84 protein-coding genes (2 of these 84 cut by a window edge) are annotated in these 115,343 nt (G+C 48.5%); 37 read left to right on the top strand and 47 right to left on the bottom strand.

The features are described 5' to 3' along the window. The 4 genes from K7B07_RS13440 to K7B07_RS13425 form a co-directional block, all read right to left on the bottom strand. Positions 1-1,825, bottom strand: the 5' portion of a protein-coding gene (locus K7B07_RS13440; RefSeq protein WP_223710418.1) for a RagB/SusD family nutrient uptake outer membrane protein. 8 nt of this gene lie to the left of the window's left edge; only the first 1,825 of its 1,833 coding nucleotides appear in the window; it begins with the start codon at positions 1,823-1,825; the stop codon falls past the left edge of the window. Between the two features lie 35 nt (positions 1,826-1,860). Then, entirely contained in the window at positions 1,861-4,932 is a 3,072-nt protein-coding gene (locus K7B07_RS13435; protein WP_223710416.1) for a SusC/RagA family TonB-linked outer membrane protein, read from the bottom strand. Positions 4,933-4,972: 40 nt separating this feature from the next. After that, entirely contained in the window at positions 4,973-6,892 is a 1,920-nt protein-coding gene (locus K7B07_RS13430; protein WP_223710414.1) for a RagB/SusD family nutrient uptake outer membrane protein, read from the bottom strand. 72 nt (positions 6,893-6,964) lie between these two features. Beyond that, positions 6,965-10,108, bottom strand: a complete 3,144-nt coding sequence (locus tag K7B07_RS13425; RefSeq protein WP_223710412.1) for a SusC/RagA family TonB-linked outer membrane protein — start codon at positions 10,106-10,108, stop codon at positions 6,965-6,967. A gap of 690 nt (positions 10,109-10,798) precedes the next feature. Between K7B07_RS13425 and K7B07_RS13420 the strand changes: the two genes are divergently transcribed. Both K7B07_RS13420 and K7B07_RS13415 read left to right on the top strand, forming a co-directional pair. Continuing rightward, a complete protein-coding gene (locus tag K7B07_RS13420) occupies positions 10,799-14,857 on the top strand; it encodes a hybrid sensor histidine kinase/response regulator transcription factor (protein ID WP_223710411.1) in 4,059 nt (1,352 codons plus the stop codon). Between the two features lie 81 nt (positions 14,858-14,938). Further along, on the top strand, positions 14,939-15,934 hold the full coding sequence (locus K7B07_RS13415; RefSeq protein WP_223710409.1) for an ROK family protein: 996 nt from the start codon (positions 14,939-14,941) through the stop codon (positions 15,932-15,934). Between the two features lie 128 nt (positions 15,935-16,062). Here K7B07_RS13415 and K7B07_RS13410 read toward each other — a convergent pair whose 3' ends face one another. The 9 genes from K7B07_RS13410 to K7B07_RS13370 all read right to left on the bottom strand — a co-directional run bounded on the left by K7B07_RS13410 (position 16,063) and on the right by K7B07_RS13370 (position 33,080). Continuing rightward, a complete protein-coding gene (locus tag K7B07_RS13410) occupies positions 16,063-17,430 on the bottom strand; it encodes a sulfatase family protein (RefSeq protein WP_223710407.1) in 1,368 nt (455 codons plus the stop codon). A 691-nt stretch (positions 17,431-18,121) separates the two neighbouring features. Further along, a complete protein-coding gene (locus K7B07_RS13405; RefSeq protein ID WP_223710405.1) occupies positions 18,122-21,307 on the bottom strand; it encodes a chondroitinase family polysaccharide lyase in 3,186 nt (1,061 codons plus the stop codon). A gap of 154 nt (positions 21,308-21,461) precedes the next feature. Beyond that, positions 21,462-23,006 (bottom strand): sulfatase family protein, encoded by a 1,545-nt coding sequence (locus tag K7B07_RS13400; protein ID WP_223710403.1) that lies wholly within the window; start codon positions 23,004-23,006, stop codon positions 21,462-21,464. A 61-nt stretch (positions 23,007-23,067) separates the two neighbouring features. Continuing rightward, the gene (locus tag K7B07_RS13395) at positions 23,068-24,216 is read right to left on the bottom strand and encodes a heparin lyase I family protein (protein ID WP_223710401.1); all 1,149 of its coding nucleotides are present in this window, start codon (positions 24,214-24,216) and stop codon (positions 23,068-23,070) included. Next, positions 24,170-25,480: an MFS transporter gene (locus tag K7B07_RS13390; protein WP_223710399.1), complete on the bottom strand. Its 1,311-nt coding sequence runs from the start codon at positions 25,478-25,480 to the stop codon at positions 24,170-24,172. The genes K7B07_RS13395 and K7B07_RS13390 overlap by 47 nt, the downstream gene beginning before the upstream one ends. 3 nt (positions 25,481-25,483) lie before the next feature. Beyond that, entirely contained in the window at positions 25,484-26,452 is a 969-nt protein-coding gene (locus K7B07_RS13385; RefSeq protein WP_223710397.1) for an ROK family protein, read from the bottom strand. 30 nt (positions 26,453-26,482) lie between these two features. After that, positions 26,483-27,997 carry a sulfatase family protein gene (locus tag K7B07_RS13380; protein ID WP_223710395.1) on the bottom strand — a complete coding sequence of 505 codons (1,515 nt, stop codon included), beginning with the start codon at positions 27,995-27,997 and terminating at the stop codon, positions 26,483-26,485. A 25-nt stretch (positions 27,998-28,022) separates the two neighbouring features. Continuing rightward, on the bottom strand, positions 28,023-29,903 hold the full coding sequence (locus K7B07_RS13375; RefSeq protein WP_223710394.1) for a RagB/SusD family nutrient uptake outer membrane protein: 1,881 nt from the start codon (positions 29,901-29,903) through the stop codon (positions 28,023-28,025). An 18-nt stretch (positions 29,904-29,921) separates the two neighbouring features. Then, entirely contained in the window at positions 29,922-33,080 is a 3,159-nt protein-coding gene (locus tag K7B07_RS13370) for a SusC/RagA family TonB-linked outer membrane protein (RefSeq protein WP_223710392.1), read from the bottom strand. A 630-nt stretch (positions 33,081-33,710) separates the two neighbouring features. Here K7B07_RS13370 and K7B07_RS13365 point away from each other — a divergent pair. After that, positions 33,711-34,919, top strand: coding sequence for a glycoside hydrolase family protein (locus K7B07_RS13365; protein ID WP_223710390.1), 1,209 nt, complete (start codon positions 33,711-33,713; stop codon positions 34,917-34,919). Positions 34,920-35,056: 137 nt separating this feature from the next. Then, positions 35,057-37,021: a heparin-sulfate lyase HepC gene (hepC, locus tag K7B07_RS13360; RefSeq protein WP_223710388.1), complete on the top strand. Its 1,965-nt coding sequence runs from the start codon at positions 35,057-35,059 to the stop codon at positions 37,019-37,021. Between the two features lie 124 nt (positions 37,022-37,145). Here the strand turns inward: hepC and K7B07_RS13355 are convergent, their stop codons facing one another. Then, positions 37,146-37,859 (bottom strand): pirin family protein, encoded by a 714-nt coding sequence (locus K7B07_RS13355; RefSeq protein WP_223710387.1) that lies wholly within the window; start codon positions 37,857-37,859, stop codon positions 37,146-37,148. A 133-nt stretch (positions 37,860-37,992) separates the two neighbouring features. Here K7B07_RS13355 and K7B07_RS13350 point away from each other — a divergent pair, with 133 nt between their 5' ends. Further along, positions 37,993-38,922 carry a ring-cleaving dioxygenase gene (locus tag K7B07_RS13350; RefSeq protein ID WP_223710385.1) on the top strand — a complete coding sequence of 310 codons (930 nt, stop codon included), beginning with the start codon at positions 37,993-37,995 and terminating at the stop codon, positions 38,920-38,922. 71 nt (positions 38,923-38,993) lie between these two features. Next, positions 38,994-39,623 (top strand): alpha/beta hydrolase, encoded by a 630-nt coding sequence (locus K7B07_RS13345; protein ID WP_223710383.1) that lies wholly within the window; start codon positions 38,994-38,996, stop codon positions 39,621-39,623. 47 nt (positions 39,624-39,670) lie between these two features. On the opposite strand, the gene K7B07_RS13340 is transcribed toward K7B07_RS13345, so the two are convergent. The 8 genes from K7B07_RS13340 to K7B07_RS13305 all read right to left on the bottom strand — a co-directional run bounded on the left by K7B07_RS13340 (position 39,671) and on the right by K7B07_RS13305 (position 52,395). After that, on the bottom strand, positions 39,671-40,564 hold the full coding sequence (locus K7B07_RS13340; protein ID WP_223710381.1) for an endonuclease/exonuclease/phosphatase family protein: 894 nt from the start codon (positions 40,562-40,564) through the stop codon (positions 39,671-39,673). A 44-nt stretch (positions 40,565-40,608) separates the two neighbouring features. Next, entirely contained in the window at positions 40,609-42,690 is a 2,082-nt protein-coding gene (locus K7B07_RS13335; protein WP_223710379.1) for a phosphodiester glycosidase family protein, read from the bottom strand. Between the two features lie 130 nt (positions 42,691-42,820). Then, positions 42,821-44,578 carry a right-handed parallel beta-helix repeat-containing protein gene (locus K7B07_RS13330; protein ID WP_223710377.1) on the bottom strand — a complete coding sequence of 586 codons (1,758 nt, stop codon included), beginning with the start codon at positions 44,576-44,578 and terminating at the stop codon, positions 42,821-42,823. Positions 44,579-44,588: 10 nt separating this feature from the next. After that, the gene (locus K7B07_RS13325) at positions 44,589-45,536 is read right to left on the bottom strand and encodes a phosphodiester glycosidase family protein (RefSeq protein WP_223710375.1); all 948 of its coding nucleotides are present in this window, start codon (positions 45,534-45,536) and stop codon (positions 44,589-44,591) included. A 124-nt stretch (positions 45,537-45,660) separates the two neighbouring features. After that, positions 45,661-46,932: a RagB/SusD family nutrient uptake outer membrane protein gene (locus K7B07_RS13320; RefSeq protein WP_223710373.1), complete on the bottom strand. Its 1,272-nt coding sequence runs from the start codon at positions 46,930-46,932 to the stop codon at positions 45,661-45,663. 11 nt (positions 46,933-46,943) lie between these two features. Continuing rightward, entirely contained in the window at positions 46,944-50,258 is a 3,315-nt protein-coding gene (locus tag K7B07_RS13315) for a TonB-dependent receptor (RefSeq protein ID WP_223710371.1), read from the bottom strand. Positions 50,259-50,546: 288 nt separating this feature from the next. Then, positions 50,547-51,653 (bottom strand): FecR family protein, encoded by a 1,107-nt coding sequence (locus K7B07_RS13310; protein ID WP_223710369.1) that lies wholly within the window; start codon positions 51,651-51,653, stop codon positions 50,547-50,549. A gap of 151 nt (positions 51,654-51,804) precedes the next feature. Then, a complete protein-coding gene (locus tag K7B07_RS13305; protein WP_223710367.1) occupies positions 51,805-52,395 on the bottom strand; it encodes an RNA polymerase sigma factor in 591 nt (196 codons plus the stop codon). A gap of 161 nt (positions 52,396-52,556) precedes the next feature. Between K7B07_RS13305 and K7B07_RS13300 the strand changes: the two genes are divergently transcribed. The 7 genes from K7B07_RS13300 (at position 52,557) to K7B07_RS13270 (ending at position 59,970) form a co-directional block, all read left to right on the top strand. After that, the gene (locus tag K7B07_RS13300; RefSeq protein ID WP_223710366.1) at positions 52,557-53,963 is read left to right on the top strand and encodes a TolC family protein; all 1,407 of its coding nucleotides are present in this window, start codon (positions 52,557-52,559) and stop codon (positions 53,961-53,963) included. A 72-nt stretch (positions 53,964-54,035) separates the two neighbouring features. Then, on the top strand, positions 54,036-54,992 hold the full coding sequence (locus K7B07_RS13295) for an HlyD family secretion protein (protein ID WP_223710364.1): 957 nt from the start codon (positions 54,036-54,038) through the stop codon (positions 54,990-54,992). 6 nt (positions 54,993-54,998) lie between these two features. Then, the gene (locus tag K7B07_RS13290; protein ID WP_223710362.1) at positions 54,999-56,189 is read left to right on the top strand and encodes an ABC transporter permease; all 1,191 of its coding nucleotides are present in this window, start codon (positions 54,999-55,001) and stop codon (positions 56,187-56,189) included. Between the two features lie 1,249 nt (positions 56,190-57,438). Beyond that, on the top strand, positions 57,439-57,807 hold the full coding sequence (locus K7B07_RS13285; RefSeq protein ID WP_223710360.1) for a hypothetical protein: 369 nt from the start codon (positions 57,439-57,441) through the stop codon (positions 57,805-57,807). A 14-nt stretch (positions 57,808-57,821) separates the two neighbouring features. Then, complete coding sequence (locus K7B07_RS13280; protein WP_223710358.1) at positions 57,822-58,685, top strand: pirin family protein; 864 nt, start codon at positions 57,822-57,824, stop codon at positions 58,683-58,685. Positions 58,686-58,755: 70 nt separating this feature from the next. Then, entirely contained in the window at positions 58,756-59,649 is an 894-nt protein-coding gene (locus K7B07_RS13275) for a pirin family protein (protein WP_223710356.1), read from the top strand. A 6-nt stretch (positions 59,650-59,655) separates the two neighbouring features. Beyond that, a complete protein-coding gene (locus tag K7B07_RS13270; RefSeq protein WP_223710354.1) occupies positions 59,656-59,970 on the top strand; it encodes a GNAT family N-acetyltransferase in 315 nt (104 codons plus the stop codon). Positions 59,971-60,017: 47 nt separating this feature from the next. Here K7B07_RS13270 and ffh read toward each other — a convergent pair whose 3' ends face one another. Next, positions 60,018-61,358, bottom strand: a complete 1,341-nt coding sequence (gene ffh, locus K7B07_RS13265; protein WP_223710352.1) for a signal recognition particle protein — start codon at positions 61,356-61,358, stop codon at positions 60,018-60,020. Positions 61,359-61,581: 223 nt separating this feature from the next. Here ffh and K7B07_RS13260 point away from each other — a divergent pair, with 223 nt between their 5' ends. Then, positions 61,582-61,959 carry an START-like domain-containing protein gene (locus K7B07_RS13260; protein ID WP_223710350.1) on the top strand — a complete coding sequence of 126 codons (378 nt, stop codon included), beginning with the start codon at positions 61,582-61,584 and terminating at the stop codon, positions 61,957-61,959. Here the strand turns inward: K7B07_RS13260 and K7B07_RS13255 are convergent. Next, entirely contained in the window at positions 61,956-62,582 is a 627-nt protein-coding gene (locus K7B07_RS13255) for a hypothetical protein (protein WP_223710348.1), read from the bottom strand. The genes K7B07_RS13260 and K7B07_RS13255 overlap by 4 nt on opposite strands. A 148-nt stretch (positions 62,583-62,730) precedes the next feature. Between K7B07_RS13255 and K7B07_RS13250 the strand changes: the two genes are divergently transcribed. Genes K7B07_RS13250 through K7B07_RS13240 form a run of 3 tightly spaced genes read left to right on the top strand, consistent with a single transcriptional unit; the run spans position 62,731 to position 65,959 of the window. Beyond that, complete coding sequence (locus K7B07_RS13250; protein WP_223710346.1) at positions 62,731-64,509, top strand: LptF/LptG family permease; 1,779 nt, start codon at positions 62,731-62,733, stop codon at positions 64,507-64,509. A 10-nt stretch (positions 64,510-64,519) separates the two neighbouring features. After that, on the top strand, positions 64,520-65,521 hold the full coding sequence (locus K7B07_RS13245) for a cation diffusion facilitator family transporter (RefSeq protein WP_223710344.1): 1,002 nt from the start codon (positions 64,520-64,522) through the stop codon (positions 65,519-65,521). A 30-nt stretch (positions 65,522-65,551) separates the two neighbouring features. Then, the gene (locus K7B07_RS13240; protein WP_223710342.1) at positions 65,552-65,959 is read left to right on the top strand and encodes an RrF2 family transcriptional regulator; all 408 of its coding nucleotides are present in this window, start codon (positions 65,552-65,554) and stop codon (positions 65,957-65,959) included. Between the two features lie 205 nt (positions 65,960-66,164). Here the strand turns inward: K7B07_RS13240 and K7B07_RS13235 are convergent, their stop codons facing one another. The 9 genes from K7B07_RS13235 to K7B07_RS13195 form a co-directional block, all read right to left on the bottom strand. Then, positions 66,165-66,305 carry a hypothetical protein gene (locus K7B07_RS13235; RefSeq protein ID WP_223710340.1) on the bottom strand — a complete coding sequence of 47 codons (141 nt, stop codon included), beginning with the start codon at positions 66,303-66,305 and terminating at the stop codon, positions 66,165-66,167. Between the two features lie 9 nt (positions 66,306-66,314). Next, on the bottom strand, positions 66,315-66,989 hold the full coding sequence (locus tag K7B07_RS13230) for a hypothetical protein (RefSeq protein ID WP_223710338.1): 675 nt from the start codon (positions 66,987-66,989) through the stop codon (positions 66,315-66,317). A gap of 496 nt (positions 66,990-67,485) precedes the next feature. After that, positions 67,486-68,187: a hypothetical protein gene (locus K7B07_RS13225; RefSeq protein ID WP_223710336.1), complete on the bottom strand. Its 702-nt coding sequence runs from the start codon at positions 68,185-68,187 to the stop codon at positions 67,486-67,488. Between the two features lie 23 nt (positions 68,188-68,210). Continuing rightward, positions 68,211-68,786: a collagen-like triple helix repeat-containing protein gene (locus K7B07_RS13220; RefSeq protein ID WP_223710334.1), complete on the bottom strand. Its 576-nt coding sequence runs from the start codon at positions 68,784-68,786 to the stop codon at positions 68,211-68,213. A 48-nt stretch (positions 68,787-68,834) separates the two neighbouring features. Then, a complete protein-coding gene (locus K7B07_RS13215) occupies positions 68,835-69,746 on the bottom strand; it encodes an OmpA family protein (RefSeq protein ID WP_223710332.1) in 912 nt (303 codons plus the stop codon). 167 nt (positions 69,747-69,913) lie between these two features. Continuing rightward, a complete protein-coding gene (locus tag K7B07_RS13210; RefSeq protein ID WP_223710330.1) occupies positions 69,914-70,432 on the bottom strand; it encodes an RICIN domain-containing protein in 519 nt (172 codons plus the stop codon). Between the two features lie 127 nt (positions 70,433-70,559). After that, positions 70,560-71,276, bottom strand: coding sequence for a hypothetical protein (locus K7B07_RS13205; RefSeq protein WP_223710328.1), 717 nt, complete (start codon positions 71,274-71,276; stop codon positions 70,560-70,562). A 44-nt stretch (positions 71,277-71,320) separates the two neighbouring features. Beyond that, positions 71,321-71,803, bottom strand: a complete 483-nt coding sequence (locus K7B07_RS13200) for a hypothetical protein (protein ID WP_223710326.1) — start codon at positions 71,801-71,803, stop codon at positions 71,321-71,323. Between the two features lie 139 nt (positions 71,804-71,942). Continuing rightward, the gene (locus K7B07_RS13195; RefSeq protein WP_223710325.1) at positions 71,943-72,716 is read right to left on the bottom strand and encodes a hypothetical protein; all 774 of its coding nucleotides are present in this window, start codon (positions 72,714-72,716) and stop codon (positions 71,943-71,945) included. Positions 72,717-73,066: 350 nt separating this feature from the next. Between K7B07_RS13195 and K7B07_RS13190 the strand changes: the two genes are divergently transcribed. The 17 genes from K7B07_RS13190 (at position 73,067) to K7B07_RS13110 (ending at position 98,784) form a co-directional block, all read left to right on the top strand. After that, positions 73,067-73,780, top strand: coding sequence for a LytR/AlgR family response regulator transcription factor (locus K7B07_RS13190; RefSeq protein ID WP_223710323.1), 714 nt, complete (start codon positions 73,067-73,069; stop codon positions 73,778-73,780). Between the two features lie 46 nt (positions 73,781-73,826). Beyond that, positions 73,827-75,833: a tetratricopeptide repeat-containing sensor histidine kinase gene (locus K7B07_RS13185; protein WP_223710321.1), complete on the top strand. Its 2,007-nt coding sequence runs from the start codon at positions 73,827-73,829 to the stop codon at positions 75,831-75,833. 200 nt (positions 75,834-76,033) lie between these two features. Further along, entirely contained in the window at positions 76,034-76,669 is a 636-nt protein-coding gene (locus K7B07_RS13180; protein WP_223710320.1) for a peroxiredoxin, read from the top strand. A gap of 66 nt (positions 76,670-76,735) precedes the next feature. After that, complete coding sequence (locus tag K7B07_RS13175) at positions 76,736-77,431, top strand: phosphoadenylyl-sulfate reductase (RefSeq protein WP_223710318.1); 696 nt, start codon at positions 76,736-76,738, stop codon at positions 77,429-77,431. A gap of 91 nt (positions 77,432-77,522) precedes the next feature. Next, positions 77,523-78,431 (top strand): sulfate adenylyltransferase subunit CysD, encoded by a 909-nt coding sequence (gene cysD, locus K7B07_RS13170; RefSeq protein ID WP_223710317.1) that lies wholly within the window; start codon positions 77,523-77,525, stop codon positions 78,429-78,431. 29 nt (positions 78,432-78,460) lie between these two features. Further along, on the top strand, positions 78,461-79,702 hold the full coding sequence (locus tag K7B07_RS13165; protein ID WP_223710315.1) for a sulfate adenylyltransferase subunit 1: 1,242 nt from the start codon (positions 78,461-78,463) through the stop codon (positions 79,700-79,702). Positions 79,703-79,786: 84 nt separating this feature from the next. Then, positions 79,787-80,662, top strand: a complete 876-nt coding sequence (cobA, locus tag K7B07_RS13160) for a uroporphyrinogen-III C-methyltransferase (RefSeq protein WP_223710313.1) — start codon at positions 79,787-79,789, stop codon at positions 80,660-80,662. Continuing rightward, positions 80,652-82,349, top strand: coding sequence for a diflavin oxidoreductase (locus K7B07_RS13155; protein ID WP_223710311.1), 1,698 nt, complete (start codon positions 80,652-80,654; stop codon positions 82,347-82,349). The genes cobA and K7B07_RS13155 overlap by 11 nt, the downstream gene beginning before the upstream one ends. A gap of 68 nt (positions 82,350-82,417) precedes the next feature. After that, a complete protein-coding gene (cysI, locus tag K7B07_RS13150; protein WP_223710309.1) occupies positions 82,418-84,088 on the top strand; it encodes an assimilatory sulfite reductase (NADPH) hemoprotein subunit in 1,671 nt (556 codons plus the stop codon). 42 nt (positions 84,089-84,130) lie between these two features. Next, entirely contained in the window at positions 84,131-84,970 is an 840-nt protein-coding gene (epsC, locus tag K7B07_RS13145; RefSeq protein WP_223710307.1) for a serine O-acetyltransferase EpsC, read from the top strand. A 7-nt stretch (positions 84,971-84,977) separates the two neighbouring features. Beyond that, a complete protein-coding gene (locus K7B07_RS13140; RefSeq protein WP_223710305.1) occupies positions 84,978-86,567 on the top strand; it encodes a TSUP family transporter in 1,590 nt (529 codons plus the stop codon). Between the two features lie 194 nt (positions 86,568-86,761). Further along, positions 86,762-87,340, top strand: coding sequence for a hypothetical protein (locus K7B07_RS13135; protein WP_223710303.1), 579 nt, complete (start codon positions 86,762-86,764; stop codon positions 87,338-87,340). Positions 87,341-87,634: 294 nt separating this feature from the next. Continuing rightward, the gene (locus K7B07_RS13130) at positions 87,635-90,214 is read left to right on the top strand and encodes a TonB-dependent receptor (RefSeq protein ID WP_223710301.1); all 2,580 of its coding nucleotides are present in this window, start codon (positions 87,635-87,637) and stop codon (positions 90,212-90,214) included. Positions 90,215-90,384: 170 nt separating this feature from the next. Continuing rightward, positions 90,385-91,635, top strand: coding sequence for a 6-bladed beta-propeller (locus K7B07_RS13125; protein ID WP_223710299.1), 1,251 nt, complete (start codon positions 90,385-90,387; stop codon positions 91,633-91,635). Beyond that, positions 91,632-94,586, top strand: coding sequence for an outer membrane beta-barrel protein (locus K7B07_RS13120; RefSeq protein ID WP_223710297.1), 2,955 nt, complete (start codon positions 91,632-91,634; stop codon positions 94,584-94,586). Before K7B07_RS13125 ends, K7B07_RS13120 begins: the two co-directional genes overlap by 4 nt. A gap of 105 nt (positions 94,587-94,691) precedes the next feature. Continuing rightward, positions 94,692-95,957 carry a 6-bladed beta-propeller gene (locus K7B07_RS13115; protein WP_223710295.1) on the top strand — a complete coding sequence of 422 codons (1,266 nt, stop codon included), beginning with the start codon at positions 94,692-94,694 and terminating at the stop codon, positions 95,955-95,957. 4 nt (positions 95,958-95,961) lie between these two features. Next, complete coding sequence (locus K7B07_RS13110) at positions 95,962-98,784, top strand: TonB-dependent receptor (protein WP_223710293.1); 2,823 nt, start codon at positions 95,962-95,964, stop codon at positions 98,782-98,784. Positions 98,785-98,915: 131 nt separating this feature from the next. On the opposite strand, the gene prfA is transcribed toward K7B07_RS13110, so the two are convergent. Beyond that, on the bottom strand, positions 98,916-99,980 hold the full coding sequence (gene prfA / locus K7B07_RS13105) for a peptide chain release factor 1 (RefSeq protein ID WP_223710291.1): 1,065 nt from the start codon (positions 99,978-99,980) through the stop codon (positions 98,916-98,918). A 52-nt stretch (positions 99,981-100,032) separates the two neighbouring features. On the opposite strand from prfA, the gene K7B07_RS13100 reads away from it, so the two are divergent. After that, positions 100,033-101,178 carry an amidohydrolase family protein gene (locus tag K7B07_RS13100; protein ID WP_223710289.1) on the top strand — a complete coding sequence of 382 codons (1,146 nt, stop codon included), beginning with the start codon at positions 100,033-100,035 and terminating at the stop codon, positions 101,176-101,178. 19 nt (positions 101,179-101,197) lie between these two features. Here K7B07_RS13100 and recO read toward each other — a convergent pair whose 3' ends face one another. Further along, positions 101,198-101,956, bottom strand: coding sequence for a DNA repair protein RecO (gene recO / locus K7B07_RS13095; RefSeq protein ID WP_223710287.1), 759 nt, complete (start codon positions 101,954-101,956; stop codon positions 101,198-101,200). A gap of 235 nt (positions 101,957-102,191) precedes the next feature. Here recO and K7B07_RS13090 point away from each other — a divergent pair, with 235 nt between their 5' ends. Further along, positions 102,192-104,564 carry an efflux RND transporter permease subunit gene (locus tag K7B07_RS13090; protein WP_223710285.1) on the top strand — a complete coding sequence of 791 codons (2,373 nt, stop codon included), beginning with the start codon at positions 102,192-102,194 and terminating at the stop codon, positions 104,562-104,564. Here the strand turns inward: K7B07_RS13090 and K7B07_RS13085 are convergent. The 8 genes from K7B07_RS13085 to K7B07_RS13050 all read right to left on the bottom strand — a co-directional run bounded on the left by K7B07_RS13085 (position 104,533) and on the right by K7B07_RS13050 (position 112,785). After that, a complete protein-coding gene (locus K7B07_RS13085; RefSeq protein ID WP_223710283.1) occupies positions 104,533-104,787 on the bottom strand; it encodes a hypothetical protein in 255 nt (84 codons plus the stop codon). The two genes, K7B07_RS13090 and K7B07_RS13085, sit on opposite strands and share 32 nt — an antisense overlap. 168 nt (positions 104,788-104,955) lie before the next feature. Beyond that, the gene (locus tag K7B07_RS13080; protein WP_223710282.1) at positions 104,956-105,522 is read right to left on the bottom strand and encodes an OmpH/Skp family outer membrane protein; all 567 of its coding nucleotides are present in this window, start codon (positions 105,520-105,522) and stop codon (positions 104,956-104,958) included. Between the two features lie 108 nt (positions 105,523-105,630). Then, complete coding sequence (locus K7B07_RS13075; protein WP_223710280.1) at positions 105,631-106,143, bottom strand: OmpH/Skp family outer membrane protein; 513 nt, start codon at positions 106,141-106,143, stop codon at positions 105,631-105,633. Positions 106,144-106,192: 49 nt separating this feature from the next. Continuing rightward, a complete protein-coding gene (locus K7B07_RS13070; protein ID WP_223710278.1) occupies positions 106,193-108,937 on the bottom strand; it encodes a BamA/OMP85 family outer membrane protein in 2,745 nt (914 codons plus the stop codon). A gap of 238 nt (positions 108,938-109,175) precedes the next feature. After that, positions 109,176-109,922, bottom strand: a complete 747-nt coding sequence (locus tag K7B07_RS13065; RefSeq protein ID WP_223710276.1) for an isoprenyl transferase — start codon at positions 109,920-109,922, stop codon at positions 109,176-109,178. A gap of 253 nt (positions 109,923-110,175) precedes the next feature. Then, a complete protein-coding gene (locus K7B07_RS13060) occupies positions 110,176-111,183 on the bottom strand; it encodes an aspartate-semialdehyde dehydrogenase (protein ID WP_223710274.1) in 1,008 nt (335 codons plus the stop codon). Between the two features lie 246 nt (positions 111,184-111,429). Then, positions 111,430-111,729, bottom strand: a complete 300-nt coding sequence (locus K7B07_RS13055) for a hypothetical protein (RefSeq protein WP_223710272.1) — start codon at positions 111,727-111,729, stop codon at positions 111,430-111,432. A 117-nt stretch (positions 111,730-111,846) separates the two neighbouring features. Then, entirely contained in the window at positions 111,847-112,785 is a 939-nt protein-coding gene (locus tag K7B07_RS13050; RefSeq protein WP_223710270.1) for a PfkB family carbohydrate kinase, read from the bottom strand. A 161-nt stretch (positions 112,786-112,946) separates the two neighbouring features. Between K7B07_RS13050 and K7B07_RS13045 the strand changes: the two genes are divergently transcribed. Next, the gene (locus tag K7B07_RS13045) at positions 112,947-113,531 is read left to right on the top strand and encodes a TetR/AcrR family transcriptional regulator (protein ID WP_223710268.1); all 585 of its coding nucleotides are present in this window, start codon (positions 112,947-112,949) and stop codon (positions 113,529-113,531) included. A gap of 200 nt (positions 113,532-113,731) precedes the next feature. Here K7B07_RS13045 and K7B07_RS13040 read toward each other — a convergent pair whose 3' ends face one another. The 4 genes in view from K7B07_RS13040 to K7B07_RS13025 are tightly spaced (each overlapping or abutting the next) and all read right to left on the bottom strand, a layout consistent with a single transcriptional unit that may run on beyond the window. Next, complete coding sequence (locus K7B07_RS13040; protein ID WP_223710266.1) at positions 113,732-114,103, bottom strand: ApeI family dehydratase; 372 nt, start codon at positions 114,101-114,103, stop codon at positions 113,732-113,734. Continuing rightward, on the bottom strand, positions 114,090-114,722 hold the full coding sequence (lolB2, locus tag K7B07_RS13035) for a flexirubin biosynthesis protein LolB2 (protein ID WP_223710264.1): 633 nt from the start codon (positions 114,720-114,722) through the stop codon (positions 114,090-114,092). The genes K7B07_RS13040 and lolB2 overlap by 14 nt, the downstream gene beginning before the upstream one ends. Beyond that, complete coding sequence (gene lolA2, locus K7B07_RS13030; RefSeq protein ID WP_223710262.1) at positions 114,700-115,326, bottom strand: flexirubin biosynthesis/transport protein LolA2; 627 nt, start codon at positions 115,324-115,326, stop codon at positions 114,700-114,702. Before lolA2 ends, lolB2 begins: the two co-directional genes overlap by 23 nt. Then, positions 115,319-115,343, bottom strand: the 3' portion of a protein-coding gene (locus K7B07_RS13025; RefSeq protein WP_223710261.1) for a polysaccharide deacetylase family protein. Its footprint extends 749 nt past the window's final position; the window shows 25 of its 774 coding nt (coding positions 750-774); the start codon falls outside the window, past its right edge; the stop codon is at positions 115,319-115,321. The genes lolA2 and K7B07_RS13025 overlap by 8 nt, the downstream gene beginning before the upstream one ends.

Below are 115,343 nucleotides of genomic sequence, written 5' to 3'. Positions count from 1 at the left end.
CGGGGTTCTGCCAGTTCACACCGGAAAGCCCGATGATCTTATCCACTTCGCTCTGGTCGATAGGATACATCAGGAACCGGTCGGCAGTGCTTCCCCTGTTTGAGAACCTGAAACGGGTATAGGTAAGGTTATTTCCGTTTTGTCTGATGCGCATGCCCGTTACAAATTTATCGGAGGTGCCCAGTAGTTTCCAGCGGCGCACATCAAAGAACCGGTGCTCTTCAAAGGCCAGTTCGATCCGCCGTTCATTGCGGTATTTCTTTTCGAATGCCTCCTTGCTCATTCCTGCGGGAAAGCCCGGCATACCTGCGCGTTTCCGGATGGCATTCACCGCTTCCCTTGCCGTCATCGCCGTGCCATCAATGGAAACCGGTTCGTCAGGTCCGCCCGCCTGATAAGCTACTTCTGCAAAATTGAGGTAGAGCTCGCCCAGCCGCAGGAGCCGGATGGCGCCATCCGCGTTATTACCCTGGCCGGATTGTGAATTGTTGAATTTGCGCTGATAATAACCAGTGCGGGTAAACCGGCGGTCCGAGGCGGAGATACCATCTGCCCCGCCTTCATAAGCAGCCACTTTTTTTCCCGCTGGTTGATTCAGGTATCGTACGGCACCGTTATAATACACCGATGCATAAAAACGGGGATCACGTCCTGCATAAGGGTTTTCCGGATCATAGCCGGATGCGGGATTAATGACAGGAACCAGGTGATCCGCATCACTGTAACCGGTTATGGGAGGTTCCCCGTTGGCCATCTCATAGGCATCCACCAGGTCCTGTGTGGGACAGGGGCCGGCCTTGGTCATATTGGGAGTGGATGGCATGCCTGCATCCCGCCAGACCTGCATCTGGCTGCCGCGCTGGTAGATCGTCTCTTTGTCTACCGATCGCTTATCGTTCGAACTCGTGATAAAATAAAATGCATAAGCGTTCTGCGCAGCGGAGGGAGAAGGCTCCACATCAAAGAGCTGATAGCCGTTGGCCAGGCACCGGAACAAGGCTTCCCCGGTAATCCGGGTGGCTTCCTCCAGTGTAATGCTGCCATCTGCCCACAAGGGACTTACGGCATAAGTAACCGCCTGCGACTTTATGGCATAGGGTACCGCTCGGTTCATAATGCCGAACTGGTTATCATAAATATTCCAGGAAAAACCGGTTTGAGTATCAGGTGCCGCAAGGGCCGAATCACAATCTGCAAGGATAAACCGCACCACTTCTCCGAATGTTGCCCGGTGGTCCTGAGAAAAGTCATGGTTCAGTTCCAGCGGCTCCTTAAAAACAGGTACCCCTCCGTAACGTTTGATCAGCTGCAGATAATAGAGCGCCCGCAGGGTATGCGCCTGCGCGATCCAGCCGGCCTTTTCTTCGTCCGATACAATTGCGGTGGCCGTTTTGATCTGTTTTAAAAAAGTATTGCATTTATAAATTCCCTGAAAGAGGTTGGTCCAGGGACTTCCGTCGGAGGAATAGGTGGCATAGGTGGATGCGGTGATCGTGCCACGGTACCAGATCAGAAAGTTGGACCCGGAGGTAATAGCATCGGCATCTTCCGCTTCATCTGTATAAGAGGCGCGGTCCATGGAGGGTTCGGGACAATAACCATAACAGGAATTCAGGTAGCCCCTTACACGGTTATAGTCCGTAAACGCTTCTTCAACAGAGCCCAGTCTGCCATCGGACGGGAGATCCAGCTGTTTGTTGCAGGCCCCTGTAATCAACAACCCCAGGAAACAACACCATAACAGCCGCCGTTTACAAAAAACAGCAACAAGCGGGCGGCCGGTTAATGCGCGTTTTTCTCCATTATTCAATAATATAGATTTCATATCAAGAGAATTTCAGATTAACGATGCTTCAGTTTTTAAAAGGTCACCTTAATCCCGATATTGTACACACGGTATACCGGGAACCCACTATAGCCGCCTCCTTCGGGGCCATAATCATCAGACCGCATCTTATCCCAGGTGATCAGGTTTTGTCCGCTTAACAGCAGTTTCACCTGCTGTATATGCATTGCATTCAAAACCGCACGCGGCAATGCATAGGATAGTTCTGCATTCTTCAGCCGCAGGTACGACCGGTCTGTAATATAATAATCGCTGGGCTGGTGGCTGCTGCTGCTGGTAAGCGACAATGCCGGGGCTGTAATTGGTGCGCCGCTCTGGTAGCGCTCCGGTGTCCAGGCATTGCGGTGCAGGGAGCCAAAGACCCCGTCGTTGAATGTTTCATAAACACCCATCCCGCTTTCAATTGTCTGATACTGCCCGCTGCCCTGGAAAAGAAAATTCAGTTCGAACGATCTGAAATTTATGCCCCCGTTAAATGCATACACAACACGGGGAAGGGCACCGGTACCGATCGGCGCCACATCCCGGTCGTCAATGATCCCGTCATGGTTAAGGTCCGTATATTTCAGATCTCCCAACCGGGGATTGCCCACCCGGGTATGATCCAGTTGGTTTCCGTTCAACTCTTCCGGTGTATTAAAATAGCCGTTGCCATTGCTCTTGTCTACGAGGTAGCCCCACACCTGGCCTACAGAATAACCTTCCTGTTTTTTCCGGTATACATAGTCGCTGGTCAGTGTTGCTTCATTCACACTGATGACGGTGTTCTTTGCATAACTATACATTCCTCCGATCATAAAACCCAGGTCCTTCTTCAATTGTTTTTTAAAGCTGATTGAAATTTCGTAGCCTTTATTTTCAAAGATCCCGGAGTTTAGTTGCGGGTATCCTGCAAGGGGCACTCCCTGGTACGCAGGGATGGTGCCGGTTGCACCCACAACCATGTCTTCCATGCGTTCATGAAACAGATCGGCGCTCACCGTAACTGCATTGAACAACCCCAGATCAATACCCAGGTTTCTTTTTACCGAGGTCTCCGCGGTGATATCCGGGTTGGCCATTTTATTTTCTGTGATCAGGTATTGAAGGGATCCGATGGGACCTCCGCCGCCCAGCCGGATATCATTCAGGTAGGCAAACCGGCTTAAACCGCTTTGATCATTTGCTGTTCTTCCGTAAGCCGCCCGCAATTTGAGCAGACTCAGCCAGTTCAGTCCGTGCAAAAAAGATTCATTGGACACCACCCATCCAACGGATGCAGCAGGAGTACCGGTATACCGCTTATTCCGTGCATACTGCTCAGATCCCGAATAGCCCCAGTCCAGTTTTACCAGGTATCTTTCATTATACGCATAGTCCAGTTCCGCCCCGGTGCTGACGCGGTTATACGGCAGCAGACCCGGAGAGGCATTGTCGGCTTTTGTCAGGTTCTGATAAAACATATAGGCCATGGCGCGCACATCATGCAGCCCGAAGCTCCGTTCATAATTCAGGTCGGCCTTATAGGATAAATGATAGTAATAGGAATGGTTTTTACTGTACTTAAGCGGCTCATTGATACTGCTTCCAAGCCTTGTAAATGCGAGTGTATCCAGGTTCGCCGATCTTATATAGCGTTCATAATCCTGTGTAGTTCCCAGACTTCCCACAGAATTGGTCTGGTAGGCAAACAACCCGGTAAGGTTCAGGCCCTTTGTCAAAAAACCCAGATCCACATCCACACCAAACTGCGATGTGGTGTTGGTGACCGTGTGCCGGTAATACCCGGAACGGTTCAGCATTCCGTAGGTCGGGCTTTCGATGGTATTGGTGGCAACCACCTGTCCATCGGGTGTCACAGGTCCATAAAGATTGGGGGGAAGCTGAAAGATGCTGCTGTAAACGGTGGAATTACCGGAGCCGGGCGTCCGTTCCCGTTTTACATTACCGGCCAGCCGTATAAAGGTCTTCAGGTATTTGTTGATGACCATATCCACATTGGTGCGGTAATTCACCCATACATTGTTCGCATCGGGATCATATTTGGTTTGATCTGTTTTAAAATAGCCGCCCTGGTGCATCAGGTTTACGTTGGAATAGAACTGGACCCGGTCGTTACCACCCGTAAGATTCACACTGGCGCGTTGCATGTTCGCCAGGTCCTTTACAAAATAATCATACCAGTCTGTGCTCGGGTACAAACCCGGGTTGGCGCCCGACCGGTATTGCTGGATCTGTGCATCTGTAAAGGGAAGTTCCGTACCATCATTCTTTGCAGCCTGGTTTTTAAGTGTTGCGTATTCAGCAGCATTAAAGAAAGCGGGCCTTGTGGTAACCTGTTGTACAGATTCATCAAAGGTGCTGTACACTTTCAGCTGCCCTTTTATTCCCCGTTTTGTTTTGATCACCAGCACCCCGTTGGCACCCTGGATGCCATAGATAGCCTGAGTAGCAGCATCTTTCAGCAGGCTCACCGATTCAATTTCATTCGGCGAAATATATTCCAGGCTCTGGCTGGAATTATATGATACGGGGATCCCGTCGATCACCACCAGCGGCCCGTTCTTCCGGATGGAATTAAAACCCCGCACATAAATATCTGTAGTGGCCCTCGACAGTTCGGAGAACGTTTCCATGGTGGTCAGTCCCGGCAACCGGCCGGCAAGGGTTTGCGTAAAATTAGCCACAGGCGCCCGTTCCAGCACTTCCCCGTTTACGGTTGCCACCGCACCCGAAACCCGCTTGCGCAGCTGCTGCGTATATCCCAGCTCCACCGTTTCGTATTCCTGATGCACATCGGCTTCCAGTTTTACATCGATACGGTCTTCTTCCTTTACTTCCAGGGTCCGGGTTTTATATCCGGTTTTCTCAACAGTAAAAAACGAACTGTTGTCGTTCACGGTCAGCACGTATTCCCCGGCGCTATTGGTTGTGGTTCCGTTTTTGCCGTTGGCAGAATTGACCGCAGCACCGGATACCGGCTGGTTCCACTCGTCGGCAACCCTTCCTTTTACCACAAGGGAGGTTTGCTGTGCGCAGGCATCAGTGTGCCGGCACCATATAAAAAGCAGCAGTGCGATGATCCTGATAATTGATTTATACTTCATGTGATGCTTTGTTATCAATCATTAAACTTATTTTATTCTTTTACCAGCCGGGATTTTGCCAGTTCACACCGGTATTGCTCAAAAGAATGCTTGCTTCGTTCAGGGGAATGGGCAACCACAGGAACTTGTTGGTATAACAGGCCCTCGGAGTAGGCCGTACAACACGGCGTCCGAAACTATAGCTGCCATTGGCATTGCGTTTGATCTCCGCCGCGGTGATCCACTTGTCTGTTTTGGCCAGATCGCCTCCCGGGCTTGTCCAGCGGCGTACATCAAAATAACGGTTCTCTTCCATGGCCAGTTCTACCCGGCGCTCATGACGGACACGCAGGATCAGCTGTTCCTTTGACAGGCCGGCCGGCAGATCGGGCATGCCCACCCTTCTTCTTATTTCGTTTACTGCTTCAGCCGCTTCACCCAGCTGACCGGCTTCCGCAGCGGCTTCGGCAAAATTGAGGAGCACTTCGCCGAGACGGAAGAGCTTCCAGTTGGCACCGCCCACCACATTGTTATTGCTGCTGGTGGGATGCAGGAATTTCCGTTCAAAATAGCCTGTCCTTGTTGCCTTCCGCACTGCGGGATCGATTCCCGTCTGCGGTTCTCCCACATAGGTGGCAATGATGCGTGTACGAACCCCCTTGGCTGCCGGGTAGTTCTCCGGTGATTCCGGCGCCTCATCAAAATTCCACAGGCAATACCGTTTAGAACCGTTGTAGTAGATAGAGGCATAAAAACGGGGATCCCGGTTCTCATAGGGCCTGGCCGGATCGTACTGTTTATTATCCGGGTTGTAATTAGGCTCCAGGTGCTGCTCATCCAGGTACGGATTGGCCAGATCCAATACGGGCAGTCCATTCGTTGTTTCGTAAGCATCCACCAGTTCCTGCGATGGACAGGTGCCGGATTTATAGCCATCCTGTGCACCGATGCCGTCAATATCCCATATATTTCCCTGTCCGTCCCGGCTCTGGTAAATGGTTTCTTTATCCACGGGCTGATTGGCGTAGGCCATGGACTGTGTAAAATATTCATTGTACAAGGCGGCCTTTTCGTTTTTATCAGGTCCGATAAAGGCGTTGTCCGCAAGATAGGTCTGCGGGAAGTTTACCTTGTTATACAAGGCATACCCGTTATCCCTCAGGTGTTGCAGGGAGGCTTTGTTGATCTGATAGGCCTCCTGCCAGTAGTCCTGTCCGCCGTTATTGAGCGGACTGGCAGCAAAAAGGATCATCTTTGACTTTATGGCCTCGGCCAGCGCTTTTTGCACACGGCCCGCCTCCCCGGGATTATCGATCCTCCAGGGCAGCTCCCCGGTGGCCAGTGCGGAATCACAATCGGCAATAATGAACTTTGTCACTTCATAATAAGAAGCCTTTTTCAGACTGGTAAAATCATCTTTGTAATTGTAGGGGGCGCTCTGGATGGGCAATACCGCTCCAAACCATTTTAACAGCTCGGAATAATAATACGCCCGCAGCGCGTGTGCTTCCGCTTTCCAGCGGTTACGCACGGATGCGTCGACAGCGGTCACATCGCGGATACGGCTTAAAAAATAACTGCAGTTATAAATAGCATTCCAGTAGCGCGCCCAGTAGCTGCCATTTCCTGCATCGGCACTGACATCCATCGCCGGGTGATTGGAAGCCGCCGCATTACCGCTGTACATACGACCTGCGGAAAGCGTGGGCTCGGCTTCTGCATCCGTATCCCAGGCTTCATCGCTCCATACCACCGGCCCGCGGCTCCAGAAGAAATAACGCGTGCCCTTGGCCGGCATGTTATCATAACAGGTATTCAGATAGGCTGCTACCTTAACACTATCGGAAAAGACCTCATCCAGTGAGATCTTGCCATCCGGTGCCGAATCCAATGCTTTCTTGCAGGAAGCAAACACTGCAGGCAAAAACACCAGGAACAGAACACCGGCTTTCATGTTAAAAAATGTATTGCTTGATTTCATTTGTAACTTTTTATTTTACCGCCCTGGGGCATTTATTTTTCATCCGTTTGCAAAAGCGGGTGCTGCGTCCTGTCAGAAAGTAATGCTTGCACCAAAATTGAGCGACCGTGTAATGGGATAGCCCAGTGCATCGTCACTTTCCGGGTCCAGATGCTGCATTCGTAGTTTATCCCAGGTAAAATAATTGTAGGCACTAACATAGATCCTCAATCCCTGCACCGTCAGCCGTTTCAAGGCGCCGGGCGGAAGGGTATAGGCCAGTTCAATATTTTTAAGCCGCACAAAAGAGCGATCCATAATAAAAAAATCATTTGCAGTGTGGTTAGTGGTTGTATGTGTACTCAATGCCGGATAAGTGATCTTATCCCCGTTCGCATAGCGTTCTGCCGTCCACGCGGTCCTTTGATAACCAAAATAGGTTCCCAGTTTTATACTTTCATACACACCCTGCTCGGCATAGGTTCCGGAATACTTTGCCACTCCCTGGAAAAAAGGCGACAGCTCAAAATTTTTATACCGCAGGGAGAACTGCAGGCCATAGCTGATCCGGGGCGCGATACCCGAATATCCGATAGGCGCCTGGTCCTTGGCATCAATGACCCCATCGTGATTCAGGTCCACATATTTAAGATCCCCCACCCGGGGTGTGCCAAATCCATACTGGATCTTTGCCAGGTATTCATCCAGTTCCTGCTTTGAATTGAAATAACCATTCCCGTTGGTATAATCCACCTTATAACCCCATTGCTGCCCCAGCGAATAACCGGTGGTACGGTAGGGATAGGGGTAGGAATCATCACGCCGCGGCTCATCCATAAACTCCACCGTATTGTGGTTATAACTGTAGTTGCCTTTTACCATTAAGGAAAGGTCTTTAGAGAAGGTCCTATTATAGCTCAGCTCTGCTTCGAATCCTTTATTCGAGATCTCGCCCATGTTCACTTTGGGCAGATTGCCGATCGGAACGCCCTGGAGCGTCGGAACCGTTCCCCTCGCGATCAGGATATCCTTCCGGTGCTCGTTAAAGAAGTCGAGGTTGATGGTAAAATCCCTGAAAAGGCCGATATCAACACCAATGTTTCTTTTAACCGATGTTTCCCAGGTGATATCAGGATTACCCAGCAGGCCGATGTTCACTTTCTGACCCAGGCTTCCCAGCACGCCGCCGCCCATGGTAATATCATCGATGTAGATAAACCGTCTGCTGGAGATCTGGTCGTTACCCACTTTACCGTAAGAGGCCCTGAATTTCAGATAATGTACCACATTGGCAAGTGGTTTAAAAAAACGTTCATTGCTCACCACCCAGCCCGCAGATCCGGCCGGGAAAAACCCGAACCGTTTTTTTGGAGAGAATTGTTCAGAGCCGTTATAACCCATATTCACTTCTGCCAGGTAGCGGTTGTCATAGCCATAAGAAAAACGACCCGAAAAACCGATCACATTATACGGAAGATCTGCTGCCGTGCTCTCCCAGTTATCCCGCTGGGCCAGCAGCATACCGGTAATGGCATGTTTATCAAAACTACGACTGTAGTTAACCGAGCCCTGGAGGTTGATATTATAACGGGAGTCCGCTCCTCTTGTAAGGCTCAGCATACTTTCATCAGGACGGTTCGTGGCGTAGCTCAGCTCATCGGTTTCCCGGTTCACAAGCGCCAGGTAAAGGCGTTCCGATTTATTGGCCTGCATTGCGGTGGTGGCTTTGGAATCGTAAGAGATCATTCCTTTTAATGTAAGACCCTTTGTTACCAGACGGCTCAGGTCCCATTCAGCTCCAAGCGATGAATTGAGATTGGAACGCACCTCTTTCCGGTATCCTACCCGGTTCATGATCTCAAAGGCCGAGCGATCCAAATAATCCGGATAAACGACCTGCCCCGGAGCCACGCCAAACCCTTCAATAGTAGTGGGGCCGGGCGTAATGGGCAGGATCGTCTGCGCCTGGTAGAGCAGATCGCGCATCATCCAGTGGGTATCATTATTGGGATAAATCCAGGCAGCCGGCATATTTACCTTTTCAATATAGCTTCCGATGTTTAAAAACGTTTTAAAGGATGCGCTGACCTTATAATCCAGGTTGGCCCGGAAGCTATAGCGATCCATCCATGCAGAAGGATCATAGCCCAGTACCGACTTGGGCTCTACATTTAGATTTCCTCCCTGGTGCAGAAAGGTTCCGTTCACAAAATAATTGATCTTGCTGGTTCCCCCGCTGGCGCTCAGGTTTACCCGTGTCTGTGGTGTATAGCGCGAAATAAGCTCGCGGTAGTAATCGTGGTCCGGATAGATATACTGCAATACCCGTGCTTTGCCGGCATAATCCGGATCATTGGGATCCAGCCCTGCCAGGGGGTTGGCATATTTATCAATATCCGCCTGGGTATAGGGAATGGCAATATCATCGTTGGCGGAGGCTTCATTCCTTAACCGCAGATAGTCTACTGAATGCAGCCGTTCCGGTTCCCTGGTAAAAGAGGTGTAGCTCTGATCCACACTGGCATTAAATTGTGTGCGGGCCTCACTGCCGCGCCGGGTTGTGATCAAAATAACCCCGTTTGCACCCCGCACCCCAAATACCGCTGTTGAAGAGGCATCTTTTAATACGGTTATAGAAGCCACTTCATTCGGATCAAGGGTCCGGATATTGTCGCGCGGCACTCCATCTATCAGTATCAGCGGACTATTATTATTAGTGGTGGCTGCGCCCCGGAGGTACATGATCGCATCATCACGTCCCGGCTGCCCTCCTCCTGATTGCATGACAGCTAATCCTGATAAACGACCCGCCAGGGCATTGGCCACACTGGCAGCAGAACTTTGTCTCAGCTGGTCGGTGGTAACAGTGGAAATAGCCCCCGTTACACTTACCTTCTTCTGGGAGCCATAGGCCACTACCACCACGTCATTGAGTCCGGCTACCGTAGATACCAGCCGAATGACGCCGTTCCGCATATCTGAAACAGCCAGGGACTGTTCTGCATAAGCCACATGAGAGAACAACAGGCGTGCTGTTTCAGGGGCCCGAAGCGAAAATTCTCCGCTTGTGTTGGTAGTGGTGCCCTGTGAACTGCCGGCGATGCTTACCGATACGCCCGGCACCGGGTCGGAAGTTGCGGAATCCAGAACGACGCCTTTTATTACCCGCCCGTTCTGCGCGGACAGCAGATTCCAGCAAAGCGACAAAACAATCACTAAATAACTCTTGAATCTCATAATAACATTATCCTAGTTTAAAAATTGAATAAAGGAGTCCCCTCCTCTTTAAAAGAGGTCTTTTTAAGAAATGTGTCTTCCGTAAATCTATTGTTCCGGCCATGACCGGCATCCGTTAAAACAGCTGCTCGCTTAAGATGGGGGCAGATCTTTAGCGACCGGCAAACCAGGCCGGATTACAGCTCAGGTAAAAACAGCGGAAAAATCAGCAGTAACCAATTTCATATGACTGATTTTAATGGTTAAGAATTATCCGTTAAATTTTATATTACGTATTACACGGCAACCCAGCAATCCTTCTATCAACAGTACGCAATCGTTTACGTGAACGAATTTCAGAAAACTTTATGAAACAACTATCCTGTACCTACCCGCATGGAGCTATCGGCGGTCAGCTATCAGCTATCAGCAGCTCCAATGCTGCGACATGATCCGTTTCATTCAAATGCATCTGTAAACTATTTTTCGGACAACTATTGATCACCACGTTTTTCTTTGTCAGCGCGCTTCACTCGTTTGTTAAAGTAAATTTGAGAAAACTCCCTGGAATAACTATCCTGCACTTACCTGCATTGCGCAGTACTGTGGCGGAGGGGCAGATTCGTTAAAAAGCGTTAATGATTGCCCTCGCCTGTGAATTAATGCCGCCGGAACGCGCTCCCCTGCCCGATTTTTCTTAAATTGCCGGCAATGAAAAGAGCGTTTTTGTGGATGCTGTTTTATTGCTTTACGTTATATAATTTCATCTCCGCACAACCAATAACAACCCTTGCTGAAAACAGGTATTTCAGGACCATTTCTGTAGATCAGGGACTGTCGCAAAGCACGGTATTTGTGGTACAGCAGGACCACCTGGGCTTTATCTGGGTAGGTACACAGGATGGATTGAACCGGTATGATGGTAAGACCTTTACCGTCTTCCGGCCGAACAAAAAAGATGATCGCAGTATCTTCTCCAGTTATATAAGAAGCCTTTATGTAGACAAACAGGGATTGCTATGGATAGGTGGTAATAAGGGGGTCAGCTGCTACAATTATAAAAAGGAACAGTTTGAAAACTATCCGCTGCCGGTAAAGCCGGGCGAGTGGTTCATCTCCGGTATCACTACGGACCAGCACAACCGGCTCTGGATCGCCGCCAACTCCGGTGAGATCTATTACCTGGACCCGGCAGCCAACCGTTTTGTGCCGTTTCAATACCATGTCAGCGGCAGCCCAGTCAACACCATCCAGCAGTTGCTTTTTATCGGCACCCATTTGTTTCTGGCAACGGATAAAGGCGTATATGACCTGGATCCTGCTTCTGGTACAGCAAAACCAAGGCAGCCCGCCCACATCAATACACGCATCAATGCGCTGTTGCCGCAGGGACAATTGCTGTGGATGGGCGCTGAAGGTGGCGGGCTTTTTTGTCTTGATCTTAAGACGGACCAGTTTGTAAACTACCAGCATCAGTCGCAAACAGCCAACAGCCTTATTGACAATGATATCCGCAGCCTTGCATGGGATCAAACGGGCAACCTGTGGATCGGTACATTCCGGGGACTATCTGTTATGGACACGCGTACCGCCAGGTTCACCAATTTTGAACATCAAACAAACCGGCACCTTACTCTCAGTCAGAACTCCGTACGCTGTATCTTCATGGACCGGCAACATGGTATGTGGCTGGGAACCTTTTTCGGTGGTCTGAACTATTATCATAAAGACGATATCCGTTTTAATATCCTCAGCCAAACAACCGGCAGTGTATTGCTGAACGACCAGGTGGTGAACACTATTAAAGAAAGTCCTGCACAGGAGATATGGATCGGTACAAACGATAAGGGACTCAATATCTGGAACAGGAAGACGAACCAGCTTTCTTATCGGTCGCACACGGAAACCAACCCCAACAGCATCAGCTCCAATAATATTAAAGCCATTGCATTCGACAGGGACGGCAATGCGCTGATCGGCACCTTTAACGCTGGTCTTAATGTGATCAATAAAAGAACAGGGGCCGTAAAAAAATACTTACATGACCCGTCGGATCCGGCCTCTATAAACAGTGATATGGTGCATGCCCTGCTCCGCGACCAGCAGGACCGGATCTGGATCGGCACCCGAGCGGGCCTCAGCCGCTTCAACGATCAACAGCAGGAGTTCATCCCTTATGCACCTGATCCTTCAGGCAAACAGCTGAGCTCAGAAGGAATCACTTCATTGCTGCAGGACCGTAAGGGAAGGATCTGGATCGGGACGATCAATGGCATGAACGCGCTCAGTGCTGATCTCGGTCATCTTGAAGTATTTGCCGGCAACACCCTTTCCAATGAACTGGTGAATTGTATCGCCGAAGACCAGCAGGGCCGTATCTGGGCCGGTACCCGTGACGGCCTGAATCTCTTTGACGAACAGCAACACCGCTTTATCCCTTATACCGGCCCGGACAATTCCATAGAAGGGGCTATATTCGGTATCCAGCCGGATGATGCAGACGGGATCTGGATCTCCACCAGCAAAGGGTTGGTCAAACTCTATGACCGGCTGAATCAACTCCAGGTATTCAATAACCAGACGGGTACCGGCAGTACCCAGTTCAGTCTTCCTGCCTTCTGCAAGGCCAGTGACGGGTTGGTTCTTTTCGGAGGTCTGAACGGTCTTATTTACTTCTACCCCCGGTCCATCCAGCTAAAGCCGTTTGACCTTCGCATCACATTTACCGGTCTGGATATCTTTAACACACATGTAGCCCCGGGCAGCAACTACAACGTACTGGACAATGCCATCAGTGAAACAGCCGGTCTGCGGCTGTCGCACGAATACAAACAGTTTACCGTTTACTTCAGCACATTCAATTATATTGCCCCCGGAAGTATCAGGTATTATTACCGGTTGAAAGGTTTTGATAACGGCTGGCAGGTATGCGAAAACATCCCCAGGGCCACCTATACCAATCTGAAACCAGGAGATTATACGCTTGAGGTTCAGGCCACCGGTCCTCTCGGCGAAAAAAGCCCCGTCGGTACGCTTCGCATCAACGTGCGGCCCCCCTGGTGGCAAAGCAACGGCTTTTACTTGCTTGTTGCAATTGCACTGGCGGCCATCCTGTACATCGCCTACCGGGTCATCCGGGAACGGATCAAAGCAAAGGCCGCATTGGAAAAGGAACGGAGCGACCGGGAAAAATCTGAATACCTGGGCCAGATGAAGATGGACTTCTTTACCAATATCTCGCATGAATTCAAAACACCGCTCACACTGATCATCGCACCCCTGGAAGAGATGCTGAATAAAGCGGTTCCCGAAAAGAAACTCCGCAGCTATCATGAGCGCATGCTTGGAAATGCCAAACGCCTTTACCAGCTGGTGGATCAGCTGATGGAATTCCGGAAAACCGAAAACGGGCTAAAAAAGCTGGAACTCACCGAAGGGGATATTGTTCCGCTGCTCCGGGAAGTTTACGCTGCTTTCCTGGAATTATCGCGGCAAAAGGGTATCAACTATCTCTTTAAGGCGAACCGGTCAGCATTCCATTGTTATTTTGACCGGGATGCTGTTGAAAAAATATGTAACAACCTGTTATCAAATGCATTTAAATACACACAGCCGGGCGATACGATAGAACTGGGCTTCGAACTGCGGAACGGACAGATGGTGTTAACCGTCAGTGATACGGGGGTGGGGATCGCCTCGGTAGACCATGAGCGGGTGTTTGAACGGTTCTACCAGGTCAGTCATTCAGACGCCAGCTGGGGTTCCGGTGTCGGGCTTGCCTTTGCAAAAAGTCTTACAGAACTGCATCACGGTATTATTTTCGTTGAAAGCGAACCCGGCAAAGGAACCACCTTTGTGGTGCAGCTACCGGCAGACCGCGACCAGTACCGTACCGAAGAATTTACACCGGAAAATCATTATGCCGTGATGCTGGATAACCTTACGGCTGCCGCACCCGAAAAAGAAACGGCTGACGAAGATCCCGGAGTAACAAACCCACCTCATGAGCAGCAATTGCTTATTGTTGATGACAATGAGCAGATCGTGGAGTACCTTGCCGGTTACTTCGAAAACCAGTTCAGCATCAGCAGGGCCTATAACGGGCGGGACGCGCTGCTGCTGGTAGAGCAACAGGCACCCGATATCATCATCTGTGATGTGATGATGCCCGGCACTGACGGGATCCAGTTCTGTAAAAAAATAAAACAGAATATCATCACCTGCCATATCCCCGTGATACTGCTTACTGCCCGGAATGAGACTGCCAACCAGGTAAAGGGGCTGGAGGCCGGCGCCGATGATTATGTTACCAAGCCCTTCTCACTCCCCGTACTGGAAGCCAAGGTGCAGAATATTATCCGTTCGAGAAGGCGGTTAAAAGAATACTATTCTACCGCAACAGAGATCATTCCCGAAAACATTGCACTCAATACCCTGGATGAGGAATTTCTGCGCAAGGCCATTGACATCATTGAGGAGCGTCTGAGTGATCCCGAATTTTCCGTATTAACGTTCAGCCGTACGATCGGCATGAGCCGCTCCAGCCTCTATCTGAAACTGAAGGCGATCACTGGCGAGTCGACCACGGACTTTATCAAACGTATTAAATTTAAAAAAGCAGCAGCGCTGCTGGAAAGCAAGGCATATTCTGTTACCGAAGTAGCTTATATGTCGGGGTTCAGTTCCCTGTCTTATTTTTCAACTTCGTTTAAGCAATATTTTGGTTGTTTACCGACAGAATATCTTTCCAATAAACAGGCGGAGCCATAAACCAGTCAGAAATCATCCATTTCGAAAGAAATAAATCCATTTTTGAAACCGTGTTTTTACAACAGGGCTTTATTTTGAAGTATGTATGGAGGAGACGTTTTTGTCTTCCGGGTATTTATTAAATCAGAAAAGCTGACAGAAATGTATGCCATTGCTATTGATGTAGGCAGCACCTATGTAAGATGCGGTCTGATCAACCTGAAGGGGGAGATCACTTATTCGTTTAAAATGCCGTCAAGGGATGTCCTGTCGGAAGGGGAGATCATTGCGTTGATCAACGCAGCAGTGCGTAAATGTGCCGACGTAACCGAAAGCAAGATCCTCGGTGTAGGCATTGGTTTTCCCGGGATCGTGGAGCATAATGTGATCCTGGGCGGGGCGGATAACCTTCCCGGCTTCAGTAATGTTGATTTGGGGGCGCTTATTGCTGCCTCAACCGGGTTAAATGTGATCGTGGACAATGATGCCAATATGATGGCCTGGGGAGAAATGCAGTTCGGCGCCGGCAGGAACTGCTCTGATGCTGTGTTCCTGACCGTAGGCACAGGAATCGGCGGCAGCGCGGTGATCAATAACCGGCTGTATGGCGGTTACCGCAACAAGGGAATGGAATTCGGGCACATCATCATCAATTTTGATGGTCCGCCCTGTTCTTGCGGTGGCAGGGGGTGTTTTGAAGCCTATGCCTCAATAAAGGCGCTGATACGGGATTATGCGCAGCGGACCGGCCAGGACATTTCCGGTCTGAATGGCCGGGTCATTACGCGCAGCTATCTTGCCGGCGAAGCTGCGGCAGTGGAAGTGATGGAGCGGCATCTGGATTATATGGCGATAGGTATCACCAGTCTGATCAATATCTTCAGCCCGCAGAAGCTGATCATCGGCGGAGGCGTTTCAGGTGCTGACGGTTTTTATGTGCAGGAGATCAACCGGCGGGTCGCTGAAAGGGTGATGGCTGATGCTTTTAGCAGTTCCGTGATCGTGCCGGCCAGGATGGGGAATGAGGCCTGTCTGATGGGCTGTGCCAGCCGGGTTTTTTCGACACCGATGCTGTTACAGTCGAATGGAAGTAATTAGCACCTGTGTGACAAACAGGACTTGCGGAACGGGAAGCAAGCCATTTTTTGATGTTGGCTGGTCCCACCAGTCGCATAGTGTCCTGTAAACCGGCGGCGACTGCCATGCCTTAGGAAGACCAGCAATTATCATAGCTCTTTCCCAAATACATCTCCATTCTTTTTACACCAGGCCCTCAGATAGCGGTTCATTTGCTGCAACTGTTTTTTATACTGCGGTTTCATTGCCAAATTATCCATCTCTCCGGGATCTTTATCAAGATTAAATAATTGCTCCCGGATCGCTCCTTTGTTATAAATAATATACTTGAAATGTTTCGTAATCACCGCTCGTCCGCTGATCCCCAGCAGCTGCTCGTTATCCGCAAAGTCCGTTTCGATCACCAGGGTATCTCTCAGCACTATTGAAGGATCGTTCAGCCGTTTGCTGATATCCGCACCCTTCAGGTATGTCGGTGCCGGCACCCCGGTTAATCCGCAAATAGTGGGAATGATATCCGTGCCGTTGCAGACCAGGGATGCATCGGTCCGGGGCTTCCAGCCACCCGGTTTTGAAATAATAAAAGGAACCCGGGCCGACTCTTCATACAGGATCTGCTTCTGGTTCCACGAATGCGCTGCATAACCATCTCCATGATCCGCGGTAAAAATGATAATGGTATTTTTCTCCACCCCATATTTCTTTAATGAGGCCAGCACCATTTCAATGTACTGGTCTACTTTTTCCACCAGCCGGTTATAGGCCCATCGGTATTGCCGCCACTGGTCGCCGGTCCAGTTCACCGAGGGGTAGGTGCGTATATTGGACGATTGCTGTTCCCTGACAATTTTTGGCTCGTTGGGCGGAATGGCCCAGTTGGCGGGCAGTTGCGGGCATTCCGCCGGTGGCGGGGCGGCGGCCAGCACATCCATTTTTAAAGCATCGCCACGGGCCCATTCGCAGATGTCGTGCGGGTTTAAAAAGGAAGCCACCAGCAAAAACGGCTGGTCTTTGTTTTCCTTTATAAACCGCGCGCAGTAAGATGGTGTGGCCGCATCGTTATAATCCTGGAATTTTGTATTCTCAATAAAGTCAAATCCATGCTGGCTGATCTTTCCGGCAGGCACGGGCAGGTGCCATTTCCCTACATAGCCTGTTTTATATCCGCCGTTCTTAAAGATTGCGCCCATCATCAGTAAGCTGTCCGGCCATTGCCCATCCTTCTCCGGCGCATTTCCAATAAAGCCGGTTTCAAACGGCATCTTTCCGCTAAAGATCGAGGTGCGTGAGGGCGTACACAGGGGCTGTGCACAATAGGCTCTTGTGAACCGCACTCCGTTGGCCGCCAGCTGATCCATTGCCGGTGTATGCAGGTCTTTATTCCCTGCACTGCTCATTGCATCAGCAGTTTGCTGATCCGTCATAATGATCAGGATGTTCGGGCGCTCCGGCTGCTGCGCAAAAACGGGCAGGCTTTTATAAAGGATCAGCGCAATAAGCAATAATTGTTTATACATAGCTTGTATATTTTTATATACCACTCAGGTATTTATTTAAAACATCAAGGAATTGAGAGTGGTTAAAATGGACCGGAACTCTTACATTATTAAAAACTGTTTAAAACGATTTTCTGAAAACCATTCAGGCATTAAGAGCAATTAAGTCACCCAGATCGCTTAATGACCCTTCATCACTTAATGCTTCTACCTGCCGACACCTCAAATTATTACGAACTGTTCAAAAACCCTTTTCAAAACCATTCAGACATTAAGAGCAATTAAGCCACCCAAATCGCTTAATGACCCTTCATCACTTAATGCTCCTACCTGCCGACACCTCAAATTATTACGAACTGTTCAAAATCTTTTTAAAAACCATTCAGACATTAAGAGCAATTAAGTCACCCAGATCGCTTAATGATCCTTCATCACTTAATGCTTCTACCTGCCGACAGCTCAGATTATTACGAACTGTTCAAAATCTTTTTAAAAACCATTCAGGCATTAAGAGCAATTAAGTCACCCAGATAGCCTAATGATCCTTCATCATTTAATGCTTCTACCTGCTGATACCTCAGATTATTACGAACTGTTCAAAAACCCTTTTAAAAACCATTCAGGCATTAAGAGCAATTAAGCCACCCAGATCGCTTAATGACCCTTAACTCCTTAATGTTTTTTAATACCATCCACCTTTCCATTTCGATCTTTAATCCTCTTCCCCCGTACCTGCGCCCCTGTGTTGCAAAGGAAGATCGATGCTTTCACCATCTTTACAAAATACCGAGATGATGGTGTTGCCATTCTTAACAGTTGCATTCACCAGCGAAGATACCTGACCGGTCGTATACCATTCTCCTTTTAATGTCAGCGTGATCACCTTTCCCTGTGCCCAGGCATTGGTGATGCTGTCCGGCATGTGCGACATATTATGATTCCAGCGGGCCTGGCCAATATCCGGACCTGCCACTGTAAGCAGCAGCCTGTCACCTGTTTCTTTGATCTGGACCAGTACCGGTGCTGCTGCTTTTAAGAGCAGTCCGCCTTTTAGTTCCTTACCCGGTTCAAACACTGCATAGGCCGTAATTCCGGAAGCCGCATGACGGATGCTGTGTGCCACTTCGTCCTTCTGTAATACCGTATAGGTTTTGGACCGCAGGTACTGCTCCGGCTGCTGGGTATGCAGCAGGATCTCGTATTCATATCCCCCACCGGCAGGTTGGGTGCCATGATCCAGCCAGGCCTTGAGGTATCTGCCTTCCACAGGACTATAGCTGGCATTCTTCCATCGATAGGATTGCTGTTGCGCCTCTACCCACCGGAGCTGCTGCCCTTTTGGAATGATATAATGCAATCCATTCTGATCGGTAAACCAGCCGCCGTCTGCTTTCTGTACCGGTTGCTGTTTTATTGCCCTGCCGTTAAAATAATTGATCCGTCCTGCATCAGCGCGATATTGAAAAAGCGTGGTTACCGTTGCATACCTGCTGTCTTTGTTGCGGATACCGGAGCCCAGGCAAATGATCTCATCACCAATAAAAAAATACGTTTTCCTGGCGCGGAAACTGCTGTCGAACAAGGACCGGTCGGTATCCGGAAACACATCATCCCGGAGATCCAGGGCAAAAAGGCCGTTGGTTCCCTGTTTCAGCCCACTGGCGACCACGCTCTCTGAAAAATTCCGGTGCTTGCCTTCCACATATTTCTGATCGGCCTTCGGATAGTACAATACTTTATCTGCAGGCAATTTCTTTGTAGTGGCACCTGGCAGCATGGACCAGTCGAAGCCTTCATTCAGCGCCATTCCCTGGCCATCAAAACCCTTGGTTGCATCACCCTTTGCTGTTATCAGCATCCCATGGCTCAGATAGCGGCCCATATTGTTTTCGCCCTTCCCGCCTTCATAATCCCATACGTATTTGTTATACCCCTTCACTGTGGCAAAAGCATCGCCGCGCCTGTAAGCAAGCAGCCCCGAGTAAGGCATCACGGTGATACCATCTTCGGGCATGCGCTGTACGCTTCCCATCTGGCGATGCAGGCGTACCATCAGGTTCAGCGTGCCATAGGTACCGGAATAAGTGAGCGCCGGCAGCAACATCTTGTTCAGTTCATCCGGTTTTGCGATCGCATAAATATAGTTATACAAGGCCGCCAGTTCCGGATCACGGATGCTGTCACCCGCCATACTCATATAGGCAAATGCAGGCATGCTGTTACCATCGATGGAGCTGTTGTTGAGCGGAAAACGCCCGCTGACACCATAGTGGATCTGCACACCATAAGCGATATTCGCCTGTTGTTTCAGTGCCTGTGTAAGGGTGTGCGTTGCCGCTGTACCCATTGCGTAAGGAGTTCCTTCCAGCAACCAGTGGATCAATGCCATCGTATTTAATGCGTTGGTTCCATAGGCATTCAGATAAGTACCCCGGTGATGATAGATGGAATAATCCGGCTTAAAAGTATCGCTGTAACCCGGTGCAAAAGCTGCCACATAGTCCATGTACTCTTTAAACTGCCCCAGCAGTTGCTGCTTACGTGCATCATCCTCCATCAGTAAAATGGTGATCAGCTTTACCAGTGCACCGCCCCGCACTTTATCCGAATTTTCGCCACGCGTGGCATCCAGTTGCAATAATCCGCCCATGCGGGTATGCCAGAGCAGCATATCCACCTGAGGTTTCAGTTTGTTTTGTGCCTTCAGTTCCTCCCGCATCAGGAAGATCGCGGTGGCGATCGGCGTTAACCGGATCACATGATCCACTGTTCCGATCGCGCTTCCTGCCGCCCAGCCCTGGTCCAGGAAATAATCCAGTGCAGCCAGCAACTGTTCTCCGGATGCTGCGGTTCCGTTTAACCGGTAATCCGCCGCCAGCGGGAACAACAGGTTTTGTGCCACATTATCAAATACCTGCCCTTCAGCAGCAGGATGCTCATCTCTTATTGCAAACAACGGTATTCCGTTTACTGCACCATTCACCCGTTTTAACTTCAGCTCTTCATAGGTTTTTTTTGCAGCCTTCAGTTTTGCCTGCATAACATCCTCAATACCGGTATTGCGTTGTTTCCAGTCGGTGGTCTGATCGCCCAGTATCAGGAACTCCAGGCGGGCGGCGATCTTCCGGCCCGCCCCGGCCAGGGCAGGCGCATTTACCTTCTGGTTGAATACCGCAGTGCGAAAAAGCTGAAACGGCTTCAGGATCTCATACCCGTCAGCGGAACGCAGGTTACGTTTTTTATTTTCAAACTGAAGATCGGAGCTTCGTTTATTCGATACAAAGCTGAGGAGGGTAAGATGATCAATAAACAGCCGTCCCTCCTGCTGCCGTACATTTTCCGGAACGATCACCAGTGCCTGAAGATCATCACTGCCTTTATAACCGGGCACCTTGGCATCTTCCTCAAAACAAACCCACACCGTCCGCCAGCCGGTAAAATCCAGGCTGACCGAAAAACGGTACCTGGGTGAGCGGCGGGCTGCTGCGATACTGCTGCCGGCCTGAAAAACAAGCTGACCGGAAGCTGGCTTCTCCTGGTACAACCAGATCTTCATTCCGCCAAAGCGGTCCCTGGGATAAAACGACGGTTCATAAATTTCCGGTATACCCCCCGGATAAAAATCGCCTGCTTCCTTTAATCCTTTGAGGCCGCTGGCCTCCAGCGATGCCCCTTTTTTCCAGTTCCAGCAAAGCGAACGCTGACCTTCTTTATAATGTGCTGTTGAAAAGGACAGGCTGCTGTTTTGTGCGGTCCATCCCTCCTTTTCCTGATCGCTTTCAAAACCATACTGACCCGTAATGATCTTTGTTGCAGCAGTTTCCGTTGGTTGTGCCCACAGCTGCGAGACCGACAACGCAAGGGCAACAGCGAAAAATGCATTTATTTTCTTATTCATATAACCTGCTTTGGGAAGGCTATGCTATAGCGGCCTCCTGTTATTCACTTCGAATATTTTTTTAAAATTCATGGTCCGGTCAATGATCATTCCGACAATAATTTTAAGGAGCTCAACCCGGCTTCTATTTACGCCTGCAGTGGAATCCTTGTTATTATATACGCTTATTAAAAATAACCGCTGCGTCTTCATCCCCGTAATGCCGGATCTCTTCCAGCAGTTGTTTTTTGAGCGATGCAACAACCGCGGCCATTTCCGGTTCTTCATAAATATTTTTCAACTCACGGGGATCCTTTTGCAGATCAAACAATTCCCAGCTTTCCACTTTATTATAAAACCGGATCAGCTTATAGCGTGTGGTCCGGACGCCGAAATGCGGCGATACCGAATGTTCCCCGTTCTCATAATAATGATAGTAGAGCGCCTTACGCGACGCATATTTTTTATTCTGCAGCAACGGCAAAAAGGAGCGCCCCTGCATGCGTTCGGGAACGGGGGCACCAGCCATTTCAATGAACGTAGGTGCCAGATCGATATTCATCACATAATCACTGATCACCCTGCCTGGCCGGAGCACACCGGGGAACCGCATCACCATTGGGGTACGGAAGGACTCTTCATACATAAACCGTTTATCAAACCAACCATGTTCCCCCATGTAAAACCCCTGGTCCGACATATAGATCACCAGTGTATTCTTCGACAATCCTTTTTCATCCAGGTAGTCCAGCGTTTTGCTGATGTTCCGGTCCAGTGATGCGGCTGTTGCCAGGTAGTCGCGCATGTAGCGCTGGAATTTCCATTCTGTAAGCGCTTTTCCCTTTGGTGCCTGCGCATCCAGATCCGCTTTTATCGTTGCATAATAGGCAAACCATTTCTGCTTTTGTTCCGCTGTCATCCGCTTTACACTGTTCTCAATGGCCAGCGAATCGCCGGGCTCATAAATTTTCAGATCATGCGCCATGCGCATCGTTTTTGCGATGGTCATATCCTGTACGGCGGCTGCTTTGCGGGTGCTGTAGTCGTCATAAAAATCCTGCGGCAGGTCAAACCGGATGTCATCATACCGGCCCAGGTCTTCCAGGGCAGGCATCCAGGTACGATGCGTGGCTTTATGACCGATGACCAGGCAAAAAGGTTTGGATGCGTCGCGGTGCTCCAGCCAGTCCTCCGCAACATCGGTAATGATATCTGTTACATAACCGGTATACTGGCGGGTTTTATTACCGGTTTGAATAAAGTCGGGGTTATAATACTGACCCTGGTCCGGAAGGATGCTGTAATAATCAAGTCCCTGGGGGATACTGTCTCCCAGGTGCATCTTACCCACCCAGGCGGTCTGGTATCCTGCTGTCTGCAATACCTTGGCAAAGCTGCCCTGGTTAAAATCAAAGTTGAAATTCACATTGTCCTTAAACCCGTTCACATGACTGTAGGTACCGGTAAGGATACTGGCCCTGCTGGGTCCGCAAAGTGAATTGGTTACATACGCGTTGCTGAAAAGCGCTCCTTCTTTTGCCAGCCGGTCGATGCCGGGGGTCTTTATCTGCTTGTTACCGTAGGCGCTGATCGCCTGAAAGGCATGATCATCCGAGATGATCAATACGATATTCGGGCGTTGTGCCTTCAGCGCACCACCCAGCAGCAGCAGTGCACTTACTGCTGCCAGCTTTTTCCATGTCATGAACCGTTTCATCATTCTTTCTATATATCTTGATTTAAACCTCTGAAATGCGCCGGATCCGGGCCCTGTCTCTTTTCTACCGCTGCACCTGGCGATAACCGGCCAGGTTATAGACCACAGGAACGGTACTGCTTCCCGTACGGTAGATGCCGAATTTGAAATAATAGCCACTGTCGTCATTTCTTCCGATGGCGATGGTCTCATTGTTTACAATATGCGCACTAACATTCTTCTTACCTTTCTGATAGGCCATCACTACATCCAGTTTACCCGGCTGCTCCATTTTATTGCCGGCACCGCTGTATATGGCCCAATCGATGCCCACCGTAAACGTTACCCAGACATCTTTTGGGAATGCTTCGAATGCGTTTTTATAGGTGATAGTGGAAGTCTTGTATTCCGAACGCACCGGTTCCATCGTCCCGTTCTTTGCAGGGTTGGCCAGCGTACGGTCTGTTTTATCCGTCATCCATTTACTGTCGGAATTCGCTTTTATATAAAACATGTTATTGGAAAAACCGAATGCCAGCGGCGGGTAGCCGCCCTGCTCGATCTTCCAGCCATTTTTCCTGCCGGCTTTATAGGTTTCCTTACCGTTCTTATCTGTCGATTTTATTTTCTCATGTCCCTGGTCTTTTGCAAACACCACACTATCACTCAGCTGAACAAATTGCTCCGGTGTCAGCTGCATGATCTTTCCCGACGGATCCTGCACCAGGGTGCGGGAAGGCATTCCATGCCATTGTGCAAAAATAGTGTTGACCTCCGCGGCCAGCGTGGAAGGCACATACACGGAAAAAGTATAGGTCCATTTGGATCCCTGTTTACATTGACCCTTTCCCCGGTCGTACACCATCTTCAATACCTGTTCGGTTGTATATGTATCCTGCGGCAATCCGTTGTAATCAGCGGCTGTGGCATAACAGTAAGAAAGTTCTGCACGCCCCTTGGTACTGCCTTCCTCATATCCTTCCAGTGAGTTGTCTTCCCCTTTCAGCTCAAACCGGTAAGAGGGTTTTCCGTTAAAGGAACGCGTGGCATCCTTTTGAATGGAATACGGCCGGTTGATACCAACAGCTACCCATTCCCCGTCCACAATATCCCGGCCACGGGCAGAATCTGCCTGTATGTTCACCCGGGTGGTCACCGGTATCCGTCCTGTTTTTTGTGCAGCCGTACTAAGAGCGATCAATACCGGCAACAGACCTATGCTTATTTTTTTCATTGTCATTTTTTTTTCGGGAAAAGAGTTCTTTTAATGTCATCGTCTTATTGTTCACCAGCGGTTTGGCATAAGCAGCAATAAAATACAGGTATCCCAGTGTAATGTAGAGGAACAACATTGCATAGCGCAACCCGATCGCATCTCCCAGTGCACCAACGATAAACGGCACCAGGGCCCCTCCAAAAATACCGGAGCAAAGGATCCCTGAAAAAGAGCCGTGGTGCCGGCTTACAGAATTCAGCGCCAGCGAGAACACTACGGAAAACATTACCGAGATGGTGAAGCCCGCTGCAGGAAAGGCCCAGAGCGAAAGACTTCTGTTGCCCAGCAGCGCCACACTTATCGCAACAACCGAAAGCATACAGGCTGTTTTCAGCACCAGTTTCGAATCCCATAACTTCAGTACTGCCAGCCCCAGCAGGCAACCGATGGTCATCAGTCCCCAGAACCAGGCCACGGCGTTGGCACCACCGGTAGCAGGATCTACCTGATGGTACCGTTTTAAAAATTCCGACATCCAGTTTGCCAGCGACTGCTCGGTACCAACATAGGCAACGATGCCAAGGAAGAAAAGCCGGACATCCCGCTTTTTCAGCAATTCCAGGTATACGGCAGCCGCTCCCGCTTTTTCGTCTTCCTTTAATTCCACCGCCGGCATTTTTATAAGGGCCAGCAATACCAGCATTACCAAAAATATAACGCTGAATAACCAGTACAGGGCCGTCCAGTGCAGCCCGTTCTTCACCAGCCCTCCCAGTGCATTTACAAGCGGGTTGCTGACCGGCTGTGCCAGTTCTTTCATGAGGTAGGAAAATACGAACGGACTTACAAATGAGGCCAGTCCGAACACCAGCTGCCCCATTACCGAAAAGAATGCAAAATGCTCTTCGCCCCCGGCCGTGCGCATCAGCGGATTGATGATCACCTGGAGCATGGCCATGCCGATACCGATGATAAACAGTGAGGCCAGCGCCATACTGTACTGCGGATTGAATGCGAAGATCAATGCCCCGGTAAAATTCAATGCAAAAGCGATCAGCATCGATCTTTTTTCTCCCAGCCGCTCGATCATCATTCCGGCAGGAACCGACATTACCCCATAAGCCAGGAAAAAAGAGAACGGCAGAAAAGAAGCCATCGTAAGACTGAGCCCGTAGGTATCAATAATGATCGGCATCAGCGGACCCAGTATGTTTGTTACAAAGGAAATAACAAACCAGATCAGCAAGATCACCCCTACTAAAAAATTATTCCGTTGTTGCATCCGTCAATTCGTTGAATGATTGTAAACTGTTACCGGATCATACCCGGCCTGTTGCTGAAACACCGTTGCGGCACAGCCCTGCAGCCCCGCTTTATTGCCCAATGCGGCAGCCACTAATGTTGTTTGCAGGGAGGTGGCCGGCATTGCCAGTTGCCCTACCCTTTCCGTTACCTCCTGCATATAGAATCCGCCGGCTTCACTGATACCACCGCCTACCACGATCTTCTGCGGACTGAAAATATTTATATACCCGGCAATACCCGCCGCCATATGATCAAAATGCTGTTCCATGGCGGTTACCGCCGCTGCTTCCTTTTGTAAATACCTTTCTATAAGCTGTCTGCCATCCACTGGTTCCCCTGCTTCCTGTTTCAGTGATTGATAATGGCTGATCAGGGCCGTTACCGAAGCATAGGCCTCAAAACAGCCCCTGGAGCCGCAGGAACAGGAAGCCCCCTGATGCCGGATGATGATATGACCCAGTTCTGTACCGCGGTTACGGTATCCGCCGTATAACCGGTTATTGATGATGAGCGCGCCTCCGATGCCGGTGCCAACCGTTAAAAAAACGATATCGGTACAGCCTTTTGCAGCTCCATAGACCCATTCACCAACGCCCATCATATTGGCATCATTGTCTACCACGGTGGGATAACCCGTCTGTGTTTCCAGCAGGTATCCCAAGGGCAGCTGCTCAAAACCCGGGAGGTTATCGGCACCGCCGATCACCACGTTATTTTCCACAATACCGGGAAAACCAATACCGGCACCACAAACCGCACCGTCCTTAAGCTGCACGGCTGCGGCGGCCTGTCCGATACATCCGGCGATCTGCTCAATAATACCGGCCTCGCCTTTTGTCTTTATCAGTGCTTCGGTAAAGCAATGAACCAGGGTCCCGTCTTTCGCAACCACTCCGCATTTCAATGCCGAGCCTCCCACATCTATTCCTATTGCAAATTGTTCTTTCAAGGGCGGTATGTTTTCAGTATGTCTGTCCGTTTATTTTAAATAATCATATACAGAATCCAGTCTGAATTGCCGGATGGCCTCCTCGCTGGGATGTGCCCGCTTATCGATATCACTAAAATAAGGTGCCTTATCCCAAACACTTACATCACCCCCGGTAGCACGGGGATCCTTTGTCTGTACCAGGTAATTGTGCATTTGCGTTGCCAGCTTTTCTTTTACATGCTTATAGGCAGGATCAGCGGCCAGGTTATGCAGCTCGTCAGGATCGCTGCCGATATCATACAGTTCTTCTGCAGGACGCTTTCCCATCCCCAGTTCAAACAGGGGTTTCACGGCCGGATTATCCTTATTGGCGATCATATAAAACTTGGCTGGTCCGGGATAATTGAGCATATAAGGATCGATATCCCCGTATAGCGGGGGATCTCCAGCGGCCCAGCGGCCGGGTTCATAATTACGGATGTATAAATATTGCCGGGTACGGATCGCACGGCCCGGGTACCCCATTCCGTGCTGCCTCACAAAAGCATGCCGCTCTCTGCCCAGCACTACAAATTCGCGGTCAGCAGCCGCCTGTGTATCGTCTTTATCCAATACCGGGAGCAGGCTTTTGGCCGTCATTTCCGCAGGCACCGGTATACCGGCCAGCTCCAGGAAGGTTGGTGCCAGATCATTCAGGGTGACCAGCCCGTCCGCTACTGCGCCTTTTTTAAACTTACCCGGCCAGGAGATCATCAGCGGCACATGAGTACCGAAATCATACAGGTTGGCCAGACCGCGGGGCATCTGCCAGCCGTTATCGCTGCAGACCACAACAATGGTATTTTCCAGCTCACCGCTTTGTTTTAATAATTCCAGCGCCTCCCCCAGTTCTTTGTCAAAGACCTCTATGGAATGATAGTAGTCGGCAATATCCGTCCGTACATCAGCTACATCCGGAAGGTAACCCGGTACTTTTACCTTCGCCGGGTCGATACCTGATTTGGCACCGATGCCTACTTCATAAGGACGGTGCGGTTCGTGGCTGCTGATCCAGTAGCTCCAGGGGGCATCCTGCTTTTTCTGCTTCAGGAACTGTGCGAAGCTTTCATAGGCATTCCCTCCGGGGTTTCTTTTACGGCCATTGGCCTCAAAGCTTCCCGGGCCCCATCCTTTACCCTGCATACCAACGGCATAGCCCGATGTCTCCAGCAGATCCGTATACAACGGATACTGTGTGGGCAGTATGCTCCACAGGTTGGCACCTTCTTTTAAGCGCCAGATATCCTGCCCGGTAAGATAGCCGGCCCTGGAGGGCGTGCAGGAAGGTGAGCTGCAGAATGCATTGGTAAAACGCACCCCTTCGCCGGCCACCTTATCCATATTGGGCGTGCGCACCGTGGCGTCGCCATAAATACCCACATGATTTGCAGACTGGTTATCGGACATAATGATCAGGATATTGGGGCGCTTTGCTCCTTCTTTTTTGGTAGCAGTTTTGCATCCGCCCAATACCAGCAGCACTAACAGTACCAGCAACCATTGGAATTTATTTCTGTTCTTCATCTTCACGTTATTTTATTTCCGGTTATTAATAGCCGGGATTTTGCCGGCCTATATTTTTATTTACATCGGTTTCGTTTTGCGGGAACGGATACAATTCATGTTTTCCGGCCACAAAATTGGTTCCGGCAGGATAAGGATAAGCTGGCCGTATCGCCTGTACTTTTTTGTACGTTTCCTGGATCTTTGAGCTCAGCAGGTTCCAGCGGATCAGGTCTGCCCGGCGCATGCCTTCAAAGCACAGTTCTTTTGCCCGCTCTGAAATAAGAGTGTCTAAAAACTGTTGTTTGGTTAATCCGCCGGGTATATAAACCTGATCCGTTGTGGGCTTTTGTACAAGGGATGCGGTAACAACTGCCCCCGTACCGCCGCCGCCGGTCAATGTAACCGTGGGCGCTGATGTATACCCGTGGCCAGGGTTGTTTACGATTATCGATGATATTTTATCGCCGCTACGCCCGGAAATGGACACCGATGCATAGCTGCCGCCACCGCCGGAGACCTGGGCTGTTGGAGCACCCGTATAACCACTACCCCCGTTAGTCAGGACAAAACTTACGGCATTCCCCGGCATATCAAGTCCATATGCTCTTCTCCGCACCTGGTTAATGGCATCCAGTGCCGTTTGATTGGGTCCTTCGTTGAGTTCATTTTCCACTTCTGCCTGCATCAGCAGCAGGTCAGAATAGCGCATGATCACGGTGTTGATATTGGTGCTCCCGATCTCGGTAGGCACATTGGTCTGGTATTCCCGGCTCCATTTTCCTACAGTCCATCGCTGGTCGCCATTTCCTGTAACAATATAATTCCTGTTACCTGCTGCATCAATCGTAAACCTTGCTATGGCAAAATCTTTTCTGAAATCACCATCCTGGAAGCTTTCATAGAAGGGGCGTACCGTCAAACACCTTGCAGAAGTTCCGCCATACATACCGGTGGTTGTAGCCGGAGCGTTAAAATACCCGGTACGGGAAGCATTGGGGGCCTCACCGGCAGGACCCGTTGGAGTATAAAATGCAATTTCAAAAATATTTTCTGTAGGCTCCGCTATGTGCTTGCTTTGATTCATAAATACCTGCGGATAGCTTGTATTGAGCTTATAGGGATTGGCAGCAAGGATCGCATTGATCTGCTGCTGTGCCAGTGTATAATATTCTTTATAATTATCCGGCCGCCGCATCTGCCCGTCTGCACGCAGGGAATAGCCTCCGGCAAACAATGCCACCCGGGCCAGCATTGATTTTGCCGCCCATTTGTTGATACGTTCGTCTGTGGGCGTTGCTTCCGGCAGCAGTTCGGCCGCTTCCTGCATATCTTTGATGATCTGCGCATAGATCGTATAACGGTCGGTCAGCCCCTGCCTGAGATCGTCGCCGGTTTTGGAGCTTGTTAGTTTAAAAGGTACATCGCCCCATAAACGGACCAGCTCGGAATAGTAAAATCCGCGCAGGAATTTTGCTTCACCGGTCATCCGGTTCAATTGTGCTTTTTCGGCCTCCGTTCCGTTGGTATACGCATTCATAGCGGGAATTTTCTCCAGTACCACATTTGCCCGGTCGATGCCCTGGTACAAGGCACTCCAGGTGCCATAGAACATATCCGTTTCAGGGATCCCGGTATAATGGGGAATGATCCGCCAGTTGTCGGCAGCGATGCCCGCGGTCTGGCCAATATCCGTGTCGTTATCAAAAACCATCGGTATATTCCAGCCATACCCGCTCCAGGTAGACACGGCACCATATACTCCAAGCACTGCCATATAGGCTTCATCTACCGTGGAATAAAAATTATCGCTGGTAAAAAAGGAATAAGGATTCGTCTCCAGTGCTTTCTTACAGGAACCCAGCAGCAGTGATGCACCCATGAATGCGGCGATTACTGCGGGTTTTGAAAAACTTTTATAATTCATTGTATACTGCTTTAATAATTATAAGGATAGATTGATACCAAAAACAAAGGACTTTGCACGCGGGTAGGCGCTGAAATCAACCCCCGGAGTGATGGCATTATTGACAGTGCTCACCTCGGGGTCGTACCCGGAGTATTTAGTGAACACATGCAGATTATAAGCGGTAAAGTATACCCGTGCGTTGGCGATCTTTGCTCTTTGTATCCACGATTTTGGCAAACTGTATCCCAGGCTTACATTATTAATGCGGAGGAAGGAACCGTCCTCAATGATTGTGCTGTACAACCGGTCGGATACCATACCGATATAGGACGGGATGGTCTTTCCCTGGTTTAATGCCGTAAGCGCATCCGGATCGGTAACCCGCTGACCGGACGCATCGATCGTCATCCAGCGATCGGTAAAGCGGGACAGTGTATTCTTTAAATCATTGCTCAGCGCCGCATTATTCAGCACGTTGGCATTATAGACATCATTTCCTACAGAGAAGTTCAAAAACACACTCAGGTCAAAACCCTTATAGCTGAATGTATTGTTGATACCACCCGTATACCGGGGATTGGCATTGCCGATGGCAGTACGGTCCAGGTCATTGATCACCCCATCCGGCACGCCGTCGGGACCGCTGATATCCTTGAATTTCTGATACCCCGGTTGTACGGTACGATTATCTTTTACCACACCCGGCTTCAGTGTATAGGTATTGCCGGATGCATTATAGTCAAAATCACTTACCTGGTACAACCCATCCGTAACATAGCCGTACATGATCCCTACCGGCTGACCCACCTGCAGGATGAAATCGTTCAGCGTGGTGTAACTGTTTACAATTTTGGAGGTTTCTCCCTCGCTCAGCTCCAGTACCTTGGTTCTGTTAAAGGCAATATTAAAGCTGGTGTTCCAGTTGAAATTGGCGTTCCTGATGTTTGCCGTATTCAACGTAAACTCCAACCCCCTGCTGGAAGTGGTACCGATGTTCTGGAACTGGGTGATAAAGCCGGAACTCGAAGGGATACGGGTATCAAAGAGCAGGTCTTTGGACCGGTTATCATATAATTCGGCAGTAAGTGTTACCCGCTGATCCCATAAACCCAGGTCCAGCCCGATATTCACGGCCTGGTTGGCCTCCCACTTTAAATTGGGATTGGGCAGGTTGTTCTGGTAGGCCGATGCCACAATATTGTTATTGAGCGGATAGGATCCTGTTGTATAAATGCCCAGGGCCGCATAATTGCTGATCCGGTTGTTCCCCGACTGGCCATAGCTTACGCGAAGTTTTAAATCAGAGAACACGGGTATATTCCTGATGAACTCTTCATTGATGATCCTCCATGCAAACGCTGCAGAAGGAAAGATCCCCCAGCGGTTATTTGCTCCGAATTTTGAAGAGCCATCCGCACGCAGACTGGCCGTCAGCAGGTATTTGTCTTTATAGCCATAATTTACCCTTCCGAAAAAAGACAACAGCTTATCATCTTCTGCATAGGAACTAGGTGTTCCGAACACTGTACCCATAGACAGGTCATCCCAGCCATTGTTCACGGTCGGGAAATTGCTGGCACTGGCTCCGAAACGCTCCAGGTAATTATAGATGTATTCCTGCCCCACGGTCACATCCATCCGGTGTTGTTGTCCGAAATTCTGGTTATATGTCAGCGTATTGTTATAATTGAGCCGGCTGTCGTTCTGCTCATCAATACTACCGAAGGGACCTCCGCTTCTTATGGCCACAATGGATTCGGCCGTATTGAATTGTTTGAACTTATTTCCCTTTACCGTATAGCTGATGAGTCCGCGGTAGGTCAGGTGCCGGTTTATATTATATTGCAGGGTGGCATTGGCGTTCAGGGTATTGATCACGCGTTCCCTCAGCCTGGACCGGGCCCCGATGATGGGACTCTGGAAGGCCGGTGAGCTCTGGTTGTCCAGCGGATCCGTCTCCAGATCCAGCAGGGCATCGTCGTCGGAAGGGTTCCGCCCGCTCACCGGCCGGTACTGCAACAGTGTTTGTAATACCGTTAAGCGGGCATTACCTCCTTCTGTCGGCGGCAGGCCGGTGATCTTCTGGTTGGAGTAGTTGGCGATGGCGTTGATCGTTAGCTTATTCCCGATCTTATGATTGAGCATGATCTTCCCGATATTCTTTGTAGATCCGCTGTTCAGCATGATCCCTTCGTCCTTATTCCGGGAATAGAATACATTGAACCGCGTTTCTTTACTGCCGCCGTTGATGCTTATTTTATGATACTGGTTCATCACAGCACTTCCGAATACTTCATCCTGCCAGTTCTTCCCCGGCCGGTTACCATAGATCGTTTGCAGGGAATCATAAGGACCGTATAAGGTTTCAAACCCGGCAACCCTTGCAGAGTCTCCTGCCCTGCGTTCATAATCCAGCAACAGGTAATCATAGGCCCCCATCACCGGGATCTCGCTCGTAATTTTCTTGATCCCTACATATCCATCATAATTTACCGTTACCTTACCGGCCTTGGTTTGTTTGGTAGTGATCAATACTACGCCATTGGCACCCCTTGCACCATAAATGGCGGTGGCAGATGCATCTTTTAATACGTCAATGTTCTCAATATCCATGGGATCCAGAAAGGCCAGTCCATCGGTTTGGGGTACCCCGTCCACCACATACAGTGGTTGATTGCTTTGTGTAATAGAAGTTCCGCCCCTGATCTTAATGGAGGGTTCCGCACCCGGAGACCCGTCCGTCATGGTCACCTGAACACCCGCCAGGCGCCCCTGCAAGGCCTGCGCTACATTCTGAACAGGCACTTTTGCCAGTTCGGCCCCGCTTACGGAACTGATGGCACCCGTAAGATCCTTGCGTTTCTGAGTGCCATAGCCTACCACTACCACCTGCTCCAGGCTTTTGTCGTCCGCAAGCAAACTGATGTCGATCTGCTCCCGGTCGTTCACGGCTACCTCTTTTCCTTCATAACCCACGTGTGATACGACCAGCACCGCATTTCCGGCTACATTAATGGAATACTGCCCGTTGGCCTGTGTTTGCACGCTCCTGGCAGATCCTTTTTCATTAACTGTAACCCCGGCCAGCGGCTCACCGGATGCATTGCTGATAACACCGCTTACCTGAATGGTTTGAGCGGTCAGCGTTCCCGAAATACCCAGCAGTAATAATAATAGAACAAACGTTGATCTCATTTTAAGTTTGATTTTTAAATCGGGTGAAATGATTTTTTTTACCGGTATTTCATGGGTGGTTCCGGCACTTTCCAGCCGGCCCCGTTGTCGGAAACCGCAGTTTACCTGGTTGCTTCTTGTCATAACAAATGGCATAATCTACTTTTTAGGACGTTTCTGTCAATAGTCCAAAACAGTTCCCGCTGAATCATCAACCTTAAAGTTTCTATGGCAACGATCGAAAAAATAAACGTATCCCAAATTCAAAACCCGACAAAATGTCGTAAAGGATCAATGCTATCCGGTCAACCCGTTTTATCCGTTGATGCGGCGCCGGGAACGGACTGTTTTGATACATATAAATATAGAACCCCTTTGCCCGCAGGGTTTTAAAAATGGGTTTTTCTTTTTTCAATTTGGGTTATTTTTTGGCATTTTTTTAAAGCGCCTGCATCGTAGAAAAAAAATAATACTGATTATCAAAACAATGCGATCTTTTATAATCATTCCCGTGTTTTGAGGCCCTCGTATTCAGGCGGGCTTTTATTTTTAATAATTCATCCAGTTTTAAAATAATAAAACCAATATTGAAATGCTGTCCCGGGATGCCGCAATATTTTTATTCAAACTTTTACGAAAAGAAACAAGCTCATGAAAAGACGATTCAATGTCATTATTGCAGGATTACTCCTTTTTATTTCTGTACAGGTCCAGGCACAGGCAAATGATGGTGCTGCCTGGTTCCGGCATTCCATTACCACCATCGGGGAGCAACTGAAACGGGCTGCAGCCACTTACACACCTGGTTTGAATCCCCGTTCCGTGAATCCGGACGGAACCGTAAGAACCGCACCCTATACCGACTGGACAACGGGCTTTTTCCCGGGTTCGCTCTGGTACGGTTATGAACTCACCGGCAATAAAGATCTTGCAGCAGCAGCCAAACGTTTTACCCTTGCCCTGGACTCCATCCGGTTCGTGACCAAAACACACGACCTGGGTTTTATGCTTTACTGTTCTTACGGAAATGCCTGGCGCATAACCGGAGATAACAGGTATTTACCCGTATTAAAAGAAGGAGCCGAGCATCTTTATGAGCGTTTCAGTCCGAAAACGGGGGTGATCCGGTCCTGGGATTTTGGCGACTGGAAATTCCCGGTGATTATTGATAATATGATGAACCTGGAATACCTGTACTGGGCCGGCGCACAATTTCAAAAGCCCGTGTACAACAAAGCGGCAAATACACATGCGCTGACCACCCTAAAAAATCACTTCAGAAAAGATTACAGCTCCTATCATGTGGTGGATTATGACCCTGTTACAGGAAAAGTGCGGGGCAGGGAGACCCATCAGGGGCTTTCCGACGAATCGGCATGGGCGAGAGGTCAGGCCTGGGGACTTTACGGATATATTATGTGTTATAATAACAGCGGCAATCCGAAATTCCTACAACAGGCACAGCATATCGCGCAGTTCATTACCACCCATCCGCGCATGCCCGAAAATAAGATACCGGTATGGGATTTTGACGTGCACAATGCACTGGATGCCGATGGACGGGCTCCCCGCGATGCTTCGGCCGCGGCTGTCATCGCCTGCGGACTGCTGGATCTGAGCACTAAGATGAAGGGGGGCGAAAAATATGCAGCTTATGCAGAAGAGATCTTAAAATCGCTGTCTTCCCCTGATTTCCTGGCCCAACCGGGCGACAATCACTTTTTTATTCTGAAGCACAGCGTTGGCGCCTTCCTGTACAATTCAGAAATTGACACGCCGCTGAATTATGCCGATTATTATTACCTGGAGGCATTAAAGAAATATGCGGCGCTGAAGAAAATAACGCTGCCCTTGCAATAAGGGCACGTAAGGCTGATGATGCGCCATCCTTCTGCGGGCAAACAGCGTCTTTAACGTAATGCATTCAATAATAAATACCCGGCGCTCCTACTGGTTCTATCATCAGCATGTTTGAATAAACATCAAAATCATTGATAATGATCCCAAAAAAAATTATTCCGGTCATCCTGTTTGCCGTCACTTTCTTAACCAGCCACGCACAACGGCAGCCCGTCGGTAAATCCGGGTTCGATCTGCTGAACCTGGATTACCCCGGGCTTGAAAAGGTAAAAACAGCTGTACAGGCCGGCAGGTATGACGCGGCTGCAACCGCCTTGCTCAGCTATTATCAAAAGAAAAGCAAGGAACCGGATTTCAGCGCGGCAGAAGAAGATATAGAACTCAGCCAGCCGGTTGCCAAAGCGACCCGTGCCGCGGCGGACAGCGCCCTGGAACACAAATTCCAGCCGCACAAGGGGTACGGATTTTTCTATTACGGAAAAGACATCAACTGGCAATACTGGCCGGTAAAAGACAATGAAGTGCGCTGGCAGCTGCACCGCGTAAAATGGTGGCAATCCATGGCACTGGTATACCGGGCCACCAAAAACGAACAATATGCCAAAGAATGGATGTTCCAGTTTACGGACTGGGCCAGGAAAAACCCGCTGGGACTTTCCAAAGAAAATGATAAATACGCCTGGCGCCCGCTGGAAGTATCAGACAGGATCCTGAACCTGGCGCCCTCCTTTAATATTTTTGTGCATTCTTTCAACTTCACTCCTGCCTTTCTGATGGAGTTCCTGACCAATTACCAGCAACAGGCCGATTATCTTTCCAACAATTATGCAGACCGGGGCAACCACCGTCTGTTTGAGGCACAGCGGGTGCTTTTTGCCGGTGTATCCTTCCCCGAATTTAAAAAGGCGGCTGCCTGGAGAAGCGGCGGGGCAGCCATTCTGAACGACGAAATAAAGAAACAAGTGTATGCAGACGGTGTTCAGTGGGAGCTCTCGCCCAATTATCATGTAGCCATGATCAATACTTTTTTAAGCGCCCTACGGTCGGCACAGCAAGCTGGTATGGACCAGGTATTCCCGCCCAGCTACAGGGAAACCGTGGAAAAAATGATACTGGCCACCATCAATTTTTCGTTCCCGGATTATACCTACCCGGTCTTCAGCGATGCCAAACTGGTTGAAAAAAGCGCGATGCTGAAATCCTATGCCAGCTGGGCAAAGGCTTTCCCGGAGAATGAGATCATTCAGTATTATGCTGCTGATGGTAAAAAAGGGAAACAACCTGCCTATCTTTCGAAGGGGCTTACCAATTCCGGGTTTTATACCTTCCGGAACGGATGGAATAACAACGCCACTGTAATGGTTTTAAAAGCCAGTCCTCCCGGTGCCTTCCACGCACAACCGGATAACGGCACTTTCGAGCTCTGGATCAACGGCCGCAATTTTACCCCCGATGCGGGTTGTTATGTATATGCCGGCGATTCCGCGATCATGAAACTCAGGAACTGGTACCGGCAAACGCGGGTGCACAGCACCCTGACGCTGGACAACCAGGATATGGTGATCACCAAAGCCGGCCTGCAGCAGTGGAAAACAGGAAATGATCTCGACATCCTTACCTATACCAATCCCAGTTATCCCGGGCTCGATCATCAGCGGACCGTACTGTTCATAGACAAAAAATATTTTTTGATCATCGACCGCGCAGCAGGAAAAGCAAGCGGAACTCTTGGTGTACACTTTCAGCTGAAGGAAAACAGCAACCCTGTTTTTGACCAGCAGCAGCGAAGTGTTTATACCACTTATGGCGATGGCAACAACCTGCTGATCCAAAACCTGGACCGGGAACCTGCGGCATTAAAAGAAGAGGAAGGCAAGGTCTCTTATTCCTACCGGCAGGAGCTGAAGCGCCCTGCGTTCGTTTTTGAAAGATCAAAATCCGGCAGCGCCGCACAAACCTTTGTTACAGTCCTGTATCCTTTCAGTGATAAAAAACCTCCTGTAATAACGCTGAAAGAAAATGCCAGCAATAATTATGAAACAGGAACGATCCGGCTTACCCTGGCCATTGATGGTAAACAGCGGGAGGTTGCGGTACGGTGAGGATTGGATTTGAGAATCGAGAATGCAGAATTGAGGATTCAGAGTCAGACGTCAGGATACTCAGATCCCAATACGAAAGCTTCGGTTCCCAAATCTCAAATCCCGATTCTGAATTCTATTCCTCTCACTTCTGATTCACCACCGTTTCAATGATCAGGTACTCGCTTTCTTCATTGCACCGGATCTCAACGGTATCCGTATCCCAGAGCCCGAGGGCATCCCGTTGCGGAACGGTTGTCCCGTTCACGGTAACGGATCCTGAGATCACAAATAAAAAAAGACATTTATTCTCGGGGTTAAAGGAATAATTAGTGGTATGATCCTTATCGAAGTGCCCCAGGCTCAGTTTTGCGTTCTGGTTGATCCAGCAATGTGCCTGTCCTTCCTCATGTGATACGATGGTGACCAGTTTGTTCTTCCTGGCCTCTTTTGGAAAACTGCGGTACTGGTAGCGGGGCGTAATGTTCTGCTGTTTGGGATAGATCCAGATCTGCAGGAAGTTCACTTCCTCCTTCCCGATATTGTACTCCTCATGCCGCAGCCCGCTTCCCGCACTCATGATCTGCACCCCGCCCTCTTCAAATTCGGTATTATAGCCCAATGTGTCCTTATGATTCATCCGGCCTTTCAGCAATATGGATATGATCTCCATATTTACATGCGGATGGATACCAAATCCCTTGCCGGGAGCCAGGTAATCATCATTAAAGGTAAACAAGGTGCCAAAGGCGCTTTTTACCGGGTTGTAATAATTGCTGAAACTGAAAACAAAATTGCTCTTCAGCCAGCCGGCGTCTTTAACGCCCCTTTCCGAAGCTTTAAAATGTTGTAACTGCATATCTTTTTGTTTTAGAGTGGTACTGTATCGACAATACAAAATAACGGCACCTTCATTCATTCCCACTTAATCTACTTCAAGTGTTTCCGTATTCCTGCGGGGTAACTTTGTGTTTCAATAAAAAATCACGATTATGGAAAATAAAGTTTTAGGATTACATCATATCACCGCAATAGCGGACAATGCAAAACGCAACCACGCGTTCTATACAACCACGCTGGGATTAAGACTTGTAAAAAAGACCGTCAACTTTGATGATCCGGGCACCTATCATTTTTATTACGGCAATGAAAGCGGTACCCCCGGCACCATCCTTACGTTCTTTCCCTGGGAAGGCATCGGAAAAGGAACACCCGGAGCGGGGATGGCCACGCATATCGGTTACAGTGTGCCGGAAGGCAGTTTTGATTTCTGGAAGCAACGTTTTGATGAAAACAGGATCGCGTATGAAGAAACAGCAATATTCGGCGAACAGCTGCTGTCCTTCAGCGATCCCGATGGTCTTCAACTTTCGCTGATCATCCCCAAAACTGCTGATAGCCGCGTTCCCTGGACAACCGAAGCGGTTCCTGCCGGTGTGGCAACAAAAGGATTTCACAACGCAACGCTTACCCTGCACCGGGCAGATCCCACGGCAAAGGTGCTGACCGATCTGCTGGGCTACCGGCAAACCGGACAGGAGGGCAACCGGTATCGTTTTGTTAACGAGAACATCGATACCGCCAATTATATTGATATTATCGAAGATCCTGAAGCCGGCCATGGGCGCAATGCGGCAGGCACCAATCATCACATCGCCTTCCGTGTAAAGGATGATACCGTTCAGATGGCACTGAGGGAAAAAATAGCCGCAGCCGGATTGAACATCACACCAAAGATCGACCGGGACTATTTCTATTCACTTTATTTCCGGGAGCCGGGTGGAGTGTTGTTTGAAATTGCAACGGATAATCCGGGCTTTACGCGGGATGAATCCCTGGAGCAATTGGGCACCGCATTAAAACTGCCCAAACAATATGAACCCGCCCGTACAAAAATTGAAGCGGTACTTCCCGGATTATAAGACGGTCCGCCCCCTCTTCCATCCGAGGAGGATTTATCCTTACACATTAATAAAATTAACACGAACAACACATGCATACATTGAACCTCACTACCAGCGGAACGGAATTGGGCAAAGCTTCCAGGGCATTGATCCTGCTGCATGGCAGGGGCAGCAGTGCCGGTGATATTTTATCCCTTGCCGGTTATCTCAACCTGAAAGCGACCGCATTGCTGGCGCCGCAGGCCGCCAATCATACCTGGTATCCCCATTCCTTTATGGCCCCGGCGAAAGACAATGAGCCCTGGCTTTCATCTGCTATCACCATCGTAAAACAAACCGTGGATACCGCATTAAAAGCGGGTATCCCGGAAAAGAACATTTACTTCCTTGGCTTTTCGCAGGGTGCCTGTCTTACGCTTGAATACATTGCGCGGCATGCACAGCATTATGGCGGTGCCGTGGCTTTTACCGGCGGACTGATCGGTGATCAGCTTTATACAGAAAACTATAAAGGCGATTTTAAACAAACCCCGGTATTCATCGGCACCAGCGATCCTGACTTTCATGTGCCGGTAGAGCGGGTACATGAAACCACCCGGGTACTTACCCAAATGAATGCGGCCGTAACAGAGAAGGTCTATCCCAACATGGGACATACCATCAGCGAGGATGAGATCAACCTGGCCAACCGGATCGTCTTTGATCCTTCCAATGGCTAAGTATTTCCATTGATCCGGCCGGACAGGAATAGGGCACCTTCACGAGATCATTTTTCCAGATCAAGAAAAACCGGGTAATGATCGGAATACTGATCTGTAAAGGCATCCGTGATCACCCGGGCAGTCCGTACCTGTTTCCTGAGCGCCGTATCTACAAAAATAAAATCGATCCGCGACGGGATATCCACTCCTGTTTTGGGCTCAAAGGCCTTCGGATGAACGGTTTTGGTAAAAGAAGCATTCTTTATTTTCAACACATCACAAAAGCCGTTATCCAGCACCTGCTGAATGACCGAGTAGTCGATCTTACCGTCGTTCAGCTTCAGGATGGGTGCATACTGCTGCTCATAACGCCGGTAGGCCGCAGCCAGCCTGCCATCCCGGTAGGCCATTGAATCCTGCGGGGAAACCGTATTAAAATCACCCATTAAAACCCAGTTGCCGGAATATGTTGCGCTTTTTATCTCAGCAATCAGCAAGCGGATCTCCTGTTGCCGCTTACGGTAATCAAAAGGTGTCAGATGCACGACCACCGTGTGATAGCCGGCGATCTCTGAAATAATAAATCCCCTGTCCATATTATCATACACCTTCCGGACTCCTGTAATGGGATACTTTGAAGTGATCGCAACAGGATATTTCTCCCCTTCGGTCAGCAGCACCGCGTACGGGTGTCCATACGCGGCGGCCATTGCTTCCAGACCGGCCTGAGTAAAGCCCGTCACTTCCTGAAGTGCCAGAACATCCGGATCCATTTTTTTTACCCATTCCACAAAGGCCGGTTTGCCCGCAGCACTGTCCCGCTTCATTCCCTGAAGGATATTATAGGTAATAAAGCGCATGTTCTGCTGTGCCTTGCATGGCAGGGATGCTACCAGCATGCATAACAGCAGGAGAACGAAGTTCTGCTGTGCACCATGATTCATTTCTGACCGTTTCATTCTAAAAAACAAGATAAAAAGTTCATTAAAAACAGCAGGAGCGGCTACTCATTCGGAAGCACTGCTATCGCATCCTGCATAAAATTGCGCTGATTCGAATACCGGTTACCGGGGCTAGGACAGGGTGTTGAACTCCAGGCAGGATGACTGATCACCCCCAGTCCGCCGGCAACCCCTCCATCATCTCCATAACCCTTTAAGCACATACTTGCCGATCCGCCTCCGTCAAGATTTAATGCGCCTGCCGCATTAAAATACTGTTTGATAAATACCGCAAGATCCGGTGTGGTCATTCCGAAGCCGGCAGGTACAGGGCTGCAATAAGTAGCCCCCGCAGCCTTGCCTTCGGCACAGATCAGCAGCACGTGGTTATTGACCGCCGGTATTGCAATTACACTGCGTGAAGCCGTACTCTGCCGGATATGTTCCTGTAAAGCGGCAGAGGGCCAGGCGGGACTGGAAGTTTTTTCGACAATCGCACCATTGCTGATCAGCAGCGGTGCTCCGGACATCATGTACCGGTGAAGGACCGGACCAAAAGGATACTGGTTCATATCACTGGCTTCGATCCCCATGTTCCCTGTGCCATCCATAAAGAACATCCCTTCGTGATACACCCAGTAAGAGCTGGTTTTATAAATATCGGCATCCCAGTAAGTAGTATCCCTGTTCCTTAAAAATGCAGCGTATTTCTTATACGGACCGGATGGAGCGGGCATACGGGTTGCAAAGGTTCCGCTCAGGGCGGCCAGTGCCGGCGTGGGCGCTCCGATGATCGAAGTAAGGGTGGTTTTATCAAGCGAATCCACCTGCATAAAATCGAGATGATTTACCGAGAGGTCAATATCCAGCACATTTACATACTGAATTTCATTGGTGCCCGTCGATGGTAAAAAGAAACGGTTCCCATGAAAATAATACCAGGTGATTCCCGGGTACGGTTCACTTTGCTTCCATCCCTGGGCAACCTGTAATACACGCGCCTCCGGTATCAGTTTCCGGATCTTATTGTTGTTGACATCGGCCACATAAAAATTACCCGAGCCGTCTGTCGTTACCGATGTGGGGATATTAAACCTTGAAAAATTTCCGTCCTCAGCGCCATAGGTCTCCGGCGCGCCGGCAATGCCATTGCCCGCCACAGTAGAAAGAAACCGGCCGGTGCTTAACCGCCGTATCGTATGAAATTCGATATCGGCAATATAGATACTGCCGTTCCCCGCTACCATAACGCCAAATGGCTGCCCCATCCTGGCCGTCTCAGCAGGAGCATCCAAACTGTAGGACGGCGATTGCGGAACGCCTGCCAGCAGCGATGTAGTACCTGTGGCGGTCACTTTCCTGATACAATGGTTCATCCGGTCGGCCACGATGATATTCCCTGCATTGTCGATGGCCACTCCGGAAGGGAAGGCAAACCGTGCAGCAGCTCCGGATCCTTCCAGGTAGCCTTCCGACCCCTGTCCTGCAAGCAGCGAGGTGCTCCAGGAAGTACCGCTCAGACTTAATTTCTGGATCCGGTGATTTTTTGAGTCGGCCACGTAAACCGTTTTCCCGTCCCCGGTAACCGCAACATCCACGGGCCAGTTAAACTGTGCAGCACCGCTTCCCGCTGTGGAGCCGGCAATGGTTGAAACAATACCTGCTGGGGTGATCTTCCGGATGCGTGCATTGTCGCGGTCCGCTACATAGAGATTATCCGCATTATCGATCGCGATCCGTATCGGCCGGTTAAATGTTGCCACACCCGGCGCACCATTCGCTGCCCCTGTCACACCCGCTATGCCCGCAAACAGGGAAACGGTTCCCGAGGGCGTAATCTTCCGGATCACATGATTGTCGCGGTCCGCCACAAACAGATTCCCTTTTGAGTCGAAGACCAGGCCCTCCGGTTTATTGAACTGTGCCGTGCGCGGATCTCCGGAAGTACCATTGCCGCTTCCTGCCATACCCGTGCCCGCAAACGTTGTAACATCAAAGGCCGAATCATTAGCCGCCACAACCCCTACAGGCGCAAGGTTTCTGGCAGAAGCTGTAACAACCGGGGTATTCAGATCCTGCCGGATCTTGGTACAGCAGCATAAAAGAACAACTCCAATTACAACGAAAAATGATCTTGTTTTCATAACGTTGATTATTTGATGAATGAATTGAACTATTCCATGAGGTTATCAATACCTGCCGGACCAGGCATAATCCGGACCACAGCGCTCTGTCATCTCAACCCGGAGCGCTTTATTTTTTCCCTTCAACAAATCAGGGAAGCACAGCCCCCATCACAGTGGTGCCGGTCCGGGACTTATTATTCTGATCCTTCAGATAATAGTTTTCGTCCAGGGAGAGATTGGCGCCTGCCACCTGCAACTGGAGGGTCGTCATGCCAAAGACCGTTGCAGGCGTACCCGCCTTTACCGGCAGCGTCTTCCCATAACCGGTACCATAGGCTGCAAAGGGCTGGAACATGGTTGCGGGGTCGAAGGATTGACCGGGTTCCGGCGTTTTCGCATAATTGTAAACGCCGGTGCCCACGATACTGGATTGCAGGCTGATATTTGCACCGCCGATCTCATTCGTATGACCGGTGTTCCCTGAAACAACCGAGTTGTAGATATTCACGGTATTGGCCGTCGGACTGTTATTATTAAACACACCCGATCCGCCATTTGCAGCCGTGTTGCCCACACCTCCTTCGTTGTTGCTGATGGTGGTATTGATGATATCCACTGTGGAACCTCCGTACACCGCAACCCCGGCTCCAAATCCGGAGCCGACATTTTTATTACCATAGATCGTACAGTTTACGATCTGGTATTGGGAACGTTCCCTGGAATAGATCCCTGCTCCTACACGTGCAAAACCCGGAGCCCCTACCTGGTTTTCCGCAATCGTTACATTGTACAGGTAGTTGTAGGACACTACCCCGACATTAAGACTGTACAATCCACCGCCTACACCCGTGGCGCTGTTCCCCGTGATCTCGGAGTCAAAAACATACAGCTTCGAGCCATCGTTCCAGATACCGCCGCCATTTCCTGTGGCTTTATTGTCGGAAACACTGGAATTGCGGATCGTGACCTCCGACTGGGAAAGCATATAGATCCCTGCAATATGCTGATCGGAGCTGTTATCCGTGATACGGCAATCCTCCAGCAACAGCTTTGATTTAATGACCACCAGTCCGCCGCCATAGTTCCGGGCCAGGCTGGCTCCGTTTACCGCTACGGCACCGGAAGACCCGGCATGACCTTTTGTGATCGTGATCCCCTGCATCGACACGGTATGCTCGCCTTCGGGGATAGCGCTTACCACCACCACATGATAATTCTTATCCCCCCCGCTTAAAAGCACGGGAAACCGCGCCGGATCAGCAACGCTGCCCGTTCTGGCGTCGGCCGGATACCCTCCGGTCAGGTGAACATTCTGTGCAATCTCAAATGTGTTATCGGATGCATCACCCGCGTTGCCGCCTGTGATGGTCTTTGAGGGATGATAGGTCCCTCCGGCGATATGGATCTCGTCTCCGTTCGCGGCATTGGCAAGGGCAGCATCCAGCGTAGTGGCATTCTCCCACGACAATCCGTCCTTGTTTTCATCTCCATTTGCTTTCACATAAAAATGACGGGTATGATCAGGAGCAGGTTCACCTCCCTGCTGCGTAATGGTCATTTTAACAGCTTTATCAGCGGTGATATAACCGGTGATCTCTGCGGTGCGGGGCTCAGTGGTACGGTTGCGTGCAATGGCCACCCGGAAGGTACCGGTCTTATCTCCGTTCGCCTTTACAAAAGTGATCCAGTCGGCAGCCGCTTTCACCCGCCAGGGTAAATTGGCTGTTACCGGAATTTCAATGGTGTCCGTTTCGCTGGGTACGGTAACAGCCGTCTGTGGAAATGAGATATCAGGAACACCGGGTGTAAAGCTTTCCCGGTTTGCTTTATAACAGGAAGCAGCAAAAAGCTGAAGAAGGATCACTAAAAATGCGATCTTTCCAAATTGAATGCTCTTTATATTCATTGCGCTGGTTTTATTGTGTTTTAGAAATGATCAATAGTCCGTTGGCTACAGCCCGCTCCTGTCCGCCGTTATCAGTCGGCCAGTTGCGCAGCACAAAACGTCCTTCGGTAAATGCAGGCGTGTTTCTTATAAAAAAGGTACTGGAGCCGCCGCCATCGTTATTCACCGCATTGTAGGCGCCCAGCGCTTTCATGAATTTTCCCTGTGTTTCGTAGTTCATCCCGTTCGAATAATAAAAATTCCGTCCGTCCGCTACCAGAAAGTAAACCGTATTGCCATCTTCAGAAACACCGATACTGGTACGCGGCTCAATGGTAACATCGGTCTGCGGAACCAGTATCCCGTCCTTCACCAGGACGGCCCGGGCACCAATGGCCTCCTGCAGATCGCCCTCCACTTCCTGGTATACCTGTTTATCACCCACCACTGCTTTCCGGTTTTTTAAAATGCCAAAGAACGTGGTATAGATATCCGGGAACAGTGTACGGATCGCAATGCCCTCCTTATACAAAATCCCCCGGGGTGTTCCGCTCACGCCATCAAAAAAATCTCCGTTGATCCCGCCCCATACCTTGTGACCTTCCTGGTCTTCATACGTGGCCTGCACCGTCATGGGCTGCCGGCCAAAAGCAGGAGCATTATTCGGCGTGGATGCTTCTATGAGGATACCGGGATCAGACAGGTCGACCTCAAAAATGAACAATTTCATCGAAAGCCCTGCAGCAGATAAATAGCGGACCTCAGTGGCCTGTAATCCATCCACTATTTTGTAGGTCGTATCTGTGAACACATTTGCGATCAGACCGGTGCCTTCGATCAGTCGCTTTGTTACCGCGGTTTTTGCAACTGCCGTATATGTTTCGTAGGGCTTCAGCAGCTCCTGTTTTTTACTGCATGCCGTTAAGAAAAGGAACAAGGGCAATAACAGGTATGAATAGTGGAAATCTGTTTTTCTCATTTGTAAACGATTTATTTTTTTGTGGCCGCATCAAACCGAAAACCGCGTTCTTCTGTGTTCTACCGGGATGACCGTATTGACGACAGCCATGATTTTTTTAACTGAACTTTTCCTCTCTATTTGATCAATAGCCGGGGTTGGGTTGCAGGTTTGTATTGTATTGCAATTCGCGGCCGGGGATCGGCAACAACGCCTGATGTGGTTTGATCCCTAATTGCGGCACGGCCCTTCCCGTCCGTACAAGGTCATAGAACCGGAAGTTCTCTCCCATCAGCTCAAGGCGCCGTTCTTCCAGGATGAGTGAGGTATACTGATCATCCGATGCTGCGCTTACCGGCTGTAATCCCCGGTAGCTCCGCAGCTGGTTCAGCCGGGCCAGGCCATCCACCCTGCCCTGTGCCTCGGCACTGATCAGGTACATTTCTGCGATCCGTGAAATGATCACCGGATCTTTGCCGGTCTGGCCGCTGGGATATTTATTGACACAATCGGTACCGGCGATATTGATAATGGAGATCTCTTTCCGTTTATCCGTACCGGAATAGGCATTCACCAGTTGCTGGGAAACGCGGTAGCTTCCCTGCCCTTTATTGGGATGGGCGTAGGTATAAAACAGGTCAGAGATATTATTACTGGATTCTTCCGACAGGTTTTCAAACGCAAAGATGATCTCGGTGTTGGTCTGTTTTCTGAAGATCTTTTCAAATGCATCCAGCTGGTATTTACCCGAAGTGATCAGCCCCTCCGCCAGGGTAGCAGCTTCGGTCTTTTTTCCCTGGCTTAACAACACCCGGGCTTTTAATGCCGTAGCGGCATCGGCCGAAACATAATAGTAATTTGCAGCACTACTTAATAATGCGGAGGCCGCATTCAGTTCTTCCTCAATAAATTTCCATACTTCCGGCACCGGATCACGAAAAGGCTTTTCCAATGTGTTTTTCTTTAAAACGGGAACCGCCCCCCATCTTGTAAGCAGGTTGTAATAGATCAATGCCCTGAAGTAATGGGCTTCTCCAAGTGTTCTGTTACGATTCTCCGAGGCTTCCATACTTTCACAGATACCGATGACGTTATTTACCTGGAATAAGGCGCTGTAATACCCGTTCCATCCGCCCGCGATCATCGAATTCAGGGGCGAAAGAATATTGTTGATCAGGTCGATGGGTGCATTCGAAGCTGTGTGTATATCCCCGCCCAGCAGGTCGAACAGGATAAACGAATAAACACCGGGGTCGTTCTGCACATCATTATACATGCCCACCCGCAGCGCCGGCAGGTCTTTGGAGGTTACGGCCTGAGGTGCCATGGCCGAAGAAGGATACAGGTCAAGTTTTTTGCCACAGGAGGTGGCCATCAGCAGGATGCCGGATACGGCTAATATATGTCGTAATTTCATTGTTATCGGATTTAAAGGTTAATGTTTACGCCCAGGCTATAGGTCCTTGGCTGCGGATTATTGAACCAGTCGGTACCAAAAAAGCGGGGATCGAGGTCCTTGCTCACTTCAGGATCCCATCCTGAATATTTTGTCCACAGGAACAGGTTGTCCACCTGTCCGTAGACCCGGATGCCTTTTACATTAAACCGTTTTATTTTAAAGGAAGGAACCTGGTACCCTAAAGTAACCGCCCTTATACGGATGAAGGAACCATCTTCCAGAAACCGGGTCGAGTTGCGTGTGTTAAATATTTCTCCGGCAATCGCACGCGGATAAACATTGGTACTGCCGGGACCGGTCCACTGGTTTACGATATATTCTTCCAGCTGTGCCGTCCGGTAACCGATGCGGGCCAGCGCAGAGGGTTTTGACTGGTTGTATACATTATTGCCGTACATAAATGTGGTCAGCACATCCAGCTGAAACCCTTTGTATCCGAAAGTATTGTTCCATCCCCCGGAAAATTTCGGATTGGAGGAACCCACTACCACGCGGTCATTATCATTAATGATGTTGTTCCCGTCCACATCCTTCCATTTTACATCACCTGCGCGCACTCCCAGGTCAAATTGTTCCTGGGGCACTTCCCCGTCATACTGATAAAGGCCTTCCATCTGGAAAAGGTAGAACGATCCGATATCCCGGCCCACCTGTAATGCGCGGTTATCACCGATGGAGATCGGCTGATTGCCATTGTCGATCAGCGACAGGATCTTATTGCGGTTGTGGGCGATGTTGAAGCTCGTATTCCATTTTACCTGCCCCAGGTTAAAGTTGGAAGATATGGAAAGCTCCACACCCCGGTTATCCATAGAGCCTATATTTGAGATAATACTTGTCATACCGGTTGTAGCATGGATGGGCATGCTGTACAGCAGATCGGTGGTCTTTTTATAATACGCATCAAACGATACATCCAGCTTGTGATTGAACATGCTCAGATCAAAACCTACGTCGTACTGATCCGCTTTCTCCCAGGTAAGGTCTTCATTTCCGAAGGAGGATACGGAAATACCACTCTCCTTGCCATAGTTCTGACCGCCCGACATCAATGCCTGGTAGGCATAACTTCCGATCCCCTCCTGGTTCCCTGTTTTTCCGTAACTGGCCCTCAGCTTAAGATCCAGGCCAGCATCCTTTAAAAAAGGTTCTTTGGATACATTCCAGCCAAAAGAAACAGAAGGGAAAACACCCCAGCGGTTCTTGGGATGGAATTTGGAAGACCCGTCCATACGCAGGGTAGCCGTCATCATATACTTGTCATCCAGCGCTACCGTTCCCCGGCCGAAATAAGATTCCAGAGCATATTCACTTACGGCACCACCGGCACCAAAGATCTCGGAGGCCACAGATACCGTTACCAGTGAGGGCGTGGGAAACCCTCTGGCATCTACACTGGTATTGCGGATGTGCTGACTCTGAAAGGAGTGCCCCGCCATCCCGTTTACTTCGATCCGGTTAAATGTTTTCTGGTAATTCAGCGTATTCTCCACCAGGAAATTCTGTATGAGCCGGTTGTAATCGATCAGGCGTCCCACCCCGGTTCCGTAAGGATGGTTGGCATTAAAATAGGTATAGTCGTAGGTATAGTTAATGTCTGCACTGAAAGAAGATTTAAAAGACAGGTTGTCATTAAAGAATATATTACCATAAAACGTTCCCAGGTAACGGAGATTGTCAACATAAGCCACCTGCTCATTAAGGATCTGAACCGGGTTATGGTATACCAGTTCATCCGTACCTCCTACATAATAATCACCGTTCGGTTTAAACGGCCGATCGAATGGCCGCTGGCCGATGGTACGACCGATAACCGTAGTACCGGCATTGGCGCCGGGGATCTGGTTGTTCCGGATATAGGTGCCGATATTATTGGCTCCCAGTTCCAGCCAGCTGTTGAACCGGTGTGTCAGCTTGGTATTGATATTATATTTTTGAATGGAATTGTTCCTGAACACACCCTCCTGGTCGGTGAGGCCAAAACCAACGTAGTATTTGGTGCTTTCCGTACCGCCGGAAAAGGAGGTATTCAGGTTCTTGAAATAGCCCTTTTGCAATACAAGGCCCAGCCAGTCGGTATCCGGCATATCACCAAACGGGTTGCTGATCGGCATTTTGTAATTGGCATCCCCAACCGAAAGACCATACTGTTTGTTATAATTTTCCTGGCCCTGGTTGAACTGCTGCACATACAGACCGGAGTTGGCGATCTTCACCTTTTTCCGGTTCGCAAATTCGGAGAAGCCCGTTGTGAGATCCATGCGGATATTGTTCACCCCTTTCTTGCCCGATTTTGTAGTGATCAGGATCACACCGTTGCTGGCCCTCGAGCCATAGATGGCGGCTGAAGCGGCATCCTTCAGTACTTCGATCGATTCGATATCGGCATGGTTCAATGCTGCAAGCGGACTATAGGTTTCCCCAAAATCATATAAGGACATATTGGCGGTATTGATCGGTACCCCATCCACCACATACAACGGGTTGTTGCCGGCGCTGATGGAGGAATAGCCGCGCACCGATATTTTTTCTCCCGACGCCAGGTTCCCGGATCCTACAGTTACGTTCACCCCGGCTACCCTTCCTTCCAGTAAACGGGTAGGACTTGCAACCTGGCGAACATCTTCGTCTTTCACCTTGAACCGGCCGATAGCGCTGGTCACCAGCTCTCTCCGCTGGGTCCCATATCCGACTACCACGATCTCGTTCATCGCCGACTGGGCGGCTTTCAGTGTAACGGACAGGTTACCGCCTGCTGCAGCGGCGATCTCTTTTGTTTCATAGCCGGTATAGCTGATGATCAGGGTCACTTTTTGTGTTTCGGGAATTATGGAAAAACGCCCGCCGGCATCCGTTGCCGTACCCGCACCGGAGTTCTTTATTCTGACAGAAGCTCCGGCAAGCGGACGCCCCTCCTCATCGTTTACCACCCCTCTTACGGGGTCCTCCATTACCTGGGTCACTTCCATAACCGGACGGGGAGCTTCTTCCTTTTTCTTGTTTATGATGATGGTATGCTCTTTCAGTGTAAATTCGAACGGCTGTCCCAGGAAGAGCTCAGACAGTGCCTGCTGAAGCGCAACGCCTTTCAGCTCCAAATCTACCGGTTTTGCGTCCTTCAGTTCGTTGTACCGGTAAAAAAGGTTGTACCCGGTTTGCTTCGCTATGGCCTTCAGCACTTTTTCCACGGGAACATGCTTCCCGGAGTAATGTACCTGCTGCGAATACCCCCTGGCACTCAGCTGTAGTACACCGACCAACATAAAAAAGACCGTGAATCTCATAAGAAAAAAAATTTTTGACAGGGATACAATACGGGCTGAAGCCTTCCCGCAAAGGATTAATTTCATACTTTTGAAATGTTTAAATGAAAGATTATTGATTCACTGATTGATAACTCTTTGTAATTTGAACAGCCCTTCACAGGGTTCAACGGGAGTGTTGGTAGCATTCCCGTTTTCTGTTACCGCTTTCACTACATTTAAGGGTGCATATATTTTAGTTTTAAATGGTTTTATAAATGGTACGCCGCATGGTAATCCCGGTGGTCTTTGTACCATGCCCGCGTGCAATCACTCAACAATAAGCGTTCTGCCTTCCAGGCGGAATTTTACTTTCCCGTAGCGGAGGATCTCCAGTACTTTCTGAATGTCCTCGCTCCGTTTTATTTTTCCCACGAACTCATCTTTGGGAACAGCGCCGGTGTATCTTATATCAATGTCGTACCAGCGCGCCAGCTGGCGCATCAGTGTCGGGATATCGGCACGGTCGAACTGGAAGAATCCTTCTTTCCAGGCCATTACCGATTCCACATCCGCCTTGCGGATGACCAGGGGCGCCGGTCCTTTCAATACAGCCTGGAACCCGGGTTTCAGCAGACCCGATTGTTGTGCGGTGCGGATCCTTACACTACCTTCCAGCAGTGTTGTCTTCAAAGCCGCCTCATCCTTATAAGCATTCACATTGAATTTTGTGCCCAGCACTTCTACTTCCTGGCCATCGCTCACCACCCGGAACGGTCTGGTTTTATCATGTGTCACTTCAAAATACGCTTCCCCGTTGATGGTTACCCGGCGTTCATTTCCGTCAAACCGGGTCGGGAAGGAAATACGGGAAGCATTATTCAACCATACCAATGATCCGTCCGGCAATACCACCTGATAGATGCCGCCCTTGGGTGTCTCGATCGTATTGATTCCACGGGGCACGGCAGCTGTTCCGTTTACATCAAACACCACCAGCCCGTCCTTTTCTTTCCGTATGGAAAAGGAAGCGCCCTGCTCCAGTGTACCGTCCGGTGCCTGGTTCAGGATGATCCTTTTACCATCACCCAGGGTAAGCACTGCATTGTTACCACCGGGAATCACCGGTGTGGTCTGCATCACAGCGGTACGCTGTTCCGGTACGGGGCGGGTATGATACCGGAACAGCAGCACACCCGTTGCAATGATCGCAACCGCCACCGCCACCCGGTAGAGGTACCGGCGCGGATGCCGCTTTAATGCAATGACTGGCGCGGCTGGTGCGGCCTGTTCCCCAATAGCGGCATCCATCGATTCCAGGAGATAGTCATCCAGCTTTCCTTCATCCAGCAGGTGAAAAAAGACCTCCAGTTCTTCCGCGCTCAGCTTTTTCTCCAGGTACCGGCTGACCAGCGTTTTATAAAATTCCGACTCCATTTATGACAGTTCCTTCTTTTAAGACAACAAACAGCAGCCCGAGGGTAGCTGTTTCCCGGATTTTTTAAAATTTATTTTTATGCGCATACAGACTTCCGGCAAAAGTCCGGCCGCAGGTGCGGCCAGCCGCGTATTGCTGCAGGAATAACGATCAGTGGAAAAATACCGTCATCAATAAGGAAAGGGAAATCCCTAATTCGGCTTCAACAGTACGCTTCAGCTGCTTCATGGAGAATACCATATGGTTTTTTACGGCATTTTTGGAGATGCCCATTAGGGAAGCCACTTCTTCATAGGTCTTTTTATGCTCGCGGCATAACCGGAAGATCTCGCGGCTCCTTGCCGGCAGGTTTTCTATGGCACGGTGCAGTTGTTCCTGGTATTCCCTGCTTTGTATCTTTTCCTTGGTAGCATTGCTGTTCTGGTAATACGCTGTTACGATCTCCCCCATGACTTCCGCCGACCGGGAGGCTTTTTTTAATGCATTCAGCGTATGATTTTTGGCAGCTGTATAAAGGTAAGACCTGAACGACCGCACTGCTGTAAGCTGTTCCCGGTGTTCCCAGATCCTGATAAAAACCTCCTGGGCCAGGTCTTCCGCCATGGCTCTTGAATGAACATACCGCTCCACGAAAAAGCACAGCTCTTTAAAATAAGTTTCAAAAACCTTTAAGAACGCTTTTTCGTCACCCTCAGCAATCCGCTCCGTCAGTTCCTGTTCATGAATCGCCATTTTTTTCATATCTCAAAGCAAATTTAGGCGCGTAATATTACTAAAATATTAAAATGATGGAATAGTGCAAAATGCAATCTGCATCTGTTCTGTCCCCCGGCTCTGGAGATGTCCGTTTTTAATGCTATATTTAACATAGGTTCCGTTTCAGCATAAAATAGTTTTTCATAATGAAAAATATTCTGCTTTGTATTCTTTTGCTTGCCCCCTATGCAAATAGCCAGGCGCAGTCGGCGCCGGATTTCAAGGAGCTCTTGGACAGCGCCCTGGTTCAGGATGCAGATCTTAAAATACAGGTTACAAAAAGCAAATTGACCAGCCTGGATCAGCACAAATTAAAAGATGCTTTTCTTCCCACACTGGAAGCCAGCGGCATGGCAGGTTATATGAATGCCACGGCACATATTGTTTCCCCGGAGATCAACCTGCAACCTTTTTTAACCATCCCTGAAGGCCGGTACAATAATAATCTCAATATCTCCGGCTTTTCCGGTCTGGCCAAGGCCGATGCAAAAATGCTGCTGTATTCCGGGGGAAAAGTAAAATACCTGGGTAAAGCCCTCTCGGAAAAGCAACAATCGGAGGAGATCCTGCTGGAGAAAACACGCGATGAGGTGGTGGCCACCATTTCCCGCGCCTATGATCAGCTGGCACTGGTACATCAGTCCAAAAAAGTACTGGATGAAAGTAAAAAAAGACTGGATGCCAACCGCAAAACTGCCGATAAGGCCCTGGGCTATGGATTGATTACTCCGTATGATCATAAAAAGATAGAGTTGGCACAAGTCACACTGGATGCCAAAGTAGCCGAATACGAAGGCAAGAAAGAATTATTGCTGACCCAGCTTGAAGTACTTACCGGAATTGATAAGGAACGGCTCCGGATGATCGAACCCGTGCTGGAGCCGGTAACGCCCTCTATACCCCAGCGGTCCATCGAAGACCGCGCAGAGATCCGGGCATTGAACCACGGTATCAGCGCGGCCGACTATAAAATAAAAGCCGAAAAGACCTGGTGGATCCCCAAAGTGCAACTGATGGCCTCCGCCTATTACCTGGGTCTTTACGGCAGCCGGCTCAAAACATCCGACAACATCATCCCGGCAATACCAGATATTGGGTATCCCGGGCGCAAGCTGGACTGGCGCCCCACCAACCTCAATATATTTCCGCTGCTGACAGCAGGTGTGGGTTTCAAATGGGAGATCTTTGATGGCAGGGAAGGGATCCACGCCACTGAAGTGGCGCGTATCGACAAAGAGCTGCTTCAAAACCAGCGGTACGATGCCCTGCGCAAGCTTACCCTCAACCAGGCCAATAGCCAGTCGGGTTATGACATTACCAATGCACAGATCGTTTTAAAGAAAAAGCAAAAGGAACTGGCACAAAATGCCCTGGTGCAGGCAGAGAAAGAATTCCGTTACGGTATGGCAAAATCCACACAACTCATAGAAGCAGAGAATGACCTGGAAGCGGCTGAGCTGGATTACCAGAATGCCATTTTCAACCAGCGCAGAGCAGCCATCGAGTTAATGCGGTCCACCCAGGAGCTGGATATAACAAAGCTGTATCAATAAGCAGCCGGTTACAGCGCTTTATGTGGGACAGAGCTATAAAAATATTGATCAGTAAATCTTATTCAGATAAAAATGAAAACCAGTTTTTACATTCCCCTCATAAGTCTGCTGGCTATGGCAGGCTGTGGCAGCAAGAAGGAAAAGCTCACCGGTGTTGAGGGTAAAAGCAAAAAAGAGGTGATTTCCTTTGCACCAAAAGTGACCGGCCGTATCCTGAAGATCTATGTTGCAGAGGGACAAACCGTAAAAAAAGGCGATACCCTTGCCCTGCTGGATGTGCCGGAGGTTTCTGCTAAAATCGCACAGGCACAGGGTGCCGTAAATGCTGCCAGTGCCCAGGAAAAAATGGCCCGCAACGGTGCAACGGCCGACCAGATGAAGCAATTACAGGCCAAGTACAAGGGATTGAAGGAGCAATATGAGTTTGCCCGGAAATCCTTCGACCGGGCCACGAATATGTATAACGACAGCCTCATGGCGCCGCAGGCCTATGATGAGATCTATGCCAAGCTGCAAGGGGCAAAGGCCCAGTACGATGCGGTGGTGGCCGAGCTGGATGACGTAAAAAAAGGTACCCGGGTGGAAAAAGTGGATATGGCCGCCGGACAGGCATCACAGGCCAGGGGTGCTTTGCAGGAGGCCAATATCGCGTATTCCGAACGTTATGTTATTGCTACTAATGATATGGAAATCGAGACCATCAGTCTCAATACCGGGGAACTGGCCACTGCGGGATTTGCCTTATTCAACGGTTACGTCCCTGAAAGCACTTATTTCCGTTTTACGATACCGGAAAGTAAGATTGCCGGGTACCGCAAAGGACAGGCGGTAAAAATGGAGGTAGTATATAACAAGGAATTGCTGGAGGGTACCATCCTGTACATTAAGCAGCTGACACGCTATGCAGACATTACCACGGCCTATCCCGATTACCAGGTGCAGGATGCAGTGTACGAAATAAAAGTGCAGCCCGGGGATATGAACAAGGCCCGGAATATCCTGGTTAATGCAAGTGTCATTCTGAAATAGTTTTTTATGAAAGAATTTTTGCGCCTGCTGAAACGCGAGTTCAAACTGTTCGTCGGGAATGCGACCCTGCGAACCGTCTTTTTCCTGGCGCCTGTTTTCTACGCCACCCTGCTGGGATTTGTTTATAAAAGCGGCAAGGTAGAGAACACTCCGGTAATCGTTATTGATCGCGATAATACACCGCTCTCCGGTCAGCTGGTGGAGATGCTCAGTGATAATAAAAGTATTAAGGTACTCCGCTACCTGCAGGAGCCGGTAAGTATTAATGATGAAGTGATCCGGTATGAGGCCGCGGCCGTGGTAGTGATCCCTCCGAAATTTGAAGCCGGCATGCTGCAGAAAAAATATCCGGAGATCAATGTATATGTGAACACCGGCAATATGATGACCGCCAACTTTGCCACCAAAGCGCTGCAGCTCACCATCGGCACCTTTTCCGCAGGAGCTGCCATGAAAGGCCTTCAGAAAATGGGGATGAACCCCGGCCGGGCCGCCACACAATACGAACCTTTTAAGACCAATTATATCACCCTCTTTAATACCACCAGCAACTATCTTATTTTTATGTGGCCCGCTATGCTGGCCGTAGTGCTGCAACAGGTGATCCTGCTGGCAATGGCCGTGAGCTTTGCTGCAGAATTTCAGCGCGGCTCCTTTACAAAGGAATATTATAGTATGCGGCGTTGGGCCTTCCCCACCATGCTTATCAAGGTCATTCCCATCTGGGTGTTTTCCATACTCATCGTATGTATCTATTACGGTATGCATATAATTTTCCGGGTGCCGATACCGCGGGGCATACTGAATTTCATGCTGCTCTCCGCTTTTTTTGTAGGCTCTGCTTCTTTCCTGGGTGTCTTTATCAGCATCCTTATCCCGGATGCATTGAAAGCCACACAAATATTGATGGTACTGGCCTCGCCGGCTTTTATCATCAGCGGTTTTACCTGGCCTTTAAATGCCATGCCCGGCTTTGTGCAGTTCATTGCCAATATCATCCCCCTTACGCCCTTCTTACAGGCATTTAAAATTCTCCTGATACAGAAAGGTGCCGTGGAGCTCACCTTTCCTTACCTGCAGCACCTGGGCATTCTTTTGATCCTTTATGCTTTTCTGGGTTGGGTAGCTTTAAAGATCAAAATGCGGTCGTTGTTTAAGCCCGCTACACCGGCCGGTGCGCAAACAGAAAAAGCCTGAAGTAACAACGCTTTTAATGTATTCCCCGCCAGCCCCGTTCCATTGACCTGAACGGCTATCCTCCTGATACATTCACATATGCGTCAGGATAAAAAAGACTTCACCGTGATAAAATACTTGTGCCCCTGTAGTTGAAGTCGATATTTATCAACTAAAAACGGGTAATCGTTAACGGATGCAGCGCGCCGTTGATCATTATAACCGGGGGCCCTCTATGATCGTCCGAGCCGCAGCGCGGCGGTAACCTCTTCCGGCAAGCTTGTAGAAGTTTTACGCTGGTTACCGGTGCGCCGCACCTTCGTTCCCATATCATTCTATTTACCTGCAAGATCAATGCTGCGCTGCAGCTTTTCACACCGATCGGATATCCGCAACAGTCCCATTCCATTGACCTGATCGGCTATCCTCCTGATAGATTCGCATATGCGGCAGGATAAAACGAACTTCACCGTGATAAGATACTTGTACGCCTGTTGTTGAAGTCGATATTTATCAACTAAAAACGGGTAATCGTTAACAGGCTCAGGTGCAGCGCGCCGTTGATCATTATAACCAGGAGCTCTCTATGATCGTCCGAGCCGCAGCGCGGCAGTAACCTCTTCCGGCAAGCTTGTAGAAGTTTTTCACTGTTACCGGTGCGCCGCCCCTTCATTCCCATATCATTCTATTTACCTGAAAGATCAATGCTGTCCTGCAGCTTTTTACACCGATCGGATATCCGCAACAGTCCCGTTCCATTGACCTGAACGGCTATCCTCCTGATACATTCACATATGCGTCAGGATAAAACGAACTTCACCGTGATAAGATACTTGTGCCCCTGTAGTTGAAGTCGATATTTATCAACTAAAAACGGGTAATCGTTAACAGGCTCAGGTGCAGCGCGCCGTTGATCATTATAACCGGGAGCCCTCTATGATCGTCCGAGCCGCAGCGCGGCGGTAACCTCCTCCGGCAAGCCTGTAGAAGTTTTACGTTGGTTACCGGTGCGCCGCACCTTCATTTCCATATCATTCTATTTACCTGCAAGATCAATGCTGCGCTGCAGCTTTTCACACCGATCGGATATCCGCAACAGTCCCGTTCCATTGGCCTGAACGGATATGCGCCCGGTAGCTATTGGTCTAAATTATAAGGCACTTTCGTATAACAAAAGGCGACGGGTACGCATCCCTGTATTTCACTTAACCTACATTAATGGCAAAGCCGGAAGGCTATTGTAACTTTATGGTGCAAAGGAGCGAAAATTATGAAAATAGAAATTTTAGGGATCAACATCAGTACGGCCATTGCCTCTTTATTTGAAACAGAAACCAACTGGGCACTCACCCAGGTGCTTACAGCGGAGGAAGCGATCGAAAAGTTTCACCAGATCGATTTTGATATTGTTGTAACTCCGGATGGTTATCTGGCCGCGAGCGAGGAGATCAAGCTGAAAAAGCTGCTTTCACTGAAAGATCACGACAGCATGTGGATCACTTATGAAACGGGACAGGAGCACCAGCTCAAGCAAGAGATCGTTTCTTTTCTGAAAGAAAAAGAAACGGCACCAAGGGGCTCTTTTTCCGTAACGGACGACGGGTTTAAGCCCCGCGGTCCGCAAATTGAGATCTTATAAATAAGGAGGAAAAAATGAAAAAAACAATCGAACGAATAGTACCCAAACCGGCACAACCACATATGGTCGGTGACGGGTTCCGGGTTTACGGATTTATTCCGGCCGCTGTCGACCGGCGCCGGATGAGCCCCTTCCTGGTACTGGACTTTAACCCGGAGTATAATTTCGGCCCTTCGGAAATTCCGAGAGGCGTAGGCGCTCACCCGCACAAAGGATTTGAGACGGTAACCATTGCATACAAGGGACGCGTGCAACATGCAGACAGCAGCGGAGGCGGGGGCATTATCGGCGAGGGCGATGTGCAATGGATGACCGCCGGCTCCGGTATCCTGCACAAGGAATTTCATGAAGAACAATTTTCAAAAACCGGCGGGGCTTTTGAAATGGTACAGCTTTGGGTAAACCTGCCCGCAGCATCAAAAAATACGACTCCCCATTACCAGGCTATTGAAAAAAGCCAGATGGGCCACTATGAAATTCCTGAAAACGGAGGTATGGTAACCGTAATTGCCGGAAGTTTTAACGGTGTCAACGGCCCTGCAGCCACTTACAGTCCCGTACACCTTTCCAATATAAAGCTGAACGCAGGAGGAACCGTGACCACGCAGTTCCCGGAAAATTACAATACCGCACTACTGGTCATTAACGGTAATGTGGAAGTAAACGGGCAGCAGGCCGGCGAGCACAGCTTTGTTTATTTTAAAAATGAAGGCGAAGACATCCGCATAACAGCCACCGGAGATGCGGTGGTGCTGCTTTTGAGCGGCGAACCGATCGATGAGCCCATTGCCGCTTATGGTCCGTTTGTAATGAACACACAGACCGAGATCTATGAGGCGATGGAAGCGTTTCAGGCCGGAAAATTCGGTACACTGTAGATGCGAACCCGGCGGCCCGCTGTTTGGCAGACCCCGCCGGGTTCTATTATCTTTATACAAAGATTGAAGTATGTCAAATATTGGAATGATCATCGAAGAACGGGCAGCAGACATCGGTAATTTTTTTGTAGGCCGGCTTTTGCCCTTTCGCCAGCGGCGTATGGTAGGCCCTTTTATTTTTATCGACCATATGGGTCCGGCCGAACTAAAGGATTACCAGAACCTGGATGTCCCGCCGCATCCGCATATTGGTCTTTCCACGCTCACCTATCTTTTTGAAGGTGCTATGATGCACCGCGACAGTATCGGTTCGGAAGTGGAGATCACCCCGGGTGCGGTAAACTGGATGACTGCGGGGAAAGGAGTGGCACATTCCGAGCGGACACCCGAACGGCTGCGTATCACAGATAAAAAGCTGCATGGCCTGCAGATATGGGTGGCACTGCCAAAAGAGCTGGAACAAAGTGCGCCTTCATTTACCCATGTGGAGGCTGCGGACATACCGGTATGGCAAAAGGATGGCGCTGAAATCAAACTGATCTCCGGTGCCGCCTTTGGCAAAACCTCACCGGTGCCGGTACACAGTCCCCAGTACTTTATAAAGATCCACACCCCAAAACGGCAGACCGTTGCTATCGGCAAGGATCTTTATGGAGAAAGCGGACTGTACATTCTTGAAGGCAGTGTGATCAGCGAAGGCCATACCTACACCCCCAAACAATTGCTGGTGGCTAAAGACAGCACGCTCTGTTCTTTTGAAACCACCGATAATACCACGGTGTTTATTTTCGGAGGCGAGCCCTTTCCGGAAGAACGTTTTATTTACTGGAATTTTGTGAACTCTGACAGAGCGGTGATCGAAAAAGCAAAACAGGACTGGCTGGAGCAGAAATTTCCGCCCGTACCCGGTGAAACCGAATGGGTACCGCTGCCGGAACAAACAAACAACATAAAACTTAAATAATTCAAAATGAAACCTGAATATACCGGCATTCCCCTTGTAAAGAATGACAGCAAAAAACAGTACGAATTAACTATAGAAGGCTACAGGTCTTTTATCCAGTTTAATGAGACCCCGCATCACATCACCCTGGTGCATACCGAGGTACCGCCCGAACTGGAAGGCAAGGGTGCCGGTACGGCGATCGTGGAGAAAACACTGGAAGCCATTGAGCAAAGTGGTAAAACGCTGGTACCGCTTTGTCCTTTTGTATTTGCCTATATTAAAAGGCACCCCGACTGGAAACGCATTGTGGATCCGGGATTCAAAGGGTTTGGACAATGAGCTATCAGTAATCAGCGCCCAGAAGGCTGATAGCGGATAGTTTCCTCTTAACCCGGCATTTTGAATTTACCCATGCCCGGCATCATACGGCCGAATGCGCCCATTTTGTTCATGTTCTTCATCATATCGCGCATCTGCTCAAACTGTTTCATAAAAGCATTTACCTCGGAAATGTCTTTTCCGCTTCCCAGCGCTATGCGCTTGCGGCGGTTGCCGTTGATCAGATCCGGGTTATTGCGTTCTTCCGGTGTCATCGAATCAATCATGGCTTCAATGCCTTTAAAGCTTTCGTCACTGATATCAAGATCTTTGATCTTTGCGCCCACACCGGGGATCATCCCCAGCAGGTCTTTCATATTTCCCATTTTTTTGATCTGCTCCAGCTGCATTTTGAAGTCGGCAAAATCAAATTTATTTTTCCGGATCTTACTTTCCAGCTTTTTGGCCTCTTCTTCATCAAACTGTTGCTGGGCACGTTCCACTAAAGTGGTAATATCACCCATACCCAGGATCCGCTGCGCCATCCGCTCGGGATAGAACACATCCAGCGCATCCATTTTTTCGCCGTTGCTGACAAACTTGATGGGTTTGTTTACCGTGTATTTGATCGACAGGGCCGCACCACCGCGTGTATCACCATCCAGCTTGGTGAGTACCACCCCGCTGAAATCGAGACGCTCATTAAAGGCTTTGGCGGTATTTACCGCATCCTGCCCTGTCATACTGTCTACCACAAACAGGATCTCCTGTGGGTTCACCGCATTTTTGATATTGGTGACCTCGGTCATCATTGCCTCATCGATAGCCAGACGGCCTGCCGTATCAATGATCACCACATTCTTATTTTTTGACCGGGCCCCGGCGATCGCGTTTTGGGCTATTACCACAGCATCCCTGTTTTCCGGCTCAATATGTACTTCCACCCCGATCTGCTCACCCAGCACCCGCAGCTGCTCCATCGCCGCAGGCCGGTAAATATCCGCTGCTACCAGCAGCGGGGACAATCCCTTTTTGGTTTTCAGAAAATTAGCCAGCTTGCCGCTAAAGGTGGTTTTACCGCTACCCTGCAGTCCTGCGATCAGGATAACCGCCGGATTCCCTTTTGCATTAAAACCGGCTTCCTCCCCACCCATCAACTCCGTAAGCTCATCCTTAACGATCTTGACCATCAGCTGGCCCGGACTGATCGCATTCAACACCTTCTCCCCCATGGCTTTGTCTTTGATGTTGTCCGTAAACTCCTTGGCGATCTTATAGTTTACGTCGGCATCAACCAGCGCGCGGCGGATCTCCTTGATCGTAGCGGCAATGTTCAGTTCCGTGATGCGAGCCTGGCCCTTGAGGTTTTTAAAAGCTGATTCTAATTTATCCTGCAGATTGTTAAACATATTTTACCAAGATTATTTAGCTGAAAATGCCTGCAAATATACTATTTTAAAAAGCAGCAACCGCTAAAAAGCGGGAGAAAGCCCCCTGGCCGGACTGCTTCAGTGCAGCAACGGAGATCCGGCCCAAAAAAACCGCCCGCCGGGACAACGTCAAAAAAAATTTTGAAAGTATGATAATTTTTATATTATTGTAGCTAATTGAATCAATAAACACACCCGAGAGATGAGTAAACAGCTATATACCCTGGAGTATCCTGTGCGTTGTTCTCCAACAATCCTGTTCGAATTTTTGGCCACATCCAACGGCTTGGGTGAGTGGTTTGCGGAAAGCGTGGATGAGCGCAACGGGCATTTCTATTTCGGGTGGAACGGTTCTCATGAAGAGGCAGAGGTGGTGGACCAGGAGGAAGAGCGGTTTATACGTTTCCACTGGGTGGATGCTCCAAAAAGCGAATACTTCGAATTCCGTATCGATAAATCTGAAATCACCAACCAGACCATTCTCGTGATCACCGATTTTGCTGAAAAAAGAGATATCAAGGATCAGAGCCAGCTTTGGGACTACCAGGTAAAAGAGCTCTTCCACCGGCTGGGTAACTAAGTGCCGGGTATTTTTCCCTCAAGCAACTCCATTAATTCCCGGAATGCATTCCGCCAGAGGTCCGGAGCCCGCTCCAGCTGGCTGATGGGAGCGACTGCCGTAATTTTTATAAATGTCTTTTCCTTTAGCAGCAGCTCCCATTGTGCGGCAGTTACCTCGGTAAAAGGCAGATGGCTCTCTCCCTGCACATCATGTTCCCATTCGTTGCCACTGTAACTGAGGTGATAGGGGCCGGTTTTCAGCAGCTCAAACCCGGCGACCAGCCGTGGTAAAAAATAAGCCTGCCATTCACCGGATACATGCAGGGTGGTGCTCACCTGCCGCCCCCACCAGAACATACTCCGGACCGCAAAAATATGACCCTGTCTGAAATTGCGGGGATAGTCCAGTACCACGTAGGGCAACCCGTTATAATTCTCCCCTTTGGAGACCTTACCGCTATTTGCCAGCAACGACGGGGGAAACCAGGCAGCCTTTTCCTTTAGAAATTCAAGCTGCCACCCGTAAAGGGCATCCAGCGCTCCCCTGATCTTCTGTAAAACCCCATTCTTTGTTAAAATGATTTCAGGATCAGCAACAATGGCGTGCTCCTCTGGGGAAAGGCTTAATTTTGTTTCTTCCATTATGTATACGTTATTTGCAAATTAAACAGATTTCGGAGATCAGACAACAGACATTGGATTCAGATAATCAGCCGGTGATGTCCTTGCAAAGCGACGGTGCGGGCTATTGGCCATTGATGATGAGTTATTGACCAGAAACAAAAAACAGTTGAAAAAGTTAGATAAACTGATTATTAAAGCTTTCATTGGTCCGTTTGTGGCCACTTTTTTCATTACCCTTTTTGTATTGGTAATGCAGTTTTTCTGGCTGTGGATCGATGATTTTGTAGGCAAGGGGCTGGATGCGTTTACCATTTTACGGTTTATCTGGTACCAGAGCGCGGTGCTGATCCCCCTGGCATTACCGCTGGCGGTGCTGCTTTCCTCCCTCATGACCTTTGGTAACCTGGGCGAAAGCTTTGAGCTGGTAGCCATTAAATCCTCGGGGATCTCCCTTTTAAGATTTATGCGTCCCCTGGTGGGTGTGACCCTTTTCATCAGCTTTTGTGCTTTTCTTTTTGCCAATTATGTCATTCCCGTTGCCCAGCTGAAGTCGCGCACCATGCTGGCAGATATCGTACTGGCAAAGCCTGCCTTTGACATTAAAGAAGGTATCTTTTATGATAAACTGGACCGGTTCGCCATTAAAATCGGTAAAAAGGAGAAAGACGACAGCACCATCAGGGATGTGATCGTTTTTGAGAACAATAACTATTCTCTGCAGGATAATTTTATCATCGCAAAGAATGGATTGATGAAACCCTCTCCGGACAAGCGTTTCCTCGATATCGTTTTCCGGGATGGCTCGCGCTACCAGGAACGGGGGTCCCGGTCCGACTCGGCCACGGAGTACATCCGTCTCGGATTTAAAGAATATAAAATGCAGCTGGACATCAGCGCGTTTAATTTTAAATCATCCAGCGACAGCAACAACCGGAACAACGAACGGGTGCTGAGTATGCGCCAGCTGGACAAGGCACTGGATTCCATGACAAAATACACCAATGTAGAAGTGGAGCGCTACCAGACCAGCCTGGCAAATAATTTCAGCCTGCTCCTTTACCGGGACAGTGTGGTTAAAGGTGTTTCCCTACCTGATTCCATCCTGAACTTTAAAAAGAACCGGGACGCCTTTTTGGGACTGGATACGATTACCGGAAAAGCAAAGGCTGTTCCGCCGCCACCGCCTGCCGATACCCTGCACAAAAAAACAGAAACGGCCAGGGCCGCAGCCAGGATCCGCAGGAATCTGAAAAAACGTAAAGGGAAAACAGGAACGGCAGCCCGGGACAGTATCAAAAAGGCACCGGATACGCTGGCCCGGACAACGATCGTAAAAACAGACAGCATTAAAAAAGCGGCCCGCGACAGCGGCACCGCCAAAAAAGACAGTTCCAAAAAAGACGCGGCCCAAAAACAAGCGCTCCGGAAAAGGGATGCGGGCACTTTTACCGCGCTTCTGCCGGACAGTGCGCTTACCAATGTTACAGACCGGGCGCTCAGCAGCATTACTATTGTAAAGGACAATGCCAATATGAACCTGACCAGCATTCAGGAACAGCAAAAGACCATCCGCCGGTATAAGATCGAATGGCATAAAAAAATTGTTCTGGCACTTGCCTGTTTCCTGATGTTTATGATCGGCGCCCCCCTGGGTTCTATTATCCGCAAAGGCGGGCTGGGAACGCCGATGATCTTTGCCATTGCCTTCTTCCTGGTATTCTATTTCTCATCCAATACCGGGGAAAAGATGGCCAAAGAAGGAAGTCTGACCCCCTTTTCCGGCATGTGGCTCTCTTCCTTTATACTGGCCCCAATCGGCGCTTTTCTCACCTACAAGGCCATGCATGATTCGAATCTTTTCAATAAAGAATTCTATCACCGCTTAAAACGAAAAGCCGAGCAGTATATAAAAGCAAGAAAAGACCGTAATAAAAAAACCGCATAACCGGAACACGATGGCAGCCCAGGGTGCTCAACAAAATCTGAAAATCCAGAAATGGGTGGCAATGGTTTCATTGCTGCTGCTGATCGTAAAGTTTGTTGCTTACTTTTTTACACATTCTGTTGCCGTACTTACCGATGCGCTTGAAAGCATCGCCAATGTTGTGGCCGGGTTTATTGGCCTTTACAGCTTATACCTGGCGGCGCAACCCCGCGATGAGAATCATCCCTATGGCCATGGCAAGGCAGAATTCCTGTCGGCCGCCGTGGAAGGCACGCTTATCGGCATTGCCGGACTGGCGGTGCTTTATAAAGCCATCGAACAGCTCATTCACCCCCAGTCACTGAACAAGCTCGACCTGGGTATGCTGCTGATAGGAGCAACAGCTCTTATTAATTATGTGCTGGGAAGCATTTGCATTTCCATCGGAAAAAGGAACCAATCCATTGCCCTGGAGGTGAGCGGAAAACATTTACAGACCGATACGTTCTCAACCATTGCTGTGATCGCGGGCCTGACCCTGGTCTTTTTCACCGGGTTCCACTGGATCGACGCTGCCGTAGCCATCCTGCTTACCTGCCTGCTGCTGCACACTTCCTATACCATTCTGCGCCGCTCCATCGCCGGCATCATGGATGAGGCCGATCGTCAGCTGCTGCTGCAGATGATCGACTATCTCAATAAAAACCGGCGGGAGAACTGGGTCGACCTTCATAATTTCAGGGTCATCAAATACGGAAGCGTGCTGCATATCGACTGTCACCTTACCGTACCCTGGTACCTGAATGTTGCTGAAGCCCATCATGAAATCGATCAGCTGACCACACTGATCCGGAATAAATACGGGCAGTCGGTGGAATTTTTTATACACTCCGATGGCTGCCAGCCGTTCCAGTGTTCACTTTGCTCTAAAAGCGACTGTCCCGTCCGGAAAGCGGCATTTGAAAAAACCATTCCCTGGACCCTGGGAAATGTGCTTCAAAATCAGCGACACCGGTTGCCGAATGTTCCTTAACTTTATAACCGAACATTTGTTATTGAATATATGCTCACAAAAAAATCGCAATATGCCTTTAAAGCGCTGGGCTACCTGGCTGATAAACAAAAAGATGGCCCTGTGCTGATCTCGGAGATCTCCAAAAAAAAGCGGATCCCTTTAAAGTTCCTGGAAAATATATTGCTGGAACTGAGGAAAGCCGGGATCCTCGAAAGCAAAAAAGGAAAAGGCGGTGGTTATTTCTTTAAAAAAGACCCGGCCGATGTAAAAATGGCCACTGTAATACGGCTCATCGACGGACCGATCTCCATGCTGCCCTGCGTCAGTCTTTACTTTTACGAGCGTTGCAAAAACTGCGACGAAAAGCACTGCGGCCTGCATGATGTAATGAAGCACGTGCGGGATGTAACACTGGAAGTACTGGAGAACCGGACTCTTGCCGATCTGAAGGATTGAGCTGCTGCATTTTATCATTATCGCCTGCCTCTTCCCTGGACGAAGTAATGATACCCCTGCTGCCTTTCTCATAAAACCATACAAATATGGATTTCTCTTTCCGGAGTAAATTCACGGTTTGCTATCGTAAACTAAAAGGCATGTGCATGTTGGCATAGGCCGCTCAAAATCTACATAGTCATACACCGTATCCGGTACATTGTGGTTAATACATTATACTTACCGTAGTTGTTATACCCCAGGCTGGATGTGCTTTGCACAGGGTTACAGAAGCATCCTGTTTATTATTTTTGTTTAAGGACAGCTGATAACCGTAATCCGTAATTTCATTTTTTTTGTTTTCCATAAGATTGTTTTATTGAGGGTTTAATAGGGCATATTGATATCGGTTTTCCCCTTTATTAAAATAATTTGCCAGCAGCCGCCCGTTGTGCCATACCATCAGCTCTCTATCATTATTAAGCTGTGCAAAAGCCGCTACATTGCCTATATTTATATAGGGGTTGCTACGCACAGGCGTGCCTATTGTAAATCCTGCTGCCAGTGTATTTGTGTTTTGGGCAAATTTGTAATAAAAGCTATTGTGCAACACCGTACCATCAGGATAGTTGTAATAAGTTCCTGTAAATGTTTTACCCTGTAGCTTGCTGGCTTCGGGCTTTTTGTACAGGTTGAGCGATAAATCACCGGTGCTGCTTCCGGGTGTATACGGATTACTCGAATAGTAATAATAATGTGTTACTTTATTGTTCTTTATAACCAGTTTAATATTATCGGTTACTTTTAACGTATCCTTATCAATAACATAATCTTTACTGTCATAATAAAAAGTTTCGTACCCCAGTTTTACTTTTTGCCCGGGTAAAAATTCGGCTGCAAAAGGCGTAAACCCTGTGCTTCTTATTACAGCGCCCGAAATGACATACCCTTCCAGCTGGTTAATGTTGAGGTCCGGCGCCGCATCATCGTTGTTTTTTTTGCAGGAAAAAAGGATAATGCAGGCCAGTGAAAAAGTAAATATGAGTTTCATAAAGTTTAATTTTTAAGATTGAAAAGTTTTGCTGCCTGCTGGTAAGGCATGGTTTGCAGTTGTTGCACAGAATAAGATTGACCGTTCGGAAGAATTAATTGATTTGCTTTGGAAGTCACAGTTTGCCCTGGAATCATAAATATAAATTTGTACGTGAGATCGACTGTGTAATCAGGATAATAGTAAGTTCTGACAACAGAATAAACCGCAGTTGGATATGGGGAACTCCTCCTGCTAAGCCGGGGATAAGAGTTATATTGTATGTCAGGCTTAAATTATTATCAATATGAACAGGCAAGGGTGATACAAATTGCCCGACCTGTTTTTTTTATACACGATGTAACCACCTCTTTTGTTCACAAAATCGGGAAGCGAACTTGCGCCAATGGCGCTGAGTATATTTGAAGACGGAACATACCGGAGGTTCCGTATCACCGTCACGGGGCTTTGCAGGGTTCTCCACGAGCACATCAAAATCATCTTATAAAAATTCGTCTTATAGCTTCTGACTTACAAATTTTATTACCAGATGCTTCCAGAAACCGGTTTGTGGCACCGTCATCAATAGCAGTACTTCTCCCAGCCACAGCAGTACAAACAATAAATACGGACTTCCAAGAACGGGTCGTTTAAACCGGAATTTTTCCATGGTTATAATGATCAACGGAACAATAAACGGAAACATAACAGCAGCCAAAAGGCCTGAACCTGGCTTAAAATGGTTGAACAACCGGGACATGCCGGGATTGAATACGATCAATGTAGCGCCAATGATAAAAGCCACATGCCAGCGGATATTACGTCTTTTGATCATAGCCAGTCCATAGCAACCCGAAAAAGACACCGCATCCAGCAAACCGATAAAAGCGGTCATTGCAGCGGTTTCTGCTGAAGTACCCAGTTCCCGCTGCACCTTCTCCTTCACTAGCAAAAGCATGCTGATTACCAGCACCGGCGCCAGTAACCAGGACAGTTTGCCCAGCGTACGGTGAAGGCCGTATCGCCGCTGCCTGATCAAAACCGGTTGAATGATGAGGAGTAAGAACCAGCAGATAAAAGCAACGAAATGAATATGGACCAGCATCGGGAAACGGTCTAAGTCCGGAAAAAACCGCAGATAAGTATAAAAGAAACCCGATAATGACAGGATCATTACAACTGTGAAAAACAGGATCAATATCTTATAGCTCTTTTCCATAAGGCGATGTCCATTACTTTTTTCTAGTCGTTCAAATGAAATGCTGTTTTTACGTGATTGTAATTATTCAGATTGACGCCATTTTGCCCGGCCAGCGCAACGGCTTTCCCGGTCATAAAAACCACTTTGATAGCGATTGTGGATGAGGGAAAAGTATTATCTGATTTGGAGTATCGCACCCTTACGTTGCCGGCATTGATACTGAAAGTAAAATGCCTGGTTACACCAAATTCCAAGTAGCTGGTAGGAAAAGCCGTCCACTGTTGTCCTCCAAAAAATAAGCTGCCATAAACAAATACGCCGCCGCTATTCACAATATCGGCTGTTATCTGCGGTATTTTTAGATCGGCAATTGTATAGTTCGTTCCATATTCGGTGAGGTGTGTCCAGGTAATTTTATTCCAGTCAAAGGTTTTGGAAAAAACATTGGCATTGCCTGCAGGCCCTTGTGCTCCTGTTACTCCTTTGTCGCCCTTAGCACCGGAAGCGCCCGGATCGCCTTTATCGCCCTTTGGGCCAATGTCACCTTTTTTGCAGGCAGTTAATAATGCTGCTACTGCAAATACCAGCAATACAAGTTGTCTGAGATTTTTTTTCATGTTTTTAATTAAATTTTAAAACCAGGTTTATTTATGATTCTCCAGCCTTCAGGGCATCGGTGGAATGACCCCTCCTCCGGGTTCACCGGGAGCACCGCTTTGAAGTTCCACTATACCGCAGTCGCTGCCGGGCTGATTGTATTTGAATATAAACCGGTCGCCGCTGATCCCCTGTTCCTGGACCAGGTAACTGATCACTGCGTTTACCCTTCTCCAGCTCAGTTGAAGGTTTTGCTGATTATCCCCGCAATACCCGCCTTTTACGACCACTTTACAACCGGTATTCGTTCTTAACGTATTTGCAACGGATGCCAGGATCGCTTCGTTGTCACTGGAGATCTGCGTGCTGCTCGCTTTAAAGCTGACCGCCGGCAGAACCAGGTCACAGCCGGAGCCGGGGTTGGGCACATTAATCGGAGTACCCCATCCCGCAGCCGTTTTGGGTCCGTAAAACTCCAGTGTGGTGGTGTTCAGGTAAAAATCACCGATAACGCCCTGTGTACTTAAAGGCGCTGAAGGCCCGCTTAATATGGTATTACCGTTGGTACCGTTGCTGCCCGCTGGGCCTTTCAGGCTTACCGGCTCGCCCCAGCCCCCAGCTGTTTTAGGCCCGTATAACAATGCCTGCTCCTTATCCAGGTAATAATCGCCGTCCCGGCCATCGGAAGCGCCCGGAACCCCGGTACCATTTATGATGACGCTGCCCGGCGTTCCCTTCGGGCCGGTGGCACCGATAAGGCTCACCGGTTCGCCCCAGTCCTTCTCTCCCTTGGGACCATAAAGATCCTGGTTCTCCGTATCCAGGTAAAAATCGCCCGGGGCCCCGCGGCCGGGTCCGGGTGCGCCACTCCCTAACAGCAGTTCGGGCTGATGAGGTATGTATTGATGCTTATCGCAGGAGGAGCAGCATATTATCAGCATAAGGGCGGTTACGGCAAACCGGTGTACAATGTATTTCATTTGTTTATTGATTCTATCCGCTGTGGCGGTGTTACTTATTAAATAGAGCGCTTACAAGATCAGCAGGATTGATACGCATCCCGCAGGGATGATCGCGTGTATGCGTTGCTCATGGCAGTTTATCCGGGCAACGGTGCTTTATGCACAAGCTGTTCCCCTGAAAATATTCACTCCGCCGCTACCAGTTGCCACCGATAACCATCCTCTTTTTCATCCGGGCCAAACCACGGCTCATCATCGTCAAAGCCGGTATTTTTGCTGTGCAGGGCATCCCCGCCCATTTTTATACTTTTGATGATAAAGCTTCCGGCATCGGCCTCAATGGAAAAACTGCTGTTGACATCCTTATCGGAAAGAATGGCTTCATGATTATCCGGCACAAAATAGGGGCGCAGGTAAAAACCGGATGCCGCATTCTGGATGGTGTAGCTCACAATCATTTTCCCTTCTTTGCCTTTTGCTGTATATTTTTTTATCTTCCATTTTTGCATGCCGCTTTTGTTGAACTTCTTAAGCCGGGTATTACTGTTGATACCTCCGTCAACCGGGGTAAGTGCACGGCCGGTGGCTACATTTACAATAAAGTAAGTGCCGTCTTCGGGACCGGATTGGGCCTGGGTGTAGGCTGCACAAAGCATGAATACAAACAGGGCCGTAAGAAATTTGAGGGATTGTAGAGATTTCATTTTTTTGTTTTTGTTACCAATAGTTTTTATCAACCCGATCAAACCCGGGAAGTTTTTATTGGGCAGCGCGGATGGGAGGCACATAGATCCTGCAAAACCGGAACCGCTGCTTTGAACATGAAAACATTCAATTTATATATACATCTATTTTTGGTGATCCGCCGTTATTGACCCGTTTTTCTACCAGCAGCGTCTTTTTCCCATTTCCTTTCCACGAAGAAACGGCAGCGCCCAAATAAGATCCATGACCTGTATCGCTCTTCCAGCCCGCTCCGCCGCCCACGGTGTAGTAAGGGTATCCTTCTTCCGGAACGATGCCCGCAATACCATCAATAAATTTTGTGCTGTTAAAGCCAATATGATAAAGCACCCCATTTACCTGCTCCCATTTACGGGAGAATGTTCTGTCCGCTACGGGGAAAGATTCGCTGTTTTTGTACAGTTCGGCATGGCTTGCGCTGCCTGAAAAGGATTTGAGCAGCATGCTGCCCTCACTTGTTTTTTCAAATAAAAAATCAAACGTTTGTCCATCGCTGCCTATTTTCAAATGATTATCCTTAACAACCACTTCATACCCCCGCCGCAGGCCTGCACCGTCGTGCATCAGCATCAGTTTTCCACCCGTTTTTTCAAAATAGAACAGGGACATCCGGGGATTCCAGCCATTGTTTTCGGTAACCAGATAATAGCCTTCCAGGTCAGCGGCAGTCAGGTTTATCTTCTCCTCCCCGGCGGGAACACTCTCTTTATCTTTTTTGCAGGAAAAGAGACCAAACGCCAGTATGCAGCCGAAGATTGCCAGTAATAGACGGCTGTTCTTACTTATAGAAGGACAATTTTTCATACAATTGATTTTTAAATTTTTACAAGATTTTTTTGCTGTTTTTATTATTGTGCACTCTCAACCGGGCCATTATAGCTCCCTTGTACCAGGCCCATGCTGCTTGTGAATTCAAAATTCAGCTTATAGTTATTCCCCTCTTTTGCGATGGTTATTTTTCTGCCAATGCTGTTTACCGTATAGCTTTCATCACCATTATTGTAATAAAGAATGCCACTGCGGAAGGCTATATTATCAGGAGCGTTTGTAAAAGACCCTTCGGGTATGGCGGAGAAATTGGGTCCGGCGGTTTCCAGGTATAGTTCTACCCCGTCGTTTGCATTGCTGCTGTTATAAAGGAGCAGTCGCATTTCTTTGCCCTCTGGTATCCAGGCAGCTTTTGCTATCTTTTCTGTTTTAGGGTTGCCCCCGTTTGCATAGGTATAACTATTATCGGAGCTATTTTGGCCCGTATTCTCTTTTTTGCAGGCTGCCAATAAAAAAAGCACTGCGACTGTCATTAGAAGAAAGCGTCTGAAATTTGTTTTCATACTATTTTGTTTTTAATGAATAATAATTGTGTACTACATGAATTACGATATCAGTTACCATCACGCGCCGGCGTTAAAAAAGAGCGAATGAATGACAGCAACAGGTTTCCCTGCCTTGGCTTTTGATTTAACCGATCCGTTAAGGCGCCCATCTTATCAATTGATTATACAACTCCTCCGTCCAGGCCTTGGCACAGTGTGTATTGCAGGTACCATCCGTTACCCCGCCGCTTCTGGGTTTTACAGGCGAATGATCCGGTATTTGATCATACAGTGGTTTGCCGTAAAAGCTGTTCACATTATCGCCTTCATTATTGCCGGCACAGTTGATCGCAAACACCGGTATCTTAAATTTGGAGATTTTGTCCCTGTCTGTACCGCCACAGGCACCCAGCAGGCCCTTACAGTAGCTCAGGTTGTTATAGTATGCGATTGTGGTATAAAGAACAAACGTGGCATAGGAATATCCTCCCACTACCGATTTATTCTTATCAATACCATATGAAGCTGCCAGGGCACGGATACAGTTATCATAGTCCTGACCCATCATTTCAGCGCTCTTGTTCCAGTCTGCCGTGCCGGGGCCCTTACGGTATTGTACAATGGCCGCCACATAGCCGTTTTCTGCAGCCTTTTGACAAAGGGCATTCTCCGGTCCCCCCTCCATGCTGCCGGGGGAAGGATTGTTCTCATCATTACCGCTCCCCATCACCAGGATGCCTTTGTAAGCTGTCCGGTCTTTCTGAACATAGACCCGGTAAGAAATGCCATTACCGGTTTGTGTACTGCGTTCGATATTACCGGGCAACAGCGCGGTGCTGTCATTATTCTTTTTGTTGCAGGAGAAAAAGGCAGCGATCAGCATCAACAGTGCCAGTAGTATGCAAAGAATGGGCAGGAGCTGTTTCTTCATTTTTGGATTTTTTAATTTTTACCAAAACTATATCCGGCAACTCCCAGCCACAAGCAGGATTAGACGAACAGCATTTTGAATCGATGAATGACCGCAGCCACTGCATCACAGAAACACTGTATTTCCTGTCAGAACATCCGGCCCCGGCCGCCGTTAAGCTGCGCCGGTTGTTCGGCAACCGCTGCGTTTCAGTATCGCTGCTGCAACCAAACGCCGTTTTAAAAACTTCATTTATATCCCTCAAAAAGGCGATGCAACAGCTCCGGATAATCCGTTTTTTGGTTTCATCTTTGTATGACTTATATAAAAAGATATCCTTGAAAGGCAGGAAGTATTAAATTTGAGTAAACATGGGCAGCGCAAATACATATAACTGCATCGTTGTGGACGATAATGAGATCGACCGGCTGATGACCCTTTCTTTTGCAAAAAAATATGATTTTCTTACGGTAAAGGGTGCATATGAAAGTGCGGAAGCCGCGCTTGACCGGATTGAGGCAGACCGTCCCCAGGTACTGCTGCTCGATATCGATATGGAAGGCATCAGCGGTCTTGAGCTGCGAAAAAAACTGCTGGAGGTGGATGCCTGCATCTTTATCACTTCCTATCCCGACTATGCTTTGGAAAGTTTTGAACTGGCGGCCCTTGATTTTCTGATTAAGCCATTAAAAGCCGATCGCTTTGCAACCTCTATGAAACGGCTGGAAGAATACCTGCTGCTGCGGAAAAAATCGGCATTGCTGGATCATAGTCTGAACGGCGATACCATTTTTATAAAGGACGGGCATGAGCATATAAAAATCAAGGCAGCTGATATCTTATATCTTGAAGCGCTGAAGGATTATACCGGGATCATTACCCGGAAGAAGAAGTACTGTGTGCTGGCATCACTGGGCAATCTTTTAAAAACCCCTTCATTCGGAAGCTTTATAAGAGTGCACCGGAGCTATGCGGTCCAAAAGCATTTTATTGACAAGATCACTCCGCAGGAAATTTTTATCAATGAGATCACCCTCCCCATCGGAAGGAGCTATAAGGAAGACCTGCAGCAACTGATCGCTTAGAACAGGATCGATACAAAGCGGTATTTTATAAACAAATCCAACACCAATGAGAATACTGAAAATGCTGATGCTGGCCTGCATTGCTCTAAACGGGAATGCGCAGAAACAGGGATTGGCAGCTATTGATTCGATGTTGCGGGAGCTATCTGTTGCCCGGTCCGATACAGATAAGTTAAGACTGCAATACCGCATTGGTGAGGCCTATGCACCTATTGACATAGAGAAAAGTATGCAGTACGCCCGGGAGGGGTTGTCAAAATCCAAAGCAATAAAATGGGATAAGGGCATCGCGGCATTTTGTATTTCGCTTGGAAATAATCTTTGCGATCAGAGCAAGTATGATTCTGCCATCCATTACTATGAAGAGGCATACACGATCAATAAGAAAACCGGAAATGAAAAGGGTGCCTGCAGCGCTTTGATGAATATCGGCACCGCCTATCAGAACAGAGGACTTGTTCTAATGGCAATGCGCTATCTTCAGGAAGCTATGCCGATCGCGGAAAAATTAGATGATCCGTATCTGCTTGCACTTATTTATAATGGCATAGCAACCACGTACATCCTGCAGGAAAATCAGACCGATGCACTCAAATACGCGTTTAAGGCGTATAGCGTATCCAGGGAAAACCGGCATCCTGCCAATATTGCAATGGCGCTGACCACCATCGGCACCTCCTATGTCATTGCCAAAGACACCCTGCGCGCCCGGCAATATCTTCTGCAGGCATTACCGCTTGTAAAAGAAGCCAATAACACAGAGCGGGAAGCAATGATCTATTATAACCTGGGATTTATTGCTCCTACCGCAGAAGAACAGCTCCGGTACGCCCTTCAATCAAAGCAACTATGGGATGCACTGAACCCTGATCATTCAATGGCCGTGGCTAACCTGGTGTTGCTGGGAACTGCGGCAAAGGATATGGCGCTTGGGAATGCGGTTGGTGCGGCTATACCCGATACCATACCCCAAAATAAAAACGACCTGCTGGCATTTTCAAAAAGATACCTCGCTGCGGCCATCAACATGAGCAATGCAACCGGAGACCAGGAAACCCTCTCCAACGCTGCAAAACAACTTGCAGAAACAGAGGCTGCTTTAGGCAATTATCCGGCAGCCTATCAATATCTTCAAACACACCTGAACCTTCGCGACTCCCTCTACTCCCAGGAAAGCAAGAACAAGATCGCATCCCTCGAAAGCCAGCGCGAAATAGACGCCCGGGAAAAACAGCTGCAGATCAATAAACTGGCGCTCAGCAATGCAAGACGTACCCGGACGGCGCTGATGGGAGGTGCGGCATTCCTTCTTATTATCGGAGGGCTTTTATTTTATCAGAACCGCAGCCGGCGGAGGACCAATACCACCCTGCTCCTGCTGAACAATGAGCTCGATGAGGCCAATAAGGTGAAAACAAAGTTCTTTGGCATCCTCAGCCACGACCTGCGCAGTCCCATCATCAACCTGATCAACTTCCTGCACCTGCAAAAAGAAATGCCGGGGCTGTTTGATCAGGAACGCACCGAGCGGCATCAGAAAGACCTTACCGCCTCCGCTGAAAACCTGCTCGACACTATGGAAGCCATGCTGCTCTGGAGTAAAAGCCAGATGGAACGCTTTGCGCCCGAGAAAAAAATGGTACCGGTTGACCGGCTTTTTGATCACATCCGGAAACAATTGCCTGTTAACAACCCGATTGCCGTTAGTTTTCAAAACACCGAACAACTGTCCGTAAGTACGGATGAGGATTATCTGAAAACCATCATGTACAATCTCACTGCCAATGCAGTAAAGGCATTGCAAGACACTCCGGACGGGCAGATCCGGTGGCATGTCCGCCAGAAAGGCCATCAGGTGCTGCTTACCATTACCGACAATGGTCCGGGAATCCATAAAGAACAGATGGAGGCACTTTACAATGAAAATGCGGTCGTAGGCACCAGGTATGGCCTGGGACTGCACCTGATCCGGGACCTGGCAAAAGCCATCCAATGTAAGATCTCCTTTCAGCCGGCAGCCGGCGGAGGTGCTTCCTTTACACTGTCCATCTAGCAAGCAGCGATCAGCTGTCCGTCCTCAACGATCCGCCGTTTTTCGCTTTTTCCTGCTCAATTCTGTCTGTTTTTCCGATTTCACCATTTTTTTACATTTCCATTCCAAAAATATGTTGTACCTTGCAAACCACCCTATTAGTCTACTTGGTTAGTAGGTTTATTGGAATAGCAATTTTGTCACTAAAAACTGTTTAAATTATGTCTTTAAGATTAGGAGATACTGCCCCGGATTTTACCGCGCAGTCTACTGAAGGAGAAATCAAATTTCATGAATACCTGGGCAATTCCTGGGGCGTTCTGTTTTCACACCCGGCCGATTATACACCCGTTTGTACCACAGAGCTGGGAAAAACCGCTTTGTTAAAAGGTGAATTTGAAAAACGTGGTGTAAAAGCACTGGCGGTGAGTGTGGATCCCCTGGATTCTCACGTAGGTTGGAAAAGCGACATCAATGAAACACAGAATTGCTCGGTGGATTTCCCCATCCTGGCAGATCCTGATAAAAATATCGCAACCCTTTATGATATGATCCATCCCAATGCTTCTGAAAAAGCAACGGTGCGTTCCCTGTTCATCATTGGGCCCGACAAAAAAGTAAAACTGATCATTACCTACCCCGCTTCCACCGGAAGAAACTTCCAGGAAGTACTGCGTGTGATCGATTCATTACAGCTGACCGCTAATCACAGCGTGGCTACCCCGGCAGACTGGAAACATGGTGAGGATGTAATTGTAGTGCCTTCCATCAGCACAGAAGATGCCATCAAAAAATTCCCGAAAGGTGTTAAAGAGGTAAAACCTTATTTGCGGTATACGCCTCAGCCGAATATATAAGTTTATAGTTCATAGTTCATGGTTATAGACGGCCATGAACTATGAACCATTAACCATGAACTAAAGATGTTTACAGAAGAACAGATACAGGAAATAGAAAATGCCTCAACGGCAGATGCGTTAAGACTGGTAACAGCCCGGTTCCCGGAAGAGACGGTATTCTCCACATCCCTGGGGCAGGAAGACCAGGTGCTGACGGAAATGATTGCCGCCAACAAGCTTCCTGTAAGGATTTTTACATTGGATACCGGACGCCTGTTTTACGAACATTACGACCTGTTGGAAAAAACCAATGCCCGCTATAAAATAAACATCGACGTTTACTTTCCGGAAGCTCCGGATGTCGCGGCTTATGTAAAAGAAAAAGGGGTGAACGGTTTTTATGAATCCGTTGAAAACCGCAAGGAATGCTGCTTTATCAGAAAGGTAAAACCCCTGAACCGCGCGCTGAAAGGTGCCAAAGTATGGATTACCGGTTTACGCAGTGAACAGTCGGACAACCGGAAAGACATGAAAATGATTGAATGGGATGAAGACCGGAAACTGTATAAATTCAATCCCCTGATCCGGTGGAGCTATGATGAGATGATCGGATACATCCGGGAAAAGAACATTCCTTATAATCCGCTGCACGACAAAGGATTTGTCAGCATTGGCTGCGCCCCCTGTACCCGGGCTATTGAGCCTGGTGAAGACCCCAGGGCCGGCAGGTGGTGGTGGGAAGTTTCCCACAAAGAATGTGGACTCCATGTCCACGAGTAAAAAAGTATTGATCTGTATAAGACCTGACCTGAAAAACCACATTGACATTGTTAAAAAAATCCGCACAGGCGGATCTGTATAAAAAGAACGTATGGGTGAGTATACATTAGACTACCTTGAGCAGCTCGAGGCCGAAAGTATTTATATTTTCAGGGAAGTAGCAGCACAATTTGAAAAACCGGCACTGCTTTTCAGCGGCGGTAAAGATTCCATTACCCTGGTGCAACTGGCAAAAAAGGCCTTTGCACCCGGTAAAATTCCGTTTCCCCTGGTACATATCGATACCGGGCACAACTTCCCGGAGGCACTGGCCTACCGGGATGCACTGGCAAAAGAAGTAGGTGCGGAGCTGATCGTACGCAAAGTGGAAGATACCATTAAACAAAAACATCTTACCGAACCCAAGGGCAAATTTGCCAGCCGCAACTGGCTGCAGATCCACACCCTGCTGGATACCATCGAAGAGTTTAAGTTTGATGCCTGCATCGGCGGCGCACGCCGCGATGAGGAAAAGGCCCGCGCCAAAGAGCGCATCTTTTCTGTAAGAGATGAGTTTGGTCAGTGGGAACCCAAGCTGCAGCGCCCGGAACTCTGGAACATCTACAACGGCCGTATCCACAAAGGCGAGAATGTACGGGTGTTCCCGATCAGCAACTGGACCGAGCTGGATGTATGGAACTATATCAAAAAAGAAGCGATCCCGCTTCCTTCCATTTATTTTGCCCACGAACGTGAAGTGATCGAGCACGAAGGCCAGCTGATCGCTGTTTCAGACTATATCACCATTGATGAGACGGATGTGATCGCTACCAAAAAAGTACGTTACCGCACCGTTGGTGATATGACCTGTACGGCGGCGGTAGAATCCAGCGCCACAACACTGGACGAGGTGGTTAATGAGATCATGGCTACCCGTATCTCTGAAAGAGGAGAAACCCGGATCGATGACAAGGTAACGGAAGCCGCAATGGAAGACCGGAAGAAGGGTGGGTACTTCTAAATTTTAAATTCTAAATTCTAAATTTCCAAATGGATATATTACGTTTCATAACCGCCGGCAGTGTGGACGATGGCAAAAGCACATTGATCGGAAGACTTTTATACGACAGCAAAAGTATTCTTGTAGACCAGCTGGAAGCGCTGGAAAAACAATCAAAGAATAAAAATGCCGATGGTATCGACCTGGCATTGCTTACCGATGGTTTAAGGGCTGAAAGGGAACAAGGCATCACGATCGATGTCGCCTATCGTTATTTCTCTACACCAAAAAGAAAATTCATCATTGCGGATGCCCCGGGGCACGTACAGTATACACGCAATATGATCACGGGCGCTTCCAATTCCAGTCTGATCATTATCCTGATCGACGCACGTGCCGGCGTTATCGAACAAACAAGAAGGCATTCCATCATTGCGTCCCTGCTCAAAATACCACATGTGGTGGTAGCGATCAATAAAATGGATCTGGCAGATTTTGCCGAACAGCGGTTCAACGAAATTAAAGCGGATTATGAAAAAGTGGCCGCCCAGCTGAATCTTCAGAACGTGACCTACGTTCCCATTTCAGCGTTGCTGGGTGATAATATCGTGGATCATTCCGCCAATATGCCCTGGTATACCGGCCCGTCGCTGCTGGAATTCCTGGAAGAGGTTGAAGTAGCATCCGATATCAATCATACCGATCCCCGTTTCCAGGTACAATACGTGATCCGTCCGCAAACAGCCGAGCTGCACGATTACCGCGGCTATGCCGGCGAGATCATCAGCGGGGTTTATAAAGTAGGTGATAAAATAAAGATCCTTCCTGCCGGCCTGGAATCCACCATCACAAAAATTGAAGTGGGCGGCCAGGAAGTAAGCGAAGCTTTTGCACCGCAGGCAGCAGTATTGCATATTGCGGATGATATCGATATCAGCCGCGGCGATACATTTGCCCGCGTGGACAATCTGCCCAAGGTGGCCAACGAAATCGAAGTAGTGCTCTGCTGGCTCGATAACAAACCACTGATCCGGGGCAACAAATATTTTCTTCAGCACAAAGGCCGGCTGATCAAGACCGTTGTACGGGACGTGGCCTATAAGCTGGATGTAAACACACTGGAACGCATTCCCGCTGAAGACGGTGTAAAACTGAATGAGGTGGTGCACGCCACCATAAAAACGGCGGCTCCGCTGGTATACGATGATTTTGCGACGCTCAGTGATTACGGCAACGCAATACTGATCGACGAGACCAGCAACAGCACAGTGGCAGCGGTGCTGCTGAACTGATTCAAACGGTGCACGGTAACACCGCGGCATCGTTATTTTATTAATCATTAAGTCTACTTTTTAAGTAGAATAGAAAAACAGCAAATGCTTCTTCAACATACATCACCCGTAAAAAACCAGCCACAGAACGGCAGGGGCAAGGTGATCCTCGCCGGCGCCGGACCGGGGGATCCGGACCTGATCACGGTAAAGGCAGCAGATGCGTTACGGCGCGCTGACGTGGTACTCACAGACCGTCTTGTAAGCGAAGTACTGCTGCACCGTTATGTAGCACCTGCAACCGAGATCGTATATGTGGGAAAGGAATGCAGCAAGAAAAGATCGGTACCCCAGGCTACCATCAATGAACTGCTGGTACATTATGCATTGCAGGGCAAGCTGGTGGTACGACTGAAAGGCGGGGATGCTTCTATTTTTTCCAACATCCTGGATGAGCTGGAGACCCTTACCCGGCATGGCATTTCTTATGAGATCATTCCCGGTGTAACCGCAGCGCTGGGTGCAGCGGCCTATTCCGGCATGCCGCTTACCGCAAGAGGTTATGCTACCGCAGTGCGTTTTCTTACTTACTATAAGTCCGATGTGGTAGCGGATGCTTACTGGCAGGAACTGGCCGCCACTGAGGACACGCTGGTATTCTATATGTCGTCCGGAACCCTGGATCAGGTGGTTCAGAAATTAACACAGTTCCATATTGCCCCGGAAAAACAACTGGCGGTAGTGGAGCAGGCAACAACCTGTTTTCAGCAGGTACATACCTGTAGCCTGTATGATTACGGAACCACGCTGAAGGGCAAAACACTGGCCTCCCCCAGCCTGGTGGTCGTGGGCAGGGTGGTAGCACTGCACCAGCAGTTCCGCTGGCTCGAGAACAGCAACAGCCACCAGTCTTATTTTAAACCGGTAACGGAAGAAATGATAAATGTTCATCAACAAAATAACTTAAAACATGCTATCTGACGCAAAATTGGGCGCGATCAAAAGTCTCACTCCTTCACTTTCCAGAGATGAATTGCTTTGGGCCAGCGGTTATTTCGCCGGTCTGGCGCAGGGGCTCGCGGGCGGGCAGGAAACAGCAGCTGCAATACCGGCAGCTGTCAAAAAGATATCGCTGGTTTATGGTACAGAAACCGGTAACGCAAAAAAACTGGCCACCCAACTGGCCGGCACCGCCAAAAAGAAAGGCATCACGGTAAAACTGACCGGACTGGACCAATACCGTTTCACCGATCTTCCGAAGGAAGAGTATTTTTTTGTGGTCATCTCCACCCAGGGAGAGGGCGAACCCCCGATGCTGGCCAAAAGATTCTATGATCATATCCACGAGAACCAGCTCAACCTCAGCAAACTCAAATTCGGGGTACTGGCACTTGGAGACAGCTCCTACCCCGAGTTCTGTAAAACAGGCGAAGACGTGGATGCCCGGCTGGAAGCCCTGGGAGCGCACCGGGTATTACCCCTTAAGAAATGCGATGTGGAATATGAAGAGGATGCGCTGCAATGGCTGGATAATGTAGTGGCAGCACTGCAATCCACAGCTCCCGGTCCGTCGGCTGTGCCTGCGGCAGCGGAGTCAAAACCCTCCGGCAAAAAATACTATAACGGTAAGGTCATTACCAACATCAATCTCAACGACAGAGGCTCCAATAAACAGACCTTCCACATCGAGATCACCACGGAGGAATCCATCGACTATCAACCCGGCGACGCACTGGGCATCGTGCCTTCCAACAAACAGGATATGATCAATAAGATCATCGGCATCACCGGCATCGATCCTGAGAAAGAGATCCAGACGGAAAAGATAACGGCAAATGTACGGGACCTGCTGAGCCAGCACCTGAACATCTGTTACCTGCTGAAATCGACCGTAAAAAAATTCGCAGCGCTTACAAAACAGGAGATCCCCGATACCCGTATGAGTCTCTATGACCTGCTGCGCATTTATCCCGTAAAGGATACAGCACAATTTGAGGAAGTGATCCGGATCTTAACCGCCCAGTCGCCCCGTCTGTATTCCATTTCCTCATCGCCCAACGCCCACGGAGAAAATGAGATCCATATAACGGTTTCCAAAAACCAGTTCACGGTAGAGGACGAAGAGCGCTACGGCCTTTGCAGCGAGTTTCTTTCCGACCTGGACGAAGGGCATGAAATTGAATTTTTCATCCAGAAGGCCAAACATTTTAAGCTCCCGGAAGAAGATAAGGATGTGATCATGATCGGCCCGGGAACCGGAGTGGCCCCTTTCCGCTCTTTTCTTGCAGAGCGGGATGCGACCGGCGCCAGCGGCAAGAACTGGCTGTTTTTCGGAGAGCAGCATTTTGTAACTGATTTTCTTTATCAGACGGAGATCCAGAGCCACCTGGAAACCGGTGTGCTCAGCAACCTGGACCTGGCATTTTCCAGAGACACGGATCAAAAGATCTATGTACAGCACCGTGTGAAGGAAAAAGGAGATATATTGCTGGAGTGGCTGAACAACGGGGCTTACCTTTACATCTGCGGGGCCAAGGATCCTATGTGCCGGGATGTGGAAGACACGTTTGTGGAGCTCTTCAGGGCAAAAGGAAAATCAGAAGAAGAAGCCCGGAACTACCTCGTTCAGCTGGAAGAAGAAGGCCGGTATTCAAAGGATGTATATTAATCAACGGCAAATGGATCATGGTTCATAACCGAACCTGAAACTTCAAACATGAAACTTGAAACGACAATATGAGCGAGAAAAATAATTTATCAGGAACCGAGAAAATAAAAATGGCCAGCCAGGGCCTGAGAGGTACGTTGAAAGAAAGTCTTAAGGATGCGCATACCGGCGCCATCCGCGAGGACGATCAGGCATTGGTGAAATTCCATGGCATGTACATGCAGGACGACAGGGACCGCCGTGAGGAGCGCAGCCGGAAGAAACTGGAGCCGCTTTATTCCTTTATGATCCGTTTACGTTTACCGGGCGGCTTCATGACGCCGGAGCAATGGATCGGGCTGCACCATGTGGCAGGAAATTACTCCACCGGTACCATAAAGATCACCACCAGGCAAACCATCCAGTTGCACGGCATTTTAAAATCGCATACCAAGCCCACTATCAGTGCGTTTAACACCATGCACCTGGATTCCATTGCAGCCTGCGGCGATGTGAACCGGAACGTGACCTGCGCTTCTCATCCCAAAGAGTCGCCCCTGCACGAAGAGATCTACCAGTTTGCCCGCGAAATCAGTGCCCATCACCTGCCCAAGACACGTGGCTATTATGAAGTGTGGATGGACGCGGAAAAATTAGTGGAAACCACCGAAGAAGATCCTTTGTACCAGGACCGTTACCTGCCCCGGAAATTCAAGATCGGCATTGCCATACCCCCCAATAATGATGTGGATGTATTCATAAATGACCTGGGGTTGATTGCCATTATAGAAGACGGTGTATTAAAAGGCTACAACTTTGCCGCCGGCGGAGGTCTCGGTTCAACACATGGTAATGCAGCAACCTATGCACGACTGGGAAGCATGCTGGGCTATGTACCCAAAGAGCAGACTTTAAAAGCTATTTATGAAGTAATAACGGTACAGCGCGATTTCGGGAACCGCAGTGACCGCAAACAATCGCGACTGAAATATACCATCGACAAACTGGGTGTGGACACGTACCGGGAGGAAGTGGAAAAGCGCTGCGGGTTTAAATTCGAACCGGCACGGCCTTATACTTTTACCAGCCGCAAGGACGCCTATGGCTGGTCGCAGAATCATGAAGGGAAATGGTATTATACACTCTTCGTGGAAAACGGCCGTGTGGTGGATGAGAATGGTTATCTTTTAAAAAGCGGCCTGTTAAAAGTTGCGGAAACGGGTAAAGCCAATTTCAGGTTCACCTGCAATCAAAACCTGATACTAAGTGATATTCCCGGTGAAGCTAAAGCAACCATCGAACAGATACTGGAAGAGCACCAGATCATCAAAAGCACGGAGACCTCCAGTTCCATGCGGAGGAACTCCATGGCCTGTGTTGCCCTGAATACCTGCGGGCTGGCAATGGCAGAGGCACAGCGCTACCTGCCCACCCTCATCAGCAAAATAGAACCCCTGCTGCAGAAACACCAGTTGCAGGAGGATGATATCATTGTGCGTATGACCGGCTGCCCCAACGGCTGCGGACGTTCTCCCAATGCAGAGATCGGCTTTGTCGGCACTTCCATGGGAAAATACAACCTGCATATCGGCGGTGATCGGCTTGGTGCGCGGTTGAATACAAAATATAAAGACAGCCTGGACGAAACAGGCATTCTGGAAACACTGGACGGCCTGTTTGACGTTTATGTAAAAGAGCGGAATACCGGCGAGACCTTTGGCGATTTTTCACAACGTAAATGGATCACTCCAGACCTGTAAGGTTTTTAACATCATACAGGTTTACTCATCAAAATAAACACAATGAGCGAAAAAGATTTTTTAAGTCTCTTACAACGGCACAATAAAAAGCGTACCGGCAATATTCCGGACAAAGCGCTGAGCCACCAGTTTGTAGATGATATCTTCGGCTTTCTCTTTGTACCCCAAACCGGGGTGAACCAGAAGGAGACCGACCTGGAAAAGGGCTGGTATTCGTTAAAAAGTCATTTAACGACGCTTGTTTACGATGTGGTGAACGATGGTACAAAAGCGCAGGCGCTTTCGGATAAATTCTTTAAAGAACTCCCGGGTATCTATGAAACCCTTCAAAAGGATGCCTCCTTTTTCCTCGCCAATGATCCTGCTGCGCTGAATAAGGAAGAAGTTCTCCATGCGTATCCGGGCTTTTACGCGATAGCTGTATACCGCATCTCCAACCAGCTGTGGAAGCTCGGCATCGGTGTATTACCCCGCATCCTTACGGAATACGCGCACAGCAAAACCGGTATCGACATCCATCCCGGGGCGACCATCGGTTCTTCCTTTTTTATCGACCACGGTACGGGAGTGGTGATCGGCGAAACCGCCGTCATCGGTGAGCAGGTAAAGATCTACCAGGGAGTCACCATCGGGGCGCTCAATTCCGCCAAGGTCAAAAAAGATAAAAAAAGACATCCGACCGTAGAAGACAACGTGATCATCTATTCCGGCGCCACCATATTGGGAGGAGATACCGTTATCGGAAAAGACAGTGTTATCGGCGGCAATGCCTGGATCACATTCAGTGTTCCCCCGGCCTCACTGGTATATCATAAAAGCGAAGTGGTGGAAAAGGAACACTTTTCCCACAAGAATTCTGTAAAGGCGATACTGAAAAAATAAGCACTGGATGAAGGAGCCACAGCCGATCGAAACCAACCAGCTACAGGAACAGTCCAATACCCTTTTTCCGGTTTTTCTAAAACTGGAAGAGCTCAACCTGCTCATCATTGGCGGAGGCCATGTAGCGCTCGAAAAACTCAATGCCGTGCTGGGCAATGCACCGGCCACGCAGATCCTGCTGGTGGGCAAAGCGATCCTGCCCGAAATAAAAGCGCTCGCAGACCGGTACCCTAACCTGCTGCTGGAGGAACGGGCTTATACCGCTGATGACATCCGCAGGTCAAGCCTGATCATTGCAGCGGTAAATGATATCGATACCGCAACAAGGATCAAAGCCGATGCGGCGGCAGCCGAAAAGCTGGTAAATGTGGCCGACAAACCGGAGCTCTGTGATTTTTACCTGGGGTCCATTGTAAAAAAAGGCCATTTGAAAATTGCCATTTCCACGAACGGGAAATCGCCCACGATCGCCAAACGCCTGCGGGAAACCTTTTCCGCAGCCATTCCGGATGAGATGAACGACCTGCTGGACAATATGCAGCAGATCCGGGATCAGCTTTCGGGCAACCTGGATCATAAGGTGAAAGTGCTCAACCATATCACCCGGGACCTTGCCGTAAATGGTGTGGATCCCGATGCACCTTTTAATGTAGACAACCCGCCGGAAAGTGAGGTGGTGGACAGCTCCACGCTGGTAGCCAGCGCTACCCGGCGCAGTACGCCTTACCTCATCGCTATCGGATTGTTTCTGGTACTGGCGCTGGCCGTTTATACCATTTATGCATTTGGCGTCAGTGATACCCTCCTTCATTTTCTGAACAAGGACAACCACCTTTTTTACTGGATGATGTTGGTGGGCTTCCTGGCAGAAATCGTTGCAGGCTCCATGGGCATGGGATACGGGGTGATCTGTACCACCATCCTGCTGATGCTGAATGTGGCACCACCCATTGTAAGCGCCAGCATCCATTCTGCAGAATCGTTCACTACGGCTGCAGGCAGTATCAGTCATTTCAAACTGGGTAATGTAAATAAGAAACTGACAAAGGCCCTGGCCATACCCGCAGTGGCCGGCGCCATCATCGGTGCCCTGGCATTATCCTATCTTGGTGAGAAGGATGCAAAGATCATGAAACCCTTTATTGCCGCATATACTATGTACCTGGGTATCCGGATCCTGATGAATACCTTTAACCGGAAAAAAGGGCAGCAGGCGATGAAAAAAGCACGTCAGAAAAAAACAAATATCACTGCGCTTGGTCTTGCAGGCGGCTTTATCGATTCGTTTGGCGGCGGGGGCTGGGGACCGCTTGTAACCGGCACCTTTATCAAAAACGGGAGAACACCCCGCTATGTTGTAGGCAGCTCTACTGTTGCAAAATTCATACTCACCGTTACCAGTGCCATCACCTTTGTGTTTACACTGGGCATCCAGCACTGGAATATTGTTGCCGGACTGCTGATCGGCGGCATTGTCACTGCTCCCTTTTCTGCAATGCTGACAGCCAAACTGCCTGCCCGGAAAATGTTTGCCGTTGTAGGAGTACTGGTGGTGGTAATGAGCCTTATCACCATCTATAAGGCCCTTTTCCTGTAAGTCCAACCGGAGTTGCACTCCTGATGACAGCGCCGCTGAATAAAGCCGTATTGCAGCCGTTTAGTGCCGCCGGATTCCAGTAAAAAAATAGCCGCCATATTATTTTCATATTACAGATCCCCTATATTTGTAAAATCAAGCCCGGAAACTTCTGATTTTATAAAATAAGATCGGGGCCTCTAAGACCAAACAATATGAAGAAGAATTGCCATCTGCCAACACTGTCGGTTATGCTGTGCCTGCTGTTCAGCGTTCTTGTAGCAACTGCCCAGGATATTTCCCCCGCGCCGCCCGTAGCCTACCCGCCTTCCACCACCCTTCCCGTAAATTTTACCACCATTACTGCCGCCATAAAAAACAATATGCTGACTGTAAAATGGATGCTGATGACGGAAACAAAAGAAGGGCGCTTTAATATTGAAGTATCACATAACGGTGACCAATTCATAAAGGTCGGCAGCCTGGATGCCCATACCGGAGCAAATGCATTGCAGCTGGCTTATTCTTTTAGTACTTCCCTCACCGGTTTTCAGCGGTCGCTGATGGGTGTTCCCCTGGTCCTGCTGCTCGGCCTGACAGGGCTGAAACGCAGGAAGGACGGTATTTTTTCCGCCGTTATGGTGTTATTCCTTTGCGGAGCCCTGTACGGTTGCTCCAAATCGCCGGTGGTGGTACAGGAGTCCGAGATCCAAAGCGTTTTTGTACGCATCGAACAGGTGGAAAAAGATAATACCAACATTTATTCCAAGGTCATCCGGGTGGTTGCGGAATAAATCGTTATACGCCTTCATCTCATAACCTCCCTCCCGCAGGACATCCGGTAATGCCGGGGGTTAATTTTCAAAATTATACTCTACTTTTTTGGTAGACTAATAAATTCCGCTATTTTTGCAGCCTGAAAATACTTGTATGGATCGTTCTCAACCCATTCCTTTTATGCGTTCCGGAATGTGCTGCAATCCTGCGGCAGACGCCCGATGTTGCGATTGACTGCAACCAACCGGATCATTCCCTTTTTTTAACATAATTCTCTACAAAAACAGTAGACTAATAAATCCAATTACATAATGAGCTTTTACAGTAGTACTTCATTCAAACTGATTCTTACAGGTGCCTTTATCATTTCTTCCTTTTCCCTGAAGGCACAATTAGCGGGCCGTGTGATCAATGAACAAAACGAAGGCATACCCAATGCCAGCATCCAGGTAAAAGGCCGGGACATCGGGGCCACCGCTGATAACGCCGGGGTGTTTATATTAAATGATATCCCTAAAATCCCTTTTACCGTTACAGTGTCCTCTGTAAACTATGATACAAAAAATATTGTTGTCCGCAATACCGGCGACTCGTTGATCGTAAAACTCGCCCTGACCTATCATTTGGATACGATCGTTGTTACATCCCGCAGAAGAAATGAACTGCTCCAGGAAGTACCCATTGCTATCTCTGTGGTAGGTGGCACCAAAATTGCGGAAGCAGGCGCCTTCAATGTAAACCGGATCAAGGAAATGATCCCTTCATTACAGCTTTACACCTCCAACCCGCGGAATACGGGTGTTAATATACGGGGCATTGGTTCCCCGTTCGGACTGACCAATGACGGGCTTGATCCCGGTGTGGGTTATTATATTGACGGAGTGTATTATGCCCGGCCTGCAGCGGCAGTACTTGATTTTATTGATGTAGAACGCATCGAGGTGCTGCGCGGACCACAGGGCACCCTGTTTGGAAAAAATACTTCCGCCGGTGCCATTAATATCATTTCCAGGAAACCCAGTTTCCACCCCGGTGGAACCATTGAAACCAGCTTTGGCAACCTGGGATACATCCAGGCAAAAGCATCGATCACCGGTCCGATCACCAGCCGGCTGGCCGGCAGACTTTCCTTCTCCGGCACCCAGCGGAACGGGCTGCTTTATAACGAACGTACCCAGCAGCATGTAAATGATATCAATAACCTGGGAGCACGCGCCCAGCTGCTCTATAATGTATCCGACAATACCTCCATCGCACTAAGCGGGGACATCACTTCCCAAAAGCCGATCGGGTATGCACAGGTGGTAGCCGGTGTTGTAAAAACAGAACGCCCGGCCTACCGGCAGTTTGATGCTATTATCGCCGATCTGAACTACCGGCTTCCCTCCACTGATCCTTTTGACAGGGTCATTGATCACGACACGCCCTGGAAGTCGAATAACGAACTCGGAGGCGCTTCGCTGAACATTGACAGCAAGATCGGGCCGGGCACCCTGACCTCAACCACCGCCTGGCGTTACTGGAAATGGGATCCGTCCAACGACCGCGACTTTACCGGGCTGGAAGCGCTTTCCAAATCACAGAACCCTGCTGAGCATAAGAACTTTTCCCAGGAGCTCCGGTATGCCGGCGATATTAACAACCGGCTGAGCGGCGTGGTCGGCTTGTTTTTCATAGACCAGGATATAAAGATCCACGGAACCGAAGAGTCGGGTAAAGACCAGTGGCGTTTTTCACAAAGTTCCACCAGCGACCTCTGGAAAACCCCGGGATTGCTGGATGGATACGGGATCAGGACCGAATCTTCAATCAAATCATTAAGCGCCGCTGCCTTTGCCAACGTTGACTGGGAATTTATTGATCATTTCCACTTCCTGCCCGGCATCCGCCTGAACTATGATGAGAAAAAAGCCGTTTATGACAGAACCACCTATGGCGGATTGCAGACCGATGACCCTGCACTGATCGCATTAAAGAACTCGGTGTATGCAAGCCAGTTCTATGAATCCAGCGCGGCAGAACGGAATTTTACCTACCAGCTCACACTGGCCTATAAACCGTCCAAACGCCTGAATACATTTGCCACTTACTCCACCAGCTTTAAACCGGTTGGTGTGAATGTTGCCGGAATTCCCACGGTTGACGGCAAACCGGCCACCAACCTGGCGGTGATCCGGCCGGAGTATACCAAACATGTTGAACTGGGCATCAAAGCAAACCCGACCAACGACATTACTTTAAATCTCACACTGCATAATTCAGATATCAAGGATTACCAGACAAATGTGCAGAGTGCGGAACTGGGGGTAAATCGCGGCTATATCGCCAATGCTGATAAGGTAACAGTCAGAGGGGTTGAGTTTGACGGGAGCATCCGCGTCAATCAGCATTTCAATTTCAATGGCGCTCTGGCCTATACCGATGGTAAGTATGATAAATTTACCAATGCCCCGCTTCCCCTGGAAGAAACCGGTCATACCGAGAACGGCGTGCAGGTGGCCTTTAAAGACATATCCGACAGTCCGCTGCCCGGTATCTCAAAATGGGCCGGTTCCCTGGGCGGGGAATACAGCACTCCCGCTGCGCCCTTTGGAAAGGCCGGCCAGTTTTTTGTGGCCCTGGATGGGTTCTACCGTTCTTCCTTCTCTTCCAGTCCCTCGCCTTCCAAATACCTGAACATCGACGGGTATACCCTTCTGAATGGCAGGATCGGCTACCGGGTGCAAAAAGGACTAACCGTCTTTTTATGGGCCCGCAATATTCTTGACAAGAACTACTACGAGCAGCTGCTGGCGGCGGGCGGTAATGCCGGTCATTATGCAGCTGTGCTGGGCGACCAGCGTACTTACGGCATCACGTTAAACTTCACTTTCAACGGAAAGAGCCAGTAATTTAAAAATATAACAAAGACACTCATCCATACAGAGCAATCAAAAATGCCCTGCTGTTTTTACAGCGGGGTTTTTTTTTGAAAGATTCTCCGGGGAAAGTTAAACCTCCCTGCTTTTCATTCGTCTAAGACTTGTATTTTTGACAATTACCGCTTTTGATACAATTGACAATGAAAAAACTAATGTTTGTTTGCTGGGCTTTAGGGCTTTACAGTGCTGCTTGTGCCCAGTCGAAAACATTATATATTGACCCGGGTAAAACAGTGGGCGCGCCCGCTTCCAGGATCTTTGACGATGTAACCTTCATTCCGCTGGAGACCACAAAAAAAAGTGTTTTTGGGGCTATAAAACAGCTGGTGGTAACCGATTCGCTGTTCATCGTTCTGGATGGAGACACCAATGCCCTTTACTTTTTCAGTAAAAAAGGGAAATTTTTACTCAAATACAGGATCCGGCGCTACCGCATCCGCGACATCCAGCTGGACCGGTCCAAGAATGCCTTACTTATTTTCAGCCTCAACAAAAATTATAACATCCCTTCAAACAGGGTGCAGGAATACCTGGAACCGGATTCACAGAAAGACATTTCAAAATTTGCAAAAGCCACGCGGTTCTACCTGGACAATGTTGCAGCCACCAGAACCGAAGACCTTAAAAATTTCCGGTACGCCTTTACCAATCCGGTACGCTTCGACAGGGACAAATTTGCCGCCAGCTTTATCAAGGCACAAAAGAACAGCAGGGACACCCTGGATTACCAGCTGAAGATCCTCAGTAATGCCGAAGTGCTTCAAAGTTATTTTCCCTATAACAAAAAAACAGAATCGGTTTATTATTTTGCCGGTGGCTCTCAATGCAGCATCATGCCCACCCAGAACGACTCCGTATTATTTGTGACCCGGCCATTCCAGTATGAGATCTACACGTTAACCCCATCTGCCGTTACCGAAAGTTATAAACTGATATTGCCCATGGACAATGCCATTCCTGCTTCGTTTTTTGATGTTGGTTTTTCCAGCCGGGGCGAAATGGATACGTATAAAATGGAACACCCCTCCTATGCAGGCAAAATAGAGAATGTGGTCGGCTTCAACAACCTGATGTTCTTCGATCTGAACCTCTTTAAAGGTTACAACCGTTATATCTTCGACAATAAATCGAACCTGATTTATGATTACAATAAGATCACTCCCGACAGCAGCAGCTGTTTTTTACCCGTTTCCGGTGTCATAAAAAGTTTTGACGAAGCGCATATTTATCTTTCGCTTTCTGCAAAAAGCATGTTTGGGGCAAAAAAATCGTCTGAATACAGAAATCCGCAATACGACGATGTGCTGACCCGCTTTTTCGCCACGCGGAAAGAAACAGACAATCCCGTATTGATACAGTTAAAACCCAAAGACGGCTTAGTGACAAAATGAATAAACGGTTCCTCATCATACTGCTGTTGCTTCCTGTATTTTCAATGGCCCAGACAAAGGGAAGCATCAAAGGGCTTGTAGCGGACTCGGTGCATGATTACGGACTGCAATCCGCAACCGTTACTGTATACAAAAAATCGGATTCAACCCTGCTCAATTACCAGGTGACCAATAACCAGGGTGAGTTCAATATCGGGGAGCTGCCTTATCAGACGCCCATGCTGGTATCGGTCACCTTTTCGGGCTACAATGACTTCTCTAAAGAGATCTATATCGATTCACTGAAAAAAGATTTCGACTTCAAAAAAATAAATCTTTCAAGAGATACCACCAGCCAGATGGAAGAAGTGGTGGTGAAATCTGTGGTGCCGGTCCGTATGAACGGGGATACGCTGGAGATCAATCCCGATGCGTTTAAACTGGACTCTTCCGCCGTAGTGGAGGATATGCTGCTGCGGGTGCCGGGTGTTACTATGTGGAGTGACGGTACCATAACGGTCAACGGTAAAAAGATCAGCAATGTGTTCGTGGACGGAAAGCCTTTTTTTGGAGGTAATCCGGAAATGGCCACACAGAACCTGCCCAAAACAGCCATCGACAAAATACAGGTGTACCAGGAGAAAGATTACAGTAAAGAGGAGATCACCAACACGGAGATGGACTCCACATTTACCATGAACATCAAGCTAAAACCCGAAAAGCGAAAAGGTCTTTTCGGTAAGATAAGCGGCGGGCTGGGTACGGATCACCGTTATGAAGGGGATCTGTCGCTCCAGGTATACAATAAAAAAACAAAGCTGGGCATTGCCGGTAACCTCAACAATACCAATAAAACGATACAGAGTGTTCAGGAAGCCCTGCAGAACAATACCTTCCGGTCCTTCAACCGCCGCAATTTCGGTTCGCCCAATGCCAATGCCAACGGCTTGAACACCGTCCATTATTTTGGAGCATACCTCAATCATAACTTTGATGAGAGTACGAATTCCCGTTTCAACAATTCCATCACCGGAGAATACAATCTGAGGGATACGCGAAACAACCAGCTTACCACCGGTACCACCATTCAAAATTTATCCGACTATACCTTAACCACCTACAGCGACCGCGTCAATACAGGAAGCACGCTGAACCAGGGGGTGAATACCGGTTATCAGAACCGGAAAAGGGCGACCTCGCTTTCCCTGAATGCCGCTTACAACTGGACCAATGCCAATAATGCTTCTTCCGGCAACACCTCCACTTACCGGAATGATTCGTTGCTGGCCAGCCGCCGCACCAATTCCACCGTTGGCTCGTCCCGTTCCAATAATTTCAACTTCAATGGTTATTTCAATAACAACGACTACGACGAAGGGATCAATAAAAAGAGCTTTTCGACCAACTATTCCGTCACCTATAACAACAGCAACAGCGACAGCCGGCAGATCAGTGATTTTGAATCGTTCACCGACAGTATTTATACCGATAAGCGCGACCGCAAATACCATAACGAAAATTCAAACTTCACCACCAATATCGGTCTGAATTATAACGGCCTGCGGTCCCTGCTGTTTGGCAGTTACAATTTCTGGAACATCAATATCGGCCTGCGCAATAATTTCCGGTACAACAAATCGGACCTGAATGCGAATGTACTGGAGCTGGACACGCTTACCAATACGTACAAGATCAACAATGCGCTCACCAATATCAACTCGGTAACAAATATCGAGAACCGCCCGGGCATCAGTTTCTTTAAAACGTTTACAAAAGTCCTTTCAGACCGGCACTACCGGAGCATTTCCGTGCGGACCGATCTTTTGAACCAGTTCCTCTTCCAGAAAAACACCTCCACCCTGGCCTACCGGAATGTGGAGCGGTCCTTCCATTTCTTTACGCCGTCCTCCTCGATCTATTACAACTATAATAAATTCAACAAATACAATCTGAATGTCGGCCTTACGCACAACGCATCCGCTTCAGCCCCTACCATTGACCAGCTCTACCCGATTGTGGACAGCATCAACCAGTATAATATCGTAGTGGGTAACCCCAATCTGAAATCGCCGCTGGGCAATGCCTTCAATTTTAACTTCAATATCAACAGCCAGCGGTTCAACGAAAAGAACACGTATGCGGCTACCGTTACCCTGGGATACAATACGTTTAAAAGCGGCATTTCAGACAGCAGTATTTATGGCAACAACGGTTCCCGCGTAGCCTACCTCATCAATATCGATGGCAAACGTTCTTTAAACGGCGGACTCAATACCAGCGCCTCCTTCCGCCTTAACCCAAAGAACATGCTGCAATTCAGGTACAACGGAAATCTTAGCAATTCCCGTTCCCCGCAGTATATCAAAACACCACAGGATGCCGCTTCGCTGCTCATTGCGCCTAAAAGCACCAATCTCAATCATTCTGTAAATGTCTTTTACAGTCTTACTGAAATATTCAATATCTCCGTCGGACAATCGCTTGCCACAACACTGAGTGAACAGCAGGCAGGATCCAGCAGCGAAACACGGAAAACAAAGACCTATGGAACCAAGGCGAACTTCAACCTGATGGTACCTAAAGACTTTACTTTTGGAAGTAATGTCAATTACCTTAACAACATCTCCGCTCAAAACCAGTCGGTAAAAGCCACTATATGGAATGCCTATGCCACCTGGCGCTTTATGCGGATGAAGCAGGCAGAAGTCAAATTTTATGTATTCGATATCCTGCGGCAAAATAAGAATATCGACAACTTTGCAAGGGACAATAATACTATTGGTACCACTATCACAAATGGTATCCAGCAGTTTTATATGGTCAGCCTTGCCTACTTCCCCCGCAAGTTTGGCGGAAAGTCCGGCAATCGCAGCGGGTCCCGCCGGTCAGAAGCCGGAGAACAACGGCAGCAGCGGCAACAGCAGCAATCCAGGCAGCAGAATAATATGCAGCGAAGGTCCGGAAGGTTTTAAAAAAATGCCTTAGGCAACACTGCCTTTCTTACGCGGGCATCCTGCAGCGGAACTTAAGTTTCTGTTAACATTCTCCTGTTTAATTTTATAGGGTAACTGATTCGTATGAGAAATCGACTGTGCTACTGTTTGCCTGTTCTGCTGGCTTATTTCCTGCTCACCATGGGTGCAGCTGCGCAAACCGGTCCGCCACCGGGAATGATACAGAAACTTTATTTAAACCCCAAGGCTGCGGGAGGAGAGAACCAGTCCCGGTTCATTGACTCCATAAAATTCATCCCGCTGGAGCCGAATACGGACGCACGTATTAATCTTTACAGTTATGTTCAGGTAACCGACCGGTATTTTATTATTATCAACTATTCCGAAAAAAGTTTTCTTCTTTATACCAAAGCAGGAAATTTTATTAAAAAGGTCAGCTATAAAAAACTGGGAGAAAATTTTTGGCCCGATTATCAGGAACAAAACAATCAGATCGTTTTCTGGGGAAACAACAAGAACTATGCACTGACACAAAGCGACAGAATAAAGATCGAATTGAACAGAAGCGACCCCAGGAACAGAAAATATTTTAAAAAATACATTATTGACCTGAATGATACAACATTCAAACTTAAAAAAGCCCTGCCATCCGAATATGAGATCATCAATGCGTATCATTATTATGACGATTATTATATACGGTCAAAGATCACGACCAGCCCTCTTTACAAAGACTCCCTGGATTATGAGCTGAAAATCTACAGGAACGGATCACCCGTGAAAGCCTATTTTCCGTATAATCGCATCAGTGAACCCCGATACTTATTCACAGAGCAATACGCTGCAGCTTTAAAGATGGATACCCCTTATATCCGTTATCTGACAAGACCCTACTGCGATACCATCTATAAACTGACACGGGATCGTATATCGCCCCTGTATCAACTGGTACTCCCGATCGAGAACAGCCTCCCCCCAACGTTCTTTACCAAACCTTTTAAAAATAAAACGGAACGGGACAATTTCAACAGGAATAACGGATGGCTGCTGCGGCAGATCTACCTGGTGTTTGAATCTAAAAAATTCATGGTACTTACCGCCAGTTACCTGTCGAATTATGAACTGTATGTGTATGACAAACAAAAGAGCGTTTTTTACAACAGTAAAAAAATAAAGGCGGACAGTTCCCAATACAACCTGCAGTTGCTTTCAGAATTTAATACCTCAAGACTCGGAAATAAATTTTACAAACTGCAAAAAATAGACGAACTGAAAGAGTTCTTCAACAAAAATAAAACGATACCTGTTCCGAAGGAACTGGAAGCCCGGTTAAAAATGGCGGCAAAAGATCCCGACCCGGTCATTATTGAATACCAGTTCAAAAACTGATTGAATGAAAAACCTGCTTTGTATGCTGCTTTGCTTTGCCTGTACGGAGGCACTATTTTCCCAAACCGGGGGAATTACAGGAAGGGTTCTGGATGCAGCAAGTAACCTGGGCCTGGAATCGGCGACGGTGAGTATTCTGGATAAGGACTCTTCACTGGTCAGTTATAAACTATCAGATAAAAACGGAGATTTCTTATTTGACCGGCTTCCGGCAAAAAAACAACTCTTACTGAACATTACCTACGTAGGTTATCAAAGTTTTAGTAAACTGATACAACTGAGGGATCATGCAATAGATACCCTGAACGTATCACTGGCGCTCAATTTAACGGATACCAATTCAGTAGTGGTAACCGCGGCCATTCCTGTACGCATGAACGGCGATACGCTGGAGATCAATCCCGCCGCGTTTAAAATGAAACCAGATGCTGTGGTAGAAGAATTGTTGAACCAGGTACCCGGCATTACCATCTGGAGCGACGGGACCATAACCGTCAACGGTCAAAAAGTAAAAAACTTTTTTGTAGACGGGAAACCATTTCTGGGCTCATCAGACCCAAAGATAGCTACACAGAATCTGCCTAAAACCGCAATAGAAAAGATCCAGGTCTATCAGGAATATGACCGTACCTATAAAGAAAGAAAAACACAGCGGCAGGATTCCACGCTGACCATGAACGTAAAGCTTAAGGAAGACAGCAAAACAGGTTATTTCGGAAAGATCAGTGCAGGTTATGGCAGCGGCAAGCGTTTTGAAACCGACTTTTCACTTCAGCTGTATAACAAAAAAACAAGCTTCGGGATCGGCGGGGGCTACAACAATATCAATAAAAATATAGATAACCTTCAGCAGCTTTTCCAAAACAATACCTACCGTAACTACAATCCCAATCTGTATTATGTGGGAGAGTTCGGGGCGGAAGGCATCAATAAAAATCATTCCATCGGCGGTGTCTTTGTTCATAATTTTATAGAAACTTCCAATAGCCGGCAAAATAACCGTATCACCGTCAACTACAATAAATCGGGCAACGCTACCAATGTTTCCAATTTAAGTTTACAGAACCGGACCACATCTGAAAATCCCCAGTTTGAAAAACAGGAAGGTATCCGGAGCGACGCCGGCAACAAACACGATATAGGACTCAATTATGTGCTGACCAACAGCTACAATGATGAGCTGACTATTAACGGGCGCGCCACTTTTAATAATCAGAACGGGCGCTCGGTATCCGGTATTGAGGTACGCAATCCCGCGGGCCAGTTACAGAGCACCAATAATACTACAAGCACCGAAACTGGCAGTAACAACGTGGAATCGATGGACCTGGTTTTTTCGAAAACAGATGCCGATAAACCCTTAAAAAAGTTCAGGGTGCAATACAATCTCAATAACAATGATGCCGTTTCTGAAAGAACGGTGCAGAGCGCCTTCAGCTCTTACACTGAAACTGCAAAGGACACCTCCTATAACCGGAATTATAACACCCACAATTCCTCTTTCAATACGGGCGCAACATTTGAATACGGCGGATTGAAACGGCTGCTACTGGGACGATACAACCTGTTTGGAATTGATCTCAGCTTTAATCAGTGGCTCAATTATACCCGGTCGGTCAGCAATAATAAGGTCGCCGACTTCGACAGTACCACCAACAGTTTCATCGACAACAGCAACCTGTCCTATCAAAATAAAAGAGAGGTATTTGAGTATACTCCTTATCTGGCACTTTCAAAAAGCTTTTTTAAATGGAGCGATAAGTTTTATAAAAACTTCTTTTTTGAAGTACGGCTGCTGGATGATATCAAAACAGACAAAAATCAATCTTCCATTGCAACACGGAATCTGAATCGTAATTTTAAATTCTTCCGCTATGAGGCAGGTTTTTCACATAATTATACAAGACAGGAAAAATACCAGTATTATACTTCGGTAAACTACCGGAAAAATTATGAATTTCCCTCCATTGATCAGCTATATCCCGTTGTGGATGACATCAATGCATACAGCATCCGTTTGGGGAATCCTAATCTTAAAAATAAAACAAACCATACTGTTGAAGGTTATGCAAATTTTAACAGCAACAATCAGAAATCGTTATACACCTTCTATAGTTCCATTAATACAGGTTATACATTTTCGCTAAATCCCGTTTCAGATAGTGTCATCAATGATCCATCAGGCAAACGAATTTACTATTATATCAATACGGACAAGTCCATGAACAGTTATTTGAATTTAGAGTTAAACCTGTCCAGAAAATTGAAAAAAAGCAGCATCCAGCTTACTTACAAGGGAGCATTTAACAACAGTAAAACCCCTAACTACATCGACAACATATATACCACCAGCAGCAATAATAACAGCACGCACGAAGCCGCTCTGCAGTTCTCGCTCCGGTCATTGATGGTCTTTAATTTCGGCGAAATCTGGAATACATACCATACACGGCAAACAGGACAGGGGCTTACCCCGTCCAGCACTTCCCTGAACACCACAAAACTGGGTATCACGCTCAATGTTCCCAACAATGTTACTTTCAGCAGCACCCTGAACCATATCTATAACTCCAGCCTGGACGACCCCACGATTTTATGGAATGCATTTGTCTCCTACCGTTTTATGAAACAACAGGGGGAGCTGAAGTTTTCTGCAATGGATCTGCTGAAACAATATCAAAACATTTCCAACAGTATTGATATTTACGGGACTACCACACGGATCACCAATGGATTGCAGCAGTATTTTCTGCTGACCTTCTCTTACTACCCGCGCAAATTCGGAAAGAAAGAGTTAAAACAGAAAACAAATGAGCAGGTTTGGTAGGGGTAAAAGACCCGAAAACAGCTATGTATAAAAGCAATACAACCGCCGGCTTTAATGGTGGCAGAGGAAGATCAATCCACCAACAGTTAGCGCTAATGAAAACTTCCTGGTGATAGCTGATTGCTGACCGCTTATTCCTGCTTGGCGAGCTTTTCAGAATTTTCGGCAAACTGTAACTGGTCGATGAATTCCTGGATCTCACCATTCATAAAGGCATCCAGGTTATAGGAAGTAAGGTTGATCCGGTGATCGGTCACCCTTCCCTGGGGATAGTTATAGGTCCGGATCTTCGCACTCCGGTCGCCCGAGCTGACCAGGCTTTTCCGGTGACGGGCAATTTCCTCTTCCTGCTTGCGCACCTGTTCTTCATACAGCTTGGTCCGCAGCATCTGCATGGCTTTTTCACGGTTCCCCAGCTGGGTACGTTCCGTCTGGCAGATCACCACGGTACCGGTAGGGATATGCGTCAGCATCACTTTTGTTTCCACTTTATTCACGTTCTGGCCGCCGGCGCCACCACTGCGGGCTGTTTCCATCTTCACCTCGCTTTCCTTCAGCTCAAAATCGATCTCCTCCGCTTCCGGCATCACTGCAACAGTTGCGGCGGAAGTATGTACCCGTCCCTGGGTTTCCGTATCCGGCACCCGCTGCACGCGGTGCACCCCGCTTTCAAATTTCAGGGTGCCATATACATCATCGCCGGTTACCTCCAGCTGTACTTCCTTGTACCCGCCCACGGTTCCTTCACTTTCACCAAGCACAGCGGTCTTAAAGCCACGGCGTTCGCAGTATTTCACATACATCCGCAGGAGATCGCCCGCAAAGAGGCTCGCTTCATCACCACCGGTACCCGCACGGATCTCCATGATCACATCTTTACCGTCCTGCGGATCTTTGGGGATCAGCAGCTGCCGGATCTGCGCTTCCATTTGCTCCTTACGCTCTTCCAGACCGGCAGCTTCTTCCTTTGCCAGTTCCCGCAATTCTTCGTCATCACCGCTCAATGCCTCTTTGTTAAACTCAAGATCGCCCAGCAGTTTTTTATAATCATTGTACGCGGTAACAATTTTTTCGAGGCTGCGGTATTCCTTACTGGTAGCTGCAAACCGTTTATTATCCCCAACAATTTCAGGGTTGGTAAGTGCTATGCCCAGCTGATCGTACTTCGCCTTTATCGCTTCTAATTTATCTAACATCAGAAAAGTTTATTTTTGATAAACAGGGCGCAAAGTTAAATGATTTTAGGCGATGAGTTTTATTAAGTTACAGGGAACAACCCTTTTTGACGGAACAAGGATGCTGAAAGACACCGTATTGATAATAACCCCGGAAGGGCGCGTGGAAGCAGTGGTTCCCCGCACCGAAGCAGGTGATGATGTAAAAATCGTCAACGGCCTGCTCAGTCCAGGGTTCATCAACTGTCACTGCCACCTGGAGCTCAGTCATATGAAAGGCATTATTGAAACCCATACAGGGTTGCTAAAATTTGTAAACCAGGTAGTTAGCAAGCGAAACGATAATATAGCGGACCTGCCCGCGGCCATCGAAAAAGCAGAAAACGAAATGCTGGAACAGGGGATCGTAGCCGTTGGCGACATCTGCAATACAACCGATACACTATCCCTCAAAGCAATGGGGCGGCTGTATTACCACAATTTTGTGGAAGTGATCGGTTTTGAGCCGGCGCAGGCACAGGAGCATTTTAACCGGTATAAGCTGGTTTATGACGACTACTGCCGGGCGGTTGATCCCCGGCAGGTCTCTTTAACACCGCATGCCCCCTATTCGGTTTCCACCCCACTCTGGCAGCTGCTGACCGCATTCCCGGGCAACCGGCTGCTGAGTATTCACAACCAGGAAACACCGGAGGAAAATGAATGGTTCTTAAAGGGCACCGGCGGCTTTAGTGCCTTGTATGATCGGCTGCAACTGCAGCAACCGCCCATCCCCCCGGAGGGCAAAACCAGCATTCAGACCTATGGCGCCTACCTGAACAACCGCCAGCAGGCCCTGTTCATTCATAATGTATTTACAAGTGCAGAAGATATCAGGTACATCAAAAAACGGGTTCCTGAAGCATTCTGGTGTCTTTGTCCCAATGCAAACAGCTACATCAGCAACCGGCTGCCCGACATCCCCATGATGATGGAGCAACAGGTACCGCTGGTACTGGGTACCGACAGTCTGGCCTCTAATTACAGCCTCAGTATCTGGGATGAGATACGCTGTATTCAAAAACAATACCCGCAGCTCTCCCTGGAACTGCTGCTCACCTGGGCTACCCTGAATGGTGCCAGGGCCTTACAGATCGCAGACCGGTACGGAAGTTTTGAAAAAGGGAAAAGCCCCGGAGTATTGCAGATCGCTGAAGACCAGGTGTGCAGGCTTTATTGATGCCGGCTTTATTACACCATCAGCCAAGCACTTCCCGCAGCACGGGCAGGGTCCGCAATCGTCCGAACTCCGGAAAGTGCAGTGAATAATACAATTCAAGCAGATCCAGCAGCTGGTTGCGTTTATGGGCAGAAAGCTTCATATCCTTTAATTCGGCAGGCAACCGCGCCTGCAACAGTTCCACCAGCAGCAGGGTCAGTTCCCGGCCGGCATAAAAATGATGAGATGGCGGAGTTTCGGCAAATTCCCCGCTCTGAAGGTCCAGCAGCAATTGTGGCGAATGAAACAGGCCCGCGGACGGTATCCCCGGAGAAAAGCCGAGAATGCCGCAGAGATGCGCTGCAAAAAAAACGGGGAAATTGGCTGTAACCGTAGCATCCGATACATCCAGTGCCAGCAGGCTGTCTTCCACAAACCCGAACAGGTCTTCATTGGCCTCGGGCTGACGCAGCGTTTTATGCAACAACTCGATCAGAAAAACGGCTACACCGTTTTTGATCACATCACTGAAAATATGCTGATAGATCCCGGAAAATTTAAATTCTTTTATACGGTTCAGGCTTCTCAGTTCATTGTGGTAGACCACCAGCTCCAGCAATGCCGCCGGCTGAAAAAACACCGCCTTGTTACCGCTTTTTCTGCCGCCGGAGCGGACACCGTTCACCAGGTACGACTGAAGGCCCAGTTTATCGGTATAAATGGTCACAATAACGCTTGTTTCGCCATATTTTGCTGTTCTGAGAACAATGCCCTTTGTTTTATGTAGAATCGCTGTCAAGTCCGTCCGGGATCGGTTTTCCTCGTTGCAAGGTATGTTTTTTGCAAATAATGGTGGTTTACTTTTCAATAGTTAGTTTTGCACCACATGAGATATGATTAACAGTAAGCTGTCTTTTTCAAAACCGGATCTGCATCCAAAAAGATTCCCGGTCATTTCATTGATAAATGGCATCCTGTGAACGCACTGTTTTTTGTTTCTTTGCAACTCATTTTTAACGCATACTTAAAATTATATGTGGAAACAAACCGGCCGTTTTATTCTTAAATACAGGTTCCCTTTGCTGATCGCGCTGGCAGCCATCACCGCACTTTCAGCATTTTGGGCCAGCAAAGTGGGATTGAGTTATGAATTTTCAAGAGCGATCCCTACCAACCATCCGGTAAATATCGCCTACCAGGAATTCAAAAAGAAATACGGGGAAGACGGCAATATGCTGGTGGTGGGTGTGCAGACCGAACAATTGTTTTCCGAAAAAATATTCACAGCCTATCTGCAGTTGCAGGCCGGTCTGAAAAAGATTCCCGGGGTGGAAGATGTGATCAGTGTACCTACGGCCATCAACCTGGTGAAGAACGCAGCAACTGAAAAATTAGCGGTGGAAAAGATATTTCCGGAAGGCGCGTTGACGCAAACACAGATCGACAGCGGTGCAGCGGTGTTTCAGCGCCTCCCCTTCTACCAGGGGCTGCTGTACAATCCCCGCACACATGCTTATTTAATGGGCTTAAGAATGAACAAGGAGGTCATTAATTCTGCCAAAAGGGATGCCGCCATCGCTGCGGTAAAAGAGCAGACCCAGGCCTTTTCAAAAGCTACCGGACTGGATGTGAAACTGAGCGGCCTGCCGTATATCCGTACCGTACTCGCGGCCCGCATTGCGCATGAGATGCGGTACTTCCTGGTGGCCTCCATCCTGCTTTCCGCCATTATCCTGCTGCTGTTTTTCCGGTCCTTCAGCTCCATGCTCCTTTCCCTTTCCGTGGTTATCATCGGGGTGCTCTTCAGTTTGGGGACCATGCACCTGATGGAATACAGCATCACCCTGCTGACCGCCCTGATCCCTCCGCTGATCGTTGTAATAGGCATTCCCAACTGTATCTATTTCCTGAATAAATTTCATACCAGCTGGAATGAGCTGACCGGCGATCTGTCTGCCGAAGAAATAAAAGCCCGGAACTCAGCACTGAAAAAAGCGGCCATAGAAAATATGGTAGGCAAGATGGGGATCGTTACCCTGTTCTGTAATCTTGCGGCAGCGGTGGGCTTTGCGGTATTTGCGCTTACGCGAAGCGAGATCTTGCAGGAGTTTGGTGTGGTGGCCGGTATCAATATCATGCTTCTTTTCTTTATTTCACTGGTGCTGATTCCCGTTGTATTAAGCTTTTTGCCTGCACCAAAATCCAAACATACCCGCTATCTTTTTAACCCGCGTCTCAACCGCTGGCTGGGCCGGCTGGAACGCTGGTCGATCAACCACCGGAAACTGGTTTATATTGTTACCCTGTTGATCATCGGAATCACTTCCATTGGGATATTCCGGCTGAAAAGCAACGCGCATATGGTGGACGATGTACCACAAAAGGATAAGATATATACCGACCTGAAATTCTTTGAAAGCAATTTCAAAGGTGTCATGCCCCTGGAGATCATAGTGGATACGAAGAAGAAATCCGGTGTGACCCGCAACTTTAAAAACCTCACCCGCATTGACTCGCTGGCACAGTACCTTGCCTCAAAACCCGAAATAGCAAGACCTCTGAGCATCACCGAAGGGTTGAAGTTTGCCAAACAGGCTTTTTACGAAGGCGACTCAAGCAATTATTCAATGCCCTCCGAATTTGAGCTGCCGGGACTGGCACAGTACCTCAATATGGGCAGCAATTCGGGCGGCCAGCAATCTTCTGCTTTCACCAGGCTGCTCTCCGGTTTTATGGACAGCACCGGACGGGAGGCCCGTATCAGTGTTAATATGGCCGATGTGGGGTCCTACCGGTTGCCGGCCCTGATGGGCGATATCCAGCACAGGGTGGATCAGCTGTTTCCCGCAAAAGATTATAATGTAAAACTCACCGGCACCTCCATCACCTTTCTTGAAGGCGGCCGTTTTATCATCAACGGATTAAAGGAAAGCATTTTCTGGGCCTTCCTGCTGATCGCGCTTTGCATGCTGTACCTGTTCAGATCGCTGCGCATCCTGCTCTGTTCACTCATCCCCAACCTGATCCCGCTGGTGATCACTGCCGGCATCATGGGTTGGGCCGGTGTTCCGCTAAAACCCAGTACCGTATTGATCTTTAGCGTTGCATTGGGGATTGCCATCGATATTACCATCCGGTTCCTGGTCAATTATAAACAGGAGCTGCCAAAACATCAGAACGAAGTGGTGGCTACGGTGGTTCAAACCATTCACAGTACCGGTATCAGCATCCTCTATACATCCATGGTGCTGATCGCGGGTTTTATCATTTTCTGCTTCAGCAATTTTGGAGGCACACAGGCATTGGGCTGGCTCACTTCACTTACACTGATCACAGCCACGTTTACCAATCTTATCTTACTGCCCGCATTGCTGATCAGTTTTTCAAAAAAACCGGGCAGCCGCTGAAAAAATCCGGATTCATCGCATTATGAATCAGGATAAGCAGGGTCGTTTCAGAATAAGGCACCCTGAAACCGGCGCTTTCCGGCACATCAATAAAATGGGTAAACAAGGGCGCCGCACGCACGTAATCTTTGTAATCCGGAGTGGCAAATGAGCGTCTCAGCCGCAGCGCGGCGGTAATTTCGTACACCGGGCCGCTACTATGACCGGTGTGCTGCACCTTCATTGCCTGTTACCGTCACTTACTTCAAGGATCAGCGCTGCATTGCAGTTTGTATTACCGAAAATTAACCGGACGCGGGTGTGGTTCATTGAGGGAGGAAGTCAGGGGTGCCAGGCATTAAAAAAGGCCACAGTAAACTGTAGCCTTTTTATATTTCAGTATATTCTTTGCTTATTTGGCTGCGGGGGGTTTTGTTGCACCAGCTGCTCCGGCTGCGGGTTTTGCGCCACCGGCTTGGTTGGTTTTAATACCCAGCTTTTCAGCAATGCTCATGGTAAGGTCATCCGTCGGAGGGATTACCAGGAAGGCTTCCGGCTGCAATACATATGTATAGCCTTTTTCTTTTGCAACAGTGTTTAATGCATCCTGTGCTTTTTTAACCAGTGGGCCGAACAGCTCGCTTTGTTTTGCCTGGTTCTTCTGACCGGCATACTCCTGCCAGTTGGCCAGTGCAGCGCGGATCGGTCCGATCTCTTTTTCCAGTGCAGATTTTACAGAAGGAGAGGTTGCCTTTTTGATCATGCTGTCCTTTTCCATATATTCTTTCGACAACTGCTCATATTCACCGCCGATGGAATCCTGCTGAAATTGCTGCAGCTGCTGTTGTTTTTGAGGGAATTCAGGTAAATTGGCGATAATGGCATCCAGATTTGCCGTAGCGATCTTTTGCGCAGAAACAGCAGAGCCGGAGGCAACTACAAGACCCAATGCCAGGGCAAGGATTTTTATACGTTTCATTTAAAAATTTTTTGTTTGTCTGACCGGGTAACGTTCTCCGGTCGGACGGGTTTTTAAGTTTATTTTGTTTTTATTAATGAAATTTGATTCCGAAGCGTTGCGGCTTGCTTATTTTACAGATAGTAATTTCAATACCTCATCACTCTTGTCCAATTTCGGGTCGGCAAATATAATGGATTTCCCCTCACTTTTGTCCAAAACCAAATCATAACCTTTTTCGATCACCAGCTTTTGAACAGCACGGTTCACCTTCTCCTGCAGCGGGCCCATCAGCTCCTGTCTTTTCTTAAACAGATCCCCCTCAAAACCAAAACGTTGCTTTTGCAGGTCCCGTAATTCTTTTTCTTTTTTAAAAAGATCATCTTCTTTTTTTCTCCGGGCATCAGCACTCAGCATGCTTTGCTGGGAGTCATACTCATCGTAAGCCTTATCCAGATCTGCCTGTTTCTGATCAATTTCTTTCTGCCAGCCGGAAGCGGTATTATTAATAGAAGCCTGTACCTGCTTATATTCCGGCAGCTTATCAAATATATAACGCGTATCTACGATCACATATTTTTGGGCCATTGCAGCAGATGCTGAAAACAGCAGCCCGATAGTCAATACAAGTAGTTGTTTCATATACAAATCGGTTTTTCTTTTCTATAGATGCAAAATATTGCGGAAAGGTTTACTCAGGTTCAAATCCGAGCATAAAGGTGAACTTACCCGCATTCTTCAGACCCTGCCCGGGTACCAGGCGGTCGATACCGATCCCGTAGTCAAATCCAAGCAGACCGAACATCGGCAGGTAAAAACGCATACCCAGACCCACACTGCGGCGTAACTTGAATGGATTATACTCCTTATAATCGTGCCAACCGTTAGCGGCCTCAAAGAAAGCCAGTCCGTAGATCGTGCTTCCGGGGTTGGTTACCAGCGGATAGCGCAGCTCTGCCTGGTATTTGTTAAAAATGATGAACATGTTCCGGGTATCCCCGCCACTTCCGTTATCAGGATTTACTGTGGGATCGGAGTTGGTATAGATCGGGTACCCGCGGTGTGCAATGATGTCGAAACCGGTCAGGGAATACGTATTGCTCATCCCGGCATCCCCCAGCTGGAACCGCTCAAACGGCGAGTAGTTCAGGTCTTTGTTGTAACGGCCCATAAAGCCGTATTTGGCAGCCAGCTTCAGTACAAACTGGCGGTTCTTATCTTCACCCTTCGGACGTCCCAGCGGCACATACCATTGTGCACCGAAACGCCATTTATGATATTCCACATTTTTATACTGATTCTCATTAGAAGTGCCGGTTGAAGAAGATCTGAAGGCAGAATAAGGCGGGGTGGCCTGAACACTTGCCATCAGTTCGCTACCGCTTCTCGGGAAGATCGGGTCTGATACTGAAGAACGGCTCAGGCTAAGCTTAAAGCTAAGGTTGTTGGAAATACCATCATCAAACGGAAGTCCGTACTGATAGCCCATCTTTTTTACCTTATACCGTGTATAGGCAACGGTATAACCGATGGTGAAGTAGTCATCCGGCCATTTTAACTGCTTGCCCAGTCCCACACTGATCCCGTTTACCGTAAGTGAAGTATCTTTCGAAAACCGGTATCCGCCGCTCCGGTAAGGATCATAGAAGGAGGCATTATATTTTGTGTTATTATACCCCAGGGTCAGGGAAGTTCTTTTCTTTCCACCCAGCCAGGGCTCTGTAAAGGAGAAGTTGTAGGAACGGTATACCCGTCCGTTCGACTGCACGCGGAGACTGAGCTTTTGTCCATCCCCTACCGGCAACGGATCCCAGGCTTCTTTTTTCCAGATATTCCGGATGGAGAAGTTATTGAAAGTAACCCCCAGGGTACCGGTAAGACCGATACCTCCACCCCATCCGGCAGAAAGCTCCAGCTGATCGGATGATTTTTCCTTCAGCTTCCAGTTGATGTCCACCGTACCGTCTGCCTGGTTAGGTACAGGCTGCGGGTTAATGGACTCCTGCTCGAAGTAGTTCAGCGTATTCAGCTCCCGTATGGAACGCATCAGGTCGGTACGGCTGAAGAGCTCACCCGGTATGGTCCGCAGTTCCCTCCGGATCACATGATCCTTTGTGCGCTCGTTACCCATGATCACCACATTCTTGATACGGGCGATGGGGCCTTCCATGATCCGGATCTCATGATCGATAGTATCATTGTAGATCTTTGTTTCCACGGGTGTTACATTAAAGAACAGGTACCCTTCATCATTATAGAGTGTGGTGATATCGTATACATCCTGACTGGGTTCCAATCCCAGCTTTTTATTCAGCACACTGGCATCATATACATCGCCCCTGTTGATACCGAGGATATTGTTCAGCACAGTATCCGAAAATTTGGAGTTCCCTTTCCAGGTCACATTCCCGAAATAGTACTTGTGCCCTTCATTTACCTTGATGTCGACATACATTCGGTTGTTCTGTATTACCTGTGTATCAGCAACGATCTGTGCATCCCGGTATCCTTTGGCATTAAAGTACTTCAATACCTTTTCCTTGTCTTCCCCGTATTTTTTGGTGTTGAATTTGGAAGAGCTGAAGAATTTAAACCGGAAATAAGGGTCCAGCACTTTCAGTGTTTTGGTGCCGGTAAGAAAGCCCCAGTCCTTCATGTATTCGTTAAAGCTGTAGATCTGATGGGGCCCATAAGGACTTATATAGGTGGAAGGATACAGCGACATCCGGGTCCGCTCTTTTGTGCCCTTCATTTGTTTTTTCAGCTTGGCGGCCTCCACACTCTCATTCCCGAAAAAGTTCACCTCATCAATTTTTACCTTTTTGCCTTTGTTCACTTTAATAGTAAGAAAGATGGAGTTGGGATAAACCGGGTCCTTGGATTCATCCAGGTTGGTGATCACATCGTAATACCCCTTGTCTTCAAAATAGGTTTTTATTACCTGGTGGATGTTCTGCCGTATGTTTTCTGAGAGAATGCGTTGTTTTACCAGTCCGATTTTCTTTGTAAGTTCTTCGATCTCTGTCTTTTTGATCCCTTCATACTTAAAGTTTCCCAGCCGGGGGCGCTCTGTAACAGCGATCTCGATGCTTACTTTATCATTGTCCACATGGGTGATGTATACTTCAACATCAGCAAAAAGCTGTTGTTTCCAAAGGTTTTGGATCGCCCGGGAAAAGATGTCCGAACCCGGGTACATGAATTTCTGCCCTTTCTGGATCCCCGAAACAGACAACACAATGGACGAGTCCAGGTTGGTAGCTCCTTTGATCACGATATCGGATACCACATATTCCCGCGGGGTGTTTGAGTGGAGGAATTCCTGCAGACGGGGATCAACAGAAGTGACCGGCGTTGTGTCTACCTGAGCAAAGGCATGATTTACCGCAAAAGAAAAGAAGGATAAAATACAAACTTTGTATATAAAAAAACGCATATAAGGGTTAATGTATTACGGTAATCAATTTTATTTTGCAAAGCAGGAAGCCCTAAATATCCTTGAACCTGTTACCATCTGCTGCCATTACCCGGGTAAAAGCAGGTAAATGACAGCCGGGTAACCCTAACGCTTCATTCCCATTGCGGCGGCAAATTAACGGTAAAATTTGGAAACTGTATGTTAAAAAGAGCCAGTATTTGAGGGATTTGGATGTTTTAAGCAAACAAATGGTAACCTATTCTGTTATCTGGGCCGATGTTTTACCAAACCGGCGTTCCCGGCCCTGGTAGTCGATCAGGGCTTCGTAGAGGTTCTTTTTACGGAAATCGGGCCACCGAACGTCTGTAAAATAGAGCTCTGCATAAGCCAGCTGGTACAGCAAAAAGTTGCTGATCCGGTGCTCCCCGCTGGTGCGGATCATCAGCTCCGGGTCCGGGAAACCACTGGTACAAAGGTATTTCTGTAATACATCCTGATCGATCGCCTCCAGGCTGAGCTTTCCGCTCTTTACTTCGCAGGCGATAGTTTTTACCGCATTCAGCAGCTCCCAGCGCCCGCTGTAGCTCAGTGCCATGATAAGATTCAGCCCCGTATTGCCGGCCGTCATTTCCAGCGCTTCATTCAGCTCCTGCCGGGCATAATCGGGCAGCATGCTCATGTCCCCGATCACATGCAGTCGTATATTGTTTTTATGCAATACCTCGGCTTCTTTACGGATGGTGGATACCAGCAGCTCCATCAAACCCACGACCTCATACTCCGGCCGGTCCCAGTTTTCCGTGCTGAAAGCATATAAGGTAAGGTACCCGATGCCCAGTTCAGCAGCACCTTCCACAATATCCCGTACACTTTCCACTCCATGGTAATGCCCGAAAAGACGATCCTGGCCCTGCTCCTGGGCCCATCGGCCGTTCCCATCCATAATGATGGCAACATGACGCGGGAGGCGCTCTTTATCTATTTTCCCTGCTAAATCTGACATAGAAGCTGCAAAGTAACGAAGAATCCTTCATAGTATGTGGTCCATAGCTCATAGTTCATAGCTTATGGGTTATAACTTATGGGAAATGCTGTGAACGTCAAATTGGAAATCCCAAATATCAAATAACAAGAACCAAATAAGCACTAAATCCTAAATTCTAAGTCCTAAATTCTAAAATCCAACATCAAATCTCAAATGTCAAACGCCCAGACGTCAAACCATAAACTAAAAACCATGAACCATAAACTATCAACTATATCAGGTTATTTGCGGCCAGGTATTCGGCTATCTGAACGGCATTGGTGGCGGCTCCTTTGCGGAGGTTATCGCTTACCACCCACAGGTTCAGGGTATTGGGCTGCGATTCGTCCCTGCGGATCCTTCCCACGAATACATCATCTTTTTCATGCGCGTCCATCGGCATGGGGTAATGCTGGTTGGCCAGATCATCCGTTACGATCACGCCGGGCGCTGCTTCCAGCAAGCGGCGTACTTCGGCAAGATCAAAATCTCTCTCAAATTCGATATTAACGGCTTCGCTGTGGCCGCCCATTACCGGTATCCGTACCGTAGTGGCAGTTACCCGTATGGATTCATCCCGCATGATCTTTTTGGTCTCGTTCACCATTTTCATTTCTTCCTTGGTGTACCCGTTATCCAGGAACACATCGATCTGGGGGATCACGTTCAGGTCAATGGGATATTTATAAGCCATTTCATAGCTTTCATTGTTTCCGGCAACTTCTTTCAGCCGCTCACCTTTCAGCTGACCCACTGCTTTTACGCCTGTTCCGGTGACACTCTGATAGGTGGATACAACAATACGCAGTGCATTGTATGCTTTATGCAGGGGAGCCAGGGCCACCACCATCTGGATGGTAGAGCAATTGGGGTTAGCGATGATCTTATCATTGCTGGTCAGTACATCGGCATTGATCTCCGGCACCACCAGCGGCACTTTGGGATCCATGCGCCAGGCAGAGGAATTATCCACCACCGTAATGCCTGCAGCCGCAAATTTGGGCGCCCACTCAGTAGAAGTGCCGCCACCGGCGGAAAACAGGGCCACATTTGGTTTTGCAGCAATTGCCTCTTCCATCCCCACTACCTTATATTTGGTGCCTTTAAACTCCACTTCCTTGCCCACGCTTTTTGCTGAAGCAACGGGTATCAGTTCAGCTACGGGAAAATTTCTTTCGGCCAAGACCTGTAACATTTTGGTGCCTACCAAACCTGTGGCGCCTACGACGGCTACTCTCATTGTTGTTTTTACTTGTTTATCGTTAAAAAAAAACCTTCCGCTTTTACGGAAGGCCTGTTAAAAATTTATGTTTCACACACAAAACTACAAACCCTCCGCCGGGGACTGCTTCTTGGTAGTCTTTGTATGTTGCATCATTTCCATTCCAACAAAAATAGACAGAGAATGCCTATCCTCCAAAATAATAAAAAGAATTTTTACGGAATCGTTTTCAGTCCGTTGCCCGGAATGGTTACCGGCTGTTCCTTACCTGTTTTTTACAGGTACGACCTGTTTTTTATTAAAATAGCCGGTTTTGTTAACAAGAACCCACATAATGGTGAACGACGGGATAAAATCAGTTCCGGGAAGTGCTTCTTCAATAAAGTTAAAAAGTCCCCCGGTCATCCCTTTCTTACCACCAAAAGCAAAAGCAAAAACAAGACCCGAAACGGGAGCCCATACCACATCTGCCAGTTCACCCAGCCCGGGAATGGCATAGCTCAGGTAGCCGATCGCATCCATCAGGATACAGAACAACAGTGAAGGCGATTTTTTAGCTGTCATCTTTTTATTTTTATTATAGATTACAAACAGCCCGCCAAAAGTTGTATCCGGTCCCGCCATTCACCGATTTTTCGGGTAGGTTGGCCTGGTGGTCAGACCTGTAAGGTTTTAAAAACTTTACAGGTCTGAGCCCAGTCCCAGCTCTGTTTCAAAACTGGTGAGCTCTTTAAATAATTGAATCCTATTGCTTAACTCCTCTGTTGTAAGTTCCTTCAGGCGGGTATTGCCGAATTTTTCCACGCAGAAGCTGGCCATTGCAGAGCCGGCAATGATGGCTTTTTTCATATTGGTAAAGCTGATATCTCCTGTTTTTGCCAGGTATCCTACAAAACCGCCGGCAAATGTATCGCCTGCACCGGTGGGATCAAATACGTCTTCCAGCGGGAAGGCCGGGGCAAAAAATACCTTATCCTCATAAAACAACAGCGCGCCGTTCTCTCCCTTTTTGATAATCAGGTATTTGGGGCCCATTTCGCGGATCTTTTTAGCTGCCTTTATCAACGAGTACTGATGCGTCAGCTCCCGGGCTTCAGAATCGTTCACCATCAGCAGGTCCACCTTCTGCAATACCTGTTCCAGGTCAGGCATGGCAGACTCCATCCAGAAGTTCATGGTGTCCAGGACGATCAGCTTTGGTTTTTGACGCAGTTGGTTGATAACGCTCATCTGTAAACTGGGCATCAGGTTACCGAGCATCAAAAATTCTGCCCCCTGGTAGCTGTCCGGAACCTTCGGATCAAAATCTTCCAGTACATTCAGGTCGGTAACCAGCGTATCACGGGTGTTCATGTCCTCGTGGTACAATCCTTTCCAGAAAAAGGATTTTTTGTTGGCCACTTTTTCCACTCCTTCCAGCTGTACCCCTCTTGCTGTAAGCGCCTCCAGCTCTTCATCCGGAAAATCATAACCGATGATGGAGATCTGCTGAACGGGCTTTACAAAATAGCTTGCTGCATATGCGGCATAGGTGGCCGAACCACCCACGATTTTATTGGCCTTGCCAAAAGGAGTTTCAATAGCATCAAAGGCCATTGTACCTACTGTTATTACGGACATGAATTCTGTTTTTTGTTAAAAATACGGCTGCAAAGGTAGTAGTTATTCCCCTTAGGCCAGCTGTTAAATAACAGCGCATGCCGTATACCGTTTGCCCCTGGACAGGAGCGGATTATAAAATTACTTGTAAATATTTTGTATAAAAAGCATAGTTTTGAGACATGGCCACCACAACACGTAAACGATCCTCAAAAAAGGAAGAGATCCTTAAAACGGCTGCCCGGATGTTCAGAGAAAAGGGCTATGCCGGTACTTCCATGCGCGATCTTGCTGAAAAAATAGGCATTGAAGCTGCCAGCCTTTACAATCACATTCATTCCAAAAGCGAAATCTTAGAGGAAATTATTTTTTCGATCGCCCGTGACTGCCGGGAGCAACTGGACAATATGGATCCTGCGGGCACTGCTCTTCAGAAAATCGAGTCCCTGATCCGTTTTCATACAAAAATGATGATCGATCATTTTGAATCCTATTCGGTGATGGTGAGCGAATGGATGCACCTGGACGAAGAAAAACTGGGTGAATTTGTAAGCGAGCGCCGCCGTTATGTAAAAAAAATAGAATCCATCGTACAGCAGGGAATTGATAACAAAGAATTCAAAGAAGTACTCCCTTACGTGGTGGTACTGAACATCCTTTCATCGGTACGCGGCCTGGAGTTCTGGCAAAAAAGCGCCAAAACACACAGCGCAGAACTAATGGAAGAAAATATGGTGCACCACCTGATCGGGGGGCTGAAGCTCTAAGCGGCGCTGATCGATCAGCCGGAAATCTGGATTAACCCTGTTTTTGTATTCAGATCATTCAGTGTGCCGTATGTAAACATGAACGACTTTTCCTTTCCAGCTTTCAACAGCCGTTGATTATTTTACCGCAGATCTATTGCCCGCATTTCACTACACAACTTTCCGATGGCAGCTCCGGAACTAAAGAAGGGGCAACAGCTTTATCCCTCAACAGAAAGATCCGCATTCATCTTAAAAAAAACAGTGTCTTCACTTTTTAAAACGGCATTAACCGTTACCAAATCGCTACCCGGTTGTTGATAATCCACCATAACGGTCAGCTCAGGTGTTCTCCGGGGATCTACCATAGACAGGAATTTACATTGCGCGGCATTGTTCAGAAATAGTTTTTTGCCGGTCGCTTCTTCGGTAAGCTCTTTTACCAGCTGCATCATGCAGACACCCGGCAATACCGGCTGACCGGGAAAATGGCCTTCAAAGATCCGGTGGGCTGTGTTGAGCAGGATCGAGGCCTGCACCCTACCGGCGGCGTTTCCGAAAGAAGCGATGGTGTAAAGATCATTCTTCAGCATTGTCGTATATTCTTTTTAATTCGATCGTAAAATTAAAATTACTGTGCCGGATCACCACGGTTTCCGGAACCCCGCCCTGCAGCACACCGCTGGTGGCTTCCACCACTTTCTTCTTCGTATCGCCCCGTTCCATCCGGAGCAGGCGGGTGCATCCGGCATCCGTGATATAATAATATCGATCCTTACCATTCCGGAATGTATAATAATATTCCTCCTGTTTTTTAAAAACCGTTGCTGTGGCAGCATTCAGCCGGTTCATCAATACCAGCTCAAAATCCTTACGCAGGGTTTTCCGGACGGCTTCCTTATCCATTTTTGAGATAATGGAATGCACCCTGAACCCTCCACCGGCCGTAAATTCAAAATCAAAAAAAGTGAAGCCGGCTTCATTGGTGAACACAATGCGGGTGGTACTGTCCGGCATTTGTTTCACCAGCAGGATACCGCTGAGATGGTTCCCCGCCACATCCACCGAGGTCCGGTACAGGGCCCTCCGGATCTGCGGCCGGTACCGTTCGATACAATGCACATCCCCTTCCGATTTTTGCAGCTGTTTGTAAGCTACAGGAGCACAACCCGCCAGGAAAAGCAGCAGGCTAACGAAGGGTAAAAAGCGCATCCGGCAGGGATTTATTTAATTGTTGATTGGAATAACTGATGGTTGTATTATCTCCCCGGGTATCCACCAGCTGCACCTGGCTGACCACAAAACCGGATTTTTGCAGCACCACTTTCACCGATTTAAAAAGCGATTTCATCTCTTTGGTGACCGGTGTCATATCTGCAAGATAGGTAGTTCCGTTTTCCAGCAGCTTTACAGAAAAATTGGGATTGTCAAAAACCGTTCCCTTGATGCAGTCCATCATCAGCTGGTTTACCTGCTGGAATAATTTGCTGGACCCTGCCGATGTCCGGTTGGTCTTCTGCCCGTCCTTAATACTTACCTTATTCCCGTTGATGACCATGATGTACGAATACGGACTGGTGTACTCCATCCGTACCAGGTTGTTCTTTCTAAAGTAGAATTTGCCTTTGGAGCTCACTTTCTCGGAAAGCATACTCAGGCTTTTTACCTGTGTAAAATCGCTGGAAATGCTGCTGACCTTCTGCGCCGCAGCGCTGAACTGGCTTTTTACTGCGGCAGGGTTGGCTACTGCTTTATACTGCGAAAAGCCGGAAACCGTGATACCGGTAAAAATCAATAATAAAAACAGTTTATGCATAGGGGTGCAAATTTATT

This window comes from Niabella beijingensis (genome assembly GCF_020034665.1).
Lineage (GTDB): Bacteria > Bacteroidota > Bacteroidia > Chitinophagales > Chitinophagaceae > Niabella > Niabella beijingensis.
The sequence above is the reverse complement of the archived record's forward strand: the minus strand, read 5'-3'. Positions and strand labels throughout refer to the sequence as shown.

Excerpts from the sequence above, each read along its gene's own strand:
- K7B07_RS13435 (WP_223710416.1), bottom strand. The coding sequence starts at position 4,932 with ATGAAGTATAAATCAATTATCAGGATCATCGCACTGCTGCTTTTTATA.
- K7B07_RS13430 (WP_223710414.1), bottom strand. The coding sequence starts at position 6,892 with ATGAAATCAAGCAATACATTTTTTAACATGAAAGCCGGTGTTCTGTTC.
- K7B07_RS13425 (WP_223710412.1), bottom strand. The coding sequence starts at position 10,108 with ATGAGATTCAAGAGTTATTTAGTGATTGTTTTGTCGCTTTGCTGGAAT.
- K7B07_RS13420 (WP_223710411.1), top strand. The coding sequence starts at position 10,799 with ATGAAAAGAGCGTTTTTGTGGATGCTGTTTTATTGCTTTACGTTATAT.
- K7B07_RS13415 (WP_223710409.1), top strand. The coding sequence starts at position 14,939 with ATGTATGGAGGAGACGTTTTTGTCTTCCGGGTATTTATTAAATCAGAA.
- K7B07_RS13410 (WP_223710407.1), bottom strand. The coding sequence starts at position 17,430 with ATGTATAAACAATTATTGCTTATTGCGCTGATCCTTTATAAAAGCCTG.
- K7B07_RS13405 (WP_223710405.1), bottom strand. The coding sequence starts at position 21,307 with ATGAATAAGAAAATAAATGCATTTTTCGCTGTTGCCCTTGCGTTGTCG.
- K7B07_RS13400 (WP_223710403.1), bottom strand. The coding sequence starts at position 23,006 with ATGATGAAACGGTTCATGACATGGAAAAAGCTGGCAGCAGTAAGTGCA.
- K7B07_RS13395 (WP_223710401.1), bottom strand. The coding sequence starts at position 24,216 with ATGAAAAAAATAAGCATAGGTCTGTTGCCGGTATTGATCGCTCTTAGT.
- K7B07_RS13390 (WP_223710399.1), bottom strand. The coding sequence starts at position 25,480 with ATGCAACAACGGAATAATTTTTTAGTAGGGGTGATCTTGCTGATCTGG.
- K7B07_RS13380 (WP_223710395.1), bottom strand. The coding sequence starts at position 27,997 with ATGAAGAACAGAAATAAATTCCAATGGTTGCTGGTACTGTTAGTGCTG.
- K7B07_RS13375 (WP_223710394.1), bottom strand. The coding sequence starts at position 29,903 with ATGAATTATAAAAGTTTTTCAAAACCCGCAGTAATCGCCGCATTCATG.
- K7B07_RS13370 (WP_223710392.1), bottom strand. The coding sequence starts at position 33,080 with ATGAGATCAACGTTTGTTCTATTATTATTACTGCTGGGTATTTCGGGA.
- K7B07_RS13365 (WP_223710390.1), top strand. The coding sequence starts at position 33,711 with ATGAAAAGACGATTCAATGTCATTATTGCAGGATTACTCCTTTTTATT.
- hepC (WP_223710388.1), top strand. The coding sequence starts at position 35,057 with ATGATCCCAAAAAAAATTATTCCGGTCATCCTGTTTGCCGTCACTTTC.
- K7B07_RS13355 (WP_223710387.1), bottom strand. The coding sequence starts at position 37,859 with ATGCAGTTACAACATTTTAAAGCTTCGGAAAGGGGCGTTAAAGACGCC.
- K7B07_RS13350 (WP_223710385.1), top strand. The coding sequence starts at position 37,993 with ATGGAAAATAAAGTTTTAGGATTACATCATATCACCGCAATAGCGGAC.
- K7B07_RS13345 (WP_223710383.1), top strand. The coding sequence starts at position 38,994 with ATGCATACATTGAACCTCACTACCAGCGGAACGGAATTGGGCAAAGCT.
- K7B07_RS13340 (WP_223710381.1), bottom strand. The coding sequence starts at position 40,564 with ATGAAACGGTCAGAAATGAATCATGGTGCACAGCAGAACTTCGTTCTC.
- K7B07_RS13335 (WP_223710379.1), bottom strand. The coding sequence starts at position 42,690 with ATGAAAACAAGATCATTTTTCGTTGTAATTGGAGTTGTTCTTTTATGC.
- K7B07_RS13330 (WP_223710377.1), bottom strand. The coding sequence starts at position 44,578 with ATGAATATAAAGAGCATTCAATTTGGAAAGATCGCATTTTTAGTGATC.
- K7B07_RS13325 (WP_223710375.1), bottom strand. The coding sequence starts at position 45,536 with ATGAGAAAAACAGATTTCCACTATTCATACCTGTTATTGCCCTTGTTC.
- K7B07_RS13320 (WP_223710373.1), bottom strand. The coding sequence starts at position 46,932 with ATGAAATTACGACATATATTAGCCGTATCCGGCATCCTGCTGATGGCC.
- K7B07_RS13315 (WP_223710371.1), bottom strand. The coding sequence starts at position 50,258 with ATGAGATTCACGGTCTTTTTTATGTTGGTCGGTGTACTACAGCTGAGT.
- K7B07_RS13310 (WP_223710369.1), bottom strand. The coding sequence starts at position 51,653 with ATGGAGTCGGAATTTTATAAAACGCTGGTCAGCCGGTACCTGGAGAAA.
- K7B07_RS13305 (WP_223710367.1), bottom strand. The coding sequence starts at position 52,395 with ATGAAAAAAATGGCGATTCATGAACAGGAACTGACGGAGCGGATTGCT.
- K7B07_RS13300 (WP_223710366.1), top strand. The coding sequence starts at position 52,557 with ATGAAAAATATTCTGCTTTGTATTCTTTTGCTTGCCCCCTATGCAAAT.
- K7B07_RS13295 (WP_223710364.1), top strand. The coding sequence starts at position 54,036 with ATGAAAACCAGTTTTTACATTCCCCTCATAAGTCTGCTGGCTATGGCA.
- K7B07_RS13290 (WP_223710362.1), top strand. The coding sequence starts at position 54,999 with ATGAAAGAATTTTTGCGCCTGCTGAAACGCGAGTTCAAACTGTTCGTC.
- K7B07_RS13285 (WP_223710360.1), top strand. The coding sequence starts at position 57,439 with ATGAAAATAGAAATTTTAGGGATCAACATCAGTACGGCCATTGCCTCT.
- K7B07_RS13280 (WP_223710358.1), top strand. The coding sequence starts at position 57,822 with ATGAAAAAAACAATCGAACGAATAGTACCCAAACCGGCACAACCACAT.
- K7B07_RS13275 (WP_223710356.1), top strand. The coding sequence starts at position 58,756 with ATGTCAAATATTGGAATGATCATCGAAGAACGGGCAGCAGACATCGGT.
- K7B07_RS13270 (WP_223710354.1), top strand. The coding sequence starts at position 59,656 with ATGAAACCTGAATATACCGGCATTCCCCTTGTAAAGAATGACAGCAAA.
- ffh (WP_223710352.1), bottom strand. The coding sequence starts at position 61,358 with ATGTTTAACAATCTGCAGGATAAATTAGAATCAGCTTTTAAAAACCTC.
- K7B07_RS13260 (WP_223710350.1), top strand. The coding sequence starts at position 61,582 with ATGAGTAAACAGCTATATACCCTGGAGTATCCTGTGCGTTGTTCTCCA.
- K7B07_RS13255 (WP_223710348.1), bottom strand. The coding sequence starts at position 62,582 with ATGGAAGAAACAAAATTAAGCCTTTCCCCAGAGGAGCACGCCATTGTT.
- K7B07_RS13245 (WP_223710344.1), top strand. The coding sequence starts at position 64,520 with ATGGCAGCCCAGGGTGCTCAACAAAATCTGAAAATCCAGAAATGGGTG.
- K7B07_RS13240 (WP_223710342.1), top strand. The coding sequence starts at position 65,552 with ATGCTCACAAAAAAATCGCAATATGCCTTTAAAGCGCTGGGCTACCTG.
- K7B07_RS13235 (WP_223710340.1), bottom strand. The coding sequence starts at position 66,305 with ATGGAAAACAAAAAAAATGAAATTACGGATTACGGTTATCAGCTGTCC.
- K7B07_RS13230 (WP_223710338.1), bottom strand. The coding sequence starts at position 66,989 with ATGAAACTCATATTTACTTTTTCACTGGCCTGCATTATCCTTTTTTCC.
- K7B07_RS13225 (WP_223710336.1), bottom strand. The coding sequence starts at position 68,187 with ATGGAAAAGAGCTATAAGATATTGATCCTGTTTTTCACAGTTGTAATG.
- K7B07_RS13220 (WP_223710334.1), bottom strand. The coding sequence starts at position 68,786 with ATGAAAAAAAATCTCAGACAACTTGTATTGCTGGTATTTGCAGTAGCA.
- K7B07_RS13215 (WP_223710332.1), bottom strand. The coding sequence starts at position 69,746 with ATGAAATACATTGTACACCGGTTTGCCGTAACCGCCCTTATGCTGATA.
- K7B07_RS13210 (WP_223710330.1), bottom strand. The coding sequence starts at position 70,432 with ATGAAATCTCTACAATCCCTCAAATTTCTTACGGCCCTGTTTGTATTC.
- K7B07_RS13205 (WP_223710328.1), bottom strand. The coding sequence starts at position 71,276 with ATGAAAAATTGTCCTTCTATAAGTAAGAACAGCCGTCTATTACTGGCA.
- K7B07_RS13200 (WP_223710326.1), bottom strand. The coding sequence starts at position 71,803 with ATGAAAACAAATTTCAGACGCTTTCTTCTAATGACAGTCGCAGTGCTT.
- K7B07_RS13195 (WP_223710325.1), bottom strand. The coding sequence starts at position 72,716 with ATGAAGAAACAGCTCCTGCCCATTCTTTGCATACTACTGGCACTGTTG.
- K7B07_RS13190 (WP_223710323.1), top strand. The coding sequence starts at position 73,067 with ATGGGCAGCGCAAATACATATAACTGCATCGTTGTGGACGATAATGAG.
- K7B07_RS13185 (WP_223710321.1), top strand. The coding sequence starts at position 73,827 with ATGAGAATACTGAAAATGCTGATGCTGGCCTGCATTGCTCTAAACGGG.
- K7B07_RS13180 (WP_223710320.1), top strand. The coding sequence starts at position 76,034 with ATGTCTTTAAGATTAGGAGATACTGCCCCGGATTTTACCGCGCAGTCT.
- K7B07_RS13175 (WP_223710318.1), top strand. The coding sequence starts at position 76,736 with ATGTTTACAGAAGAACAGATACAGGAAATAGAAAATGCCTCAACGGCA.
- cysD (WP_223710317.1), top strand. The coding sequence starts at position 77,523 with ATGGGTGAGTATACATTAGACTACCTTGAGCAGCTCGAGGCCGAAAGT.
- K7B07_RS13165 (WP_223710315.1), top strand. The coding sequence starts at position 78,461 with ATGGATATATTACGTTTCATAACCGCCGGCAGTGTGGACGATGGCAAA.
- cobA (WP_223710313.1), top strand. The coding sequence starts at position 79,787 with ATGCTTCTTCAACATACATCACCCGTAAAAAACCAGCCACAGAACGGC.
- K7B07_RS13155 (WP_223710311.1), top strand. The coding sequence starts at position 80,652 with ATGCTATCTGACGCAAAATTGGGCGCGATCAAAAGTCTCACTCCTTCA.
- cysI (WP_223710309.1), top strand. The coding sequence starts at position 82,418 with ATGAGCGAGAAAAATAATTTATCAGGAACCGAGAAAATAAAAATGGCC.
- epsC (WP_223710307.1), top strand. The coding sequence starts at position 84,131 with ATGAGCGAAAAAGATTTTTTAAGTCTCTTACAACGGCACAATAAAAAG.
- K7B07_RS13140 (WP_223710305.1), top strand. The coding sequence starts at position 84,978 with ATGAAGGAGCCACAGCCGATCGAAACCAACCAGCTACAGGAACAGTCC.
- K7B07_RS13135 (WP_223710303.1), top strand. The coding sequence starts at position 86,762 with ATGAAGAAGAATTGCCATCTGCCAACACTGTCGGTTATGCTGTGCCTG.
- K7B07_RS13130 (WP_223710301.1), top strand. The coding sequence starts at position 87,635 with ATGAGCTTTTACAGTAGTACTTCATTCAAACTGATTCTTACAGGTGCC.
- K7B07_RS13125 (WP_223710299.1), top strand. The coding sequence starts at position 90,385 with ATGAAAAAACTAATGTTTGTTTGCTGGGCTTTAGGGCTTTACAGTGCT.
- K7B07_RS13120 (WP_223710297.1), top strand. The coding sequence starts at position 91,632 with ATGAATAAACGGTTCCTCATCATACTGCTGTTGCTTCCTGTATTTTCA.
- K7B07_RS13115 (WP_223710295.1), top strand. The coding sequence starts at position 94,692 with ATGAGAAATCGACTGTGCTACTGTTTGCCTGTTCTGCTGGCTTATTTC.
- K7B07_RS13110 (WP_223710293.1), top strand. The coding sequence starts at position 95,962 with ATGAAAAACCTGCTTTGTATGCTGCTTTGCTTTGCCTGTACGGAGGCA.
- prfA (WP_223710291.1), bottom strand. The coding sequence starts at position 99,980 with ATGTTAGATAAATTAGAAGCGATAAAGGCGAAGTACGATCAGCTGGGC.
- K7B07_RS13100 (WP_223710289.1), top strand. The coding sequence starts at position 100,033 with ATGAGTTTTATTAAGTTACAGGGAACAACCCTTTTTGACGGAACAAGG.
- K7B07_RS13090 (WP_223710285.1), top strand. The coding sequence starts at position 102,192 with ATGTGGAAACAAACCGGCCGTTTTATTCTTAAATACAGGTTCCCTTTG.
- K7B07_RS13085 (WP_223710283.1), bottom strand. The coding sequence starts at position 104,787 with ATGAAGGTGCAGCACACCGGTCATAGTAGCGGCCCGGTGTACGAAATT.
- K7B07_RS13080 (WP_223710282.1), bottom strand. The coding sequence starts at position 105,522 with ATGAAACGTATAAAAATCCTTGCCCTGGCATTGGGTCTTGTAGTTGCC.
- K7B07_RS13075 (WP_223710280.1), bottom strand. The coding sequence starts at position 106,143 with ATGAAACAACTACTTGTATTGACTATCGGGCTGCTGTTTTCAGCATCT.
- K7B07_RS13070 (WP_223710278.1), bottom strand. The coding sequence starts at position 108,937 with ATGCGTTTTTTTATATACAAAGTTTGTATTTTATCCTTCTTTTCTTTT.
- K7B07_RS13065 (WP_223710276.1), bottom strand. The coding sequence starts at position 109,922 with ATGTCAGATTTAGCAGGGAAAATAGATAAAGAGCGCCTCCCGCGTCAT.
- K7B07_RS13060 (WP_223710274.1), bottom strand. The coding sequence starts at position 111,183 with ATGAGAGTAGCCGTCGTAGGCGCCACAGGTTTGGTAGGCACCAAAATG.
- K7B07_RS13055 (WP_223710272.1), bottom strand. The coding sequence starts at position 111,729 with ATGACAGCTAAAAAATCGCCTTCACTGTTGTTCTGTATCCTGATGGAT.
- K7B07_RS13050 (WP_223710270.1), bottom strand. The coding sequence starts at position 112,785 with ATGTCCGTAATAACAGTAGGTACAATGGCCTTTGATGCTATTGAAACT.
- K7B07_RS13045 (WP_223710268.1), top strand. The coding sequence starts at position 112,947 with ATGGCCACCACAACACGTAAACGATCCTCAAAAAAGGAAGAGATCCTT.
- K7B07_RS13040 (WP_223710266.1), bottom strand. The coding sequence starts at position 114,103 with ATGCTGAAGAATGATCTTTACACCATCGCTTCTTTCGGAAACGCCGCC.
- lolB2 (WP_223710264.1), bottom strand. The coding sequence starts at position 114,722 with ATGCGCTTTTTACCCTTCGTTAGCCTGCTGCTTTTCCTGGCGGGTTGT.
- lolA2 (WP_223710262.1), bottom strand. The coding sequence starts at position 115,326 with ATGCATAAACTGTTTTTATTATTGATTTTTACCGGTATCACGGTTTCC.